Annotated in this window: 116 protein-coding genes, 1 tRNA gene and 2 pseudogenes (2 of these 119 cut by a window edge); 74 read left to right on the forward strand and 45 right to left on the reverse strand. The window is 68.4% G+C overall.

All coding sequences use genetic code 11. The features are described from left to right. A protein-coding gene (locus tag A3CU_RS0105335) for an ester cyclase (RefSeq protein WP_211246352.1) crosses the window boundary here: on the reverse strand, window positions 1-477 show its 5' portion. Its footprint begins 51 nt before the window's first position; 477 of the gene's 528 nt are visible here — the first part of the coding sequence; the start codon lies at window positions 475-477; its stop codon lies beyond the left edge, outside the window. Between the two features lie 217 nt (window positions 478-694). On the opposite strand from A3CU_RS0105335, the gene A3CU_RS43560 reads away from it, so the two are divergent. From A3CU_RS43560 to A3CU_RS43565, 6 genes are all read left to right on the forward strand, one after another. Continuing rightward, complete coding sequence (locus A3CU_RS43560; RefSeq protein WP_052371473.1) at window positions 695-1,072, forward strand: hypothetical protein; 378 nt, start codon at window positions 695-697, stop codon at window positions 1,070-1,072. Between the two features lie 36 nt (window positions 1,073-1,108). Next, window positions 1,109-2,254 (forward strand): tRNA dihydrouridine synthase DusB, encoded by a 1,146-nt coding sequence (gene dusB / locus A3CU_RS0105345; protein ID WP_084143092.1) that lies wholly within the window; start codon window positions 1,109-1,111, stop codon window positions 2,252-2,254. A gap of 68 nt (window positions 2,255-2,322) precedes the next feature. After that, window positions 2,323-2,583 (forward strand): hypothetical protein, encoded by a 261-nt coding sequence (locus A3CU_RS0105350; RefSeq protein ID WP_027941393.1) that lies wholly within the window; start codon window positions 2,323-2,325, stop codon window positions 2,581-2,583. Window positions 2,584-2,623: 40 nt separating this feature from the next. Then, entirely contained in the window at window positions 2,624-4,450 is a 1,827-nt protein-coding gene (gene glmS, locus A3CU_RS0105355; protein ID WP_027941394.1) for a glutamine--fructose-6-phosphate transaminase (isomerizing), read from the forward strand. A gap of 137 nt (window positions 4,451-4,587) precedes the next feature. Continuing rightward, window positions 4,588-4,827: a hypothetical protein gene (locus tag A3CU_RS0105360; protein ID WP_027941395.1), complete on the forward strand. Its 240-nt coding sequence runs from the start codon at window positions 4,588-4,590 to the stop codon at window positions 4,825-4,827. Window positions 4,828-5,176: 349 nt separating this feature from the next. Further along, a complete protein-coding gene (locus A3CU_RS43565; protein WP_052371474.1) occupies window positions 5,177-6,313 on the forward strand; it encodes an amidohydrolase family protein in 1,137 nt (378 codons plus the stop codon). Window positions 6,314-6,321: 8 nt separating this feature from the next. On the opposite strand, the gene A3CU_RS0105370 is transcribed toward A3CU_RS43565, so the two are convergent. The 3 genes from A3CU_RS0105370 to A3CU_RS0105380 all read right to left on the reverse strand — a co-directional run bounded on the left by A3CU_RS0105370 (window position 6,322) and on the right by A3CU_RS0105380 (window position 8,231). After that, window positions 6,322-7,122, reverse strand: coding sequence for a nucleotidyltransferase domain-containing protein (locus tag A3CU_RS0105370; RefSeq protein WP_027941396.1), 801 nt, complete (start codon window positions 7,120-7,122; stop codon window positions 6,322-6,324). Window positions 7,123-7,174: 52 nt separating this feature from the next. After that, window positions 7,175-7,807: a LysE family transporter gene (locus A3CU_RS0105375; RefSeq protein ID WP_027941397.1), complete on the reverse strand. Its 633-nt coding sequence runs from the start codon at window positions 7,805-7,807 to the stop codon at window positions 7,175-7,177. 178 nt (window positions 7,808-7,985) lie between these two features. Next, a complete protein-coding gene (locus tag A3CU_RS0105380; RefSeq protein ID WP_027941398.1) occupies window positions 7,986-8,231 on the reverse strand; it encodes a PLD nuclease N-terminal domain-containing protein in 246 nt (81 codons plus the stop codon). A 64-nt stretch (window positions 8,232-8,295) separates the two neighbouring features. Here A3CU_RS0105380 and A3CU_RS43570 point away from each other — a divergent pair, with 64 nt between their 5' ends. The 4 genes from A3CU_RS43570 (at window position 8,296) to A3CU_RS0105400 (ending at window position 10,533) form a co-directional block, all read left to right on the forward strand. Further along, entirely contained in the window at window positions 8,296-8,661 is a 366-nt protein-coding gene (locus A3CU_RS43570; protein ID WP_084143095.1) for a GNAT family N-acetyltransferase, read from the forward strand. Then, entirely contained in the window at window positions 8,658-9,191 is a 534-nt protein-coding gene (locus tag A3CU_RS0105390; protein ID WP_027941399.1) for a GNAT family N-acetyltransferase, read from the forward strand. Before A3CU_RS43570 ends, A3CU_RS0105390 begins: the two co-directional genes overlap by 4 nt. 83 nt (window positions 9,192-9,274) lie before the next feature. Beyond that, the gene (locus A3CU_RS0105395; protein WP_027941400.1) at window positions 9,275-9,730 is read left to right on the forward strand and encodes a hypothetical protein; all 456 of its coding nucleotides are present in this window, start codon (window positions 9,275-9,277) and stop codon (window positions 9,728-9,730) included. Window positions 9,731-9,831: 101 nt separating this feature from the next. Further along, window positions 9,832-10,533, forward strand: a complete 702-nt coding sequence (locus A3CU_RS0105400) for a 2-phosphosulfolactate phosphatase (RefSeq protein WP_084143096.1) — start codon at window positions 9,832-9,834, stop codon at window positions 10,531-10,533. A gap of 91 nt (window positions 10,534-10,624) precedes the next feature. Here A3CU_RS0105400 and A3CU_RS49645 read toward each other — a convergent pair whose 3' ends face one another. Further along, a complete protein-coding gene (locus A3CU_RS49645) occupies window positions 10,625-12,757 on the reverse strand; it encodes a WD40 repeat domain-containing serine/threonine protein kinase (RefSeq protein ID WP_084143113.1) in 2,133 nt (710 codons plus the stop codon). Window positions 12,758-12,974: 217 nt separating this feature from the next. Between A3CU_RS49645 and A3CU_RS0105410 the strand changes: the two genes are divergently transcribed. Together A3CU_RS0105410 and A3CU_RS0105415 are read left to right on the forward strand one after the other, a co-directional pair. Continuing rightward, window positions 12,975-13,394 (forward strand): hypothetical protein, encoded by a 420-nt coding sequence (locus A3CU_RS0105410; protein WP_027941402.1) that lies wholly within the window; start codon window positions 12,975-12,977, stop codon window positions 13,392-13,394. A 562-nt stretch (window positions 13,395-13,956) separates the two neighbouring features. Then, window positions 13,957-14,415, forward strand: a complete 459-nt coding sequence (locus A3CU_RS0105415; RefSeq protein WP_027941403.1) for an SRPBCC family protein — start codon at window positions 13,957-13,959, stop codon at window positions 14,413-14,415. Between the two features lie 99 nt (window positions 14,416-14,514). On the opposite strand, the gene A3CU_RS0105420 is transcribed toward A3CU_RS0105415, so the two are convergent. Beyond that, window positions 14,515-14,862 carry a DUF1330 domain-containing protein gene (locus A3CU_RS0105420; RefSeq protein ID WP_027941404.1) on the reverse strand — a complete coding sequence of 116 codons (348 nt, stop codon included), beginning with the start codon at window positions 14,860-14,862 and terminating at the stop codon, window positions 14,515-14,517. A 236-nt stretch (window positions 14,863-15,098) separates the two neighbouring features. Here A3CU_RS0105420 and A3CU_RS43580 point away from each other — a divergent pair, with 236 nt between their 5' ends. Continuing rightward, on the forward strand, window positions 15,099-15,608 hold the full coding sequence (locus A3CU_RS43580; RefSeq protein ID WP_043840691.1) for a DUF2087 domain-containing protein: 510 nt from the start codon (window positions 15,099-15,101) through the stop codon (window positions 15,606-15,608). A 758-nt stretch (window positions 15,609-16,366) separates the two neighbouring features. Beyond that, window positions 16,367-16,513, forward strand: coding sequence for a hypothetical protein (locus A3CU_RS52205; protein ID WP_156960245.1), 147 nt, complete (start codon window positions 16,367-16,369; stop codon window positions 16,511-16,513). A 229-nt stretch (window positions 16,514-16,742) separates the two neighbouring features. Here A3CU_RS52205 and A3CU_RS0105435 read toward each other — a convergent pair whose 3' ends face one another. Beyond that, window positions 16,743-17,228, reverse strand: a complete 486-nt coding sequence (locus A3CU_RS0105435; protein ID WP_027941405.1) for a GNAT family N-acetyltransferase — start codon at window positions 17,226-17,228, stop codon at window positions 16,743-16,745. Window positions 17,229-18,058: 830 nt separating this feature from the next. Between A3CU_RS0105435 and A3CU_RS52210 the strand changes: the two genes are divergently transcribed. After that, a complete protein-coding gene (locus tag A3CU_RS52210) occupies window positions 18,059-18,568 on the forward strand; it encodes a hypothetical protein (protein ID WP_156960246.1) in 510 nt (169 codons plus the stop codon). Window positions 18,569-18,836: 268 nt separating this feature from the next. Here the strand turns inward: A3CU_RS52210 and A3CU_RS52215 are convergent, their stop codons facing one another. Beyond that, window positions 18,837-19,493 carry a hypothetical protein gene (locus A3CU_RS52215; protein WP_156960247.1) on the reverse strand — a complete coding sequence of 219 codons (657 nt, stop codon included), beginning with the start codon at window positions 19,491-19,493 and terminating at the stop codon, window positions 18,837-18,839. Between A3CU_RS52215 and A3CU_RS0105450 the strand changes: the two genes are divergently transcribed. Beyond that, window positions 19,456-20,718, forward strand: a complete 1,263-nt coding sequence (locus A3CU_RS0105450) for a site-specific integrase (RefSeq protein ID WP_211246360.1) — start codon at window positions 19,456-19,458, stop codon at window positions 20,716-20,718. The genes A3CU_RS52215 and A3CU_RS0105450 overlap by 38 nt on opposite strands. Before the next feature lie 94 nt (window positions 20,719-20,812). On the opposite strand, the gene A3CU_RS0105455 is transcribed toward A3CU_RS0105450, so the two are convergent. Further along, window positions 20,813-20,883, reverse strand: a tRNA-Gly gene (locus A3CU_RS0105455). 88 nt (window positions 20,884-20,971) lie between these two features. Between A3CU_RS0105455 and A3CU_RS0105460 the strand changes: the two genes are divergently transcribed. Then, window positions 20,972-22,186 (forward strand): oxygenase MpaB family protein, encoded by a 1,215-nt coding sequence (locus tag A3CU_RS0105460; RefSeq protein ID WP_027941409.1) that lies wholly within the window; start codon window positions 20,972-20,974, stop codon window positions 22,184-22,186. Between the two features lie 35 nt (window positions 22,187-22,221). Beyond that, window positions 22,222-22,803 (forward strand): dCTP deaminase, encoded by a 582-nt coding sequence (dcd, locus tag A3CU_RS0105465; protein ID WP_027941410.1) that lies wholly within the window; start codon window positions 22,222-22,224, stop codon window positions 22,801-22,803. On the opposite strand, the gene A3CU_RS0105470 is transcribed toward dcd, so the two are convergent. Continuing rightward, window positions 22,800-23,960: an FAD-dependent monooxygenase gene (locus A3CU_RS0105470; protein WP_027941411.1), complete on the reverse strand. Its 1,161-nt coding sequence runs from the start codon at window positions 23,958-23,960 to the stop codon at window positions 22,800-22,802. The genes dcd and A3CU_RS0105470 overlap by 4 nt on opposite strands. A 73-nt stretch (window positions 23,961-24,033) precedes the next feature. Between A3CU_RS0105470 and A3CU_RS0105475 the strand changes: the two genes are divergently transcribed. Beyond that, the gene (locus A3CU_RS0105475; RefSeq protein WP_027941412.1) at window positions 24,034-24,489 is read left to right on the forward strand and encodes a MarR family winged helix-turn-helix transcriptional regulator; all 456 of its coding nucleotides are present in this window, start codon (window positions 24,034-24,036) and stop codon (window positions 24,487-24,489) included. Between the two features lie 53 nt (window positions 24,490-24,542). Here the strand turns inward: A3CU_RS0105475 and A3CU_RS0105480 are convergent, their stop codons facing one another. Beyond that, window positions 24,543-25,247 carry a TetR/AcrR family transcriptional regulator gene (locus tag A3CU_RS0105480; protein WP_342668895.1) on the reverse strand — a complete coding sequence of 235 codons (705 nt, stop codon included), beginning with the start codon at window positions 25,245-25,247 and terminating at the stop codon, window positions 24,543-24,545. Between the two features lie 247 nt (window positions 25,248-25,494). Here A3CU_RS0105480 and A3CU_RS43585 point away from each other — a divergent pair, with 247 nt between their 5' ends. After that, window positions 25,495-26,718, forward strand: a complete 1,224-nt coding sequence (locus A3CU_RS43585; RefSeq protein ID WP_052371476.1) for a cytochrome P450 — start codon at window positions 25,495-25,497, stop codon at window positions 26,716-26,718. Between the two features lie 36 nt (window positions 26,719-26,754). On the opposite strand, the gene A3CU_RS0105490 is transcribed toward A3CU_RS43585, so the two are convergent. The 4 genes from A3CU_RS0105490 to A3CU_RS43590 all read right to left on the reverse strand — a co-directional run bounded on the left by A3CU_RS0105490 (window position 26,755) and on the right by A3CU_RS43590 (window position 31,946). Continuing rightward, window positions 26,755-28,359 (reverse strand): acyl-CoA dehydrogenase family protein, encoded by a 1,605-nt coding sequence (locus A3CU_RS0105490; protein WP_027941414.1) that lies wholly within the window; start codon window positions 28,357-28,359, stop codon window positions 26,755-26,757. Further along, complete coding sequence (locus tag A3CU_RS0105495; protein WP_027941415.1) at window positions 28,352-28,945, reverse strand: TetR/AcrR family transcriptional regulator; 594 nt, start codon at window positions 28,943-28,945, stop codon at window positions 28,352-28,354. Before A3CU_RS0105495 ends, A3CU_RS0105490 begins: the two co-directional genes overlap by 8 nt. Window positions 28,946-29,071: 126 nt before the next feature. After that, window positions 29,072-29,623, reverse strand: coding sequence for a DUF742 domain-containing protein (locus A3CU_RS0105500; RefSeq protein ID WP_027941416.1), 552 nt, complete (start codon window positions 29,621-29,623; stop codon window positions 29,072-29,074). Between the two features lie 88 nt (window positions 29,624-29,711). Continuing rightward, complete coding sequence (locus A3CU_RS43590; protein ID WP_043840693.1) at window positions 29,712-31,946, reverse strand: (Fe-S)-binding protein; 2,235 nt, start codon at window positions 31,944-31,946, stop codon at window positions 29,712-29,714. A gap of 130 nt (window positions 31,947-32,076) precedes the next feature. Here A3CU_RS43590 and A3CU_RS0105510 point away from each other — a divergent pair, with 130 nt between their 5' ends. The 5 genes from A3CU_RS0105510 (at window position 32,077) to A3CU_RS0105535 (ending at window position 34,511) form a co-directional block, all read left to right on the forward strand. Continuing rightward, a complete protein-coding gene (locus A3CU_RS0105510; protein WP_027941417.1) occupies window positions 32,077-32,400 on the forward strand; it encodes a DMT family transporter in 324 nt (107 codons plus the stop codon). 2 nt (window positions 32,401-32,402) lie between these two features. Continuing rightward, complete coding sequence (locus A3CU_RS0105515; RefSeq protein WP_043840694.1) at window positions 32,403-32,960, forward strand: TetR/AcrR family transcriptional regulator; 558 nt, start codon at window positions 32,403-32,405, stop codon at window positions 32,958-32,960. A gap of 138 nt (window positions 32,961-33,098) precedes the next feature. Further along, window positions 33,099-33,683 carry a TIGR03086 family metal-binding protein gene (locus A3CU_RS0105520; protein ID WP_027941419.1) on the forward strand — a complete coding sequence of 195 codons (585 nt, stop codon included), beginning with the start codon at window positions 33,099-33,101 and terminating at the stop codon, window positions 33,681-33,683. A 121-nt stretch (window positions 33,684-33,804) separates the two neighbouring features. Beyond that, window positions 33,805-34,056, forward strand: a complete 252-nt coding sequence (locus A3CU_RS43595) for a hypothetical protein (protein ID WP_043840650.1) — start codon at window positions 33,805-33,807, stop codon at window positions 34,054-34,056. Then, the gene (locus A3CU_RS0105535; RefSeq protein ID WP_027941420.1) at window positions 34,053-34,511 is read left to right on the forward strand and encodes a TA system VapC family ribonuclease toxin; all 459 of its coding nucleotides are present in this window, start codon (window positions 34,053-34,055) and stop codon (window positions 34,509-34,511) included. The genes A3CU_RS43595 and A3CU_RS0105535 overlap by 4 nt, the downstream gene beginning before the upstream one ends. 98 nt (window positions 34,512-34,609) lie before the next feature. On the opposite strand, the gene A3CU_RS0105540 is transcribed toward A3CU_RS0105535, so the two are convergent. Continuing rightward, window positions 34,610-35,149 carry a YbhB/YbcL family Raf kinase inhibitor-like protein gene (locus A3CU_RS0105540; RefSeq protein WP_027941421.1) on the reverse strand — a complete coding sequence of 180 codons (540 nt, stop codon included), beginning with the start codon at window positions 35,147-35,149 and terminating at the stop codon, window positions 34,610-34,612. Window positions 35,150-35,307: 158 nt separating this feature from the next. Between A3CU_RS0105540 and A3CU_RS0105545 the strand changes: the two genes are divergently transcribed. The 5 genes from A3CU_RS0105545 (at window position 35,308) to A3CU_RS0105565 (ending at window position 40,431) form a co-directional block, all read left to right on the forward strand. Beyond that, window positions 35,308-35,922, forward strand: a complete 615-nt coding sequence (locus A3CU_RS0105545) for a DUF4097 family beta strand repeat-containing protein (protein WP_027941422.1) — start codon at window positions 35,308-35,310, stop codon at window positions 35,920-35,922. A gap of 154 nt (window positions 35,923-36,076) precedes the next feature. Then, complete coding sequence (gene dnaK / locus A3CU_RS0105550) at window positions 36,077-37,948, forward strand: molecular chaperone DnaK (RefSeq protein WP_027941423.1); 1,872 nt, start codon at window positions 36,077-36,079, stop codon at window positions 37,946-37,948. Continuing rightward, window positions 37,945-38,670 (forward strand): nucleotide exchange factor GrpE, encoded by a 726-nt coding sequence (gene grpE / locus A3CU_RS0105555; protein ID WP_027941424.1) that lies wholly within the window; start codon window positions 37,945-37,947, stop codon window positions 38,668-38,670. Before dnaK ends, grpE begins: the two co-directional genes overlap by 4 nt. Window positions 38,671-38,738: 68 nt before the next feature. After that, entirely contained in the window at window positions 38,739-39,917 is a 1,179-nt protein-coding gene (gene dnaJ, locus A3CU_RS0105560; RefSeq protein WP_027941425.1) for a molecular chaperone DnaJ, read from the forward strand. 85 nt (window positions 39,918-40,002) lie between these two features. Further along, window positions 40,003-40,431 carry a heat shock protein transcriptional repressor HspR gene (locus A3CU_RS0105565; RefSeq protein WP_043840651.1) on the forward strand — a complete coding sequence of 143 codons (429 nt, stop codon included), beginning with the start codon at window positions 40,003-40,005 and terminating at the stop codon, window positions 40,429-40,431. Window positions 40,432-40,441: 10 nt separating this feature from the next. Here A3CU_RS0105565 and A3CU_RS0105570 read toward each other — a convergent pair whose 3' ends face one another. The 3 genes from A3CU_RS0105570 to A3CU_RS0105580 all read right to left on the reverse strand — a co-directional run bounded on the left by A3CU_RS0105570 (window position 40,442) and on the right by A3CU_RS0105580 (window position 43,527). Continuing rightward, window positions 40,442-40,948 (reverse strand): hypothetical protein, encoded by a 507-nt coding sequence (locus A3CU_RS0105570; RefSeq protein WP_211246353.1) that lies wholly within the window; start codon window positions 40,946-40,948, stop codon window positions 40,442-40,444. Between the two features lie 67 nt (window positions 40,949-41,015). After that, window positions 41,016-42,104 (reverse strand): DNA polymerase III subunit beta family protein, encoded by a 1,089-nt coding sequence (locus tag A3CU_RS0105575; protein WP_027941428.1) that lies wholly within the window; start codon window positions 42,102-42,104, stop codon window positions 41,016-41,018. A gap of 253 nt (window positions 42,105-42,357) precedes the next feature. Further along, a complete protein-coding gene (locus A3CU_RS0105580; RefSeq protein WP_027941429.1) occupies window positions 42,358-43,527 on the reverse strand; it encodes a globin domain-containing protein in 1,170 nt (389 codons plus the stop codon). A 304-nt stretch (window positions 43,528-43,831) separates the two neighbouring features. Between A3CU_RS0105580 and A3CU_RS0105585 the strand changes: the two genes are divergently transcribed. The 13 genes from A3CU_RS0105585 (at window position 43,832) to A3CU_RS0105645 (ending at window position 57,785) form a co-directional block, all read left to right on the forward strand. Then, entirely contained in the window at window positions 43,832-44,326 is a 495-nt protein-coding gene (locus A3CU_RS0105585) for a MarR family winged helix-turn-helix transcriptional regulator (protein ID WP_027941430.1), read from the forward strand. A 329-nt stretch (window positions 44,327-44,655) separates the two neighbouring features. After that, window positions 44,656-46,665: an iron uptake transporter permease EfeU gene (efeU, locus tag A3CU_RS0105590; protein ID WP_043840652.1), complete on the forward strand. Its 2,010-nt coding sequence runs from the start codon at window positions 44,656-44,658 to the stop codon at window positions 46,663-46,665. An 85-nt stretch (window positions 46,666-46,750) separates the two neighbouring features. Continuing rightward, window positions 46,751-47,971, forward strand: a complete 1,221-nt coding sequence (gene efeB, locus A3CU_RS0105595; RefSeq protein WP_027941432.1) for an iron uptake transporter deferrochelatase/peroxidase subunit — start codon at window positions 46,751-46,753, stop codon at window positions 47,969-47,971. Window positions 47,972-48,201: 230 nt separating this feature from the next. Next, complete coding sequence (locus A3CU_RS55085) at window positions 48,202-48,330, forward strand: hypothetical protein (protein ID WP_281174091.1); 129 nt, start codon at window positions 48,202-48,204, stop codon at window positions 48,328-48,330. A gap of 71 nt (window positions 48,331-48,401) precedes the next feature. Beyond that, window positions 48,402-48,818, forward strand: a complete 417-nt coding sequence (locus tag A3CU_RS43600; RefSeq protein WP_027941433.1) for a DUF4143 domain-containing protein — start codon at window positions 48,402-48,404, stop codon at window positions 48,816-48,818. A gap of 102 nt (window positions 48,819-48,920) precedes the next feature. After that, a complete protein-coding gene (gene clpB / locus A3CU_RS0105610; RefSeq protein WP_027941434.1) occupies window positions 48,921-51,512 on the forward strand; it encodes an ATP-dependent chaperone ClpB in 2,592 nt (863 codons plus the stop codon). Between the two features lie 91 nt (window positions 51,513-51,603). Further along, window positions 51,604-52,296: a type III secretion system chaperone family protein gene (locus tag A3CU_RS0105615; RefSeq protein ID WP_027941435.1), complete on the forward strand. Its 693-nt coding sequence runs from the start codon at window positions 51,604-51,606 to the stop codon at window positions 52,294-52,296. Continuing rightward, a complete protein-coding gene (locus A3CU_RS0105620) occupies window positions 52,293-53,045 on the forward strand; it encodes an SDR family NAD(P)-dependent oxidoreductase (RefSeq protein ID WP_027941436.1) in 753 nt (250 codons plus the stop codon). The genes A3CU_RS0105615 and A3CU_RS0105620 overlap by 4 nt, the downstream gene beginning before the upstream one ends. Window positions 53,046-53,188: 143 nt before the next feature. Then, the gene (gene pyrE, locus A3CU_RS0105625) at window positions 53,189-53,755 is read left to right on the forward strand and encodes an orotate phosphoribosyltransferase (RefSeq protein ID WP_027941437.1); all 567 of its coding nucleotides are present in this window, start codon (window positions 53,189-53,191) and stop codon (window positions 53,753-53,755) included. A gap of 195 nt (window positions 53,756-53,950) precedes the next feature. After that, window positions 53,951-54,319 (forward strand): DUF2784 domain-containing protein, encoded by a 369-nt coding sequence (locus A3CU_RS0105630; protein WP_043840696.1) that lies wholly within the window; start codon window positions 53,951-53,953, stop codon window positions 54,317-54,319. Between the two features lie 183 nt (window positions 54,320-54,502). Next, entirely contained in the window at window positions 54,503-55,177 is a 675-nt protein-coding gene (locus A3CU_RS0105635) for a TrmH family RNA methyltransferase (RefSeq protein WP_027941439.1), read from the forward strand. 267 nt (window positions 55,178-55,444) lie between these two features. Next, on the forward strand, window positions 55,445-56,566 hold the full coding sequence (locus A3CU_RS0105640) for an alpha/beta hydrolase family protein (RefSeq protein ID WP_027941440.1): 1,122 nt from the start codon (window positions 55,445-55,447) through the stop codon (window positions 56,564-56,566). Between the two features lie 217 nt (window positions 56,567-56,783). Then, window positions 56,784-57,785: a glycoside hydrolase family 76 protein gene (locus A3CU_RS0105645; RefSeq protein WP_027941441.1), complete on the forward strand. Its 1,002-nt coding sequence runs from the start codon at window positions 56,784-56,786 to the stop codon at window positions 57,783-57,785. Between the two features lie 58 nt (window positions 57,786-57,843). Here the strand turns inward: A3CU_RS0105645 and A3CU_RS0105650 are convergent, their stop codons facing one another. Genes A3CU_RS0105650 through A3CU_RS0105660 form a run of 3 tightly spaced genes read right to left on the reverse strand, consistent with a single transcriptional unit; the run spans window position 57,844 to window position 60,521 of the window. Further along, window positions 57,844-58,743: a transketolase family protein gene (locus A3CU_RS0105650; RefSeq protein WP_043840698.1), complete on the reverse strand. Its 900-nt coding sequence runs from the start codon at window positions 58,741-58,743 to the stop codon at window positions 57,844-57,846. A gap of 26 nt (window positions 58,744-58,769) precedes the next feature. Beyond that, window positions 58,770-59,468, reverse strand: coding sequence for a thiamine pyrophosphate-dependent enzyme (locus A3CU_RS0105655; RefSeq protein ID WP_027941443.1), 699 nt, complete (start codon window positions 59,466-59,468; stop codon window positions 58,770-58,772). Window positions 59,469-59,501: 33 nt separating this feature from the next. Further along, window positions 59,502-60,521 carry a LacI family DNA-binding transcriptional regulator gene (locus A3CU_RS0105660; protein WP_027941444.1) on the reverse strand — a complete coding sequence of 340 codons (1,020 nt, stop codon included), beginning with the start codon at window positions 60,519-60,521 and terminating at the stop codon, window positions 59,502-59,504. A gap of 194 nt (window positions 60,522-60,715) precedes the next feature. On the opposite strand from A3CU_RS0105660, the gene A3CU_RS0105665 reads away from it, so the two are divergent. The 6 genes from A3CU_RS0105665 (at window position 60,716) to A3CU_RS0105690 (ending at window position 65,883) form a co-directional block, all read left to right on the forward strand. Next, on the forward strand, window positions 60,716-61,726 hold the full coding sequence (locus A3CU_RS0105665; protein WP_027941445.1) for a substrate-binding domain-containing protein: 1,011 nt from the start codon (window positions 60,716-60,718) through the stop codon (window positions 61,724-61,726). After that, the gene (locus A3CU_RS0105670; RefSeq protein WP_027941446.1) at window positions 61,723-62,715 is read left to right on the forward strand and encodes an ABC transporter permease; all 993 of its coding nucleotides are present in this window, start codon (window positions 61,723-61,725) and stop codon (window positions 62,713-62,715) included. The genes A3CU_RS0105665 and A3CU_RS0105670 overlap by 4 nt, the downstream gene beginning before the upstream one ends. Further along, window positions 62,712-63,524, forward strand: a complete 813-nt coding sequence (locus A3CU_RS0105675; protein ID WP_027941447.1) for an ATP-binding cassette domain-containing protein — start codon at window positions 62,712-62,714, stop codon at window positions 63,522-63,524. Before A3CU_RS0105670 ends, A3CU_RS0105675 begins: the two co-directional genes overlap by 4 nt. 67 nt (window positions 63,525-63,591) lie before the next feature. Further along, window positions 63,592-64,464, forward strand: a complete 873-nt coding sequence (locus A3CU_RS0105680) for a PfkB family carbohydrate kinase (RefSeq protein WP_027941448.1) — start codon at window positions 63,592-63,594, stop codon at window positions 64,462-64,464. A gap of 49 nt (window positions 64,465-64,513) precedes the next feature. Next, window positions 64,514-65,146: a nucleoside/nucleotide kinase family protein gene (locus A3CU_RS0105685; protein ID WP_027941449.1), complete on the forward strand. Its 633-nt coding sequence runs from the start codon at window positions 64,514-64,516 to the stop codon at window positions 65,144-65,146. Beyond that, window positions 65,143-65,883: an SDR family oxidoreductase gene (locus A3CU_RS0105690; protein WP_027941450.1), complete on the forward strand. Its 741-nt coding sequence runs from the start codon at window positions 65,143-65,145 to the stop codon at window positions 65,881-65,883. Before A3CU_RS0105685 ends, A3CU_RS0105690 begins: the two co-directional genes overlap by 4 nt. 148 nt (window positions 65,884-66,031) lie before the next feature. On the opposite strand, the gene A3CU_RS0105695 is transcribed toward A3CU_RS0105690, so the two are convergent. Further along, window positions 66,032-67,234: a low temperature requirement protein A gene (locus tag A3CU_RS0105695; protein WP_245616885.1), complete on the reverse strand. Its 1,203-nt coding sequence runs from the start codon at window positions 67,232-67,234 to the stop codon at window positions 66,032-66,034. Window positions 67,235-67,403: 169 nt separating this feature from the next. On the opposite strand from A3CU_RS0105695, the gene A3CU_RS0105700 reads away from it, so the two are divergent. Continuing rightward, window positions 67,404-67,817, forward strand: coding sequence for a VOC family protein (locus tag A3CU_RS0105700; RefSeq protein ID WP_027941452.1), 414 nt, complete (start codon window positions 67,404-67,406; stop codon window positions 67,815-67,817). A gap of 3 nt (window positions 67,818-67,820) precedes the next feature. Here A3CU_RS0105700 and A3CU_RS0105705 read toward each other — a convergent pair whose 3' ends face one another. From A3CU_RS0105705 to A3CU_RS0105725, 5 genes are all read right to left on the reverse strand, one after another. Beyond that, window positions 67,821-68,501 carry a DedA family protein gene (locus A3CU_RS0105705; RefSeq protein WP_027941453.1) on the reverse strand — a complete coding sequence of 227 codons (681 nt, stop codon included), beginning with the start codon at window positions 68,499-68,501 and terminating at the stop codon, window positions 67,821-67,823. Window positions 68,502-68,670: 169 nt separating this feature from the next. Then, a complete protein-coding gene (locus A3CU_RS0105710; protein WP_027941454.1) occupies window positions 68,671-69,234 on the reverse strand; it encodes a hypothetical protein in 564 nt (187 codons plus the stop codon). 170 nt (window positions 69,235-69,404) lie between these two features. Further along, on the reverse strand, window positions 69,405-70,226 hold the full coding sequence (locus A3CU_RS0105715; protein WP_027941455.1) for a YceI family protein: 822 nt from the start codon (window positions 70,224-70,226) through the stop codon (window positions 69,405-69,407). Next, window positions 70,223-72,817, reverse strand: a complete 2,595-nt coding sequence (locus A3CU_RS0105720) for an MFS transporter (RefSeq protein WP_027941456.1) — start codon at window positions 72,815-72,817, stop codon at window positions 70,223-70,225. Before A3CU_RS0105720 ends, A3CU_RS0105715 begins: the two co-directional genes overlap by 4 nt. A 3-nt stretch (window positions 72,818-72,820) precedes the next feature. Continuing rightward, window positions 72,821-73,327, reverse strand: coding sequence for a MarR family winged helix-turn-helix transcriptional regulator (locus tag A3CU_RS0105725; RefSeq protein WP_027941457.1), 507 nt, complete (start codon window positions 73,325-73,327; stop codon window positions 72,821-72,823). A gap of 218 nt (window positions 73,328-73,545) precedes the next feature. Here A3CU_RS0105725 and A3CU_RS0105730 point away from each other — a divergent pair, with 218 nt between their 5' ends. Continuing rightward, window positions 73,546-73,968, forward strand: coding sequence for a PPOX class F420-dependent oxidoreductase (locus A3CU_RS0105730; protein ID WP_027941458.1), 423 nt, complete (start codon window positions 73,546-73,548; stop codon window positions 73,966-73,968). 64 nt (window positions 73,969-74,032) lie between these two features. Further along, window positions 74,033-75,424, forward strand: coding sequence for an FAD-binding oxidoreductase (locus A3CU_RS0105735; protein ID WP_027941459.1), 1,392 nt, complete (start codon window positions 74,033-74,035; stop codon window positions 75,422-75,424). Between the two features lie 185 nt (window positions 75,425-75,609). Here A3CU_RS0105735 and A3CU_RS0105740 read toward each other — a convergent pair whose 3' ends face one another. The 4 genes from A3CU_RS0105740 to A3CU_RS0105755 form a co-directional block, all read right to left on the reverse strand. Next, window positions 75,610-76,314, reverse strand: a complete 705-nt coding sequence (locus tag A3CU_RS0105740; protein ID WP_043840700.1) for a DedA family protein — start codon at window positions 76,312-76,314, stop codon at window positions 75,610-75,612. Between the two features lie 73 nt (window positions 76,315-76,387). Next, a complete protein-coding gene (locus tag A3CU_RS0105745; RefSeq protein WP_027941461.1) occupies window positions 76,388-76,732 on the reverse strand; it encodes a hypothetical protein in 345 nt (114 codons plus the stop codon). A gap of 55 nt (window positions 76,733-76,787) precedes the next feature. After that, window positions 76,788-77,936, reverse strand: coding sequence for an N-acetylglucosamine-6-phosphate deacetylase (nagA, locus tag A3CU_RS0105750; protein ID WP_156960249.1), 1,149 nt, complete (start codon window positions 77,934-77,936; stop codon window positions 76,788-76,790). A gap of 181 nt (window positions 77,937-78,117) precedes the next feature. Then, the gene (locus A3CU_RS0105755) at window positions 78,118-78,681 is read right to left on the reverse strand and encodes a SigE family RNA polymerase sigma factor (RefSeq protein WP_027941463.1); all 564 of its coding nucleotides are present in this window, start codon (window positions 78,679-78,681) and stop codon (window positions 78,118-78,120) included. Window positions 78,682-78,824: 143 nt separating this feature from the next. Here A3CU_RS0105755 and A3CU_RS0105760 point away from each other — a divergent pair, with 143 nt between their 5' ends. Beyond that, on the forward strand, window positions 78,825-79,100 hold the full coding sequence (locus A3CU_RS0105760) for a YciI family protein (RefSeq protein WP_027941464.1): 276 nt from the start codon (window positions 78,825-78,827) through the stop codon (window positions 79,098-79,100). Here A3CU_RS0105760 and A3CU_RS0105765 read toward each other — a convergent pair. Both A3CU_RS0105765 and A3CU_RS0105770 read right to left on the reverse strand, forming a co-directional pair. Next, a complete protein-coding gene (locus tag A3CU_RS0105765; RefSeq protein ID WP_027941465.1) occupies window positions 79,069-79,962 on the reverse strand; it encodes a short-chain dehydrogenase/reductase in 894 nt (297 codons plus the stop codon). The genes A3CU_RS0105760 and A3CU_RS0105765 overlap by 32 nt on opposite strands. 62 nt (window positions 79,963-80,024) lie before the next feature. Further along, on the reverse strand, window positions 80,025-80,957 hold the full coding sequence (locus tag A3CU_RS0105770; protein ID WP_027941466.1) for an aldo/keto reductase: 933 nt from the start codon (window positions 80,955-80,957) through the stop codon (window positions 80,025-80,027). 225 nt (window positions 80,958-81,182) lie between these two features. On the opposite strand from A3CU_RS0105770, the gene A3CU_RS0105775 reads away from it, so the two are divergent. Both A3CU_RS0105775 and fbaA read left to right on the forward strand, forming a co-directional pair. Next, window positions 81,183-82,004, forward strand: coding sequence for an LLM class F420-dependent oxidoreductase (locus A3CU_RS0105775; RefSeq protein ID WP_027941467.1), 822 nt, complete (start codon window positions 81,183-81,185; stop codon window positions 82,002-82,004). 125 nt (window positions 82,005-82,129) lie between these two features. Continuing rightward, entirely contained in the window at window positions 82,130-83,161 is a 1,032-nt protein-coding gene (gene fbaA / locus A3CU_RS0105780; RefSeq protein WP_027941468.1) for a class II fructose-bisphosphate aldolase, read from the forward strand. Between the two features lie 121 nt (window positions 83,162-83,282). Here the strand turns inward: fbaA and A3CU_RS0105785 are convergent, their stop codons facing one another. Then, complete coding sequence (locus A3CU_RS0105785) at window positions 83,283-83,570, reverse strand: hypothetical protein (RefSeq protein WP_245616886.1); 288 nt, start codon at window positions 83,568-83,570, stop codon at window positions 83,283-83,285. Between the two features lie 155 nt (window positions 83,571-83,725). On the opposite strand from A3CU_RS0105785, the gene A3CU_RS0105790 reads away from it, so the two are divergent. After that, window positions 83,726-84,133, forward strand: a complete 408-nt coding sequence (locus A3CU_RS0105790; RefSeq protein WP_027941470.1) for a DUF3151 domain-containing protein — start codon at window positions 83,726-83,728, stop codon at window positions 84,131-84,133. A 49-nt stretch (window positions 84,134-84,182) separates the two neighbouring features. Here A3CU_RS0105790 and A3CU_RS0105795 read toward each other — a convergent pair whose 3' ends face one another. Beyond that, window positions 84,183-84,821, reverse strand: coding sequence for an HNH endonuclease family protein (locus tag A3CU_RS0105795; RefSeq protein ID WP_052371477.1), 639 nt, complete (start codon window positions 84,819-84,821; stop codon window positions 84,183-84,185). Window positions 84,822-84,933: 112 nt separating this feature from the next. Then, window positions 84,934-85,608: a hypothetical protein gene (locus A3CU_RS0105800; protein ID WP_043840653.1), complete on the reverse strand. Its 675-nt coding sequence runs from the start codon at window positions 85,606-85,608 to the stop codon at window positions 84,934-84,936. 45 nt (window positions 85,609-85,653) lie between these two features. Between A3CU_RS0105800 and A3CU_RS0105805 the strand changes: the two genes are divergently transcribed. Then, complete coding sequence (locus tag A3CU_RS0105805) at window positions 85,654-86,940, forward strand: adenylosuccinate synthase (protein ID WP_027941473.1); 1,287 nt, start codon at window positions 85,654-85,656, stop codon at window positions 86,938-86,940. A gap of 48 nt (window positions 86,941-86,988) precedes the next feature. On the opposite strand, the gene A3CU_RS0105810 is transcribed toward A3CU_RS0105805, so the two are convergent. From A3CU_RS0105810 to A3CU_RS43605, 3 genes are all read right to left on the reverse strand, one after another. Then, window positions 86,989-88,431 (reverse strand): amino acid permease, encoded by a 1,443-nt coding sequence (locus A3CU_RS0105810; protein WP_245616904.1) that lies wholly within the window; start codon window positions 88,429-88,431, stop codon window positions 86,989-86,991. Between the two features lie 170 nt (window positions 88,432-88,601). Then, entirely contained in the window at window positions 88,602-90,128 is a 1,527-nt protein-coding gene (locus A3CU_RS0105815) for a DHA2 family efflux MFS transporter permease subunit (protein WP_027941475.1), read from the reverse strand. A gap of 171 nt (window positions 90,129-90,299) precedes the next feature. Next, window positions 90,300-91,331, reverse strand: a complete 1,032-nt coding sequence (locus A3CU_RS43605; protein ID WP_043840701.1) for a glycerophosphodiester phosphodiesterase family protein — start codon at window positions 91,329-91,331, stop codon at window positions 90,300-90,302. 295 nt (window positions 91,332-91,626) lie between these two features. Between A3CU_RS43605 and purD the strand changes: the two genes are divergently transcribed. The 10 genes and pseudogenes from purD to A3CU_RS0105870 all read left to right on the forward strand — a co-directional run bounded on the left by purD (window position 91,627) and on the right by A3CU_RS0105870 (window position 101,056). Continuing rightward, on the forward strand, window positions 91,627-92,883 hold the full coding sequence (gene purD / locus A3CU_RS0105825) for a phosphoribosylamine--glycine ligase (RefSeq protein WP_027941476.1): 1,257 nt from the start codon (window positions 91,627-91,629) through the stop codon (window positions 92,881-92,883). 119 nt (window positions 92,884-93,002) lie between these two features. Continuing rightward, window positions 93,003-93,365, forward strand: a complete 363-nt coding sequence (locus A3CU_RS0105830) for a hypothetical protein (protein WP_245616888.1) — start codon at window positions 93,003-93,005, stop codon at window positions 93,363-93,365. Further along, the gene (locus A3CU_RS0105835) at window positions 93,349-93,978 is read left to right on the forward strand and encodes a DUF3558 domain-containing protein (protein WP_245616889.1); all 630 of its coding nucleotides are present in this window, start codon (window positions 93,349-93,351) and stop codon (window positions 93,976-93,978) included. Before A3CU_RS0105830 ends, A3CU_RS0105835 begins: the two co-directional genes overlap by 17 nt. A gap of 200 nt (window positions 93,979-94,178) precedes the next feature. Continuing rightward, the gene (locus A3CU_RS55090) at window positions 94,179-95,774 is read left to right on the forward strand and encodes a PPE domain-containing protein (RefSeq protein ID WP_052371479.1); all 1,596 of its coding nucleotides are present in this window, start codon (window positions 94,179-94,181) and stop codon (window positions 95,772-95,774) included. A gap of 70 nt (window positions 95,775-95,844) precedes the next feature. Continuing rightward, entirely contained in the window at window positions 95,845-96,603 is a 759-nt protein-coding gene (locus tag A3CU_RS0105850) for an ESX secretion-associated protein EspG (RefSeq protein ID WP_027941480.1), read from the forward strand. Between the two features lie 158 nt (window positions 96,604-96,761). Further along, window positions 96,762-97,106: a hypothetical protein gene (locus A3CU_RS0105855; RefSeq protein ID WP_027941481.1), complete on the forward strand. Its 345-nt coding sequence runs from the start codon at window positions 96,762-96,764 to the stop codon at window positions 97,104-97,106. Between the two features lie 93 nt (window positions 97,107-97,199). Beyond that, a pseudogene (locus A3CU_RS54330) lies at window positions 97,200-97,478 on the forward strand (WXG100 family type VII secretion target); the annotation flags it as partial. Between the two features lie 1,701 nt (window positions 97,479-99,179). Continuing rightward, a pseudogene (locus tag A3CU_RS54335) lies at window positions 99,180-99,395 on the forward strand (transglycosylase SLT domain-containing protein); the annotation flags it as partial. A gap of 57 nt (window positions 99,396-99,452) precedes the next feature. Next, window positions 99,453-100,604, forward strand: coding sequence for a pyridoxal phosphate-dependent aminotransferase (locus A3CU_RS0105865; protein ID WP_027941482.1), 1,152 nt, complete (start codon window positions 99,453-99,455; stop codon window positions 100,602-100,604). Window positions 100,605-100,876: 272 nt separating this feature from the next. Continuing rightward, on the forward strand, window positions 100,877-101,056 hold the full coding sequence (locus A3CU_RS0105870) for a hypothetical protein (protein ID WP_027941483.1): 180 nt from the start codon (window positions 100,877-100,879) through the stop codon (window positions 101,054-101,056). Between the two features lie 4 nt (window positions 101,057-101,060). On the opposite strand, the gene A3CU_RS0105875 is transcribed toward A3CU_RS0105870, so the two are convergent. Together A3CU_RS0105875 and A3CU_RS0105880 are read right to left on the reverse strand one after the other, a co-directional pair. Beyond that, complete coding sequence (locus tag A3CU_RS0105875; protein WP_027941484.1) at window positions 101,061-101,639, reverse strand: HAD family hydrolase; 579 nt, start codon at window positions 101,637-101,639, stop codon at window positions 101,061-101,063. Beyond that, a complete protein-coding gene (locus tag A3CU_RS0105880) occupies window positions 101,636-102,670 on the reverse strand; it encodes a threonine aldolase family protein (protein WP_027941485.1) in 1,035 nt (344 codons plus the stop codon). The genes A3CU_RS0105875 and A3CU_RS0105880 overlap by 4 nt, the downstream gene beginning before the upstream one ends. Before the next feature lie 97 nt (window positions 102,671-102,767). On the opposite strand from A3CU_RS0105880, the gene A3CU_RS0105885 reads away from it, so the two are divergent. The 5 genes from A3CU_RS0105885 (at window position 102,768) to A3CU_RS0105905 (ending at window position 106,887) form a co-directional block, all read left to right on the forward strand. Then, window positions 102,768-103,277 (forward strand): SigE family RNA polymerase sigma factor, encoded by a 510-nt coding sequence (locus A3CU_RS0105885; protein WP_027941486.1) that lies wholly within the window; start codon window positions 102,768-102,770, stop codon window positions 103,275-103,277. Further along, entirely contained in the window at window positions 103,270-103,911 is a 642-nt protein-coding gene (locus tag A3CU_RS43615) for a hypothetical protein (protein ID WP_043840654.1), read from the forward strand. Before A3CU_RS0105885 ends, A3CU_RS43615 begins: the two co-directional genes overlap by 8 nt. Before the next feature lie 55 nt (window positions 103,912-103,966). Further along, entirely contained in the window at window positions 103,967-104,542 is a 576-nt protein-coding gene (locus tag A3CU_RS0105895) for a TetR/AcrR family transcriptional regulator (protein WP_027941487.1), read from the forward strand. 108 nt (window positions 104,543-104,650) lie between these two features. Next, window positions 104,651-106,075, forward strand: a complete 1,425-nt coding sequence (purB, locus tag A3CU_RS0105900) for an adenylosuccinate lyase (protein ID WP_027941488.1) — start codon at window positions 104,651-104,653, stop codon at window positions 106,073-106,075. Window positions 106,076-106,083: 8 nt separating this feature from the next. Next, window positions 106,084-106,887: an ABC transporter substrate-binding protein gene (locus A3CU_RS0105905; RefSeq protein ID WP_425388223.1), complete on the forward strand. Its 804-nt coding sequence runs from the start codon at window positions 106,084-106,086 to the stop codon at window positions 106,885-106,887. An 18-nt stretch (window positions 106,888-106,905) separates the two neighbouring features. Here the strand turns inward: A3CU_RS0105905 and A3CU_RS0105910 are convergent, their stop codons facing one another. After that, window positions 106,906-107,544, reverse strand: a complete 639-nt coding sequence (locus A3CU_RS0105910) for an MBL fold metallo-hydrolase (protein ID WP_027941490.1) — start codon at window positions 107,542-107,544, stop codon at window positions 106,906-106,908. Between the two features lie 144 nt (window positions 107,545-107,688). Here A3CU_RS0105910 and purS point away from each other — a divergent pair, with 144 nt between their 5' ends. Both purS and purQ read left to right on the forward strand, forming a co-directional pair. Further along, window positions 107,689-107,925: a phosphoribosylformylglycinamidine synthase subunit PurS gene (gene purS / locus A3CU_RS0105915; protein WP_027941491.1), complete on the forward strand. Its 237-nt coding sequence runs from the start codon at window positions 107,689-107,691 to the stop codon at window positions 107,923-107,925. Continuing rightward, window positions 107,922-108,596: a phosphoribosylformylglycinamidine synthase subunit PurQ gene (gene purQ, locus A3CU_RS0105920; RefSeq protein ID WP_027941492.1), complete on the forward strand. Its 675-nt coding sequence runs from the start codon at window positions 107,922-107,924 to the stop codon at window positions 108,594-108,596. The genes purS and purQ overlap by 4 nt, the downstream gene beginning before the upstream one ends. 211 nt (window positions 108,597-108,807) lie before the next feature. On the opposite strand, the gene A3CU_RS0105930 is transcribed toward purQ, so the two are convergent. Both A3CU_RS0105930 and A3CU_RS0105935 read right to left on the reverse strand, forming a co-directional pair. After that, window positions 108,808-110,541 (reverse strand): ABC transporter ATP-binding protein, encoded by a 1,734-nt coding sequence (locus tag A3CU_RS0105930; protein WP_027941494.1) that lies wholly within the window; start codon window positions 110,539-110,541, stop codon window positions 108,808-108,810. Beyond that, window positions 110,535-111,707 carry the 3' portion of an ABC transporter transmembrane domain-containing protein gene (locus A3CU_RS0105935; RefSeq protein WP_027941495.1) on the reverse strand. The gene runs 405 nt beyond the window's last position, so the window shows 1,173 of its 1,578 coding nt (coding positions 406-1,578); its start codon lies beyond the right edge, outside the window; it ends in the stop codon at window positions 110,535-110,537. Before A3CU_RS0105935 ends, A3CU_RS0105930 begins: the two co-directional genes overlap by 7 nt.

Genomic DNA, 111,707 nt, shown 5'->3' on the forward strand with positions numbered 1-111,707 from the left:
GTCGGCGACCAGTCCGTCGCGAAAGCTGAAGAACGCGGCGCCCGCCCAAGCCACCCGTCGCCCGGTCGCCGGCATCCCGAGCAGGCTCGCCCGGTGCACGCCAGAGAACATCATCTTGGCCACCACCTGGTCGCCCTCGGCCACCAGACGCTCGATGTCGCAACGGTAGTCAGCGAGCGCGCCGGTCACCTCGTGGACATAGGCGGAAAACTCGGCGTGGCCGGTGCGCACCGAACCAAGCGAGCCGCGAAAGGTCACCGCCGCATCCAGGACCTCCGGGATCGCGGCGGTGTCCACCTGGTTCCAGATCTCGGCGTAAAACCGGCGCACTTGCCGCTTGTGCCATTCCAACTCATCCATCCGTTCAGCCAACCATGAGCGGCGCCCGATTCCAGGTTTTCGGGGGCGCGGCCCAACGGTGAACAACGTGAGTTGGCCGTCCTCTGGACCATAGAGCACCAACGAGTCGCCGATCACATCAGTGCAACTCCAACTGCTCGAAGTCAACACGCGGACAGCTTCACTCATTCGAAGCAACTGTCTAGCCCGCCATTGACGGTTGCGTCTAGCCACCACTAGACATATGTGAAGAGACGTGAGGTTATCAAGAAGATCGCAGTCGCAGCCAGGAAGCAAGGGGTGAAGTGGACATAGGCCCGAGAGAGGCCGTTCTGGGGAATGGATGGTGGAAGAAATGAAGACCTACCACGCTGACGTCACCCGTGACGGAAAGTTCTGGCTCATCCGAGTCCGAGAGATCGACCGATCCACCCAAGCCCTCCGCTACAAGGACGTCGCAGCAATGGCGAGCGACCTCATCGAGATCATGGAAGACCTGCACAACGACGAGTACGATCTTCACCTCAACGTGCATCTGCCACCTTCGGTGAAGGATCACCAGGCTCGCGCCGAAGTCCTCCGCGCGGAAGCCCAACGTAAGCAGGCAGAAGCGGCGGCCGAAAATCGCGCGGCGGTACAAGAGTTGCTTGCACTGGGGCTCTCCCAGCGCGAAGCGGGCGACGTACTCGGCGTGTCGTTCCAACGCGTCAGCCAGTTGGCGAAGTCGTCCTGAACACCCTGTCGGCGGTGACGGACATCACCGGCGACAATGGAGGGCGTGACCGCGACCCTGAGCAAGCCCGCACTGAAGATCGGCCCCTACGAGGTCGACCCTCCCGTGGTGCTGGCACCGATGGCGGGCATCACGAACGTCGCGTTTCGCCGGCTCTGCCGGGAGTACGGCGCGGGACTCTACGTGTGCGAGATGATCACCGCACGGGCCGTCGTCGAACGACACCCGGGCACGATGCACATGATGTCCTTCGACAAGGGCGAATACCCGCGCTCGATGCAGCTCTACGGCGTCGACCCGAAGACCATGGCGGAAGCCGTCAAGATCATTGTCGGGGAGGGCCTCGCCGACCACATCGACTCCAACTTCGGCTGCCCGGTGGCGAAGGTGACCCGCAAGGGCGGTGGGGCCGCGCTACCGTTCAAACGGAAGCTCTTCGGCGACATCGTCAAGGCGTCCGTGCGGGCCGCGGAATCCGCCGGGATTCCGTTCACGGTCAAGTTCCGCATCGGCATCGACGACGACCACCACACCTACCTCGACGCCGGCCGCATCGCCGAAGCCGAGGGAGCGGCGGCGGTGTCCCTGCATGCGCGCACCGCGGCCCAGCGCTACTCCGGCCAGGCGGACTGGAGCGCGATCGCGCGGCTCAAGGAGGCCGTGCGGACCATCCCGGTGCTGGGCAACGGCGACATCTTCACCGCCGACGACGCGCTGCGGATGGTGGCTGAGACCGGTTGTGACGGCGTGGTCGTCGGGCGTGGCTGCCTCGGCAGGCCGTGGCTGTTCGGCGAACTGGAGGCCGCGTTCGCCGGCCGCGAGATCCCGGCCGGCCCGTCACTGGGCGAGGTCGCCCGCGTCCTGCGGCGTCACGCCGAACTGCTGGTCGAGCACGACGGCCCGGACAAGGCCATGCGCGACCTGCGCAAGCACATGGCCTGGTACTTCATGGGTTTCCCGGTCGGCTCGGAACTCCGCCGCCGGTTCGCCATGATCTCTTCGCTGGACGAACTCGACGAACTCATCACCCAGCTCGACCACGATGCCCCGTTCCCCACGGCCGGCACGGGCCCGCGTGGACGCCAGGGCTCGCCCGGCAAGGTCACCCTGCCGCACGGCTGGCTCGACGACCCCGACGACGACCTCGTCCCCGAAGCCGAAGACATGCACTCCGGCGGTTAGCCCGGCGTTCCTGCCCGGAATCGGGCAGAAATCTTGCAGTGAGCCGACCGGCAGGTACCGTCGAACACATGCCGCCCGCCGATCTGGTCCGCCGCGTCGCCGAGTCCACCGGGCTCCCCGTGCCGGTCGCGGAGCGAGTGATCGCCGACGTGGTGGCCTACTTCCGTGAAACGACCGAGCAGTTCGTCCGGCGGCGTCACGGTGAGCTGCAGCGGCGCGGCCGCAAGAACGCCGAGATCTGGGAAATCCTCGCGGACGAGCTGTCCAAGCGACCGGTGTACGCGGGTGAGCTGTCCGAACGCCAGTTACGGCGAATCGTCTACGGCTGAGTAGTTGGATGGCCGCGACCGCCGGAGAACAGGAGTGCACATGTGCGGAATCGTCGGATACATCGGCAGGCGGCGCGCCACCCCGATCCTGCTGGAAGGCCTGCGACGGCTCGAATACCGCGGCTATGACTCCGCCGGTGTGGCGGTCGCGCACCGCGGCCGGCTCAAGGTCACGAAGGCTGCGGTACGCATCGACGAGTTGCGCGAACTGCTGGAGGAGGACCAGCCGGGCCAGGTCGGCATCGCACACACCCGGTGGGCGACGCACGGAGAGCCGACCGACGCCAACGCGCATCCGCACCTGGACGAGGCCAAGCGGATCGCCGTGGTGCACAACGGCATCATCGAAAACGCAGAACGCCTGCGTGACAGGCTCGCCGAGGACGGCGTGAAGCTGGCGTCGGACACCGACACCGAAGCCCTCGCCCACCTCATCGCCGCCGAACTCACCAATGGCGCCGAGTCCCTCGAAGACGCCGTCCGCACCACGCTTCGCGGCGTGAACGGCGCATACGGGCTGGTCGTGCTCGACGTCCAGGATCCGGGCCAGCTCGTGGTCGCACGGAACGGCAGCCCGATCGTGCTCGGCATCGGCGACGGCGAGATGTTCGTCGCCTCGGACGTGGCCGCGCTGGTCCGGCACACCCAACGCGTGGTGTATCTCGATGACGGCGAGCTGGCCACGCTGTCGGCCGACGACTTCAGCACCAGCACCCTGCAAGCCCACCGAACAGCGAAGACGCCGACCACGGTCGATGTCGACGACGCCGATTACGAGCTGTCCGGCTACGCGAGCTTCATGCACAAGGAAATCTCCGAGCAGCCGGAGGCACTCCGCCGGGCCCTGCTCGGCCGGCTGGACGAGCGGTTCGCCACGGCCCGGCTCGGCGGTATCAATCTCGACGCCCGCGCGCTGCGCTCGATCCGCCGGGTGAAGTTCCTCGGCTGCGGGTCGGCCTACTACGCGGGCCAGCTCGGCGCGAACCTGGTCGAGGAGTGGGCCAGGCTGCCCGCCGACGCCGAGCCCGCCTCGGAGTTCCGCTACCGCAACCCGGTCGTCGAAGAAGACACGCTCTACGTCGCGGTCAGCCAGTCCGGGGAAACCGCGGACACCCTGGCCGCCGTCCAGGAGTTGCGGCGCAAGGGCGGCCGGGTGATCGGCGCGGTGAACGTGGTCGGCAGCGCGATCGGCCGGGAGTGCGGCAGCGGCGTGTTCCTGCACGCGGGGCCGGAGGTTTCGGTCGCCTCGACCAAGGCGTACACGAACATGGGTGCCTGCTTCGCGATGCTGGCGCTGCTGCTGGGCCGGGTTCGCGACCTTTCGGTGTCGGACGGCGCGCGGATCGTCGCCGCGCTTTCCGAACTACCCGACAAGATCGCCGAGGTGCTCGAGGCGGAGGACGCGATCGCCGAAGTCGCGGAAAAGCACAGCACTGCCGAGCGAATGTTCTACATCGGGCGGGTACGCACCTGGCCGACGGCTCGGGAAGGCGCGCAGAAGCTCAAGGAAATCTCGTACGTCCATGCTGAGGCGTATCAGGCGGCCGAACTGAAGCACGGTCCCCTCGCGTTGATCGACGCCACCATGCCTTCCGTCGTGCTCATCCCGGACGACGAGTTGCTGACCAAGAACCTCGCGACCATCGAGCAGATCAAGGCGCGCGGCGGTCCGGTGATCGCGGTGACCAATGCCGAACTGCCGAACGGGCTGGCGGACTCGGTGATCCGGGTGCCGCGCAGTGAACCGGAGCTCGACCCGATCCTGTTCACCGTCCCGCTGCAGATCTTCGCCTACCACCTTGCCCGCCAACTCGGGCGGGATATTGACAAACCGCGCAATCTTGCCAAGAGTGTCACGGTCGAGTAGCGGCGATTAATCGAAAACAAAACACTTTCGGCCGAATTTTTGTGCTATCGGTCGCGAGTCCGGCACATTCCGGCGGACAGTCGCTAAGCTTGCGCTCCCGGTCGACCGACCGAGTAACGCATGGAGGATGGGGGGTCATGGCCTTCAACGCGATGTGGAAGCCCGGACCAGAAGCCGTCGCCGGCATGCACCTACACGACACGACAAGCCAGCCGGCATTGGTGATCTATCTCGACCCGGACAGCCTTGCCATCATGCCGCCACGCGATCAGGACGACTGGCCTGATTTCATTCGGCTCATGCACGAACTGCGCGACGGCGCGATCGATGTGGCGGACCACCTGAGCCGGGCAATCGGCGGCAGCCACGATCATTAGTACCCGGATTAACCGGGTACGGATCGTCAATTTCCGTACGTAAGTCCCGCTTGCGCGAGTCCCACGTTCCCGTCACGCGAGTCCCACGTTCCGGTAGCGTGAGTTCCACGTTCCGGGCTCCTGGAAGGTAGGACACGCGCGACGGGAGCGTGGGACACACACGACGGGAATGTGGGACACGCGCGACAGGACTGTGGGACACGCGCGACAGGACTGTGGGACACGCGCGACAGGACTGTGGGACACGCGCGACAGGACTGTGGGACACGCGCGACGGGAGTGTGGGACTCGCGGCAGCGGCGGCCTTTCCGCCACAGCACCGTCCGATGCGGACAGACGGGGAGCGGGAGTGACGGCGATCGTCCTGACGGGAGCATCGGTCCTGGATCCCGACACGGGTTCGACCGAGCGCGCCGACGTCCTTCTCCGTGATGGCCGGATAGCCGCGGTCGGGAGCGGCATCGACGGCGATGAACGTGTGGAGTGCGGTGGCGGCGTGCTCGTGCCCGGTCTCATCGACTGCCATGTGCACGTCGCGTTCCCTCGTCCCGAACCGCTTCCCCGAAGCGCGCGGATTCTCGAAGCGGTGCCGGTACTGCAGCGCTTGCTGTCCCACGGGATCACCACCGTTCGTGATGCCTGGGGCGCCGATGCCGGGTTCACGCATGCCTTGCGGCAGCAGTGGATCACCGGCCCGGACCTGTTGATCAGCCTCCGCCAGCTGTCCCCCACGGGCGGGCTGGGCGACGCGTGGGAACCGGACACCGGGGCCACGGACCGGCTTGGTGATCCGGCACTGCCGGATCCGGTGTTCGACAGTCCGGACGCGGCCAGAGCGGCGGTGCGGCGGATGGTGCGGGCCGGCGTGGACTGGATCAAGATCGGCGCGGGCGGTGCGTTGCGTTCGGTGCGCGAGGGACGCGAAATCTGCGCCACCGACGAGGAACTCCGTGCAGTCGTCGACGAAGCCGGGCGGTGCGATCGCGACGTCTTGGCCCACGCTCACAGCCCACTTGCCGCCATCACGGCCAGCAGAGCCGGAGTGCGCAGCATCGAGCACGGGGTCTTCCTGAACGAAGACGCAGTGGCCGCGATGAAGGAACACGGTTGCTGGTACGTGCCGACCCTGGCCCCGATTGCCGGCCTCGGTGACGAATCGGCAATCGCCGCGCACCATCGCTCCCTGGCGCTGGCGATCGACGCGGGCATTCCGGTCGCCGCCGGATCCGACCTGGCCGTTCGGCCCCACGTCGATCTGCTCTCGGAGATTCGCTTGCTGGCAACGGCTGGGCTTGGTGACGCCGGAGCGTGGAAAGCGGCGACCAGTGAAGCCGCACGTCTGTTGCGCCTCGACCACGATCGCGGTCGAATCGAACCCGGGCTACGGGCAGACCTGGCGTTGCTCGATGGCCCCGGGCTGAGCGTTGAAGACCTCCCCAGCCGGATCAGAGCGGTCTGGCACGACGGGCGACAGGTCAGGGGATGACCGTCGGGTCAGGGACGGGGCGCCTTTTCACCGTGCACGGCCAGATATTCAGCGGCGAGCCAGGGACCAAGGTCGTCCACCAGCATGTCGATCACGGCCGGATCGGTTGAAGGTGCCCGGCCGACGGCCGCGGCGATCCGCATCTGCGCCGCGCGCTCGGGGTAATAGCGGCCGAAGAGTTCGGCCGACTCGCCGAGATCGCTGGTCCAGCCACCCCAGCGGGGCATGATCAACGTGAATCCCGTACGGACGACACGACGGGCGACGGAGCGACTCAACGCCTTGCGCTCGCCGTCCGTCACGGCCTCCCCGGCCCGCTTTCGCCAGCTCGGGAGCAGGAGGCCCAGATCGCCGTTCGTCTCGCGGGCCAGCAGTGAAGTCGGACGATAACGGGGCAGCCGCTCGGCAAGGTCATCGCCGAGCAACGGGGTGCACAGGCAGGCGACGAAGAACCCGCCGTCGTAAAGGTCGGCGAGCAGACTGCGTGCGCTGGAAAGCGCAATGCCCACGCCATCGATCTGGGAGAACCCCCGATCGAGCGCGGCCTCGATCACCTTCGCGTCGGCACGATCGGCTTCGGTCGGCTCGTCACGGAGGGCGAGCAGCAGGTCGAGATCCGACACCCCTGGAACGGCCGTGCCGCGCGGAATACTGCCGTAAAGGTAGGCACTGTGCAGCCGCGTGGCCCCGAAAGTCTCGGATATGTGAGCCCGAGCCGCGTCAACGACGGGCACGAACGCTTGCGGAACTCGATCCAGACCGCCTTCCCGTGCGATCATTCCGTCCTGGTCCACCCCTCGCCCGTCCACGGACTCACTATGCCCGGCGGCTTCGCTTTCCGCCGAACACATTTCGGCTTGGTCAGGACGGTGAGATCAGCAACTGGACGGCGAGTGCAGCCATCACGGCGCTGGAGACCAGGGACGTGCCCAACCGGCCGCGGCGTCCGGCCAGCATTCGACCGATGGCTGCCCCGCCGCCGGCGAGCAGGAGCTGCCAACTGGCGGAAGCCGCGAAGGCGGCGAGGACGAACACGGCCTTGTCCACGTAGTCCGGAGCCGCGCTGCTCTTGTTGGCGAGCACCAGCGCAGCGAAGTAGATCAGGGTGGTCGGGTTCATCATGGTGATGCCCAGGAGCCCGAAATAGGCCCGGACCGCATTCAGCGGTGCGCGATCAGGCCGGCTTGTCGTCTGTCGTTTGCGGTACTGGCCGATCGCAACGACAGCACCACGGACCGCCAGCGCGACGAGTACCAAGACCGAAGCCCAGCGCAGGGGAAGCATGATCGGCTCGATCGTGGCGGCGAGCGTGGACCCGCCGACCATCGCGATCATCGCGTATAAGCCGTCGGCGGTCGCGACTCCCAGCGCGGCGCAAGCGCCGATCCGCAACGCGGTCCGCGCGGAGAGGGCCATGAGATAAGTCCCGACCGCTCCCACCGGCACAGCAATGCCATAACCAGCGAGAAGCCCCGAGACCAGGGCGGCGCTCACGCCTGCGACCGAGTCGACCTCCGCGATCGGCCCTGCTGCTGTCGGCCCCGCTCCGCACCTGCGGAGGAGAGCGTGGACAGCAGTAGAACCGGGGTCGTGGTCACGACTCGATCATCTGGGTTACCGGCCACGCATGCAACGCATTTTCGACCTCACCGGATGGCGTACGTCCGGCTCGTCAGGCCGACTCGGACCCTGGCTTCTGCCGACCGAACACGAAGTAGGCCACGGGCACCGCGCCGAAGGAGTTGACGAGGGTCACGACCGCGGCCCAGATCCACTTCGGTCCCCGAATCTGCCTGGCAGGGCGACGGGCGATGTCGACGAGCGCGGCGGTTTTGAGGCCACCTTCGGCAATCACCGCCGCGACGATGCGCCTGCGTTTGCGGGGATCGAGGTCGCGCCACCGCCGTTGACCAGTCACCGCATCCTCCTTATTGGCTCGACACACTGAGTCAATATTAGAACTCTGAGCATCGTGGACCTTCGTGAAGAGCGACACCATCACCCCGGACAACGGACTGTCGCTGGTCGCCGTGCACGACCAGCAGATAGTCGGACATGTCATGTTCACCCGTAGCCTGCTTGACGCCCCACGGCGCTTGGTCGAGGTCCGGGTGCTCGCCCCGCTGGCGGTGGCGCCCGCTCACCAGCGGCGTGGGGTGGGCTCGGCCTTGGTCCGGCGGGGCGTGAAGATCCTTGCCAAGCGTGCGGTTCCGCTCGTCTTCCTCGAAGGGGACCCGGCGTACTACGCGACCCCAATGCGTAAATTGCTCCTCGGCTTCAACTCAGGTAAACAGCCACGGGAAAATCGTTTGCGGGCTGGTTGGGGCCAGACAAGAGTTGAAGCATGACGGGAGAGTCCGATTCGATCGTTGTCAGGTCCGCACGTGCCGATGACGCGGACTCGATTGGACGCATCCACGTCGTGTCGTGGCAGTCTGCTTACCTTGATGCACTGCCCGAGGATTTCCTGCAGGGCTTGTCGATCGCTGACCGGCAGCAAGCATGGCGACAACGCTTGACCGCGGTCTCGGGGCCGGTACGCACATTGGTCGTGACCGACGGTGGGGCGGTTGCCGGGTTCGCGTGCGTGAGTGCGTCCCGCGATGAGGACGCGCCGGAGGGCACCGGTGAGTTGCTGAGCATCTATCTCGACCCCGCCAGCTGGAGTCAAGGACTGGGCCGGCGTCTGCACGCCGAGGCTGTGGAGACGCTACGGCGGGACGGCTACCAGCGCGCCACCCTATGGGTGGTAGACAGCAACGCGCGCGCCCGGCGGTTCTATGAGCGCGCCGGATGGACGGCGGATGGTGCAAGCAAGGCCCACCCGCTGGCTGGCGGCCCGCCGCTAACGGTGGTCCGCTACGTGCTGCCACTGTAGTCGATTATGCAGACTCCTAGTCCGAAGTGGACACTTTGCGAGTCCCTTCTTGAGAATGCCTCTTTGTCCGTAGAGTGTTGGTCATGGTGGTAGCGAACGGGAGTCTTCCGCGTGTCGACGAGCACTCCGTCATGATCGGAGCGGCTCCGCAGGTCGTTTGGGATGCGTTGCTGTGTGTCGTGGAGCGGTCTTTTTCTTCTCTCCGACCGATGTCCCGCGTCCTGGGTTGCCGCGATGCCGAGACTGTCGGGCCACGGCCGCTTGCGGTCGGCTCGGCGTTTCCGGGCTTTCACGTTGCGGCCGCCGATGCACCGCACAAGCTGGAGCTTGCCGGACGTCATCGGTTCTCCAGGTATGCGCTGACCTTTAGACTTGACGATGTCGGTAACGGAAGGGTTCGGCTGCGCGCGGAGAGCCTCGCCGAGTTTCCCGGCGTGCTGGGGAGAGTCTACCAGGCCATGGTGATCGGAACCGGCGGTCATGTGCTGGGTGTCAAGCGTCTCCTCGCCACCGTAAAACGGCGGGCCGAACGGCTGTGAGGCATACGGTGCGCACCGGTCCATACCGGCAGGATGGCTTTCGTCTCCGTTTCGAATGGGGACTTCCCGGTGCTGAGGAGATCGCCGAGCAGTCATGGGTGATGGCTGTGGTCGACGTCTTGTCGTTCACGACGACCCTGACCGTGGCGGTAGAGCGCGGTATTGAAGTCTTCCCCTACCGATGGAAAGACGAGTCGGCGGCCAGATTCGCCCAGCAGCACGACGCGGTCTTGGCGGTGGGCCGCTCGCAGGCTCGGCCGGGCGAGGTGAGCTTGTCTCCGGCGACAGTCCGCGAGGCGCGCGATGTCCGCCGACTGGTCCTGCCCTCCCCCAACGGTTCAACGATCGCGCAGTCGATGGCAGGCGTCGCCGGCGAGGTGATCGGGGTATCCCTTCGCAACGCTACCGCCGCCGCGGCGTGGACGGCTGCGCGTCTTCGCAGTGATGAGGCGTGCGGCGTCGCGGTGGTCGCAGCAGGCGAGCAGTGGTCGAACGGGGCGCTGCGCCCAGCCGTCGAGGATCTGTGGGGTGCTGGGGCTTACCTTTCCGCGCTCCGCCGTCATGGGTTCGACGCGCTTTCGCCCGAGGCGCAGTCGGCTGTCGCGGCGTTCGCGCACGTGTCCGGTGACATCGCACGGCAACTCCACGCCGCAGCCAGCGGCCGAGAGCTCGCCGCCGACGGTTACCGCCAGGACGTTGACGTAGCTGCCGAGATCGACCGCAGTGCGGTAGTTCCGGTACTGGTCGGGGGTAGCTTCCGGGCGGCCGCTTTGGTTGCCTCAGACCGGAACTCGCGTTCCTGAACTGGGGACACGCGCGCCTGGAGCGGGAACACAGGCGCCTGAGCCGGGGACACGCGGCGACTTGCCGACTGTTATTGGATGCGGGACCAGGTCAGCTGCTGGGGATGCTCCACAGCCTGACGGTGTCGTCGCCGGCGGTGCTGAGGGTACGGCCGTCCGGACTGAACGCCACCGTATCCGCCCCATAGGTGCTCGCGGAGTCGATCAGTCGACTGTTGTCCACATCCCACACCTCAATCGTTCCCCCGCTGATGAGCGCGGCGAGCCGGCGGCCGTCCGGGCTGAGCACGGTGTGGCCGTTGTAACGGCCGGAGATGGTGATCGGCGGCCGGATCTGGTTGTAGGTGGCGGTGTCCCACAAACGCACCCTGTCCTCGTCTGTAGTCATGAGCACGCGTCCGTCCGAGCTGAACCCGAAGGAGTCGATGTCCCTTTTGTACTGCGCCGTGATCGGCTCGCCGACACGCTGCCGGCTGGTGAGGTCCCACAGGCTCAGGGAGGTGGTGCCGGAGTCGTCGACGACGGTGGTGACGAAGATGCGGCCGTCCGGACTGAACGCCATGTCGCGAATGAGACCCGTGTCGAGACGGCCGATCTGCCGGCGCCCGGCCACATCCCACAGCCGCACACTGCCGGGGTCCTCGTCCTCGTTCATAACGGCCACGGTGCCGCCATCCCTGCTGAGCGCGGGCGTCTTGACGGAGAATTCATGGCCGGTGTTGATGACGAGAGGTTGGGCGGTCTGGCGGCCGCTGGCCACCTCCCACTGCTGAACGACGCTGTCTCCGCCGTCGACTTTCGCGGTGATCAGCGTGCGGCCGTCCGGGCTGAACGCCACGTTGCTGCTATCGGACTCACCACCCATATTGATGATCTGGCCCACTTGCCGCCGGCTGGCCACGTCCCACAGCATCACGGCGTTGTCGGAGGAGACCATTGCCAGGGTGCGGCCGTCCGGGCTGAACTCGACGTACTCCGCTGGTAAGGCACCGGTCATCGCGCTGATCTCGGCGATCTGCGGTGCTGAGGTGGTTTGCGTCGACGATGAAGTTTGTGGTGGCGGGGATGTTTCCTGGAGCGGAGTTTGCGGTGACGGCCACAGGATCCACACCAGTACGCCAGCCAGTGCCACAACCACAACAGGAACACCAAGGCGTACCCAGCGTTGTGCGGTACGCGAGCCTGCGGATCGGTCGAGAGCAGCCGTAGGCCGGCCATTCGGGGATTCCGCAGTGCCGGATTCGCGGCCTGGCTCGACCGGTGCGGTGGTGTCCACCCGGGTCGCCGTCACGGTCGGCGGACCGTCGTCGGTGATCGTGGTGGATTCCGGTGCCAGGTCGAGGATCCGGGCGACGTCGGCGTGTCGCCGGGTGATCAGCTGATGTACCGCGGTGGGCCATGGCCGGGCGGATGGGGCGATCAAGCCGATCGAGTCCAACAACTCGGCCGGTGCCGGGCGTTGGGTTGGATCTTTGGCCAGGCACGGCGCGACGACGTCCCGGATCGTGGTGGGGAGCCCGGACAGGTCGGGGTCGGCCTGTACGACGTTGTTCAGGGTGCGCAATGTCGCGGTGTCGTTAAACGGGCTGTTGCCCACGGCGGCCGCGACGATGACGGAGCCGAGCGAGAACACGTCGCTGGCCGGAGTTACCGGCTCGCCGTTGGCTTGTTCGGGGGACATGAACGCGGGCGAGCCGATCAGCCAGCCGGTCCGGGTCAGGTCACCCGCCCCGTTGCCCCGGACAGCCCGCACGATACCGAAGTCGATCACCCGCGGGCCGTCGTCGGTGAGCAACACGTTGGACGGCTTGAGGTCCCGGTGCACCAGATCGGCGCGGTGAATCTGGATCAGCGCGGTCGCCAGCCCGGCGGCCAGGCGCAGCACCGACTGCTCCGGCATCGCCCCGGTCGTCTGGATCACTTCGTGCAGTGAGGGGCCCGGCACGAAAACCGATGCCAACCACGGCGTGGGCGCGTCCGGGTCGGCGTCGACCACCGCGGCGGTGTACGCGCCGGACACCGCACGTGACGCGTCCACCTCACGGCGAAACCGGGCCCGAAACCCGTCATCCGCCGCGAACTGCGCATGCACCAACTTCAGTGCGACCAGCCGGCCATCCGGGCCACTGCCCAGCAGCACCTGCCCCATGCCACCCCGGCCCAACTCCGCAATGACCCGGTACTGCCCGACCTCACGCGGACTCGGCGTCGCCAATGGCTTCACGGCAACCTCAGCCCGGCCCGCGCTGAGGTGGGAGCCAGGACGTTGCCAGGCATGGTGTGAACTGCCATGATCCCCTCTCCAGGACCGCACCGCGGTCAGACGCGGAAGATCATTTCAGGAAACGGCCCTTCTGTGAAGCACGCGGCCCGCGTGGGACGAGCGCGAGAGCGGTGCCGGTCCAGGACAGCGCTCTGGCCACCGAGTGTGAAGATGTGCCGTGAGTGAACCGCAGTTGATCGGCGTGTGGAGCGACGCCTACCTGAGCGTCGGCTCCATGGAGGCCACAGATCTGATCTTCACGGTGGCTGGGGTCGGCTGGTCGGTGTTGAGCACGGCCGCCGGATGCGAGCAGATCTTGTTTCACTGGTCCGTGCCGGAACACGGCAGGCTTGTTCTCAGGGAAGAGCGGTACGCCCGATTCGAGGGGCATCTCGAGAGCCAGGTTCTCGTCGACGAACATGGCTGGGACGAGACCATTGAAACTGCGTTCATCATCCGGCCTGGCCGTGACGTTGGTGGTAATCCTGCAACGCTGCTGGAACTGGATGAGCGCATAAGCTTCGGCGATCAGTTCCAGCTGATTCGGCGGGAACCAGAGGCCAGAGACGATCCGGCGGGATGGACGCAGCCGCGATAACAGTCGAGTGCGCGGCAAGCTGTGACGAGCGGCTGGTCCGGCCATGCCTCGCTAACCGTGATCTACGACCGGGAGCGGCCACCGTGGTCCTGCCGACGGACTCCTTGAAGCGGCCGCCTCGCCGCGCAGGAACCGTCGGCGGGTGAGCTACGCCAGAGGCGGACACACCGCGACAGTTCCGTCACGGTGCGCTGCTTGGAGCCGGGAAAGGCCGGCAATGTTGGCGCCGCTGTAACAATCTCTCAGGGGCTACGTGTCTGACGAACAGGGTCTCAGCAGGTTCTGACGGCTCACCACGATCACTGTCGGATTGTGGATGGCCACGACGGACGGCGTTTCCGTTCCGGGCCAGGAGCATGGGTCAGCCTTGCCCCGTGCGCAGCAGTCTCGCTGCACACCTCGATTCGTGCTTTCCGGCTCGCCCAGACGAGCCCGATAGCCCGATAACGTCGCCACCCTGCCGCTCCCGTGTCAGGTGAGTTGATCCGGATTCATTGCCGCGACCACAAGTGATCCGGCGCACAGTTGAGCACTGTCTCGGTGTTGTGGTGGACTTCTTTGTGTGGCTGGAAAACTGGAGATATCTCGGGACATCGCGGCGGCACCCGAAGCGGTGTACGCCGCGATATCGGACGTGACTCGCATGGGCGAATGGTCGGAGGAGTGCTACGCCTGCGACTGGCACGACGGCTTCGACGGCCCGGCCGTCGGCGCCACCTTCGACGGGCACAATCGCCATGGCACGCACGAGTGGACCACTCAGGGCAAGGTCATCACCGCGGACCCGGGCCGGGCGTTCGCGTTCGAGTGCTCGATGCGCGGCATCCACTATTCGACCTGGGGCTACCAGATCCAGCCCACGGAAACCGGCTGCCGGGTCACCGAGTGGAGCCAGGACCTCCGGCCCGACTATGCCCTGGAATTCAGCAAGAAGATCTCAGGTGTGGAGGACCGGACGGTCCGCAACCGCCAGACGATCAGCGGCACGCTCGAACGCCTCGCCGCTGCCCTGGAGAGCTGACCTGGTCCCGATGGAAGCCCCGGCTGCGGTCGTGCGCGACCGACTGGCCGTTGAACCGCCGTCGAGGCGCATCGCCGAACGTCCCGCCGAAGTCGAGGGTTACTGGGCCGACATGGCCTCTCGCATCGCCTTGGCGGTCTTCGTCGCGTCGTAACCCTCGGGGACGCCTTCGACCAGGATGATGTCGCCCTCGATGTGCCGCGAGCGCAACGGCGCGATTTCCTGGTACGCGGGCGAATCCCACCAGGCCCGCGCCTCGGCGATCCCGGGAAAGCCGATCATGACTATGGCGCCGGGCCAATGGCCCTCCCTCACCTCGTGCTGCGTCATGTGCACCAGGAAGCGGCCGCCGTATGGCTCGAACGTGGCAGGAATGCGCTCGATGTACTCGGCGACATCCGGATGTGGGGCGGCGTCCTGGAGATGGGCTATAACGTACGCGGCCACGGTGTCCTCCGGTCGTTCTAACTCTGTACACCTCTATGGTGACACCCGATCCGTCCAGGATCGATTACCCAAGAGGTAAGCAACTCGGCCCACAGCGCGGATGGAGACGCTGGGACGCAGCCGAGTTGGTCCATAGACAGGTCCGAAGTAGACGACCTGGGCCTTCGTGGCGAGACTGGATGCATCGCTTGCCTCACCGATTCGCGGACAGGCAGACCATCGGTACCGTCGCGAATATGGCCTCACCGCAAGCCCTTGTCTCAGCTCTGGCAGATCCCGAACGACTGCTGCTCTTCGCCCGGATCTGCACCACGCCTGCCGGACTTCCCGCAGCTGACGACCCACACCTGGCAAAGCTCGCGAAGCGCCTGATAGCGGCTGGGCTCGTCACCTTCTCAGACGACCGTTACCACGTCGTCCCCGAAGCTTTTCGTGAGGCGTTGGCCAAGACCCCGGTCGACCCACTCGAAGCGCTGTTCAGGCACGGGCGGCTCGTCGCGATCCCGCGCCCGGGCAAGCTCCGGCAGGCCCTGCTCATCCACCTCGCCGGGAAGTTCGAGCCAGGGCGTCTCTACACCGAGCGCGAAGTCCGCGAGAAACTGGCGCCGGTCCATGACGACCATGCCGCGCTCCGCCGCTACCTCGTGGACGAAGGCCTGCTACAACGCAGCAAGGATGGCAGTACTTACGGGCGCCCCACGGAAGCACGGTCCGACGACTCCAGCGCACCGAGCCCAGTGAGCTAATGGCCCACCTCAAGAGTTGATCTAGCGTCGCTGGTACTGCAGGCGTTCATGCTCCTGCCGGAATATCGTTTCTCTGTCCGGCCGATGTAGTCCGCGATCACGCTGAACTGGGGAAGTAAGCGTGTTGGAGAGCGTGCGCGAAGCGCCCGTGACCGGTGCCGCCCAGTCTGGCGGCCCTCGGGAGCGCCGCGAGGAGATCACCGGACGTGCCCTCCCCCTGATCTCTGAAGCGGTGCCGGGGTTCGGGGCAGAGCCCCGAGGGTTGGTCCTTCCTGGGTTGTGGTGCCGTGGAGTGCCGATGTGGCACCATTCGGGCATGCTTTCAACGCGAAAGGGCAATGCCGCGTAGGCGCCCGGGTGTTGTGCGCGCGGATCAGGCGCGTGCACGTGACCTTGAACGTGAACGCGAATCGGTGTACGTGGTCCCCGGTGTCAGTCGGGGGACCCAGGTGGCCATCGACGCTCTTGGCGTTACGGGTGCGTTTCACCAGTACCGAGAATTCCTTCGTCAGCCTGGGCGGTGGTTGTATCTGCCGCCGGGGTACCTGCCGGTGTGGCATGTAGTCGAAGCTCGTGACCAGTTGGAGTGGGCGCTCAGGACATTGCCTCCCAGACCGCGCCGCGAGCTGCGCAGGGTCGTTGCGCGCTTGGACCGCGAGTTCGAACGGCGGACATTGCCGGACCCCAACGCGCGGGTCGTCTATTCGTGCGGCCGCGAGGCTTGGTGGTGGCGGCGGTTGACCGAGTAGCGCTGCTCGATGGTGCGCACGCCGGGGCCGCCGGCCGGAGCGGAGCGGCAGGCCGAGCGGCCACGACTGCCCGATCTCGTCGACAAGCACCGGAACGACCGAACCAACGACGACAATGACGACGGGCCGGCGGGAACGTTGGTGCCCGTGCGGTGATGTTGTTGGGATGTTGCTACGAGTCAGACTGATCTATGCATGAAGAAACCCCTACGTCCACAGTAGACGCCGTGTGACGGGGGTTCCTAGTGAGAGCGGATGACGGGAATCGAACCCCGCGTTCTCAGCTTGGAAATCAAGTGGATCATGCTGGAAAGTGGCCCTGACCTGCGGCGGAGTATTGCCCGGGAGGGCCGTTGTTGACCGTGGTTGACCCCTCTCATGGGTCCTACAGCTCGATGTACATCACGTGCAAGCCCACCCGGCCGAACTTCGGGTGGTCGAACGCGCCCGGCACCGTGCCGACGATCTGAAAGCCGAGACGCTGGTAGAGGTTCACCGCCGCATGGTTGGTCTCCACCACCGCGTTGAACTGCATTCCCGCGTAACCGCGGCTGCGCGCCCAGTCCAGCGCGTATCGGCACAGCGCCTCGCCGACGCGGCGTCCCCGGGCGTCCGAGGCGACCATGAAGCTCGCCGTGGAGACGTGCGAGCCCCGGCCGGCCCGGTTGGTCTGCATGTGCGCGGTGCCGATGGTCCGGTGTCCCTCGACTGCAACCGCGGTGACTCCCGGTGGGCGGACCACCCAGGTATCGCGGGCTTGCTCCGCTGTCATCGCCGGGTCGTAGGTGAACGTTTCCTCAGCCTGGATGACCTCGCGGACGATCGGCCAGACATGGGGCCAGTCTGCCTCGACGAACTCCCGAACCTGCATGGCGATCACGCTACCGGTCGGTTACGTGTGCGGACTCTTGGTTTGATGTGCTGCTAACGGAGGCGCGCTGCCCGGACCTTCGGCGGCCGTGCCGCGCGGCGCGCCGGGCTGGAGCGGAGCGGCAAGCCCGGATGTGCCGCGCGCGGCTACTGGGGCCCGGCCGCCAAGGTGACGGGCCAGTCGCGCGCCGCCGCTGGCGGCGCGCCTTGACCAGCGGGCGACTAGTGACGCTGACGAGCGGATCGCGGACCGGCTGTCCAAGCTCACCGATGATCAGCGGAAGGGATCAACAGGCGAGGACGATGATCCAGACGACGGCGGCTCCGGCGTGCCGGTCCCGGTCGGCTAATGGCACGTTAATGGCACGAAAGATGAGTTGATCTAGAAACAGTGAAGGCCCAGTTCCAAAGTAGACACCTTTTGGCCCTGGCCTTTGCACGAAGAGCGGATGACGGGAATCGAACCCGCGTTCTCAGCTTGGGAATCAAGTGGATCATGCTGGAAAGTGGCCCTGACCTGCGGAAGCAGTGTTGCTCGGGAGTGCCACTGTTGACCGTGGTTGACCCCCTCTAATGGCCCGTGATTGGCCCGGCGGGGCGGGCTCCCACCTGCACGGTTCGGGCTGAGGTGATCTCCTCGCGGCGCGGGTTCATCCCTGCCGGGCCGGGTGGTGCCGGTCAAGGGTCTGCCGCAGGCCGCGAAGCGCCCTTGACCGGTGCCGCCCGGTCTGGCAGCCCTCGGGCGCGCCGCGAGGAGGTCGCCGACCGGCCCTCCCCTGATCTCCGAAGCGGTGCTGGGGTCCGGGGCGGAGCCCCGAGATAATGCCCTGCATGCTGACGAACTGGGTCGCGATCGGACTTTCCTCAGCCGCGCTACTAGTATCGCTCGCTCAGGCGGTCTGGCGCTGGCAGGAGCTGCGGCAGAAGGCGCAGCCGTTGGTGGTACACCCCGTGGTGATAGGAGATCCTGCCGAACGAGAGCTCGGTGTCAGGCTGTGGAGAATCGAAGTCCGCGCCTACAATCCATCGAGTTCAACAGCGACAGTGGTGAACATCGGAATCGAATGGCTGGATCACCAGCAGAGTTATGAAGGCTGCCACTCGCATCTTGAGTCGATTCAACCTGGGGAATGTATGGTGGCAACCGAGCTGACGCGCGAAGTGCTATGTAGGTCTCTGAGTCTCGAGGACTTCACAGGCACGTTAGCGCTCCGGGCGTACGCGACAGCTTTCAGCCGGGATGGCAAACAGCGCCGGGTGTACTCATCATCCTTCGATGTTCCTGCGGCCATGTTCAGCGAGGATGGCCTACCAGTCTCGCAGGTCAGGCGAAGCGAGTAGAGTGCGGCCGGCCGCCGAAGCGGAGCGGCAGGCGTGTCGGCTGCGGCGGCGCGCCCGCGCGCCGCCCTTAATCCCATAGAGCCAAATTCGGCAGCGAACGGCAGGGCGCGATCGGCTTCGGGTACCTTGAGTCCACTACACAAGTTGAGCGGCCGCAGCGCCGGGTCGATGGGCTGATCGCAGAGTTTGCAGATCAAGCGGTCCCGGTTGAGCACGGCGAGCCTGACACGGCGCCATAGGCGACCACTACCGCTCTGTCATGACGTGCTCACTCGTCCTCGCTCGGCGCGGTCGCGTGATTCCCTGTCCCCGTTTTCTCAGTGTTCGTTCCGAGTTCGTCGCGCATAACCTCGGTGAGTTGCCGATGATAGGCGACAATTTTTCGGTGACGTTCCCACGTTATCTTCTTGATAAGCTTGGTTTCCTCCTCGTGAAGCTCCTCCCAGGCGTCATTCTTCTCAATGCTTCTACCTAAATCCCGCTGAAACTCGTCGGCCCACACGGGAGGTTCAAGCTTCACAATATTGTGACTCACCAACTGACGAAGCCGTTTCGATGCTACAAGGCGAACTTGCTCTTCAGCTGCGCTCACTTCTTTGAAAAGATGTTCCCATTCTCTTAAGAACCCAACCTTGACCGGGCCCCGGCCAAGCTTTACCGTGTGGCGCATCAGTGTGTGAACACAATCGAGTAATTCGCTATAGAGGGCGAATTTGCGATCGGCCCAATGCAGTAGTATCTCGTGCGCTCGCTTAGCTGCATCAGCCTCTCGTTGACGTCGAGAGCGGACTTCCTCGCGTTCCTGATCACGTTTCCAGCGGCGATCTTCACGCCAAGCGTTGATGAGCTGTCCGGCAATCACGCTAATGAGACCGATGACCCCGACGATGATCGGCACCCAGACCGATACTTGGCCCTGCTGCATACGGTGCAAGGTATCGGTGTCACCGCGACGGCGAAGCGCGAGCTGGGCCCAGGGCTGCGCTAGTAGTTCACCTACGTGCTGTGGGTGGTTCCTCGCCCACCCGGCGCCATTTGCCGGTCCGGACGGACGAATGCGCAGCGCTCCGCAGATGTTCGACAGCAAGCGAGCCGCCGAACGGTGGCTGTCGCTGACAGAAACCCAGATAATGACGGGAGAATGGACCGATCCGGAACGGGCCAAGATTCCGCTCGGCCACTACGCGGCGCAGTGGATTACTCAACGGCCCGGCCTGCGTCCGCGCACGGTCGAGCTGTATCGGTGGCTGCTCCGCAAACACATTGAGCCGTACCTCGGCGGTGTCGAGTTGGGCAAGCTGTCCACCTCGATCGTTCGGCAGTGGCGCTCGGAACGGTTGATGGCCGGGGTGTCCGAGTCGGTGACAGCCAAGGCTTACCGGCTGCTGCGGGCTGTCCTGACTACAGCCGTGGATGAGGACAAGATCCTTCCCCGGAATCCCTGCCGCGTGCGTGGTGCCGACCGTGAGCATGCGGCAGAACGGCCGGTGGTGACGGTTGCCCAGGTCTTCGAGCTGGCGAACCGCATGCCGGGCAGGTTCCGAGCGCTGGTCCTGCTGGCCGCGTTCAACTCCCTGCGATGGGGTGAAGTCACGGCCCTACGGCGGTGTGACATCGCTGAGGATGCAAGCTGGCTTCGCGTGTCTCAGGCGCTTGTCGAGGTTCCCGGGCGTGGCCTGATCGTCGGACCACCGAAATCCCGCGCCGGGGTTCGGGAACTGATCATCCCGGCCGCGATCAGGTCCGAAGTGGTCAAGCACCTGGCCACATACGTCAAGTCGGAGCCGACGGCGCTGTTGTTTTCGGGTGAGCGGAACGGGAACGCGCTGCGTCGGCCGAACTTCAACCAACGGGTGAAGTGGACCAAGGTGGTCGCCGACATGGGCCTGAAGGGTCTGCACTTCCACGACCTGCGGCACGCGGGGAACATCTGGGCTTCGAAGGCGGGGACCTCGACCAAGGATCTGATGGCCCGGATGGGACACGACGACATGCGGGCTGCACTGATCTATCAGCGGGCGACGAGTGACGCCGATGAACGGATCGCGGACCGGCTGTCCAAGCTCGTTGATGATCACCGGAAGGGATCGACGGACGAGGACGATGATCCGGACGGCGGCAGCTCGGGCACGTTGGTCCCGGTGAGCTAATGGCCCGTTAATGGCCCAACTCAAGAGTTGATCTAGAAACAGTGAAGGCCCAGGTCCTAAGTAGACATCCACTGACCTGGGCCTTCACACTGAGAGCGGATGACGGGAATCGAACCCGCGTTCTCAGCTTGGGAAGCTGATGTTCTACCATTGAACTACATCCGCAGCGCCTCAGAGCATACACGGCGCGTCGCTTCCCCGAACCGAACCCCCGTCCTTGACACTGCCTCAGCAAGTGACAACGATCGTTGTCATGGATGAGCGCCTGCCCGACCCCGAGATCCTCAGTCAAGGCGGGCTTCGGCTGGCCTCGCGGATGTTCGTCCGCGGGGACATCCGCGCCACCGGGGAGCAGGTCCGCAGGTTCCGTGAGTTCGCCCAGGCGACCGATCCGCTCGCGGACGCGGTGGTCGCGATGTTCCGGCGGTTGCCGGAGGGCCGGCGGTTGTTCGAAGTCGCGATAAGAGACGGGATCGGGGCGGTCGAGAACCCGCCGAGAGAGCTTGCGGACTTCTTCCGCGAGGTCGAGTCGACGCCGTTCTGGGTGGACTACGAACGTGTCGAGCGCGGCGCGAGGGCGATCACGCGGACCGGGGTGCTCGGGCTGTTCCCGCTCGGTGACATGTCGCTGATGGGTGGTTACCTGGCCTCGCGGGCGACGAAATCCCTGGTCGCGACCGGGCAGATCGAGAAGATGGCCAGTCGGCGCCTGGTCGAGACCGCGGCGTGGTGGATCGACGTCACCACCCCCGGCAACCTCCGGCGCGGCGAGATCGGCTATGCGTCCGCGCTGCGCGTGCGGCTGGTGCATGCGTACGTGCGGGCGGCGATGAACCGGCGGCCGGACTGGGACTACGCCGCGTGGGACCAGCCGGTCAACCAGGCCCAGACCGTCGGCACCCTCCTGCTCTTCTCGCTGGTTTTCGTCTTCGGCAGCCAACTGCTCGGCATCCGCTACACCGAGCGCGAACGCGCGGACATCCTGCACCTGTGGCGCTACGTCGGCTGGCTCATCGGGGTCGACGAGGAGCTCCTGCCCGCCGACGAGGACGACGCGTGGCGCCTGTTCTGGCTGCTCGCGGAGACCGAGTTCATCCCGGACGAGGACTCGAAACGGCTCGCGAAGGCCCTCGTGCGGTCGAACGCGCGGGTCGGCAGCGGGCTGCTCGGCAAGGTCGTGTCGGAGCTGTCGGTGCGGGTCCACTCGTCGATCAGCCGGCTGGTGCTCGGCAAGAAGAACGCCGATTTCCTGGAGATCCCGAACGACCCGATCACCCAGGCCGCCGTGCTGGCCGGGGCCGCGATGAACTTCGCGGCCGAGACCGCGCGCCGCCACATCCCGGGCGCGACCGCGGTGCGCGAGTTCATCGGGGGCATCGAACGGCGCCAGTATCTCGCCCGGCTGGCCAAGGTGTTCAGCCTCGACACGACCTACGCGCGGCACATGCGCGAGGGCGAGGCCGCCTGAACAGCGGGGACAACACCGAACGCTAGGGTGGGTTCGTGCTGCTCAGTGACCGCGACCTGCGCAAGGAAGTCGAAGCCGGACGCCTCGGGATCGATCCGTTCGACCCCGGGATGCTGCAACCGTCCAGTATCGACGTGCGGCTGGACCGCTTCTTCCGGGTCTTCGACAACAGCAAGTACACCCACATCGACCCGTCACTCCAGCAGGACGAGCTGACGTCCATGGTGGAGAAGGAGGGCGAGGACCCGTTCGTGCTGCACCCCGGCGAGTTCGTGCTCGGGTCGACCTTCGAGCTGGTCAGCGTGCCCGACGACCTGGCGGGCCGGCTGGAGGGCAAGTCGTCGCTGGGCCGGCTCGGGCTGTTGACGCACTCCACGGCCGGGTTCATCGACCCGGGTTTCACCGGCCACATCACGCTCGAGCTGTCGAACGTCGCGAACCTGCCGATCACGCTCTGGCCGGGCATGAAGATCGGTCAGCTCTGCCTGTTCCGGCTGACCAGCGCGGCCGAGCACCCGTACGGTTCGGCGCAGGCGGGGTCCCGTTACCAGGGACAGCGTGGCCCCACGCCGAGCCGCGCCTACCAGAACTTCCACCGCGTGGACACCTGGCGCTAGTCCCGCGAGGCGACCGCGGCGTCCCATTGGATGTGGTGGTCGAACATCCAGTTCATCGCGCCCGGGTCGTCGTTACGCAACCCGCGGCTGACGAAGAAGTCACGCACGGTCCGCATGAACGGGCCCGCGATCTTGCCGTCGCCGGCGTGTTTCCCGGCCGCGACCACCTTCTCGACCCGTTCACGGCGGGCCCTCTCATACCGTCGGAACGCCTCCTCGACCTCGACGTCCCGCAGGCATTTCGCCAGCGTGACAGCGTCCTCGAGGGCCATCGACGCGCCCTGCCCGGACGACGGCGCGGCGGCGTGGGCCGCATCGCCGATGATGACCATGCGGTCGCGGTGCCAGGTCGGCACGCTCGGGAAGTCATACGTCGCCCAGGGCCGGAAGAGCACTGGCGTGGCCTCGATGATCGAGGCGGCCAGGCCACGGTCGGCCCGGGCGCGGCCGATCAGTTCGGCACGCCACCGCTCGTCGCTGATCGCGGCCAGCTCGTCCGGCGTGGGCTCGGTCTTGCGGGGCGGATTGGCGAACCACAGGACCTTTTCGTCGTGCCGCCGGAGGTAGGCGAAGAACTGGCGGTTACCGAAGATCATGTGCCAGACGCCGACCGGCTCGTCGACCCGCACTCCCTCGGCGAAGCCGCCGGTGTTCAACAGCGGAATGTACCGGGCTTTGGGTGCCCGAGGGTCGATGATCTCCCGGACCCGGGAGCGCAGACCGTCCGCACCGATCAGCAGGTCTCCCGTGGCAGACGTCCCGTCCGCGAACCGCGCGCGCACGCCGTCGCCGACGTCCACCAGTCGCTTGCCGTATTCGATCCGGATGCCCCTTCGCACAGCCTCGTCTCGCAGCGCGACGTAGAGGTCTGAACGCACCACGGTCCGGGCGGGCATCCGCACCTCGCCCAACTCGCGGCCGGCGCCGTTGAAGAACCGCATTCCGGGAGTCGCGAAGCCGGCTTCCTCCACCACCCCGCGCAGGCCGATGGCGTCCAACGCGTCGAGCCCGTTCTTGGCCAGGGTGAGGAACGCCCCCACGCCGTCGGCCGTGCGGTCATAAGCCTCGAACACGACCGGCTCCAGCCCGGCCTTGCCCAGCGCGATGGCCGCCACCGTGCCCGCGATGCCTCCGCCGATGATCAGCGCCCTTGTCATACCCTTCGACTCCTCGAATCTCTTAGAAACTAATTCGTTTGGTCGAACTAAATAGTGGGCTACGCTGGTCGGCGTGTCAAGTGAGCGGGAAGAGTTGTTCGGCGAGCTCCTGATGGCCTGCCGCATGCTCTCCACGGAGATGGTCATGTTCCACACGGCGATCGGGGAGAAGCGTGGGCTCTCAGCCATCGAGGCCAAGGCGATGGACTACCTGTCGCGCTTCGGCCCGCTCACCCCGAAGGACCTGGTCCGGCACTCCGGCCTCGCGCCTGCCTCGGTGACCGCGCTGATCGACCGGCTGGAACGCAAGGGCATGGTCCGGCGTTCGCCGCATCCCGAAGACCGCCGCAAGGTCCTGATCGAACTCACCCGGCCCGGCGACCCTGGCCCGTGGGCGTACCTGCTGGAACAGATGCGGAAGCTCTGCGAGCGTTACGACGATGAGCAACTGCGCCTGATCGCCGAGTTCACCGGCGAAAGCGCGCGGATCACGCATCGGGCAACGGAGCGGCTGACCGGTGTGGAGTGAAACAGGCGACGGCTACCGAAGATCGGCCGGCCGGGGGCGATCACATCGTGACCCTAAGAATCGGGGAGTAGCCCGGTGAGGATCCCGGTGATGGTGCGCCGGAGGTTCTCCTCACCCGAGCCCTGGTGCTCGAGTCGCAGGGCGGCGATGTGCGGGTGGCGCCCATCGTTCGCAGCCTCGGTCAGCTGGGCGATGGTTCGCGCGGCCATGCGGTGGGCCGAGGTCTCGCTCCGCACAAAGGCGATGACTACAGCGTTCACGGCGCCATAAGCCACCAGCTTGCTGTCGTCGTCCGCCGGGTGGTCGGCGAGGGCGGCGAGGACGTGTTCGAACACGTCCAGCCCACGAAGCCCGGTGCTGGGCCTGGCCTCGACGAGCGCGACCGCCCACGGGTGGCGCAGCAGGATTTCCCGGGTCTGCATCGCCACCGCGACCACGTCCGCGAGCCAGTCACCGGTCAGCGCGCCCAACTGGTACTCGTCGGCCACCGCGTCCTGCATGAGATCGAGCAGGTCATCGCGGGTGGCGACATAGGTGTACAGCGACGCCGCGCCGACACCGAGCTCGGCCGCCACGCGCCGCATCGTCACCACCTCGATGCCCTCACGATCGGCCAGGCGGCAAGCAGCCGCCGTGATCTCCGCCGTCGTGTGACGCGGCGGACGCCCCCGAGGACGAGTAGCACCAGGCACCAGAACCTCTCCCAAAATCTTTCCCGAACAGCGTACCGGAAGTGGTACGGTGCAATTACCGACCACCGTTCGAGAAATGGAGCCCTGTCATGAGACCCCTTGAATCAACCCGCGGCAATCATGGTGACCACCGAGCGCGCGTCTCTGTCCCGTGTCTTGTGGGGGCTCCGCCCCCACGCCCCCGACTGGGGGCAAGCCCCCAGACCCCCTTATCGGGGCGGCGGGGCGCCCGCGTCGGGTACGTGACTCGCATGTCTGTGGAGCGCCCCGTCGACACGATCGCGGTCGCGCGCAAACTCGCGGAGGGACAGCCATGACAGCAGCCGCGAACGCCATCCCGCCGCTGACCGACGAGTCCGCTGTGCTCGCCTGGACGGCCCGGATGCGCCGGCAGCATCCCGTCTGGCAGGGGCCCTTCGGGGGCTGGCACGTGTTCCGCCACGCCGACGTCCGAACGGTGTTGCGCGACACCGACTCCTTCTCTTCGGACCTGTCGCGGGTGGTTCCCGGGATGCCCCCACGGGCGCCGGGCATGGTCACCCAGTTCGACCCTCCCGAGCACCGTGAGCTGCGCGGAGTGCTCAGCGCCGCCTTCACGCCCCGGTCGATCGCGGCGCTCGAACCGCGGATTCGAGAGGTGACCGGCCAACTGCTCGACGCGGCCGGCGACCGGTTCGAACTGGTCGAAGCGCTGACGCAGCCGCTGCCCATCACGGTGATCGCCGAACTGCTGGGGCTTCCTCCGCAGGACCACGGACTGTTCGCACGCTGGACCGCGGCGCTGTTCGAGATGCAGAACGGCGAATCACCGAGCGACCCGAGCATCGGCGACCACATTGGCGCCGTACTCGCCCCGCTGAGCCGCTATCTGGCCGAACGCTGCCGAGAACGCCGGACCGCGCCCGGCGACGACCTGATCAGCAGGCTGCTGACCGCAAGTTCTCCAGGACGCGCCCTCGACGACGAGGAAGCGACCAACTTCGCGGTGACGCTGCTCCTGGCCGGGCACATCACCACGACCGCCTTGCTGGGCAACATCGTGCGGACCCTCGACGAGCACCCGCAGGTGTGGGCCGACCTGCACGTCGACCCCACTCGGATCCCGCCCGTGATCGAGGAGGTCATGCGCTACCGGCCCTCCTTCCCCGCCCTCCAGCGCGCCACGGTCGCTCCGGTCGAGCTCAGCGGAGTCGCGGTGCCGGCCGGCGCCCTGGTGACGGCGTGGATCCTCGCCGCCAACCGCGATCCCGACGCGCACGCCGACCCGGACCGATTCGACCCCGGCCGCGGCATCGGCGGCGCCGCCCAGTTGACCCTGGGCCACGGAGTGCATTTCTGCCTCGGCGCACCGCTGGCCCGCCTCGAAGCCCGTGTGGTGCTGGAGGAGCTCCTGAAACGCACCGAGCGTCTCGCCATCGACCACGACCGGGCCGACGAAATGGTCTCGTTCGAGCAGGTCATCCTCGGGCCGCGACGCCTTCCGGTGATCACGCATCCGAGCCGGCCAGGTGACAAGGTCACGACTCCGAACAGCTAGCGCGTCCGCCCGTTCGAAGGACTGCGATACGGCGAACTACCGCTGCGCGCGGCCGATGATCGCCTTGGTGTCGACGCGCGGAGGCAGAGTGCCGAAGGCCGCACCCCAGTCGCCCCCGAGCCGGGACGCGCAGAAGGCGTCCGCGACGGCATGCGGAGCGTGACGCACCAACAGGGAACCCTGCAATACCAATGCCATCGACTCGACCAACCGACGCGCCCGGAACTGAGCGTCCTCCACAGTGGACAATTCCTTGCGCAACGTGGCCACCGCGTCGTCGAGCCGGGCATCGGCACCGGCGGCCAGCTCGACCTCGGCGAAGAACGCCTCGACCGATTGGGGCTGCTTTCCCATGGCGCGCAAGGCATCCAGCGCCGCGACGTTGCCGGAACCCTCCCAAATGGACAGCAGCGGCACCTCCCGATAGAGCCGCGGCATGCCCGAGTCCTCGACATAACCGTTGCCGCCAAGGCATTCCAGCGCCTCGCCCACGTGCACCGGTCCACGCTTGCACACCCAGTACTTCGTCACCGCGAGCGCCAGGCGCCGGAAGTCCTGTTGCGCGGGGTCGGCGGTGGCGCCCGCGAGCCGCATCGCCACCGTCGTGGCGGCCTCGGACTCGACCACCAGGTCCGCCAGCACGTTGGCCATTGCGGGCTGGTCGAGGAGGTACTCGCCGAACGCGCGGCGGTGCACGGCGTGGTGCACGGCCTGCACAATCGCTTGCCGCATCAGGGAAGTCGTGCCGAGCACGCAGTCGAGGCGGGTGTTGTTGACCATCTCGATGATGGTCGGCACGCCCCGGCCCTCCTCGCCGACCAGCCAGCCGACCGCGCCGTCGTACTCGATCTCGGACGACGCGTTGGACCGGTTGCCCAGCTTGTCCTTCAAGCGCTGCAAGAAGATCCGGTTCCGCGAGCCGTCGGGCAGCACGCGCGGCAGCAGGAAGCACGACAGGCCGCCGGGGGCCTGCGCCAACGTCAGGAACAGGTCCGACATCGGGGCAGAGGTGAACCACTTGTGCCCAGTCAGCACATAGGCGTCGCCGGACGGGGTCGCCGTGGTCGTGTTGATGCGCACGTCCGAGCCGCCCTGCTTCTCGGTCATCGACATGCCCGCGATCAACCCGCGTTTGGTGGTGGGCACGCGCAGCCCGAAGTCGTACTCCGGCGCGGCGAGCAGCGGCTCGTAGACCGCGGCCAGCTCCGGGTTGAAGCGCAGGGCGGAAATGGCCGAGTACGTCATGGAAATCGGGCAGATATGGCCGGCCTCGGCCTGGTTCCACACGATCACCTTGGCCGCGCGTGCGACATGCGCGCCTGCCCGGTCGTCCCGCCACGGCGTCGCGTGCAGGCCGTGGCCGACCGCGACCCGCATCAGGTCGTGCCAGTGCGGGTGGTACTCGACCTCGTCGATCCGGTGCCCGTAACGGTCGTGCGTACGCAGCTTCGGCGGGTTCTCGTTGGCGAGTCGTCCCCACTCCTGGCCCTGCTCGCTCCCGGCGAGACGGCCGAGTTCGTGCAGTTCCTCCTCGGCCCAGCCGGCGCCTTCCCGGTGCAAGGCGGCCAGCAACGCGGGATCGTCGGCGACGTCGTGGACCAGCGGCGGCACCTGGTTGGTCACTTCGTGCGTGTCAGGCATTCCGGCTCCCAAGGGCTCGCAGGATGAACGGCCGGAGTTCGGCGGCCGTGTCGTCGTTGGTGGTCAGCGGTCCGACGAGCATCTCGGTCACGGCGCCGACCAGCGCCGCCGCGGTGAACACGGCGTCCTGGGGCGGCAGCAGGCCGGTCCGGACGCCCTCGCCGATGTGCTCGGCGGCAACATCGCGAAACACTCGGCGGAAGACGACGCGCTCGGCTTCGATCGGCGGATCGACAGGCTCGGCAAGCAGCGCGTAGGCCCGGCGCGGCGCTTTCAGCGCACGCTTGGCGAAAGTCTCGAAAACGGCGGCGACCCGGTCGACCGGATCGCCGGGCAGTGCCGCGGCTTCCCGCACGGCCGCCACCTCACGGCCGACCACTCCGCGGAACAGCTCGACGACCAGTTCGGCCTTGCCGGGAAAGTGCCGGTAGACGCTGCCGGTGGCGATGCCCGCCCGCTCCGCGACGGCCGCGACCGAGCAGCCCGCGTATCCCCGCTCCGCCAGCAGTTCGGCGGCGGCACGAAGGACCGCGGCGCGCTGAGCGTCCAGGCGCGCCTGAACCTGGGGAGTCCGCCGGTACGGCACGCAACAAGTGAACCACCGATTCACTTCTTCGTGCAATAGGCAACAACGGGCAAACCGGGACGTGGACACGCGGGACGGGAACGTGGGACACGCGCGACGGGAGTGTGGGACACGCGCTATGAGTGCTCAGAGCCGCTGCAGGCCGTCGAGGACGCGCCGCATCAGAGCCATCGGCGGCCGTCCCTCGGCGGTGCGCTCGGTGCCGTGGATGTGTATCAGCGCCATGTCGGCCATGTCGGAGAGCAGCACCCGCGCGACCCCGAGCGGCACGGACAGGAGCGCGGCGACCTCGGCGACCGACCGCGGCGCGACACACAGTGCCCGCACCGGCTGGTACTCGGCGCCCAGCGCCGACCCCTCCCACACCGCGTCCGCGCGCAACGACACCAGGGTTTCCAGCCGCAACTCGTACGAGGAATGCGTACGGCCACGGGTCAGCACATACGGGCGGACCCGCGGGCCGGAAATCTCCTCGTTCTCGACGTGCCGGCTCCAGTCCGTCCCGGCCGGCTGCCCATATGGCGGGGGGCGCTCCGCTGCGGCCGGGTCCAGTGGCCAGTGTGGTGCGGGCGACGCCTCGGGTTGCTGGGGCTCGGCCGGCTCGGATGCAGGGAACCGAGCCCCGGCCCTCGCGGGCACCGGCTCGTCAGCCGGTCCGGTGCCAGCACGTATACCCATGATCTCGCCTCAGGTGTGCAGGTCGCAGTGCCCCCGACGGCGTCGGCTGCGGGGACAGAATAACGTGCATGCCCGCCCTGTCGAGTCGTCAGCGGGTTTCGAGCGGGTCGGCCTCCGGTGTTGGCAATACGTCAAATTTGCCGGCGGCGCCGGGCGAGGTCTGCGGACCGCGTTTCACCGCCGAGAGCAGCAGTTGTGAAACATCCACGACCTCCACTCGTTCGCTCGCCTGCCCGTCGCTCTGGCGGGCCGTGACACCGTCGGTCAGCATCACGCGGCAGAACGGGCAACCGGTCGCGATCTTCGATGCCGCCGTGCCCAGCGCCTCGTCGACGCGGTCGACGTTGATCCGCTTCCCGATCTTCTCTTCCATCCACATGCGCGCGCCGCCCGCACCGCAGCACATCGACCGGTCCCCGTGGCGTGGCATCTCCCGGAACTGCACGCCCGACGCGCCGATCAGCTCACGCGGCGCCTCGTAGACCTTGTTGTGCCGGCCCAGGTAGCACGGGTCGTGGTAGGTGACGTCCTCGGCGATCGGCGCGACCGGGACGAGCCGCTTCTCGCGCACGAGCCGGTTCAGCAGCTGGGTGTGGTGCACGACCTCGTACTGGCCGCCGATCTGCGGATATTCGTTGGCGAGCGTGTTGAAGCAGTGCGCGCAGGTCACCACGATCTTGCGCTGGTCGCGTCCCTCGAACACCGAGTTGAGCACCTCGACGTTCTGCTGCGCGAGCATCTGGAACAGGAACTCGTTACCCGCGCGACGGGCCGGGTCACCGGTGCAGGTCTCCTCGGGGCCGAGCACGGTGTACTTCACGCCCGCGATGTGCAGGAGTTCGGCCACGGCACGGGTGGTCTTCTTGGCGCGGTCCTCGAAGGCGCCGGCGCAGCCGACCCAGAACAGGTATTCGGCGTCACCGAGGTCTCCGTCGAACACCGGCACTTCGAAGTCGAGATCCTCGGCCCAGGCGAGGCGGTCCTTGGCGTTCTGCCCCCACGGGTTGCCCTTGTTCTCCAGGTTCTTGAACATCCCGTTCAGCTCGCTCGGGAAGTTCGACTCGATCATCACCTGGTAGCGGCGCATGTCGACGATGTGGTCGACGTGCTCGATGTCGACCGGGCACTGCTCGACACAGGCGCCGCAGGTGGTGCACGACCACAGCACATCCGGGTCGATTACGCCGAGCTCTTCCGGACCGCCGACGAGCGGGCGCTCGGCCTCGGCCAGCGCCAGCACGTCCAGGCCCGCGTGGCCGTCGGTCAGGCCGACCTCCTCGCCGGCCATGTCCTTCCGGCCGCCCGCGAGCAGGTACGGCGCCTTCGCGTAGGCGTGGTCACGCAGCTGCGTGATGACCAGTTTCGGCGAGAGCGGCTTGCCGGTGTTCCACGCGGGGCACTGCGACTGGCAGCGGCCGCATTCGGTGCAGGTGGTGAAGTCCAGCCAGCCCTTCCAGCTGAAGTCCTCGACCCGGCCGGCGCCGAACACGTCCTTCTCCGGGTCGGCCTCCTCGAAGTCGAGCGGCTTTCCCGCGCTCATCATCGGCTTGAGCGCGCCGAGTGCCACGTCGCCGTCGGCCTCCCGCTTGAAGTAGATGTTGAAGAACGCGCTGAACCGGTGCCAGGCCACTCCCATGGTCAGCGTGCGGCTCACCACGGCCAGCCAGACGGTGCCGGAAAGCAGCTTGATCAGCGCGGTGATGCTCACCGCGGCGGCGCTGGCCGGAAGGAGCGCGGCGAGCGGTTTGGTGACGAAGCTGCTCCACAGCGCGGGGTCCTCGATCCCGCTGGAGATCTTGAACGCCTTGACGCCGAGGATGCCGAGGCCCTCGAGGATCACCACGGTTTCCACGAAGTAGGCCTGCCGGAAGTTGGACCCGGCGAAGCGGGAGAGCCGGTCCGCTCGGCGCGGATGGTTGCGCTGCCGGATGACGACCAGGGCCACGCCACCGAGCACCGTGCCCAGTCCGAGCAACTCGGTGAGCAGCAGCCACGGCTCCCACGCGCCGAAGACCGGCCAGTGGAAGTGCGGCTGGAAGGTCTCGCCGTAGGCCTCGAACCAGGCGAGGAAGCCGATCAGGAAGCCCCACATCACGAGCCAGTGCCACGGGGCGACGTGCCGGAACTTGTTCATCCGGGTGTGCGCCGCGAACTCCTTGACCAGGGTGCACAGCCGCGGCCAGAAGGGACCGTTGCGGGTGGCGTCGGGTTGTCCGAGCCGGATGATCCGCACCATGCGCCAGACACCGGCGCCGAACATGATCCAGGCGGCGATGCTGGTGGCGACCCCGATCACCCCGAGCACGACCTGCAGAACGCCCATGTTCCAGTGGACCTTTCATCCTTGCGTAGCACGAACTACTGATGAGTAATCCATGAGACGCCGTGACGTCCCCCGGTTGTGGCGTACAACTCCCTCGATTCTAGGACGATCGTTCAGGTAGTTTGGTGGCGTGCCTTACCTGCTGCTCGCCCTCGCGATAGCCGCCGAGGTGTCCGCCACCGTCTCACTGAAGCTCTCCGACGGGTTTTCGAAGCTCGTTCCGTCGATCGTGGTCGTCGCCGGCTACGGGGTCGCCTTCGTCGCGCTGGCGGCGGTGCTCAAGGCGGGCCTGCCGGTCGGCGTGGCGTATGCGTTGTGGGCGGCCATCGGGGTCGCTGCGGTCGCCTTGATCGGCGTGTTGTTCCTGAAGGAGCCGATCAACCTGACGATGATCGGCGGGCTGGTGCTGGTGATCGCGGGTGTCACGCTGATCGAACTGGGGGCCGCGAAATGAAGATGCAGCAGCGGGACGGGCGCAAGGCACGCGGCGAGCGGCGACGCCAGGAGATCATCGACGCGGCCCTTCGCGTGATCGAGCGGGACGGGGTGGCCGGCGTCACCCACCGCACGGTCGCGGCCGAGGCCGGGGTGCCCACGACCTCGACGACCTACCACTTCGCGACCCTCAACGACCTGCTGATCGCGACGCTGATCTCGTGTGCGCAGGACATGGCGACCGAGGTGTACTGGATGATCGACCGGGCGAGGTCACGGGGTAGCCGGGGCGCGGACGAGGTCGCCACGCTGCTCGCCTCGGCGCTGGGCCCCCGCCGCGGCCGGACCATGGCGGAGTACGAGCTCTACCTGCTGGCCGCGCGCCGCCCGGAGCTTCGCCCCGCCGCCCGGCGCTGGCTGGACGTGCTGACCTCGATGGTGCGACCCGACGACCTGGTGGCGCTGCGGGCCTTCCTGGCCGGCATCGACGGGCTGTTGATCCAGGGCCTGATCGACGACGAGCCACCGAGCGCCGAGGAACTCCGCCCCGTCGTCGACTACCTCCTGAAACCGCACTGAGACCTCGCCCGTTCTGCTCCCGTTGTGCTCGGCGCCAACCGGCAACCACGATTCCCTGGTAGGCGTTGGGGGGACCGATGAATTCGGAGTGACGTGACGGTCTACCCCAGTAGGACAGACCACACGAAGGAGCCGTCGATGACCGATCTGACCGACCTTGGCCCCGCCGCCGGCCAACTCGCGGACCTGCTGGCGAACATCGCCGATGAACAGCTCACCGCACCGACCCCGTGCACCGCGTACACCCTGGGCGACTTGATCGACCACGTCGGTGGCCTGTCTCTGGCGTTCACCGCCGCAGCCGCGAAGGACTTCTCGTTGACCAGCGCGGGACCGTCCGGCGACGCGGCCCGGCTACCCGACGACTGGCGCACCACCTTCCCCGCGCGGCTGACCGCGCTGGCCGAGGCCTGGCGGGACCCGGCGGCCTGGGAAGGCATGACGCAGGCCGGTGGCGTCCAACTGCCCGGCCCGGTGGCCGGCAACGTCGCGATGAACGAGCTTGTGGTGCACGGCTGGGACATCGCCAAGGCCACCGGGCAGCCGTTCCGGAGCGACCCCGCCTCGCTGGCGGCCTGCCTGGAGTTCGTGTCCATGGCAGCGACCAAGGAACCCGACGCCGGCAGCCCGTTCGGCCCGATCGTCGAGGTGCCTGCCGACGCGACGCCGCTGGACAAGCTCATCGGCCTCACCGGCCGCAACCCGGCCTGGCCAGCGGAATAAACGGTCCTGATCGACGACGAGCCACTAGGCGCCGACGAGTTCCGCCTTGTCCTCGCACCCGCTGAAACCGTTCTGAACTGCGAAAAGCATCAAGTCATCAAAATCGTGATAGACTAGGCTGGTGCGTACCACCCTCACCATCGACGACGACCTCGCCGTCCTTCTCGAACGCAAGCGCCGGGATACCGGGGCAAGCTTCAAGCAGGTCGTGAATGACACCCTTCGCGCAGGGCTGGTGAACGAGGTCGAGGTGTGCAAGCCACGCCGCGAGACTTTCCGAACTAGGCCGCTGATGCTGGGCAAACCGTTGGTGAAGGACCTGAGCCGCACCGGTGAGCTGCTCAGCGACCTTGACGTCGACGACTACTCATGACGTATCTGCTCGACGTCAATGTCCTGATCGACGCGGTCAACCCGCACTCGGACCGGCACGATCAGGTCCGGGATTGGCTGGACGACAAGCTGGCGGGTCCCCCTCGTACCGTGGGCATGCCGTGGCTGTCCGTCTTCGGTTTTGTCCGCATAACAACGAACGGAAGGATCTTCTCGTTGCCCGCCTCGGTACGGGAGTCGTGGAGCCGTGTCACCGATTGGCTGGACCAGCCGGCCGCATGGATTCCGGCGCCCACTCCTGAGCACCGGGATCTGTTCGGGAAGTTCCTTGAAGTCCATGAACTCACCAGCGCACTCGTCACCGACGTACATCTCACGGCACTCGCCACCGAGCATGGGCTTACCTTGGTCTCCGCCGATCGTCGGCTCGACCGATTCGCACAAGCCGGCCTGGTTCGGCTACTCGACCCTTCGGCACAAACCGGGCACGCATAACGATCAAAACAACGATCGGAGCCCTCGCGCCGACCGTCCCCCCGCACGGGATGAGGCCCGCGCGGGGGACTGGTCAGGCGCTGGCTCGGGCTGGTGTCTCAGCCCTTGTTCTGGTAGATACCCGTGAGCAGCGCGCGGGCAATGGCGTGGCTGAACAGGTTGAACCCGAGGAACGCGGGGGTGGCGTTCTCCGGCACGTCCAGCTTGGGCACGTCCACCGCGTGCACGGCGAAGATGTAGCGGTGCGGGCGGTGTCCGGGCGGCGGGGCGGCGCCGAGGAACTGCTTGAGCGCGCCGTCGTTGGCCAGCGTGATCGCGCCCTCGGGAAGCCCGGAGCCCTCCGCGTCACCGGCACCGGAGGCCAGTTCGGTAACCGACGCGGGAATGTTGAACACCGCCCAGTGCCAGAAGCCACTCGCCGTAGGGGCGTCCGGGTCGTAGCAGGTGACGGCGAAGCTCTGGGTCTCGGCCGGGAAACCCTCCCACGCCAGGTGCGGCGAGCGGTCCTCGCCGCCGGCCCCGAAAATGCCGCTCAGCATCGGGGTCGGCAATGTGTCGCCCTCGGCGAGGTCGTTGCTGCGTAGGGTGAAACCGGGCAAAGAAGGCAGGAAGTCGTATGGGTTGGGTGGCTGTGACATCGCTCCTCCTCGTCGCGGAAATCTTCTCGCCCAGAGCCTAGGGGCGCGCACGGAAGGTAAGGGCAACCCCAGGGAAGAATCGGGGGTGCTCCCTGATGTCCGCCGCCCGGCCGCACGTTTAGCGTCTGGATATCGAAAACCTGACAGGGGAGGCAGCAATGGGCAGGCCCGCGCTGGCGATCGGAGGCATCGCCCTGATCGGGGCCGGTATTGCGGTCGGCTTCGGCTGGTGGAACTGGAACCGGACCACGGCGGAGGTCAACCGGGAGGTTTCGCAGCAGATCCGCACGGTCCGGTTCGACGTCGACTCCGGCGACGTGATGATCCAGACCGGCCCGGTGGCGGCCACGACCATCCACCAGCGCTTCCACTACAACCGGGATGCCGTGCCAGGCGACGCCTTCACCGTCGACGGTGACGAACTCGTGCTGTCCGACTGTGGCCACAACTGCTCGGTCGACTTCGAGGTGACCGTGCCCGCCGGCACCGCGGTCACCGGTGAGCTGACGTCCGGCGACGTCAGGCTCCGCAACACCGGCCCGGTGGACGTCTCGGCCACCTCCGGCGACGTCGACGTCTCCCTCCGGACCGCGCAGGACATCCGCGTCCGGGTCACCAGCGGTGACGTCAGGGTGATCGTGCCCCCGGGCCGCTATCACGTTTCGGGGAGCAGCACCAGCGGCGATCGCCAGATCGATGTCCCGACGGACGTCTCGGGGCCCGTCCTCGACATCAGCACCACCAGCGGCGACGCGACCGTCCACACCGCGTGACGGGAACAAGATGCCGGGCCAGGTCGTTACCCTGTCAGAAAGGTTGAGCGAAACAGGCTCAAGTCTGGATTGACTCGGTCGGAAAGCTCAGGATAGAACTTGAGCGAGCCCCGCTCAAGGCGGGCGAATACAGCAAGTTCAGGAGGAACACACCATGGCGCGAGCGGTCGGCATCGACCTCGGCACGACCAACTCGGTCGTCGCTGTCCTTGAGGGCGGCGAGCCGACGGTCATCGCCAACTCGGAAGGCTCCCGTACCACCCCGTCCGTGGTCGCCTTCGCCAAGAACGGCGAGGTACTGACCGGTCAGCCGGCGAAGAACCAGGCCGTGACCAACGTCGGCCGGACCATCCGCTCCGTGAAGCGGCACATGGGCACGGACTGGAAGCAGGAGATCGACGGCAAGACCTACACCGCGCAGGAGATCAGCGCCCGCGTGCTGATGAAGCTCAAGCGGGACGCGGAGTCCTACCTCGGTGAGGAGATCACCGACGCCGTCATCACCGTGCCGGCCTACTTCGAGGACGCGCAACGGCAGGCGACCAAGGAAGCCGGCCAGATCGCCGGGCTGAACGTGCTCCGCATCGTCAACGAGCCGACGGCGGCGGCGCTGGCCTACGGGCTGGACAAGGGCGAGAAGGAACAGACCATCCTCGTCTTCGACCTCGGTGGCGGCACCTTCGACGTGTCGCTGCTGGAAATCGGCGACGGGGTCGTCGAAGTCCGGGCGACCAGCGGTGACAACCACCTCGGTGGTGACGACTGGGACCAGCGGATCGTCGACTGGCTGGTGGACAAGTTCAAGGCCTCCCACGGCATCGACCTGACCCGGGACCCGATGGCACTGCAGCGCATCAAGGAGGCCGCGGAGAAGGCCAAGATCGAGCTGTCCAGCTCCTCCAGCGCGAACATCAACCTGCCCTACATCACGGTCGACTCGGACAAGAACCCGCTGTTCCTCGACGAGACCCTGTCCCGCGCCGAGTTCCAGCGGATCACCAACGACCTGCTGGAGCGCACGCGCCAGCCGTTCAACAACGTGATCCGGGACGCGAACATCTCGGTCGGGGCGATCGACCATGTGGTGCTCGTCGGCGGTTCCACCCGTATGCCGGCGGTGTCGGAGCTGGTCAAGGAGCTGACCGGTGGCCGTGAGCCGAACAAGGGCGTGAACCCGGACGAGGTCGTCGCGGTCGGCGCGGCCTTGCAGGCCGGCGTGCTCAAGGGCGAGGTCAAGGACGTCCTGCTGCTCGACGTGACCCCGCTGTCGCTGGGCATCGAGACCAAGGGCGGCGTGTTCACCAAGCTCATCGAGCGCAACACGACCATCCCGACCAAGCGCAGCGAGATCTTCTCCACCGCGGACGACAACCAGCCGTCGGTGCAGATCCAGGTGTTCCAGGGCGAGCGCGAGATCGCGGCGCACAACAAGAAGCTCGGCATGTTCGAGCTGACCGGCATCCCGCCGGCCCCGCGCGGCATCCCGCAGATCGAGGTCACCTTCGACATCGACGCGAACGGCATCGTGCACGTGACCGCGAAGGACCTGGGTACCAACAAGGAACAGTCGATGACCATCACCGGTGGCTCCGCGCTGCCGAAGGAGGACATCGACCGGATGGTCAAGGACGCCGAGGCCCACGCCGAGGAGGACCGCAACCGGCGCGAGGAGGCGGAGACCCGCAACCAGGCCGAGACGCTGGTCTACCAGACCGAGAAGTTCGTCAAGGACAACGACGACAAGCTGCCCGCGGACCTCAAGGACAAGGTCAAGACCGCGACCGACGAGGCCAAGGAGGCGCTCAAGGGCACCGACACGGCCAAGATCAAGGAAGCGATCGAGAAGCTGAACACGGCCTCGCAGGAGCTGGGCACCGCGCTGTACGCGAACGCGCAGCAGGCGTCCGGCGGCGACGGCGCGTCCGCGAGCGGCCAGTCCTCCGGTGGAACGGGCACCGCCGGCTCTCAGGCCAAGGCCGATGACGTGGTGGACGCCGAAATCGTCGACGAGGACGAGAAGAAGTGACTGGAAAGCATCGTCAAGAGCCGGCCGAAGAGCCCGAGGTGACCGAGCCGGTGATCGTGCGGGACCGCCGCAAGATCGACCCGGACACCGGCGAGGTTCGCCCGCCGGCCACCGACGAACTCGACGAGACCGGTGCGGCCGCCGAAACCACCGAGGCCGCACCGCCGCTCGACGAGTCGTTGGTGGACGAGGCCGTGACCGTGACCTCGCAGGCGGAGAAGGAGCTCGCCGAGCGCACCGCGGACCTGCAGCGGCTGCAGGCGGAGTACGCCAACTACCGCAAGCGGGTCGACCGGGACCGGGAGGCCGTGGTGGCCACCGCCAAGTCCTCCGTGGTGGGCGAGCTGCTGCCGTTGCTGGACGACCTGGAACGGGCGGAGCAGCACGGCGACCTCACCGGCCCGTTCAAGGCGGTCGCCGACAAGCTGGTCACGATCCTGCAGCGGGTGGGGCTCGAGCCGTTCGGCGCCGAGGGCGACCCGTTCGACCCGAGCGTGCACGAGGCCGTGCAGCACAGCACCTCGCCCGAGGTCTCCGGGCCGACCGTGACCACCGTGCTGCGTCGCGGTTACCGGTTCGGCGACCGGGTGCTGCGTGCGGCGCTGGTCTTCGTGACCGACCACGAGCCGGCCGCGGCACCGGCGGACCAGGCGGCCGCCGAGCCGGCCGAGGCGCCGGTCGAGGGCGAACTTCCCTTAAACGGCAATGAAAACGCGGGTTAGCACGAGGACAGGGTGGCACGCGGGATGACCTCGCGTGCCACCGGAAACCGGGGAGGGAGGAGACGTCCGTGAGCGCACGGGAGTGGATCGGCAAGGACTTCTATCGCGAGCTGGGCGTCTCCTCCGACGCCTCGGCCGACGAGATCAAGAGGGCCTATCGCAAGCTGGCCAGGGCGAACCATCCGGACGCCAATCCGGGCAACACCACGGCCGAGCAGAAGTTCAAGGCCGTGTCCGAGGCGTACGGCGTGCTCTCCGACCCGGTCAAGCGCAAGGAGTACGACGAAGCGCGGCGGCTGTTCGGCTCCGGCGGCGCGGGCGGCTTCGGCTTCCCCGGCGCCGGCGGGTCGGGCGGGTTCGACATGAGCGACCTGTTCGGCCAGAGCGGCTCCGGTGGTGGTGGTTTCGGCGGGCTCGGCGACATCCTCGGCGGCCTGTTCGGGCGGCGCGGCGGCGCGGGGACGAGCGCGAACCGCCCGCAGCGTGGCGCGGACGTGGAGACCGACGTCCGGATCGAGTTCAGCGAGGCGGTGCGGGGCGCGACGCTGCCGCTGCGGCTGTCGAGCCCCGCGACCTGCGAGACCTGCCACGGCAACGGCGCCCGGCCGGGCACCCAACCCAGAGTCTGCTCGAACTGCGGCGGTTCGGGGCTGGTCAACCGCAGCCAGGGCGCGTTCGCGTTCTCCGAGCCGTGCCGTGAGTGCCGGGGCCGCGGGAAGATCATCGACGACCCGTGCCCGGAATGCGGCGGCGAGGGCATCAGCACCCGGACCAGGACGCTGACCGTCCGCGTGCCGCCGGGCGTGGACGACAACCAGCGGATCCGGCTGGCCGGCCAGGGCGAGCCCGGCCGCGGCGGCGCGGCCTCGGGCGACCTGTACGTGCGGGTGCATGTGACGCCGCACCCGGTGTTCGGCAGGACCGGCAACGACCTGACGATCGCGGTGCCGGTGAGCTTCACCGAGCTGGCGCTCGGCACCACGATCACCGTCCCGACGCTCGACGGCAAGGTGTCGGTCAAGGTGCCGGCGGGCACCGCGAGCGGCCGGGTGCTGCGGGCGCGCGGCAAGGGCATCCGCAAGCGCGACGGTTCGCTGGGCGACCTGCTGGTCACGCTGCAGGTTGCCGTTCCGTCGCAACTGGACGCGGCGCAGAAGAAGGCGTTGGAAGCCTTGGCCGAGGCATCCGGCGGGCACGACCCGAGGCCCGAAATCACCAGGATGCTTCGGGAATCGGGCGCGGGGTGATCGTGTTCGCGAGCGGTGACTGGCGCGCGCCTGGCCGGCGGCCGGGCGTGCGCGGGCGCGCGTCGGCGAACAGGGAGGAGAGGTGATGGTGTTCGGTGGCATGCCCCATGGGGCCGACGAGGACATGCCGGTGTTCGTGATCTCGGTGGCTGCCCAGCTGTCCGGACTGCACGCCCAGACGCTGCGGTCGTACGACCGGTTGGGTCTGGTCTCCCCTGGTCGCACCTCCGGCGGTGGCCGGCGCTACTCGATGCGGGATATCGCGCTGCTGCGTGAAGTCCAGAAGCTGTCGCAGGAACACGGCGTGAACCTCGCCGGCATCAAACGGATCATCGAGCTGGAGAACCAGGTCGAAGCCTTGCGTAGCCGGGTCACGGAGCTGACCGAGGAACTCGCCGCCGCGTATGCGGCCGCGGAACAAGCCGCGGCGGCCGTGCATGCCTCGTACCGCAAGGATCTGGTTCCGATCCGCCAGGAAACCTCTCTCGTGGTGTGGAAACCCGGAAGGCGCTAGCGGGTTCGAGTCACGCGGCCGGGCCTGGGGCCGACGCGCGCGGCGTGCTGTCGTGCTTGGCGATCGCCTCGTCGACTTCGTCGATGGCGGTTCGGATGAGGTCGCCGTACGGGTCTTGGGCCAGGGCGGAAGAGCACTCCCGCGCCGCGGTGATCTGTGTGCGTGCTGCCGCGAACGAGCCCAGCCGGCGGTAGTTGTCGGCCAGGTTGAGATGCAGTGACGGGTAGAACCCGGCGATGCGCAGGCCCGCGTGGTGCTCCTGGACGCGTTGATCGGTGAGGGCGTCGGCGGCGTCGAGTGCACGCACGTCCCAGGCCAGGGCTTGGGCGGGGTCGTCGTACAGATCGGCGAGGTAGTGCGCGAGCGTGCAGCGGTGCAGGGGGTCGCCGTTGACGCCGATGGACGCCCAAAGACTGAGGAGTTGGGCCCTGGCTGCGGTGGTGTCACCGGCTCGGCCCGCGGTCACGGCTTCGCCGATCGCGTCCATGATCGGGTCAGAACTGGTGGGTGCGGTCATCATCGTCCTCCGGGTCGTGCGGGGTCTGGGGGTTTGCCCCCAGTCGGGGGGTGTGGGGCGGAGCCCCCTAAAGGCGCTGCTGGGGGCTTGCCTCAGACAACTCAGGCTGGATGGGCATGGCGAGCGTGGTGAGATCGCCGTGATCGGCGGAGCGGACCGTGGCCGGTTGGTCCGGCCCTCGAAAATCGAGCAGCAGGTCGGCTCCGATCGCAGTGCTGATGGCGGGATAGAGCGTGGTCACCTCGAACCAGATGTCGGCGTCGAGTCCGGTCACGCTCGCCGGCACCGGCACATCCCGCGTGTCGACAATCCCCGTCACGATGATTCGACCGCTTCTGACGACCATGGAGATCCGCGGCGAGGAAATCGCCTCGATGGCACGTAGCAGCAGGGTCTTCTCGACGGTGACTCGGGTGGACACTGTGGACAGTCCGTCGAGCACCAGGCGGTAGTCCGGGAACGGCTCGGACAGCAGGCGACAGTGGCAGTCTTCCCGGTTCTGCAGGCGCATCTGGACCGCGTGCCGGGCAGCCGTGATCGTGACTTCGGGGCTCCGTCGAAGGTCCGGCAGGCAGGCACGCAGGTCGTCCGCATCCACCGTCGCCGCACAGGCCACGGGCGCTGGGTCGCTGGAAACCAGAGTGCGCGTCGAGAGCCGATATCGGTCGGTGGCAGTCAGGACGACGGCCTCCGGGCCGGACTCGAAACGCACTCCATTGAGGACGGTCATCCCAGGCTCGTACGTGGTCGCCGTCAGGATCTGTTCGATCGCCGCGGCGAGGACCGGCCCACTCAGGGTGGCGACCGTCAGCCTCGGTTCGTCGGCCAACGATGCCTTGATGGCAGCGGCGTGCTGCTGCGCGGTGGCGGCGTCACTGGCCACCTTCTTCACGTGTTCTTCGACCAGGCGAACCGCTTCGCCGGGCTCGGCGTCGAGCACGGCCTGCACGGTCGCGAGCGGCATGCCGATCTCGCGTAGTCGCCGGAGCAGGACGGCCCGTTCGACCTGGCCCACGGCGTAGAACCGATAGCCGGAGAACGCGTCGACCTCGGCCGGTGCCAGAAGCCCTGAATCGGCGTAGAACCGCAACGCACTCGCCGTCAGGCCACTCCGCTGCGCGAACGCACCGATCGGCATCAACCCGCTACTGGACACCTCGTCATCATCGGCCTTCGACCAACTCGAAGGTCAACCGCCAGCACCCGAGTAGCTTGTGTTTCAAAGCGGCGCCAGCCGCTTGCGGTGAGGCCGCCAGCTTGCACTCTGCAGTCAAATTCTGAGGTGGTTTCTCGCGAGGACAGCGCCGACGTGGTGAATTGGACATTCATGAGGAGGCGATCCCGGAGCGAGAAACCACCTCAGGTTCCGCTACCCGCACCGCTGCGCAAGCCGCCACAGCACTCCCCAGCTAGTCAATGGTGAACGGGTCGTACTTGATGTGTTCCAGCGCCGTGCCGGCGACCAGCATGCGCGAAACGGTGGCACGGATCATCGCCGGGGAGCCGGAGACCAGCACGTCGTGCTTCGGCCAGGCGCCGTACCGGGTGACCACGTCGGCCAGCGTGCCCTGCTCGAAGCCGGCCGGCGAGTCCTGCTCGACCACCGGCCGCACGGTCAGCCACGGGTTGGCCGACGCCGTCGCGCGCAGTCCGTCCAGCGCGTAGAGGTCCTCCCGGGTGCGGCCGCCGTAGAACAGGTGCACCTTCGGGTTTTCGCCGAACTGCCCGAGTTCGTCGAGCAGCGACTGCAGCGGCGCGAGCCCGGTGCCGCCCGCGATCATGAGCACGTCCCGGCCGCGCTCGCGGTCGATGGTCAACCGGCCCACCGGCGGGCCGAACCGCCAGACGTCGCCGACCTGCGTGTGGCTCACGATCGCCCGGGAGACCCAGCCTCCGTTCACCGCACGTACGTGGAACTCCAGCGACCCGTCCGGGCGCGGCGCGTTGGCCGGGGAGAGGTAGCGCCACAGCCTCGGCCGCTGCGGCACCTCGACGCTGAGGAACTGCCCGGCCCGGAACGGGATGGGCAGTTCCGGTTCGATCCGGACCATGGCCAGGTCCCAGCTCAGCCGCCGGTGTTCGGCGACCTTCCCGAGCCAGTTCGGCGGGTTGTCGTCGGCCGCGGCGGCTTCCTGCATCTGCCGCGCGATGATCGTGAACGCCTCCGCCCAGGCCTGCTCGATCTGCGGGGTCCAGTCCGGACCCAGCTGCCGTTTCATGGCGGCGAGCAGCGCGGTGCCGATCGCCTCGTAGTGCTTGGGCACGACCCCGAACTTGCGGTGGTCGCGGCCGAGCTGACGAAGGAAGGGCACCAGGTCGTCGGGCTGGTCGACCATCTGCACGACGTGCACCAGCGCCCGCACCATGCGGTTGCGCTGGACCTCCATGTTGATCGGGAAGAAGTCGCGGGTCGCCGGGGCCAGGGTGAACAGCATTCCGTAGAAGAAGAGCGTGACCTCGGTGAGGTGTGGCTCCGCCTTGGCCCAGGAGTCGCGGATCAGCCGGACCATCGCCTTGACGGCGGGGGGCGCCTCCCGGTGGACGGACCGGGGAAGGGGGCTGACGCGATCGGCGGTCATGTTTTGCGACTGCTCCGGCTGTGAGTGGTGAGTGCTGTTCACGATTATTCACGAAGGGGCAAGAGCCGCGGACAGTCGTGCAAATCCGCGCCAGAGCGTTGTTTCCGCCCGTCAAGAGGCTGTCGATAATCCACCCGATCCGGCAATGAATCGCCAAGTTTCCGCCGCAGAGTAGTCGATCAAGCGAGCTGCGTCCGCGGACTGCTCCGTCCGGGTGGCGAGCCCCTCGCCCGTTTGCCGCACCGGATCCCGAAAGTCCGTTTCGGCGGGATATGGTTGATTGGCAACAACTTTGGAGGTGCGCATGAGCGCCAGCGACGAGGCTGCCCTCGAACTGTTGCGTCAGCTACGCCTCGCCGGCCAACTGCAACACGCCTGGATGAGCCAGGCCGCCCGGCTGTTCCAGCTGCACCCGGCAAGCGCCCTGCTGCTCTCCGACCTCGCGTTGCATGGCGAATGCCGGCTGTCGGACCTGGCCAAGCGGAAGATGGTGGACATCTCGGTGGTGAGCCGGCAGGTCGGCCAGCTGACCGCGGCCGGGCTGGTCGACCGCCGCCCCGCACCGGAGGACGGCCGGGCCACGCTGGTGCGAGTGTCCGAGCACGGCCACGCCGAGCTCAAGCGGATGCGCGAGTCCTATCTGGACCTCTTCCGCGCTGCGCTGAGCGACTGGGCCGAGGCGGACGTCACCGCGCTCGCCAGGACGATCAGCTCGATGAACGACGCGCTCCGCGACCAGCTGGACGCCGGTGGGCAGGCCATTACGACGCCGCCCTGCGCAGCCCGGTCGGGCGCATGAGTGGCCCGTTCGTGCCGAATTTCGACAGTAACGGGTCACTCATGACCGGCTGCGCTTGCGAGGCGTGAGGAGCCCGGCGCGGGGCGGTTGCGACATCCGTGTGATCTACGCCGTCTCCGCGTGCGCACACCCGGTTCGAGCCGACGCCAGCGAGGCGATATTTTCGCAGCTCAATGGCCCGGCCGCGCGAATCCTCGGGCTCTCTGACGGCCTCTCGAGCCCAGCCACGCCCGATTGAGTTAGGAATGCCTACCCTATCTTTCAGCCCGCCGCTGCGCTTAAAGTAAGCCTAACCAACCTAAGCTGCCGAGGGCTGAAGGAGTCTCCGCGTGTGGGCCGACGGCGTTCCCAACCTGCTCATCGGCCTACGTGAAGGGCTTGAAGGTGGCCTTGTAGTCAGCATCCTTCTCGCGGCACTGCGGCGCACCGACGCCAAGGCCTCGCCCGTGCCGATCTGGCTCGGCGTGCTGGCGGCGACCCTGCTGGCGATCAGCTTCGGGGCGGTGCTCACCTTCTCGCGCTCCGAGTTGTCAACCGCCGCGCAGGAAGCCTTCGGCGGGACGCTCAGCCTGATCGCGGTCTGCCTGGTCACCGCGATGGTGTTCTGGATGCGCAGGACCGCGCGCGGGCTTTCCGGGGAACTGTCCGCGAAGGTCAGCGGCGCCGCCCGGGTGGGGGCCGGCGCGCTCGCACTGACGGCGTTCCTCGCGGTCGGCCGTGAAGGTCTGGAGACCGCGCTGTTCCTGTGGACCACCGTGCAGGCCGCGGGCGAGTCCACCGCGCCGCTGGCCGGCGCCACGGTCGGGATCGTGATCGCGGCCCTGTTGTGCTGGCTGCTCTACCGCAGCGCGATCAAGATCAACCTGGGCAAGTTCTTCTCGCGCACGGCGGTGCTGCTGATCGTCATCGCGGCCGGCGTGCTCGCCTACGGCCTCGGCGAGCTGCAGGGCGCGGGACTGCTGCCGGGGCGCACCTGGCTGGCCTTCGACCTCACGGCCACGATCTCGCCGGACGAGTGGTGGGTGACCGTGGTGCGCGGCGTCACGAACCTCGCGCCCAGCATGACCTGGCTCCAGATCGCCGCCTACGTGACCTACCTGGCCGCCGTGATGATCCTGTTCTTCCGCAAGCCGGCGGCCGAACCGGCGCCGGCCGCCGCGGCCAAGCCGCAGGCCGTGCCCGGGAAGTGGCTGCGCCGGCGCTGGGTCGCGGTGACCGCCGCGGTCGCGGTGCCGCTGCTGGCCGCCGGGGTGTTCGCCCTGGTGGTTCCCGCATCGCAGGCCGGCGCCGGAGCGAAGCAGGTCACCATCACCGCGTCGGACTGCGCCCCCGACTTCGACGCGCTCCAAGCCGGTCAGCAGCAGTTCACCGTCGTCAACAAGTCGGGCCGGGTAGGTGAGATCTACCTGATCCGCCCGAGCGACGGCGGTGTCATCGGCGAGATCGAGGGCATCGGGCCGGGTACGCAGCGCACCATGGGGGTGAACCTCCCGGCGGGCGACTACGCCTGGCGGTGCGAGATGTCCGGCACGCCCGAGCAGCTGTCCGCCACGGTCGCGGCCACCGGCACCGGCGGTGTCGCGCCCGCCGCCGTCCTCCCGGTCTCCGCGCAGGACCTCGACGCACCAGTGCACCAGTACCGGGACTACGTGGCCACAGAACTGTCCACATTGGCCGCCCAGGTCGACACGCTGCGCGCCGCGCTCGCCGGAAACGACCTGAACGCGGCCAAGGCCGCCTGGCTGCCGGCCCAGCTCACCTGGGAACGGGTGGGCGCGGCCTACGGCAGTTTCGGTGAATTCGAAGCCGCCATCGGCGGCCGCCCCAACGGGCTCCCCGGCGGCGTCGACGACCCGGACTTCACCGGGCTGAGGCGGATCGAGTACGGCCTGTGGCACGACCAGAGCGCCGCCATGCTGACCCCCGTCGTGGACCAACTGGCGCAGAACGTGAACCAGCTGCGGGAAAAGCTGCCGACGATAACCGCCGATCCGGCCGACCTGCCGGTCCGGGCGCACGAGATCCTCGAAGACTCCTTGCGCGACAAGCTGGCCGGCAATGATCAGGGCGCCGGCACCGGATACCAGGAGACGCTCGCCGACGTCGAGGGCACCCGCGTCGTGCTCGCCCAGCTCGCGCCGTTGGTCGAAGCCCGCCGGCCGCAGCTGGTGGCCACCGCGCAGGCGCAGCTGGACACCCTCGAACAGGCATTGCGGGCGACCACGGCGAGCCCGGGGACGGCGCCGCTGGCGGAGCGCCAGCGGGTGAACGCAGCCATCGGGCAGGCACTGGAGACGCTTTCGATCATCCCGAACCTGCTGGAAATCAGGCAGGGCTGAGGCGCGGTGGCGCACAGAGTCGAGAAGGAGCCGGCATGACACCCCTTCTGCCAGGTCGCGGCACCCGAAATGACGAGGACACAGCATGACACTGAGCAGGCGGAGGTTCCTGCAGGGCACCGGTGCGGGCGTCGCGGGCAGCGCGCTCGCGGGCGGGCTGATCGCCGCGGGCGCTCGAGCCGACGAACAGTCGACCGGCACGACCGCACCGGGCGCCGCCGACGCGTTCCCGTTCCACGGCGCCAACCAGGCCGGGATCTTCACCCCGCAACAGCGCGCCGCGGCGTTCGCCGCCTTCGACGTGACCGCGACCGGCCGGTCCGGGCTGACCGAGGTGTTCCGCACGCTCACCGACCGGGCGCGGTTCCTCACCACGGGCGGAAGCCCGGTGGATCTCGGCGTCGGCGCGCCCCCATCGGACAGCGCGGTGCTCGGCCCGGTCGTGCCCGCGGACGGGTTGACGGTGACCCTGTCCGTCGGCTCGTCGCTGTTCGACGACCGGTACGGGCTCGCCACGCGCAAACCGGCGAAGCTCGGCCCGATGAAGACGTTCCCGGACGACTCACTCGAAGAGAGGTGGTGCCACGGCGACGTCATGCTGCAGCTGTGCGCGAACAACCCCGACACCGTGCAGCATGCCTTGCGGGACATCACCAAGCACACCCGCGGCGCCATGCAGTTGCGCTACCGCATGAACGGCTTCCAGTCGCCACCGCGACCATCGGGCACGCCCCGGAACCTGATGGGGTTCAAGGACGGCATCGCCAACCCGACCCAGTCCGACCAGCTGATCTGGGTGCGGGCGGGCGCCGGGGAACCGGACTGGGCCGCCAACGGGTCGTACCAAGTGGTGCGGTTCATCCGCATGCTGGTGGAGTTCTGGGATCGCATCTCGATCGCCGAGCAGGAGAAGATATTCGGCCGCAAGCGCGACAGCGGCGCTCCCCTGGACGGCTCGGGCGAGTCCGACACCCCGAACTACCCGGCGGACCCCGAGGGCAAGACCATTCCGCTCGACTCGCACATCCGGCTGGCGAACCCGCGCACCGGCGAGACCGCCGGCAACCGGTTGCTGCGCCGGGGCTACAACTACGACCTCGGCGTCGATCTCAACGGCAACCTCGACGTCGGGCTGATCTTCTGCTGCTACCAGCAGGATGTCGAACGCCAGTTCGAGGCCGTGCAGCACCGGCTCGCGGGTGAGCCGCTGACCGACTACATCCAGCCCTACGGCGGCGGGTACTTCTTCGCCCTTCCCGGCGTCCGCGACCAGCGGGACCACTTCGGCAGCGGCCTGCTCGCCTGACACGCTCAAGCGGCCGACCACCCACGCGGCGAGCGGCCAAGTGCCCACGGAAGCACCGTCTAAGTGTCCACATAGATAGCGTCCAAGTGACCACGAACGTACCGTCTAAGTGGCCACAGGACTGGCGTCTAAGTGACCATTGATCTAACGTCTGAGTGACCACTGGAATAGCGTCTGAGTGACCAGTGATCACGAACGGCGGTCCAATTGGCCGCGTCACGAGCCGCGTCATGGAGATCATCGAGCTCTGGCCCTTTTCGCAAGGAGAGCTCACCGGCGGTGCCGACGGTTTCATCGATGCGGCCTTCGCCCACAGCCCAGACCTGAACCACGTCTCCGAACTCCGCAACCGTGATTAACATGGAACGCATCGTCCGAGGCGGGTTCAAAGCCGTCCGGCGTACCGCCCGACGCCGTGCGGCGTTCTTCGATGACGCTCGCCTTCGTAGACACCGGAGTGGCCTGTCACCTGCTGGGCCAGGACGTGAACCGGCTCAGCGAGCCCGATGGCGCGGCCGGCGCAATGATGGAGAACTTCGTCCTCATGGAGCTGGCTCGCCAGCTGACCTGGTCGCAGGAACGGGGGCGGCTCTACCACTATCGAACCAAGGACAAGGTGAAAGTCGACGCCGTCATCGAGACGCCGGACGGCCGGCTGATCGGGATAGCGGTGAAGGCGGGGGCGACGGTACGGACCGATGACCTGGCGGGGTTGCGCAACCTGGCCCGGCACGCCGGAGACCGATTCGTCGCGGGTTACGTCGTCTACACCGGCGGCCAGACCCTGCCTTTCGGTGACAGGCTTCGCGCGATCCCCCTGGACGCGCTGTGGACGCTGGCACCATAGACCGATCCAGACTTGAGCGGAACACACTCAACTTTTCTGACGTTGTAGTTGACGACGGCCGATGAGGGAGGCTGTCAGCAGGACTCGACACAGGAGTGTGGGATGGACGCTTTCAACCCGACGACGAAGACCCAGCAGGCCATCTCGTCGGCGGCGCAGGCGGCGACCGTTGCGGGCAACCCCAGCATCGCGCCCGAGCACCTGCTCGGTGCGCTGCTGGCGCAGAGCGATGGCATCGCGGGGCCCTTGCTGACCGCGGTCGGCGCCGACCCCCAGCAGGTGCACAAGGAGCTGGAGCCGCTGATCAGCGCGCTGCCCTCCGCGACCGGGGCCACGGTGTCCAGCCCTCAGTTCGACACCCATGCCGTCAAGTCGCTGACCCATGCGCAGAAGCTGGCGACCGAGGTGGGCGACGAGTACGTCTCCACCGAGCACCTCATGGTCGGCCTCGCCGCGGAGGGCGGGCGGGTCGCGGACCTGCTCCGGCGGCACGGCGCCACCGCGGAAGCGCTGCGCGAGGCGTTCGTCAAGGTGCGCGGCTCGGCACGCATCACCAGCCCGGACCCGGAGGGCACCTTCAAGGCGCTGGAGAAGTACGGCGTCGACCTGACCGACCGCGCCCGCAAGGGAGAGCTGGACCCGGTGATCGGCCGCGATGCCGAGATCCGCCGGGTCGTGCAGGTGCTTTCGCGGCGCACGAAGAACAATCCGGTACTGATCGGTGAGCCCGGCGTCGGCAAGACCGCGATCGTCGAAGGCCTCGCGCAGCGGATCGTCGCCGGTGACGTGCCCGAATCCCTGCGCGGAAAGCGCGTCGTGGGTCTCGACCTCGGTTCGATGGTCGCGGGCGCGAAGTACCGCGGTGAATTCGAGGAGCGGCTCAAGGCCGTGCTCAAGGAGATCACCGAGTCGGCGGGCCAGGTCATCACCTTCATCGACGAACTGCACACCATCGTCGGCGCGGGCGCGACCGGTGAAGGTGCGATGGACGCCGGCAACATGATCAAGCCCATGCTCGCCCGCGGTGAGCTGCGGATGGTCGGCGCGACCACGCTCGACGAGTACCGCCAGCACATCGAGAAGGACGCCGCGCTGGAGCGCCGCTTCCAGCAGGTGCTCGTCGGCGAGCCCTCGGTGGAGGACAGCATCGGCATCCTGCGCGGGCTCAAGGAACGCTACGAGGTCCACCACGGCGTCCGGATCACCGACGCCGCACTGGTGGCCGCGGCCACCCTGTCCGACCGCTACATCACCGCCCGGTTCCTGCCGGACAAGGCCATCGACCTGGTCGACGAGGCCGCGTCCCGGCTGCGCATGGAAATCGACTCCCGGCCGGTGGAGATCGACGAGGTGGAGCGCGCGGTCCGGCGGCTGGAGATCGAGGAGATGGCGCTGGCCAAGGAGTCCGACGATGCCTCCCTGGAGCGGCTGGCCGCGCTGCGCGCCGAACTCGCCGAGCGGCGCGAGGAGCTGGCCGCACTGACCACGCGCTGGCAGAACGAGAAGGGCTCGATCGAGAAGGTCCGCGACCTCAAGGAGCGGCTGGAGCAGTTGCGCGGCGAGGCCGACCGGGCCGAGCGGGACGCCGATCTCGGCCGGGCGGCCGAGCTGCGCTACGGCAAGATCCCCGCGCTGGAGAAGGAACTCGAAGCCGCGCAGCGGAGCACCGCGACGCGCGCCGAGGTGATGCTCAAGGAAGAGGTCGGTGCGGACGACGTCGCCGACGTGGTGAGCGCGTGGACCGGCATTCCCGCCGGCCGCCTGCTGGAGGGCGAGACCGGCAAGCTGCTCCGGATGGAGGAGGAGCTCGGCAGGCGCGTGGTCGGCCAGGATGACGCGGTGACAGTGGTATCCGACGCGGTGCGCCGCAGCCGCGCCGGGGTGGCCGAGGAGGACCGGCCGACCGGCTCGTTCCTGTTCCTCGGCCCGACCGGCGTCGGCAAGACCGAGCTGGCCAAGGCGCTGGCGGAGTTCCTGTTCGACGACGAGCGCGCGATGACCCGCATCGACATGTCCGAGTACTCCGAGAAGCACTCGGTCGCCCGGCTCGTCGGCGCACCGCCCGGATACGTCGGCTACGACCAGGGTGGCCAGCTGACCGAGGCGGTGCGGCGCCGCCCGTACTCGGTGGTGCTGCTCGACGAGGTCGAGAAGGCGCACCCGGACGTGTTCGACGTGCTGCTGCAGGTGCTCGACGACGGCCGGCTCACCGACGGTCAGGGCCGCACGGTCGACTTCCGCAACACCATCCTGGTGCTGACGTCGAACCTGGGCTCGCAGGCCATCGCGGACGCCGCGCTCGACGAGCGGCAGCGGCGGGACGCCGTGCTTTCCGTGGTGCAGCAGAGCTTCAAGCCCGAGTTCCTGAACCGGCTGGACGACATCGTGGTGTTCAACTCGCTCGGCACCGAGCAGCTGGCCTCCATTGTGGACATCCAGGTGGCCAGGCTGGCGAAGCGGCTGGCCCAGCGCCGGCTGACGCTGGAGGTCACCGACGGAGCCCGGGAATGGCTGGCCCTCAACGGGTTCGACCCGATCTACGGTGCGCGGCCGCTGCGGCGGCTGGTGCAGTCGGCGATCGGCGACCAGCTCGCGCGCAAGCTGCTGGCCGGCGAGGTCCGGGACGGGGACACCGTCCGGGTCGACGTGCCGGACTTCGACGCGGGCGAGAACCTGACGGTCACCGGCGTCTGAGAAGGCGGCGACACGCCGTGTCACCCGAGCGGGTACGGGCGACACGGCCCGCTGATCTTGGACAATGGCGCCAAGACGATACCCTGATCGCGTGGGTATTCCGGCGTGGATCTGGTTCGTCATCGCAGCCGTGGCGCTGCTGGCCGGGTTGGTGCTGCTCGCCGCCGACCGCACCCGGGAGGGCGCGCGCAATCGTGAACGCCAGCGCTGGGCGGACCTGCGCGGCTGGCAGTTCATGGAGGAGGACGGCCGGCTGGTGAGACAGTGGTCCGCCGGCGCGGTCGGGTACTTCGGCGCCCAGACGGCGCTCAACGTCGTCGCGGGGTCCACCTTCACCTCCGACGGCCGCCGTCCGGTGTACGTCTTCGACATCTCCTCCGACGGGCAGGTCCCGACGGTGATCGTCGCGGTGCGCTGCAACCGGGTGCATCCGGTGCTGGTCGAGCTGTGGCTGGCCAGCGTGCCGTTCCAGCGTCCCGACATGCCGGAGCTGCTCGGCCCGGTGGGTCAGCGCTACGCCTTCGCCGACGACTCGGAGGGCGCACGCAAGGTGATCACCCAGGAACTGGTGGACGCGGCGGACGCGCTCGGCGGCGACGTCGGCGTGGCCTGGCTGGAGCAGGAGTGGGTGCTGGCCAGCATCGATCCGCAGGCCGGCCCGTCCCGGCTGGAGCGGCTGCTGCGTGACCTGGGCGAGATCGCCGACATCGTGGACCCGTTCGACCTCGACGAGCAGGACTCGACCTGGCAGGACCAGGAGCCGTCCGAAAAGCCGGCCCCGTGAGCACCGCACTGATCACCGGCGCGAGCTCCGGGCTCGGCGCGGCCTTCGCGCGCCGGCTGGCCAGGGAGCGCTACGACCTGGTCCTCGTGGCCCGGGACCAGGCCCGGTTGGACAAGCTGGCGGCCGAGCTGAGGGACCGGCACGGCATCAGTGCCGATGTCCTGCCCGCCGATCTCGCCACCGCCGAGGGGCGGTCGGCCGTGGCCGCCCGGCTCGCCGAGGCGCCGGTGGACCTCCTGGTGAACAACGCCGGAATCGGCCTGCCCGGCCAGTTCTGGACCACGCCGCCGGAGGATGTTCAGCGCCAGCTCGACATCAACGTCACCGCGGTGCTTCAGCTGACTCGGGCCGCGCTGCCGGGCATGATCGAACGCGGACGCGGCGACGTGATCAACGTGTCCAGCGTGGCCGGGTTCTTCGCCGGCAGCGGCTCGGCGTACTCGGCGACCAAGGCCTGGGTCACCTCGTTCACCGAAAGCATCGACAGCGCCCTGCCGCGCGGCGTGCGGATGCTGGCGCTGTGTCCCGGTTTCATCCACACCGAGTTCCACCAGCGCGCGGGCCTGTCGAAATCCGGTCCCGAAGCGTTCTGGCTCGACGCGGACCGGGTGGCCGCCGACGCGCTGACGGACCTGCGGCGCGGCAAGACCATTTCGGTGCCCGGACGGCAGTATCAGGCGATGGTGGCGATCGGCCGGCTGTTCCCGCGCAGCCTGCTCCGCCGGCTGTCCCGCATCGTCTCCCGGTAGAGACTGTCTCGACGTGGCTTGCGTGGCGATGCCGGTGGCGTGCCTCACCGCAAGTGGCTCCGCCGCTTCGAAACACCACCCCAGGAGGCCGCCGCACCCGGCGGCCTCGGCCGGTCGCCGGGGTCGTGTGTAAGACTCAGGCCGTGGCGAAAGCGGTGTTGGATCAAGCGGCGAAACTCGAACTGGCCAGGCTCATCTCCGAGCTATCGGTGGTGCACGGCAAGGTGACCCTGTCCTCCGGCAAGGAGGCCGACTACTACATCGACCTGCGCCGGGCCACCCTGCATCACGCGGCCGCGCCGCTGATCGGCAAGCTGCTGCGCCAGTTGACCGCGGACTGGACCTACGTCGCCGTGGGCGGTCTGACGCTCGGCGCCGACCCGGTCGCCGCCGCGATGCTGCATTCCGCGGCGGCCGACGGGGTGGTGCTCGACGCGTTCGTGGTCCGCAAGAGCGCCAAGCAGCATGGCTTGCAGCGCCGGATCGAGGGCATGGAGGTTGCCGGGCAGCGCGTGCTGGCGGTCGAGGACACCTCGACCACCGGCGGGAGCGTGCTCACCGCCGTCGAAGCGCTGCGGGAGGCCGGTGCGACGGTCGTGGGCGTCGCCACCGTGGTGGATCGCGACACCGGGGCCCGCGAGGCGATCGAGCGGGAAGGCCTGACCTATCGGTACCTGCTGAATCTGGACGATCTCGGGCTGGCCCAGTAGAGCTCGGGCTGATCAGGTAACCGGTTTGGGCCAAACCCGGAAACGGTCCGGTCACATTTCAGCAAATTAGTGATCAACAACACCGACTAATCAGAACTATATGTCTTTTTGTCGATGTTTCTCAGGAAAGGAGGCGTAACGTGATTGTGACGGGGCACTGAAAGGGGGCGGTGCGGTGTGACAACCGCAAGAGTACTGGTGGATGTAACTGTTGGTATACACATCCTCGCACTGCTCTATATCGGCCTTGGCGGTTTCCTCGCCTGGCGCTGGCCCAAGTCGATCTTCGTGCATGTTTTCTTCGCGCTCTGGGGGATCGCCGTCAACGTGTTCCCGATCCCCTGCCCGCTGACCGCCCTCGAGGACTACTTCCGCAGCCTGCAGGGCCTCGGCCCGCTACCGGGTGGGTTCAACGAGTACTACCTCTACGGGACGCTGTTCCCGCGCTCGATGTTGCCCCTCGTCGCGGTCACCGCACTGGCCATTGTGGTCTTTTCCTATGCCGGCGCCTATCTCCGCTGGCGTAACCGGCACGTACCCGCGCACACTTTCCGGCAGGCCTGACTCCGCTGTCGGCCTACGCGCCCAGCCGATCTCGTGGCCAGGGCTCTCCTGTGCGCCGACCTCTTGTTCTTGCCGATGGGAGCCCTGCCCCCGACATCGGCTGCCTTCGGACGGCGCGTGTGCGACTCACCTTGACAAGCAGCCTGACGCATTCACCTAAAGGCTCTGAGCGACAATTCTGGTGTGCTACCCAACGATGTCCATCCCGAACCGCCGGAGGCGGGCCCGACCGAGTGGACGGCGGCTCGCGAAGTCGGCGTCGGGCCGTGGCCCGGTGAGTGGCCGGAAGACAAGCGCTACGACCCGGAACTACTAGCGAGCGGCGACCGCCGCAACGTCGTCGATGCCTACCGGTACTGGCGACGTGAAGCCATCGTGGCCGATGTCGATCAACGTCGGCATCCCTTCCATGTCGCGATCGAGAACTTCCAGCACGACCACAACATCGGCACGGTGGTCCGGACGGCGAACGCCTTCGCGGCGGCCGCGGTGCACATCGTCGGGCGCAGGCGGTGGAACCGCCGCGGCGCGATGGTCACCGATCGATACCAGCATCTCGAGCACCATCCCGACGTGGCCGGCCTGGCAGCCTTCGCCGCGGCACGTGGACTCACCATCGTGGCTGTCGACAACACGCCCGGGGCTCGTCCGGTGGAAACCGTGGCGCTGCCGCGGGAGTGCGTGCTGCTGTTCGGTCAGGAGGGCCCGGGGCTGTCGGCGGACGCCCAAGCCGCGGCGTCGCTCGTCGTGTCGATCGCGCAGTTCGGCACCACGCGGTCGATCAACGCCGGGGTGGCCGCCGGCATCGTCATGCATGCCTGGGTCCGCCAGCACGCCGACCTGACCCAAGCATGGTGAGCACAAGCGGTCATCTGCGGTAGGACCCCGACCGTGACCGGCGCGCACAACGGCCCCACTGGACCGCGTACGGCCCCATAGTGCGGACGGGCAGCTTTCGTCGGTGCGCTGAAACACGACGTTGAAGCGCTGCGGCTGCGGCGCGAAGCACGGATGTGCGCGACTACCGACCACGTCGACAGCCAACTCCTTGCCATCTCTCAAGCTATGATCCTATAGTGCTAGCTAGATAGATAAATAGTGAAACCAACTGAACAGGGGGATCCCATGCGTGGCCTCATGGTCGGCACCGTCGTCACCGCACTGACCCTCGCGCTGTCCGCAGCACCCGCCGCGGCGGACGCGACGCCGGTGCCGTACCTACCCGAACCGACCGGAAACCAACCAGTCGGCAGCACGTCCCTCTATCTGAAGGACACCTCGCGTCCCGACCCGTGGGTGCCATCGGTGCCCTACCGGGAGCTGATGATTTCGCTCTTCTACCCGGCCACCTCGGCCAACGGACCAAAGGCGCAGTACATGACCCCGGCGGAGTCCGCGGCGATGCTGGCGGATTCCGGCCTGGACGCGCCGCCCGATCTGCTGAGCACGACGCGGACCTACTCCATCCGCGACGCGGTGGCAGACGGCCGCCCGCACAGCCTCCCGCTGGTCGTGCTGTCGCCCGGCTACACCAAGCCCCGCGCCACGCTGACCGCGCTGGCCGAGGACCTGGCGAGCCACGGTTACGTCGTGGCGGTGGTCGGCCACACCTACGAGAACATGGCCACGAGCTTCCCCGACGGACGCGTCGTCGGGTGTGCCTCGTGCGAGGTACCGCACGACGAGGCGTTCTGGCAGAAGCTGGAGCTGGGCCGGGCGGCCGACGTATCGTTCGTACTGGACGCGCTCACCGGTCCGCACCCCAAGTGGCGCTGGTCCGGCCTGATCGAGAAGTCCCGGATCGGTATGGCCGGGCACTCCGCCGGTGGGGCGAGCGCCATTCCGGCCATGGTCGCCGACCCCCGGATCAAGGCCGGGATGGACATCGACGGCACGACGAACGTTCCGCTCACCACTCCGGGGTTGTCCCGGCCGTTCATGTTCATGAGCCACCAACTCGCCCCCACCTTGTGCGCGCCGGGTAACGAGCCGTGGGAACGGGACTGGGCTCAGCTGACCGGATGGAAGCGCTGGATCGAGGTGGCGGGCACGGTCCACGCGTCGTTCACCGACCTCGGGCTGTTCGCCGACCAGTTCGGCGTCGACCTCGGCGCGACCACCACGGCGGAGCGCACCCAGGCGATCACCCGGGCCTACGTCAACGCGTTCTTCGACGAACACCTGCGCGGCCGGCCACAGCCGATACTGGACCAGCCCGGCGACCCCGAGGTCCAGTTCTGCCACTGAAGGCACGAAAGCTGAAGGCACGAAAGCAGCCCGCTGACGAGCGCGAGTCCCACACTCCCGTAGCGCGAGTCCCACACTCCCGTAGCGCGAGTCCCACACTCCCGTAGCGCGAGTCCCACACTCCGGTAGCGCATGTCCCGCCTTCCGGTAGACCGGAACGTGGGACACACACGACGGGAACGTGGGACACGCACGACGGGAAGGTGGGACTCGCGCCATGTATCGCGACTGGGCACAAGCGGCGGAACGCGCGATCGTCACCCGGCACCTGCGCCGCGTCTGGGGCCTGCCCGGCACCGTTCTGGGGCGCAGCGGCTGGCCGCCGACGCCCGACCAGCGGCTGCACTGGCACTGGAACTACTGGTGGCAGGCGCACCTGCTGGACTGCCTGATCGACGCCCAGCTCCGCGCGCCGGAACCGGCACGGGCCGCGACGATCCAGCGGTTCGTGCGGTCGATCCTGGTGCGCAACTTCGGTCAGTGGTCGAACGAGTACTACGACGACATGGCCTGGCTCGGCCTTGCCCTGCAACGGATCGGGGTGAGCGCACCGCTCGCGGCCATCCTCAGCGAACTGCGCTCGGCGTGGACGCCGGACGGGGGCGGTGGGATCTGGTGGCGCAAGGGCGACAAGTTCAAGAACGCCCCGTCCAACGGGCCGGCGGCCATCCTCCATGCCCGGGTGGGCGAGGTCGAGCGCGCGCGTGACCTGCTCGCCTGGATGGAGCGCACCCTCGTCGATCCGGACACCGGGTTGGTGTGGGACGGCCTTCGCCTCAACGACCAGGGGTCCGGGGGCGAGCTCGTCAAGGCGATCTACACCTACTGCCAAGGGGTCTTCCTCGGCGCCTGCCTGGAACTGTCCGAAGTGGACGCCGCCGCGCGCACGATCCGTGCGGTGGCCGCGCACTGTGCGCCCGGCGGGGTGCTGCGCGGGCAGGGCGGTGGCGACGGCGGCCTGTTCGCCGGGATCCTCGCGCGCTACCTCGCGCTGGCCGCGAAACGCTTACCCGGCGTCGAAGCCGAGACGGCACGCGAGCTCGTGCTGACCTCCGCCGAGTCCTGCTTCACGGGGGCGGCCGACGTCCACGGCTCGCCCCTGTTCAGTCCGGAGTGGACACAGCCGGCGGTGACCGATCCGGTGCGTGGACCGACCCGAGACCTCTCCGTCCAGGTCGGCGCCTGGCTCCTCCTCGAAGCCGCCGCCACCCTGGAGTGATCGCGTCAGGCGAGCAGGCGGTGTCCTATGGGGCTCAGCCCCCACACCCCGACTGGGGTCAAGCCCCCAGGCCCTCCACCTCGGCCTCGATGCTTGCTACGTCAAGGCCGTGCAATGCGTCGTGGTCAGCAGGTTCGCCATACGCTCGCAGTTCGACATCCCGGCGTACACCGAGCGAGCGGACCTGGTGCGGAATGTCCGACAGCGCCTCGTTCACGAGGTGTGCGGAGGTGCCTGCCAGGTAGGGCTCCACCAGAACCACGGCCGCACGGTCGGCCGCGAGCACCGCCGACCGCAGCGTGGCCTGGTCGAAGGGCCTGACGGTGGCCGCGTACAACACCGTCACATCGGCCTGCCGCGTCGCGTGCAGCACGTTGTCGAGCATCGGACCAACCGCCAGCACCACGCCGAGGCGGCCACGCTTGAGCACCTGGAACCCGGACAGGTCCGGCTGCGGCCGGGCATTGGCCCGGCTGGACAACCGCACATAGACCCGGCCGTCGCCCGCCAACGCGGACCGCATCAACGGCTCGACTTCCTCGGCGTGCCCCGGCACGTGCACGGTCCACCCCGGCAGGGTGTCCAACAGTGCCACGTCACCCGGCGCCTGGTGCGTCCGTCCCCACACCGGGTCGTCGTAGGACCCGCCGATGCTGACCAGCACCGCCCCCACGTCCTGATGCCCGAGATCGAGTTTGATCTGTTCGAACGGGCGCTCCACCAGGAACGGCGCGTAGCTGTGCACCACCGGCCGGAGTCCGGTCAGCGCCAGCCCGCCGGCCACGCCGATCATGCACTGCTCCCGGATGCCGACGTTGATCACGCGATCGGGATGATGCCGTTGTGCCGCGGTGAAAGCCGCCGCGGTGATGTCGGCCAGCACCACCGCCAGTCTCGGATCGGTGTCCAGCGCACTGCTGACCGTATCCACGAACGCTTGCCGCATCCGGCTGTCCATCCGCGCCACGGCCTGATCCAGGGGGTTCACGCCGTCTCCTCCTTCCTGATCGTGGCCACGACGGCCAGCGGCCGGTCGGGATGGGCAGCCGTCAAAGCGCGGTAGAGCGCCTCGTCATCCCGTCCCCCGACGACGCGCGTCTCCCAGCCCTCAACCGCGAAACGCTCGGCGATCCCGCCCGGCCAGCCGTGCGTGGCCGAGCCGTTGTCGATCACCACCACGGTGAGCCGGCCCAGCCCCAGCCGGCCCGCCAGCGCGATCGCCTCGTGATTGCTGCCCTCGTCCAACTCCCCGTCTCCGACCAGCACCACAACGCGCGGCCGGGTACGTCGCTGAGCACGCAGGCCCAGGACGGTGCCGACGCCGAGAGCCAGCCCGTGCCCGAGCGAGCCGCTCCCGATCTCCGCGCCGGGCACCAGCACCCGGTCCGGATGCTGGCCCAGCGGTGACCCGAACGTGGTCCAGGAATCCAGTTCGGCGGCATCCAGGAAGCCCTTCGCGGCGAGTACCGCGTAGAAGGCCGCCGGGCCATGGCCCTTGGACAGCAGGAAACGATCCCGGCCCGGATCGTCCAGCCGTTCCGGCGAGACGTTGAGAACGCGGTCGTAAAGCACCCACAACACGTGGAGGGTGGAGGCCGCAGCCCAGTCATGCTTCTCGTCCCCGGTCATTCGCTGGAACAGCTGGGCGAGATCCGGGAAGCCCACGTCACGGGTCTGAACCATGCAACCAGGCTGCAACCTCGACCCCGGTAGAGGTCAAGGGTTTTGGCAGCCGCAGGACGCGCGGTGCATCAGACGCGGCGGCAGGCGCAGGGTCTCCTTGGCCCGGTCGGGGTCGGCGATCCGGGCCAGCAGGAGCCGGACGGCACGCCGGCCGATCTCCTCGACGGGCTGGGCCATCGTGGTCAGCGGCGGGTCGACGAGGTCGGACCACTCGACGTCGTCGTAGCCGACGACGGCCAGGTCGGCACCGATCCGGATACCGAGGCCGCGGACTTCGTGCAGCACGCCGACCATCATCGCGTCGTTGGCCACCACCAGGGCGGTCGGCGGGTCGGGCAGGGCCAGCAGCGCACGCGTGGCCGCGGCGCCACCGGTGCGGGTGGAATGCCCGCAGGCGATTAGTTGCGGATTCCACGGCAGGCCGCCGCGACCCAGACCGAGCCGGTAGCCGAGCGTGCGTTCCTCGCTCGTGCTCAACCCGGCCGCGCCGCTGACCAGGCCAATGTTGCGGTGGCCGAGCGAGGCCAGGTGCTCGGTGAGCGCGGAGGTCGACTGGATGTTCTCCACACCGACCTGATCCACGTCGGTGCGCGTGGTCAGCCGGTCCAGGAGCACGGTCGGCACCCCGAGCGAGACGAGTTCGCTGATCAGCGCCCCGTCACCCGGCGACGGCGTGAGCAGCAAGCCGTCCACCCGGCGTGACCGGAGCGCCCGCACGGTTTCCTGCTCGGTGGCGACCGTGTCGTGCGTGTCGGCGAGTAGCACGGTGTACCCGGCCGACGCCGCTTCGCGCTCGATGGCCTGCATCAGCGCGGCGAAATACGGGTTGGCCAGCAGGGAGATCGCGACCCCGATCGAACGTGTCCCGCCGGTCACCAGCGAGCGCGCGATGGCGTCCCCGGTGTACCCGGTTTCCTCGATCGCCCGCAGCACGGCGGCCCGGGTTTCCGGCGCGACCGAACGTGTTCCGTTGACGACGTGGGAAACCGTGGTGATGGAGACACCGGCCAGCTCCGCTATGTCCCGCTGCGTCGGCCGCGCGGACTTCGCCATCGAACCCCCTCATTGTTTTGTCGGCCTACGCGCCCAGCACGTTCGGACGGCGCGTGTGCAGCTCGCCTTCGCCAGCAATCTCACCCATCCACCAACGGGCTCTTGGCAAGCGTTTGCGCAAACGCTTGCCCCTCGAGCATAGGCCGATTTAACGTCCGCACCAGCAAGCGTTATGCCTCGATGGGGAGGTTTCCGTGCGACAACGCAGTTTGGTTTGCCTACTCCTAGCCTTAGCGGTCACCGCGAGTGGTTGTACCGTCCAGCGCTACTGGGGTGGCAGCTCGAACACTGCTGGCAGCGGCCGCGCCAGCGTCGGTCTGGTCACCAAGACCGAGACCAACCCGTACTTCGTCGAACTGCGCAATGCGGCCGGTGCCGCCGCCAAGGCTCAAGGGGCCGACTTCGTCGCGCTCGCTGGCCAGTTCGACGGCGACAACGACGGCCAGGTCAAGGCGATCGAGAACATGGTCCAGCAGGGCGTGAACACGATCCTGATCACGCCCAACTCGTCGACCGGCGTGCTCGCCGCGATTGACCGGGCCCGCAAGGCCGGCGTCCTGGTGATCGCGCTCGACACCGCGACGGACCCGGAAAGCGCGGTGGACGCCACCTACGCCACGGACAACGTCGCGGCCGGACGCGAGCAGGGCGCCTACGTCAAGGCCGCGCTCGGCGGGATTCCGCCGAAGCTCATCATGATCGACGGGACCGCGGGCAGCACCGTGGACACCTACCGCCACAACGGTTTCCTGCAAGGCATCGGGCTTGCCGACGGCGCGCCCGAGATCGCCGGCCGGGACAACGCCAACGGCGACCAGAGCATCGCGCAGCAGAAGATGGAGAACCTCCTCCAGCGCTCGACCGACATCAACGCCGTCTACACGATGAACGAACCCACCGGGCGCGGTGCATACGCGGCATTGCAGGCGCGCGGGCTGGCCGGCCAGGTCGTCATGGGTTCGATCGACGGCGGCTGCCAGGGTGTGGCGAACGTGCGGGACGGGTTGTACCAGGCCACCGTCATGCAGTTCCCGCGCAAGATGGCCGAGCAGGGCGTGACCGCGGCCGTCGAATACGCCCGGACTCAGAAGAAGCCCAGCGGCTTCATCGACACCGGGTCCGTCGTGATCACCGACAAGCCGATGCCCGGCGTGCCGAGCCAGAACACCGACTGGGGCCTGCAGAACTGCTGGGGGAACAAGTGACCACGCTGACCGCCACAAAGAAAACCGAGGGCCGGGAAGGCATCGGCGATTTCTTCCTGCGTGCTCCCGCGGCCGGGCCGGCGCTCGCGCTGGTCGTCGCGATCATCGTGTTCTCGGTGTCCACCAGCACCTTTCTGCAACTGGACAACCTGTCCCTGGTGGTCGAGCAGTCACTGGTGGTGGGCACCCTCGCCCTCGGGCAGACGCTGATCATCCTCACCGCCGGCATCGATCTGTCCAACGCGGCGGCGATGGTGCTGTCCACGCTGCTGATGGCGAAGCTGCTGACCTCCGGCACGCCCGCGGTACTGGCACTGGTCCTCGGCGTGGCAGCGACCGGGGCCCTCGGGCTGGTCACCGGATCGCTGGTGACCCGGATCAAGCTGCCGCCGTTCATCGTCACGCTCGGCATGCTGACCATGCTCACCGCGGCCGGAAAGCTGGTCGCCGGCGGCCAGGCGGTGCCGGTGCCCGACGGGCTGCTCACCTGGCTCGGCACCCGCCGCTACCTGTTCGGCGGCATCCCCATCACCTACGGCATGACGCTCGCGCTGGTGATGTACCTGGTCATGTGGTACGCGCTCACGCAGACCGGGTGGGGAAAGCACGTCTACGCCGTCGGCAACGCGCCGGAGTCGGCCCGCCTGTCCGGGATCAAGGTCAACCGGACCGTCGTCTCGGCCTACCTGGTGGCCGGGCTGATCTTCGGCATCGCCGCGTGGCTGGCGCTGGGCCGGGTGCCCAACGCCGACCCGAACGCCTATCAACTCGGCAACCTGGACTCGATCACCGCCGTGGTGCTGGGCGGGACGAGCCTGTTCGGCGGTCGCGGCTCGGTGCTCGGCACGATGATGGGCGCGCTGATCGTGACCGTGCTGCGGTCCGGACTCACCCAGCTGGGTGTGGACTCGCTCTACCAGGACGTGGCGACCGGTGCGCTGGTGATCGCCGCGGTGGCTGTGGACCGGTTGGCCAGGAGGACACGATGACGACGACACCGACCCTCTCCGCACGCGGCCTGGTGAAGCGCTACGGCCGGGTGACCGCCCTCGACGGCGCCGATTTCGACCTCTACCCCGGCGAAGTGCTCGCCGTGGTCGGCGACAACGGGGCCGGCAAGTCCAGCATGATCAAGGCGCTGTCCGGCGCCCTGGTCCCGGAGGCCGGCGAGATCCGGGTGGACGGCGAGCCGGTGCGCTTCCGTTCGCCGCTGGACGCGCGGCGCTGCGGGATCGAGACCGTGTACCAGGATCTGGCGCTCGCTCCCGCGCAGGACATCGCCGCCAACATGTTCCTCGGCCGGGAAATCCGGCGCCGCGGCCCGCTCGGCCTGATCCGCAAGCTGGACTCGGCGAAGATGCGCGCCGAAGCCCAGCGGGTGCTGGACGAACTGGACATCAAGGTCAAGTCGATCGGCCAGCCGGTGGAGACGCTCTCCGGCGGGCAGCGCCAGGGCGTCGCGGTCGCGCGGGCGGCGGCCTTCGGCACCAAGGCGGTGATCATGGACGAGCCGACCGCGGCGCTCGGCGTCGCCGAGTCCGGCAAGGTGCTGGAACTCATCGACCGCATCCGGCAGCGCGGGCTGCCCGTCGTGCTGATCAGCCACAACATGCCACACGTCTTCGAGATCGCCGACCGCATCCACGTGCACCGGCTGGGGCGGCGAGTGGCCGTGGTGTCGCCGGAAACCACGAGCATGAACCAGGTGGTCGGGTTGATCACCGGCGCGCTGCGGATGGGTGAGGATGGCACGGTGGAGGAGGTCGAGTCGGCGATCCACACGGGACTTTCGGCATGAGGCGTATCGCGTCGAACCGCGGCAAGCAAGGCGACCAACTCGCGGAGGAACGAGCGTGAGCCGGCGGGTGGTGCTCGCGGGGTTGTGCACGGTCGACGTCGTGCAGCGGGTCGCCGAGCTGCCCGGGCCCAGCGAGAAGGTGCAGTCGCTGTCCGTCGACGTGGCGGCGGGCGGCCCGGCGACGAACGCGGCGGTCACGGTCGCGGCGCTGGGCGGCTCACCGCTCCTGCTGACCGCCCTGGGCGCGCATCCGCTCGCCGAACTGGCCCGTGCCGATCTCGCGGCCTGCGGCGTGGAAGTCGTCGACGTGGCCCCGGAATCCCAGGTCGCGCCGGCCATTTCCGCCGTCGCCGTGCGAGATCGCGACGGCGAACGAACGGTGGTTTCGCGTAATGCCGGCAACGTCTCCATACCCCGGCCGAGGCCCGAGGATTACCTTGGCACCGGGACTTGCGTGAGCGCGGTGCTGGTGGACGGGCATCACCCGGAACTCGCGCTGGCGGTCGCGGGTTGGGCGCGGGATCGCCGGATTCCCGTGGTGCTCGATGCCGGAAGCTGGAAACCGGTGCTGGACGACCTGCTGCCGCTGGTGGACACGGCGGCGTGCTCGGCACACTTCCGGCCGCCGGGCCCCGGCCTGCGCGACCGGGGCGTGCCGACCGTGATCGTCACGGCTGGTCCCGATCCGGTGCGCTGGTGGACCGCCGAGGCCTCCGGTGCGGTGCCGGTGCCCCGGACCGGCGCCCGGGACACCCTGGGCGCGGGCGACGTCTGGCATGGCGCGCTCGCGTACGGCACGGGGAACCTCGAACTGCCGGAGCTGATCCGGTTCGCCAACGAGGTCGCCGCGGAACGGGTGCGGCATGTGGGGCCACGGTCCTGGCTCGACTCGATCAGGGAACTGGCGACTTCCGCCCGCGCGGCGGGTGAGGATGGGTGACGTGCGGGGGTCTGGGTGCAACCCCGCAGAAAACACCGAAGGGAACGCGATGACATTCGAGGAGTTGCTGGCCAGGGCGGAAGCGCTGGCGGCGCGCGGCGAGCGGACCGTGCTCGGCGTCGTCGGTTCGCCGGCGGCGGGCAAGACCACGCTCGCGCGCGGGCTGGCCGGCAAGCTCGGTGACCGGGCCGTGGTGGTCGGCATGGACGGGTTCCACCTCGCGCAGGCGGAACTGCGGCGGCTCGGCCGGATGGAACGCAAGGGCGCGCCGGACACCTTCGACGCCTACGGCTACGTACACCTTTTGCGTCGCCTCAAGGACGGGAAGGAAACCGTCTACGCGCCGGAGTTCCGGCGCGAGATCGAGGAGCCGATCGCGGGCGCGGTGCCGGTACCGCCGGAGGTCCCGCTGGTGATCACCGAGGGAAACTACCTGCTGCTGGACTCCGATCCGTGGCGCGACGTGCGCGGGCTGCTCGACGAGGCGTGGTTTCTCGCCCCCGACGAGCAGAACCGGATCGAGCGACTGGTCACCCGGCACCGGCGGTACGGGCGATCGCTGGTGGACGCCCGGCGGCGCGCGCTCGGCAGCGACCAGCGCAACGCCGACCTGATCGCGTCCACCGCGCAGCGCGCCGACCTCGTCCTCGACCGGCTTCCGCTGGCAAACTTCCAGATATGACGCTCGTGGTCACCGGCGGCAGCCGGGGCATCGGCGCGGCGATCTGCACGCTGGCCGCGGCGCACGGGCACGACGTCGTGGTCAATTACGCGCACGACGCCGAGGCCGCCGAGCAGATCGCCGAGCAGGTCCGGCGGCGGGGCCGCCAGGCGCGGACCGTCCGTGGTGACGTGTCCAATGAGAGCGACGTCAAGCACCTCTTCGACGCGGCCGAGGACCTCGGACCGCTGACGGCGTTGGTCAACAACGCGGGCATCAGCGGCAATCGGCCGGCCCGGCTGGACGAGCAGGACGTGGAGACCGTCCGGCGGGTGCTGGACGTCAACGTGACCGGCGTGTTCCTGTGCTGCCGGGAGGCGGTGCTGCGGATGTCCACCCGCTACGGCGGCACAGGCGGCGCGATCGTGAACGTCTCGTCGAGCGCCGCCGGCCGTGGTTCACCGGGGGAATGGGTGCATTACGCGGCCAGCAAGGCGGCCGTGGACACGCTGACCTACGGGCTGGCGCAGGAGGTCGCGCGGGAAGGCATCCGGGTGAACGGAGTATCACCCGGGCTCGTGGACAGCGACTTCCATGCCACCGCGGGCGTGCCCGACCGAGCGCAGCAGCTCGGCCCCGGCGTTCCGCTCGGCCGGGCGGGCCGGCCCCAGGAAATCGCCGAGGCGGTGGTGTGGATGCTTTCACCCGCGGCGTCCTTCACGGTCGGCGCGATCTTGCAGGTCAACGGCGGTCGATGAGTTGTCCACAAACTGTGGATGGATTCGCGAGTTGTCCACAGGTTGTGGACTCACGGGTGTCGTCGAACTCAACGAGTGCCGTAAGGGCTCAATGAGGGTCGTGGGGACTCACTAAGTGTTGTGCGGCCTCACCGAGTGTCCGGGGATCTCACTGTGCGTCCGGGGAACGGCCGCGGTGCCGGGTGACGGCCAGGTTGGCAGCGAGCGTGGCGGCAACCGCCAGACCCATCGTGAGCACGGCGAGCCCCAGTCCGAGGCCCGGCGCGCCGACCGCGATGCCGAGCACGATCACCACTCCCGCCACCACGAGCAGGGGATGACCCACGGCACCGGTGCCCGCCACGCGGTGCAGCCCGGCGAACACGACCAGCGAGACCACCAAGGGGACGGCCACCGCCAGCGCGGCCACGCGAACACCCAGGTGGCTGTGGTGACCGAGGGTGTCGATGGCGGCGCCCAGGCCCGCTCCGAGCGCGGCGACGGCGGCGAACACGACGTAATGGCCGTAGCCCCAGAGCAGGGCGGTGCGCAGGCCGACCAGGCGCGCCTCGGCGCCGGTGAGGTAGATCCACCACACGGCGAACACCAGTAACAGCCCGCCCGCGGCGGTGATCAACACCGAAGGAGTTTCACCGGGTTCGCTGAGCGCGTCCTGCACGCCGGTGAAGGTCGCCAGCACGACCTCGCCGAGCACGATGATGGTGAACGCCCCGTACCGATCGGTGATGTGGCCGGGATGCCAGCTCGTCGGGTGGCCCCGGTACTCCGCCCAGAGCGGCACGGCCAACTCGGCTGCCACCAGCACCAGGAAGGTCACGTACGCCCACACGCCGGGCGCCCACAAGCGGGCGATCCACCCGAACTGCACGACGGTGATCCCGGCGGCGTAGCGCAGGGCCGTCGGGCGCCCCTCGACGTGTTCGATGGCGGCGCGCAACCACTGGGACACCAGCGCCAGCCGCATGATCACGTAGCCCACGACGACGATGGTGAAGTCGCCGTGCGAGAACGCGGCCGGAACCCCGGCGGCGAGCACCAGTACCCCGCCCATCTGCACCAGGGTGAGCAGCCGGTAAGGAACGTCGTCGGTGTCGTAGGCGGAGGCGAACCAGGTGAAGTTCATCCACGCCCACCAGATCGCGAAGAACACCGACGCGTACCCGACCAGCCCGGCGAGCACGCGCCCGTCGGCGAGCGCGTGGTGCCACTGTCCGGCGGCCTGAGCCACCGCGACCACGAAGCACAGGTCGAACAGCAACTCCAGCGGAGTGGACACCCGGTGCGCCTCACTTGGGTCCCGGCCGCGCATGATCCGCCGCAGCACACCACCACCCGCCACGCCGTCGCTCACCGCTTCTCCCGTGCGTGTCCACGCTCGGCCGGTCTCCTGCCGCCCGGCCTTCGCACGACTGATCTTGCCACCGGAATTGCCCCCAGGGCTGGAAGTTCCTGCCGGCACTTGGCGCGACGACGGATCGGTAGCCTGGCCGCAGGGGCTACTGGAAGGGTCGGACCAGCCGATGTCGAAGCTGACGAATCTGTATCACCTGGCACTGACCGTGACCGATGTGGACCGCAGTGTCCCGTGGTACGAGCGAGTGCTGGACCTCGCGGAAACCACCCGCCGTGAGGACCCCGAGACCGGGATCCGCAAGGTCTACCTCAGGGCACCCGGCGACGAATTCTACGTGGTCCTGGTGCAGCACCCGGACACCGAGCGCGGTGCCTTCGACGGGCGGCGAACCGGCCTGGATCACATCGCGTTCAAGGTCGACTCGTACGCCGCGCTCAAGGAATGGGAACGGCGGCTGGCGGACTACAGCGTGACCTACACCCCCGCGACCGCCTCACGCACCGTGCCCGGCGCTTCGGTGGTGGTGTTCTGCGACCCGGACGGGATCCAGCTCGAGGTCTGGTCGGGCCTGCCGGCCTGAGCTTCAGACGGCGTTGAGTTCGGGGTCGGACTCTTCGTCGTCGATCGGGCGGCGGATCTCCCGGACGTACCGGACGATTCCGAAGACGGTACCGGCCACGAAGAACGCGACGGACAGCCAGACGGTCAACGTCTTCACCCACGGGAAGGCATCCAGCAGGCCGGCACCGTAGTAGCCGAGCAGCACCAGTGAAGGCACCCAGAGCACGCCGCCGAGCGTGGTGGCGAGCAGGAAGCGCCGCGGGTCCATCCGGGCGGCACCCGCGATGAGCGGCGCCAGCGTGCGCACCCACGGAATCCAGCGGGCGGCGACAATGGCGAAGAAGCCCCTGCGGTCCAGGAAGTTCCGGGCCCGTTCCAGGTGCTCCCGGGTGAGCACCTTCCCACCACGCCGGGCCACGATATGCGTGCCGGTCTGCCGGCCGATGTAGTAGCCGACCTGGTTCCCGATCACGGCGACCAGCAGCGCGGCCAGCGAAAGCAACCACGCGTTGAAGTGCGCGCCGTGCGAGGCGAGCACCACCCCGGCGGCGAACAGCAACGAGTCGCCGGGCAGGAAAAGGCCGACGATCAGCGCGCATTCGATGAACACGAAGCTGAGTACGATCACCCAAACCAACAGCGGGCCGGCCGCGTTCAGCCAGCCCGTTCCCAGGGCTTCGGGCGCGGCGGAAACGACACTCACAGGCCGGAAGCCTACGTGCAGCGGGCCGGCCGCACTCATCCGATTGGTGGATTTGCCGCATCCGTTATCGACGGCCGCGAAGATTCGTGAAATTGAGCGGTCTCTGACCACCTGTTATCCGCACTGGAGTAACCGCCAGGCAACGCAGCGACAGCCTCGTGGGGCACCTTTATCGCAAGAAGCCCACAACGGTATCGATGAGCGCGAACGGTGGTTCCTTGGCGACCGGGATGTTGTCGATGGCGGCAACCGGCACATCGTTGAAGATCATCGGTTGTGAGGCGTGCAGCGCGACCGGCCGACGGTGGGTGTCGAGGCTGACGTAGAGCGCGGTCTGGTCCACCAGCCGCGCGATCGTGGTGCCGGTCCGGCCCGGGACGATACCGGCGAACCGCGCACCGCTGCCGAGGTAGAGCCCTTGCCGGGCGACGTCGACGCTGCGCCACCGCTGGTCCCCGCCCGGCACGCGACGCGGGTCGCCGGCGGAAGAGTGCAGCGTCTCCAGCACCTGCCGGATCGCTTCGGGGACCGGAACCTCGAGGTTGAGCGGCTGGGCGGTCTCGTAGAGGGCGAACCGGGTCTTCCCCGGCGCCGGCGGCAGCAGGAACAGGTGCAGCAGGCCCGGTTCCGGATCGCTGCGCGCCGCCCGCACCAACTGGCCGACCACCAGACCCCGGAAGCGGGCGGCCTTGTGCTCCTCGAAGCCGGTCAGCAGCGCCGTCAAGGTCCTCATCCGCCGCCTTCCGTCTCAGGTCGCTGTGGCACCTGGGCACAGGTTAGAAGGTCACCCGCCCCAGCTGTCTGCTTTGACGTGCGAGTTATCCGGACGTTGCGCAAAGCCCCGCTTGGATCAGGCAAGGGCCGCCTTGCCGGGTGAAACCGGCAAGGCGGCCCCGGTTGGCCCTAAAGTTCGGGCAGCGACTCGCCCTGAACGGCTTCGATGTCCAGTTCGATCTTGACCGTGGTACCGACCGCGGCGATCCCGGCCCGCACCATCGCGTTGTAGTTGATCGCGAACTCCTTGCGGTGCAACTGGGTTTCGGCGTGGAAGGCCACGCGCACGCCGCCCCACGGATCCGGCCCGTAACCGCTGTAGGTCAGGTCGAGATCCACCGGACGGCGCTGGCCGTGCAGGGTCAGTTCCCCGGACAGCGTCCAGGTGTCCGCGCCCCGCTGACGCAGCCCCGTGCTCTCGAACGCGATCGTCGGGTACAACTCGACATCCAGGAAGTCCGGCGAGCGCAGGTGGTCGTCCCGCATCTTGACCCCGGTGTCGATCCCGGCCGCCTGGATCGTCGCCTGTACCGAGGACCTCTCCACCGGCCGCTCGATCATGATCCGGCCGCTGACCTCACTGAACCTCGCCTTGACGCTGGCGATGCCGAGATGGCGGGCGGTGGCCACCACGGTCGAGTGCGCCGGGTCGATCACCCACGGGCCGGGCGGGGGCAACTCGAGCGCGCCCGCCGCCGGGGCCAGCGGAATCTCGCCGAGAGAACCGACGCCGTCCGACCCGATCTGGGCCGTCCTGGCCACCGGCGAGTAGCCGGCGGCGGTGAGCACCGCGGTGTAGACGCCCGGAGCCAGCGGCTCCGTGGTCACCGCGCCGGTGGCGTCGGCGACGGCACGAGCGACCTGCTGGCCGCTCATGTCCGTCACCGTCAGGACGGCGTTTTCGACTGCCCAGCCCTCGGCATTTCTGATCTTCGCGTTGAGACCACTCATAGGTTTTCCGAAAGCTCCTCGAGCACCTGCTCGTACCCTAGGCGGACATCGTGTGCGGCTTCGCCACCGCCGACGGAGACCTGGCTCGTGGCCGGCGGGTATCCGCTCGCCACGATCGTGTAGTCCCCTTCGGGCAGGTCGCTCACCAGGTACCGGCCGTCGGCGTCGGTCCGGGTCACCGCGGCCACGTTGCCCTCGGCGTCGAGCACGGTGATGCGCGCGTCCGGCACCACCCGGTCGCCATCGGTCCGTGCGGTCCCGGAGAGCACGACCGCCTGGGTCAGCTCCAGATCCTGGTTGATCAGGCCGCTGTCGGGCAGGGTCAGCATGATCGCCACCGGGCGCATCCGCTCGGCGCTGGCCACCAGGGTGTACTCGCCGGCGCCAACGCTGGCGAACGAGTAGCTACCGTCGCTGCCGGTGCTGGAAGCGCCGGTGACCTCACCGCGCGAATCCGTCAACGTCACCGTCGCGCCGGGCAGCGGCGTGCCCTGCCCCGCGACCCGGACCACACCGGCGAGTCCGCCCGAGCCGACCAGCGTGACGTCGAGCCGCGCCGGAGCGCTTCCGACGACCACACTCGCGGCCTGCGGCTGGTGCCCGCCCGCCGACACGATCAGCACGTAGGTGCCCGCGCCGGGCGCTGGAACGGTGTAGCCACCGTCGGGACCGCCGGTCGCCCGCGCCGCCTGCCGGCCGCGCTGGTCGATCAGGGTCAGTGCCGCGCCACCGACCGAGCTGCCGTCCTGGCGCCGGATGTAGCCGCTGATCGGCAGGCCCGGAGTCTGCACCGGGCTGCCGAGTTCGGCGGAGGAGGCGGTGAAAGGTGCGGTCTGCACCGCGGCCTGAAGCTCACCGTGCCCGTTCTCGAAGCTCTTCGCGTGCCGTCCGGCACCGGCCCCCACAAGCGCCGGCTCGGGCTCGGAAACCTCCTCGGTGACGGCGTCCAGCGCCTTCGCGGCGGCATCGTCGGTGGTCAGCGGCAACTCGCCGCCCTCGGCCGGAGCCGCGGGCGCCGGGCCGCCCTTCAACGGGATCTCCTTCATGAACATCAGCACCAGGCAGGCCAACAGCGCCACCCCGGCCGCGACATAGAACACGCCGTGCATGGAGTTGGTGAACCCGGTGAGGATCGGCACCTTGACCTGGTCCGGCAGGCTGCCGATACCGGTGGTGTTCGCCTGCAGGTCGGTCAGCTTGTCACCACTGAACCCGGGGGGCAGGTGCCCGCCGAACGCGTCGGTGATCTTGTTCGGCAGCAGGTTGAACAGGATGGTCAGGAACACCGCCACCCCCAGGGTGCCGCCCATCTGCCGGAAGAACGTGGCCGATGCGGTGGAGACACCCATGTCGCGGCGCGGACCCGCGTTCTGCGCGGCGATGATCAGGGTCTGCATACAGCAACCCAGGCCGAAGCCGATCACCATCGCGAACACCTCCGGCTGCCACATCGGGCTGTCGAAGTGGATCTGCGCGAAGAGCACCGTGCCGATCGCGATCACCAAGGTGCCGATCACCGGCAGGATCTTGTACCGGCCGGTCTTGGCGGTGACCCGGCCGGAGATCTGCGACCCGATCATGATGCCGATCACCAGCGGCAACATCAGCAGGCCGGCCTGGGTCGGCGTGTACTCACGAACGACCTGGAAGTACAGCGGAATCATGGAAAGACCGCCGAACATGGCCAGACCGACGATCGTGCCGCCCAGGATGACCAGGCTGAACGTGGAGTTCTTGAACAGCCGCAGCGGGATCAGCGCCTCGTCCTTCATCACGTATTCGATGAAGAGGAAGAGGATGACGCCCACGGCCGCGACCCCGTAGCAGATCACCGAATGCGTAGAAGCCCAGCCCCAGCTACGGCCCTGCTCGGCGACGAGCAGCAGCGGCACCACAGCGATGGCCAGCGCGGCCGCACCGAACCAGTCGACGCGGTGGTCCTGGCGCTGATGCGGCACGTTGAGCACCTTGCCGACCACGAACAGCGCGATGACGCCGATCGGCACGTTGATCAGGAAGATCCAGCGCCAGCCCTCGATGCCGCCCAGCTTGTCGATGTCCGAGAACAGGCCACCCAGCACCGGGCCCAGCACCGTCGAGACGCCGAAGACCATCATGAAGTAGCCCTGGTAGCGGACTCGCTCCCGCGGCGGCACGATGTCGCCGATGATGGTCATCGCCAGGGACATCAGCCCACCGGCGCCCAGGCCCTGGAAGGCGCGGAACGCGGCCAGCTCATACATGGAGGTCGCGAAGGTACACGCGGCCGAACCGATCACGAACAGGGAGATCGCGGTGAGGAAGAACGGCTTCCGCCCGTAGATGTCCGACAGTTTGCCGTAGAGCGGAGTCGCGATCGTCGCCGTGATCAGGTAAGCGGTGGTCGCCCAGGCCTGCTCGCTGAACCCGTTCAGGCTGTTGGCGATCTTGACGATCGCCACGCTGACGATGTTCTGGTCGAGCGCGGCCAGGAACATGCCCAGCAACAGCCCGCTCAGGATGGTCAGGATTTGGCGGTGACTCAGTCTGACCTCGTGCGCGGCCACTGCACCCCCCTGGGACACCGACGGTTGTCGGGTGGAACTCGTCATATCTCAAAGCCCCTTGTTCTGGTCAGCCATTTGTGGAGTGTTTTCCTGAATGTCCGAATTGAGTCGATCCAGGAGGTGGTTGAGCGTTCGCCGGTCCTCCTCCGGCCAGTCGGCCATCACGGTGGCCAGCCACTTGTTGCGCAGCTTGCGGTTCTCCTCGAAAACGCGTAGCCCCTCCCTGGTCGGTGCGAGCAAGCAGGCGCGGCCGTCCTCCGGGTCGGCCAGGCGCTCCACGAGGCCGTGCTGCACCAGGGAGCCGCTCTGCCGGCTGATCGTGGAGATCTCGGCGTGCAGCGCGTCGGCGAGCTTGCTCGTGCGCTGCGGGCCGTCATGGATGAGGCAGAGCAGGATCGAGTAGGCGGACCGTTCGATGCCGTCCGGACCCTGCTTGGCCGCCATCGACCTGCCCTTGTGGACCATCCGCATCAGCCGCACGAGCTGGACCCCGAGCTCGTCGGCGACGTCGAGCGCGGTGGTCGTGATGCCCTCTTCACGAAGGGAAGGCGCCATGGCGCATCACTCTTTCCCGGTACGGATGTCTTACTTGGTGAGTGCAACTAGTTGCCTGAAGCAAGGATGCACCCAGATGGGGTCGCCGCGCCAGTCAGTTATCACGCTGTGTGTCTCAAAACACTTTAGTTGTCGTATGCAAGCGGTTTTCCCGGAGCCCCGGCCAGGGCTCCAGGCGGCGTCCACACGGTATTTCGGGGGTACGACAATTTCCGGTCATGACCGAAACCGCGCTCCACGAGCTCATCCGCACCCGCCCCTTCGGCGTACTCGCCACCATCAAGCGTGACGGGCGGCCGCAACTGTCCAACGTCAATCACTGCTACGACACCGAAGCCGGCACGATCCTGGTGTCTCTCACCGATGGGCGCGCCAAGACCCGCAACCTCCGCCGCGACCCGCGTGCGAACTTCCACGTGAGCACCGCGGACGGCTGGTCCTATGCGGTGGCCGAAGGCACGGCAGAACTCTCCGCGGTCGCGAAGGATCCGCACGACGAAGCCGTCGAGGAACTCGTCGACCTGTACCGGAAGATCCGCGGCGAACACCCCGACTGGGACGAGTACCGCGCCGCCATGGTCAACGACGAGCGGCTGGTGCTGCGGCTGCGGGTCGAGCGCGTGATCGGCGTGATCCAGTAGCAATAGGGCTACTCGCGGAAAAACTGTTCCGCAGTGCGGATCTTTTCGCATCTACGATGTGCGCATGGGCAACGAAGCACTGCTGACCAAGCTCCGCGAAGCACTCGGCAACGCCGCAGTAATCACCGATTCCGACGTCACCGACAGCTACTCCCGCGACATGATGCCGTTGGCCGAGGCCGGGCGACCGCTGGCGGTGGTGCTGCCCTCGGACGTAGACGGCGTGCAGGCGACGGTGCGCGCATGCGCCGAGGCGAAGGTGCCGATCGTGCCGCGCGGCGCGGGCAGCGGGCTGTCCGGTGCGGCGAACGCGATCGACGGCTGTGTCGTGCTGGTGATGACCAAGTTCGACCGCATCCTGGAGATCGACCCGGCCAACCGGCTCGCGGTCGTCCAGCCGGGCGTGGTCAACCTCGACTTCCGCAACGCCGTGGAAAAGCACGGCCTGTTCTACCCACCGGACCCGGCCAGCTACGACTGGTGCACCATCGGCGGCAATCTGTCGACCAACTCCGGCGGGATGTGCTGCGTGAAGTACGGCGTCACCACCGACGCCGTACTCGGCCTGGAAGTCGTGCTCGCGGATGGTTCGGTGCTGCGGACCGGGCGGCGCACGGTGAAGGGGGTCGCCGGCTACGACCTGGCGAAACTGTTCGTCGGCAGCGAGGGCACGCTGGGCGTGATCACCGAAGCGACCGTCTCGCTGCGCCCGCTGCCACAGGCGCCCGGCACGCTGGTCGCCGGGTTCGACCGCACCGAGGCGGCCGGCGAGGCGGTGTCCCGGGTGGTCCGGGAGGGGCTGGTGCCGTCCCTCATGGAGATCATGGATGCCAGTTCGATCAAGGCCGCCGAGTCCTATCTCAACACCGACCTCGGCGCCGGATCCGACTGCCAGGCCCTGCTGCTGTGCCAGTCCGATGCCGGTGGCGAGCTGGCGCAGCGGGAACTGGCCGCGCTGGAACAGATCTGCCTCGACTGTGGGTCCACCATGACGTACGCGACCGAGGACCTCACGGAAGGCAAGATGCTGCTCCAGGCACGGCGGGTGGTGCTCACCGCCCTCGAGCAGTACGGCGTCTGGCTGACCGACGACGTGTGCGTGCCGCGGACCCGGATCGCGGAGCTGATCGCGGGTTGCGAGCGGATCAGCGAGGAGGTCGGCCTGCGGATCGCGGTGGTCGGGCACGCCGGCGACGGCAACATGCACCCGACGATCGTCTACGCGCCCGACTCGGCGGACGAGTTCGCCCGGGCTCGCCGGGCGTTCGACGCCATCCTCGAGGTCGGGCTGTCCCTCGGCGGCACCGTGACCGGTGAACACGGCGTCGGCAAGATCAAGCGGGACTGGCTCGCGCGCGAGATCGGCCCGGTGGGGTTGCGGGTCCACCGCCAGATCAAGCAGGCCCTCGACCCGGACAACCTGTTCAACCCGGGATCGATGTTCTCCCCAGCCTGATCACCTGCTCCGGAACCGAGAACTCGGACGCCGGAACCGGGAACTCGGACGCCTGAACCGAGAACTCGCGTGCCTGGGGCGGGGACACGCGTGTCTGGAGCGGGGACACGCGGACGTGTTCGGCATGAGTGACTCGTTACTGTCGAAACGGGTCACTCATGTACGCAGGGGCGGACGAGGTGCGGTCAGCGGTCGTCGCGCGGGACGCGGGGGATCTGCTGCGTGACCTCGGCCGAGGACTCGGCCTCGCGAGACCGGTTGCGCCGGTTGCGTGCCCACTCGACCACCAGGGGAATGACCGAGACCAGGACGATCAGGATGAAGATCGCCTCGATGTTGGTCCTGATGAACGGGATGTTGCCGAGCAGGTGCCCGAGCGCGGTGATGCCCGCGGCCCAGGCGATGCCGCCGATCACCGTGTAGGTGAAGTACTTCCTGGGGTCCATCCGGCCGACGCCGGCGATCCAGGTGATGAAGGTCCGCACGAACGGCACGAACCGCGCGAGCACGACCGCCTTCGGGCCGTGCTTTTCCAGGAACGCGTGGGTCTTGTCCACGTACTCCTGTTTGAAGAACCGCGAATCGGGCCGCCGGAACAGCGCGGGCCCCACCTTGTAGCCGAGGAAGTACCCGACCACGTTGCCCAGCAGTGCGGCCAGCGTCACCACGAGGCAGACCAGCCACAAGGGCGTTTGGATCGATCCCTGTGCCACGAACAGGCCGGCGGTGAACAGCAGCGAGTCACCCGGCAGCACCGGGAAGATACTGCTTTCGATGAAGATGACCAGGCACAACCCGATGATCACGTACGCACCGAACTTGGTCAGCAGGTACTCGGGGTTGAACCACTGCGGCATCAGGGCCAGCGTGGTCGTGGTGGCGGCGAGCATCACGCCGTCAAACGGTACAGGCTAACGCTGTGTTGCTTCGGCGGCCCAGTTATGCCACCGGCAGTCAGGTCGGTCAAATCAGCGTGACGATGCCGACGACCGCTCCCGTCAGCAACCCGAGCAGCACGGCGAGCAGCAGGATCCAGTACGCGCGCAGCGGGCCGGAAGCCGGTTTCGACCGCGCGGGCAACGCCGCGCCCGGTGTCTCCAGCGCCGCGCGTTCCCGTTCCAGGGAGCCCGCGTCGGGGCCGGAGAGCAACCCGTATTGCGGCGGCACTGCCGGCGCGGGAACGGCGGAGTTCTCCCCCGGGCGGGTTCTGGGGGCCGTGCCCTCGGGCGGCACTGCCGGCGGTGCGCTCCTCGCCTGGGCGCGCAGGGCGTCGGCCAGCAGCCGCTCGGAGTCCTGGGCCTCGGTCACGAGGAACAGAATAGCCGTGGTGGCGTCCAGTCCCGGATGAGCGATGTCCTGCCGGTCACACGATCCATTCGCCGCCGCGGAGCACCCGGTCGACCCGCAGGTCGCCGTCCAGGACGACCAGGTCGGCGGCGAGGCCGGGGCGCAGCGAGCCGGTGCGGCCGGCGATGCCGAGCAGCTCGGCTGGACGGCCGGAAGTCGCGCGCACCGCGTCCGGAACGCTCATCCCGACGGCGCGGACCAGGTTGCGGAACGCCACGTCCATGGTCAGCGTGCTGCCCGCGAGCGATCCGGTGTCCGCGAGCGTGGCGACGCCGTCGTGCACGTCCACCTGGAGCGTGCCCAGCCGGTACCGGCCGTCCGCGGCGTCGGTGGCCGACATCGCGTCGGTGACCAGCACCGTGCGGCGGCGCCCGGCGTGCCTGGCGGCCAGGCGCAGCACGGTCGGATGGACGTGGACCAGGTCACAGATGAGCTCCACGGTGACGCGCTCGTCGTCGAGCAGCACCCCGATCGGACCGGGCTCGCGGTGGTGCAGCGGGCGCATCCCGTTGAACAGGTGGGTGGCGACCGTGGCCCCCGCGTCGATCGCCGGGCGGATGAGCTCCTCGGTGCCGTCGGTGTGCCCGATCGCCGCGATCACCCCGGCGTCGACCAGCTGGCGGACCGCCCGGACCCCGCCGGCGAGCTCCGGGGCCAGGGTGACCATGCGGATCGCACCACAGCCGGCCCGCAACAGCGCATCCACCGAGACCGCGTCCGGTTCGCGCAGCACCGCCGGGTCGTGGGCGCCGCATCGGGCCGCCGCGATGAACGGGCCTTCCAGGTGGATCCCGGCCAGTTCACCGTCCTCGACCAGCTCCTTCAGCGCCGCCTCCTGGTCGGCCAGCGCCGGGATCGGCTCGGACACCAGGCTGGCCAGCATCGTGGTGGTGCCGTGGCGGCGGTGCGCGGCGATCGCCCGCAGGATCTCCTTGGCGTCCGTGCTGGAGAAGGAGGCGCCGCCCCCACCGTGGCAGTGCGTGTCGATGAAGCCCGGCACGACGAGCGCACCGGCCAGGTCGAACCGGTCACCGGGCGGGGGCGTACCGGTGCCGACGGCGGAGATCAGCCCGTCGGCCACGGTCAGCCAGCCGCCGCTGACAACTCCTTCGGGCAGCGCCAGATCGCCACCGGTGAGCACGAGATCCGTCACGCACTCCAGCATATATTGGTCTATACCAACTAGGCTGTGCCTCAAAGCGCGCGATCGGATTTGGGTAGCCAGGCCGTGGCCACGCATGACCCTTGCCTTCCCAGGCTGGCGGCCTACCTCCCCAAATCCGAGGCCTTCGGCGCCCGCGCGCCCGTGGCCACCTCAAGCAGAAACACAGACTTCGAAACGTACCCTAGCCCGTCATCGCACGTTGGAGGGACTCCAGGGCGCGGCTCGCCGTGGACTTCACGGTGCCCTTGGAAATGCCGGCCGCCTCCGAGATCTCCGCCTCGGACAGCCCGCCGTAGTACCGCAGCACCAGCACCTCGCGCTGCCGTGGCGGCAGTTTGGCCAGCGCGTTGACCACCGCCTGGTGTTCGCTCGAGAGCATGGCGAGGCTTTCCGCGGAACGCGCGTTGACGGCATGGGGCGGCACATAGTCGCGGGCCGTCTTTCGACGGCGCAGCACGCTGCGGGAACCGTTGACCACCGCGGTGCGCAGGTAGGCCACGGCCGCCTGTGCGTCCCGCAGCTTGCTCCAGTTCCGGTGCAAACCGGTGAACGCCTCCTGCACCACGTCCTCCGCGGTAGCCGGCTCGTCGACGAGCAGAATCGCCAGCCGGACCATCCGCATCCGGTGCCTGCGGTAGAGGTCTTCCAACGTCAGCGGCGTGGTCGGCGCCGGCTCGAATCCGTCGATCGTGCGCAGATGCCCGAGCGTGCGCTCGACACTGCGCTCCGCGCTCCCGTCAGGCATGTGCTCCGTCCCGTCCTGGTTCCTTCCGCCGCGCCCAAGCGTATAGGTAACGTGCCACGCATAGTTCGGGACCGAGGCTGGGTAAGCCAAATCGCACCGCCTCGCTCGGGTGGTGGGACGCTCTCAAGGCACGGAGGTAGGAGATGGCCTGGTTCGTCGTGGAGATCCGTTACGTCCCGGACAAGTTCCAGGCCGTGCGGCCCGCGCACCGCGAATTCCTCGCCAGGCTCGCCGAGGCGGGCACGCTCGCCCTGGCCGGACCGGTCGGGCAGGACGAAGGCGGAATCATGATCGTCCAGGCCGAGCACGAAGAAGCGCTGCGCAAGATCGTCGACAACGATCCGTACCACGTCGAAGGCGTGATCGCCGAGCGCACGATCCGCGAGTTCAAGCCTGTTCTCGGCGCCTGGCTGCCATAGCCGCCTGGCCGCCGTGCCCGACCACCGCGGAGTCGCGGGCGCCACGGGCCTCGATGTCCTCCAGCACGGCCCGGTCGGCGCGCGGCACCTGGAATCGGGCGCCGAGCTCGACGACCGGGGGCAGCAGCGCCCGGAACAGCTTGAGCACGCCGACCCACCGCGGCACGTGGATGACCCGGGCGCGGCGCCGGATGCCGGCCTCCAGGCAGTCGAGCGCGACGGACAACGGGTAGGTCCTGCCGAGGGGGCCCGACCCCCCGTCGCGGAGCCGGCCGAACACCGGATGCGCGTCGGCGCTTTCCACCATGTCCGTGCGGATCCAGGTCGGGTGCGCCACCCCGACCTTCACGCCGAGGTGGCGCACTTCGGCGCGAAGGCTGTTGCAGAACGCCTCGACACCGGCCTTCGCCGCCGCGTAGTTGGCCATGCCGGGAGCGTGGGCGATCGCCGCCAGCGAGGAGATCGCCAGCAGGTACCCCTTGGCGGCGATCACGTGGGGCAGCGCGACCCGGAACGTCCGCCAGACGCCGAGCAGGTCGACCTCGATGACCTTCTCGAACGCGTCCCGGTCGATGGACCGGACGAACCCGGCGGTCGCGATCCCGGCGTTGGCGACCACGATGTCGATGCCGCCGAAGTGCTCGACGACGCCGGCCACCGCCGTTTCCAGCGCTGCCCAATCGGTCACGTCGGCCTCCCAGGACCGCCCGCCGATCCGCTCCGCGACCTTGCGCTGTTCCTCGGCCTCGAGCCCCACCAGGGCCACCTTGGCGCCCTGTGCGGCGAGCCGCTCGGCCAGTCCGGCACCGATGCCACGCGCAGCGCCGGTGATCAGCACGACCTTTCCCGCGACGTTGGACATGATCGGCACGCTACTCCTACTCAGGCCGCGAAGCTACTGCCCAGTAGGTCCGCGAACTCCGATCAGGCGGAGGCGGCGTCGAGGGCGGCGATCTCGGCGTCGGTGAGCCGAAGTTCCACCGAAGCGAGCAGGTCGGCGAGTTGCTCGAGGTTCCGCGCGCTGGCGATCGGGGCGGCCACCGTCGGCCGGGCGGCGAGCCAGGCGAGCGCGACGGCCGCGGGCGTGCTCTGGTGCGCGGCGGCGACCTCGTCCAGAGCGGCCAGCACCCGCTTGCCCCGTTCGTCTAGGTAGGCCAGCGCGCCCGCGGCCCGTGGACTACCGTCACCGCCGTCGGCCGAACGGTACTTGCCGGTCAGAAATCCCCTGGCGAGGCCGAAATAGGGCAGCGTGGACAAGCCTTCCTGTTGCACCAGCGGGGCCAGATCGCGCTCGTATTCGCGCTCCATGAGGTTGTAATGCGGCTGCAACGCGACATACCTCGCGAAGCCCTCCCGATCGGACACCGACAATGCCTCCGCGAGCCTTTCCGCGGTGTAGTTGGAAGCGCCGATATAGCGGACCTTTCCGGCACGAACCAGTTCGTCGAAGGCAGCGAGGGTTTCTTCCAGCGGAACATCGTCGTAGTCGCGGTGCGCGTAGTAGAGGTCGATGTGGTCGGTGCGCAGACGGCGCAACGAGTCCTCGGCGGCCTCGAGGATGTTCTTCGCGGACAGCCCGGGATGCCGTGCCCAGCTGCCGACCTTGGTGGCGATCACGACGTCGTCGCGGCGGCCTCGCCGGGCCAGCCAGTCGCCGATGATCGTCTCCGACTCGCCGCCCGAATTGCCCTCGGCCCTGGCCATGTACGCGTCGGCCGTGTCGATGAAGTTGCCGCCCGCCGAACGGTAGGCGTCGAGCACGGCAAACGACTGCTGTTCGTCGGCGGTCCAGCCGAACACGTTGCCGCCGAGATTCAACGGATATACATCCAGGTCACTGGAACCGATTTTCACCATGCTGTTTCCTTCGCGAGTTTGCGCGCCACCGCGATCATGTCGACAGGGCGCTCCTTACAAATCTGGGTCACGCGATCCAGATGGGCGCCCTGCCGCCCCGATAGCGGACGGAGAAGGCGCGCCAAGGGGTCACCTTGATTGCCGCGGCTCGACACAAGGTGGATCATACGGCCACGTTAATCGCCGGCCGGAATTAATGTGTGGCCGCCGGTGGTTGATCCGGGCATGGCGAACGCACTTGGCAAGCTCGGCATCTGGAGCGGCACGGTCAGCCCGGAACTCGCCGTCGAAGTGGAGAAGCTCGGCTACGGCGCGGTCTGGGTGGGCAGCTCCCCCGACGGGAATCTCAACGTGATCGAGAACCTGCTCGACGCGACCGAACGGGTCGTGGTCGCGACCGGCATCGTGAACGTCTGGAAGGACGACGCCGCCACGGTGAGCGCCTCCTACCACCGGATCGTGGCCAGGCATCCGGGCCGCTTCCTGCTCGGCGTGGGCATCGGCCACCCCGAAGCGGCCAAGGAGTACCGGAAGCCGTACGACAAGATCGTCGAATACCTCGACCAGCTCGACGAGGCCGGGGTTCCGGTGGCTGACCGGGCGCTGGCCGCGCTGGGCCCGAAGATGCTCAAGCTCGCCGGTGAACGCACGGCGGGTGCGCACCCATACCTGACCACGCCCGAGCACACCCGCCGGGCCCGCGAACTGCTCGGAGACGGCCCGTTGCTCGCGCCCGAACACAAGGTGGTGCTCGACACCGATCCGGCACGGGCCCGCGCTCTCGGGCGCGAGACGATCAAGTTTCCGTATCTGAAGCTGAGCAACTATGTCAGCAACTGGCGGCGGCTCGGCTTCACCGACGAGGACTTCGCCGACGACGGGAGCGATCGGCTGATCGACTCGATGGTCGCCTGGGGTACCCCCGAATCGATCGCCGCCCGGCTCAACGAACATCTCGAAGCCGGCGCGGACCACGTCTGCGTCCAGGCACTCGGCGACGACCCGCTCGCCGCCTACCGCGCGGTCGCGAGCGTGCTGCTCACCTGATCTTCACCTCCACCCGGCGCTCGCACCTGAGCAGCGGTGTGACCGGCGTTGGCGCCGGCGACAACGCGGCCTCCCACCTCGTACGATTCAGGGAGTAACGAGACTCTAAGTAGGAGGACCGCACGATGCCCATCGCCACCCCCGAGGTCTATGCCGAGATGCTCGACCGGGCCAAGGGAGGCGAGTTCGCTTACCCGGCCATCAACGTGACCTCGTCAGAAACCCTCAACGCCGCACTGCGCGGGTTCGCCGACGCCGAAAGTGACGGCATCATCCAGGTGTCCACCGGTGGCGCCGAGTTCCTGTCCGGCACGCACGTGAAGAACATGGTCACCGGCGCGGCCGCGCTGGCCGAGTTCGCGCACGTGGTGGCCGCGAAGTACCCGGTCAACGTGGCGCTGCACACCGATCACTGCCCGAAGGACAAGCTCGACGGCTTCGTCAACCCGCTGCTGGAGATCTCGCGGGAGCGGGTGAAGCGGGGCGAGAACCCCCTGTTCCAGTCGCACATGTGGGACGGCTCGGCGATCGACCTGGACGAGAACCTCAAGATCGCCGCGGACCTGCTCGGGCGGGCGGCCGAGGCCAAGATCATCCTCGAGGTCGAGATCGGCGTCGTCGGCGGCGAGGAGGACGGCGTCTCGAACGAGATCAACGAGAAGCTCTACACCGCCGAGGGTGACTTCCTGAAGACCGTGGAGGCGCTGGGCTCCGGCGAGAAGGGCCGGTACCTGCTGGCGGCCACCTTCGGCAACGTGCACGGCGCGTACAAGCCCGGCGCGGTGAAGCTGCGCCCGGACGTGCTCAAGCGCGGTCAGCAGGTCGTGGCCGACCGGCTCGGCCTGCCCGCCGGGTCCAAGCCGTTCGAGCTGGTGTTCCACGGTGGTTCGGGCTCGCTGCTGGAAGAGATCCACGAGGCGGTGTCCTACGGCGTGGTGAAGATGAACGTCGATACCGACACGCAGTACGCGTTCTCGCGGCCCATCGCGGACCACTTCTTCAAGAACTACGACGGCGTGCTCAAGATCGACGGCGAGGTCGGCAACAAGAAGACCTACGACCCGCGCAGCTACCTCAAGAAGGCGGAGGCCTCGATGGCCGACCGGATCGTCGAGGCGGCCCGGGCGCTGAAGTCGGCCGGAACGAAGATCAAGTAGGGGCGCCTCTGGCTCGTGCCCGGCAGGAACGACCGGGCACGAGCCCAGACACTCGATGCGCGGCTGCGCCGCGTGAGGACGACGAAGACCAGCTAGAACCGGCCGGTTATGGCGACCGGAACTAGATCTTGATGACGGTGGCTGCGCTTCCGCACAGCTTGACGAGATCGTCGGGATCGGAGGTCAGTATCGTGGCTGGGCCAGCGGCGGCCAGAGCAGTAGCGGACAACATCGCGTCGATCGCGTACTGGTGGCCGTGGAGTCCAGCTTTGGCCAGCAACGAAGCGGCCTGGCGGGCGATCGGCTCGGTGACCGGCTCAACCACGATGCGTGAGACGGTCCACTCGAATGCCGGCCGGTTTATGCGCGGATGAATGACTTCCACCAGGGTGGCGGCGCTGGTGATCACCCGCAGGTCGTCTGCCTGTGCCAGCGCTAGCCAGCACTTCCGCCGGCTACTCAGGATGCCGGCCAGTTCGTCGCGCTTGACGACGTGGGTGTTCCACGAAATGCCGATCGCGCCGCCCAGCTTGAGTGTGCGCGCCCTCGCCGTAGATTCAAGGCATGACGAACCTGCTTGAACCCGAGCCCACCCGGTTGCCCGAGCGCGCGGACGCGCAGGCCGCGCTGGACGCCGGCACCGACCCCACCGAGGTCGCCGCGGAGCATCCGGACTTCAGCGAGGCGTGGGCAGCGCTGGCCGAACGCTCGCTCGAGGCAGGAGAGACCGTCGCGGCCTACGCCTACGCCCGCACCGGTTACCACCGCGGGCTCGACCAGTTGCGCCGCAACGGGTGGAAGGGCTTCGGCCCGGTCCCCTGGAACCACCGGCCGAACCAGGGTTTCCTGCGGTCGCTGGCGGCGCTGGCCAAGGCGGCCGGGCGGATCGGCGAGGCCGACGAGTACGAGCGCTGCCGGACCTTCCTCGGCGATTCGGACCCGGCAGCGCCGGCCGCCACCGGTCTGTCCTAGCGCCATAGCCGTGGCGCCCGCCTGGCGAGGCGGGCGCCACGAGAAACACTCAGCAGCGGTCGAGCATGGAACTCAGGGCCGACTTCTCCGCACTGTTGACGGTGAGGTCCCACTTGTGCTTGACCGCGATCCACATCTCCGCGTACGTGCACCAGTAACTGGTGAGCGGTGGCTTCCACGTGTCGGGTGACTGATCGCCCTTGGCCTGGTTGACGTTGTCGGTCACGGCGATCAACTGGGGATCGCTCAGGTCGTTGGCGAACGACTGGCGCTCGGCGGTGGTCCAGGACGACGCGCCGGTGCGCCAGGCGTCGGCCAGCGGCACGATGTGGTCGATGTCCACATCGGATGGACTGGTCCAGGTGGCGCCGTCGTACGGGCTGTGCCAACTCCCCGAGGTCGGGGAGCAGTCCGAACCGGTCGTGACGTTCGTGCCGTCGCGCTTGAGCACGACCTCGCGGGTGTTGCAGTTGTTGCCCTGGTCGATCCAGTGCGGGAACTTGTCGCGGGAGTAGCCCGTCATCGAGCCGTCGGCCTTGACGGTCAGCGAGGCGAGTTCGGAGCGGGCGGTGGACGTGGACGGAATGCCGGGCGGGGTTGCGGCCGCGGGGGCGACCAAGGTCACCGTGAGCGTGGCCGCGATCCCCAGGACGGTCAATGTCCTGCGGGGAGTACGAAGTCTGAGCATCGTTGCCGCCTTCGTGGAAGTGGTGGGGGACTTTCCAACCTTGATCCACGAATGTGGCGCATGCCAATACTTTTGGGTGAGAAACCGACGACAGTCGGTTAACAGTCAGTGATCAGTGCTGCTGGCCGGACGCTCCGATCAACTGCAGGTCCTCCGTGTGTCGGTACCAGGTCCAGCGCTCGACGGTCCGCGGGTACGGCACACCGTCCCTGGTCGGACGGGCGGGCTCGCAGGCGAGTTGGAACGCGCGTGTGGTCAACGTCTCCCCGCGCTTGAACCGCCCCGTGCGGACCTGCACCGCCAGCCCGAGTTCGCGGTCCGGCCACACCTCGATCGACCGGGCCGGTCCGCGCAGCGCCAGCGTGTCGTCGCAGTACGCCATGCCCTTCAGCGCACCGAACGTGCCCTTGCCCACCAGCACGCCCCCGGCGTCGTCCCGCGCCACCGGGACCGGTTGCGGATCGGCGCTCAACGCGACCTCGAGGGCGCGATCGTGGTCGGTCGGCAGGCCCCACAGCCGGGCCACCTCGGACGCCTCGGCGGGCACCAGACCCACCGGCGTGCTGGCGAGCTTTCCCTTACGCAGCAAGCGAACGACGACCGCGGCGAGGTCGGCGTCGGTGCCCGCGACGACCAGCGGAACGTCCGGATGCGCGGCCAGCAACGGGTCGATTTCCGCCTTCGCCGGGCGCGCGGAAACCCGTTCGAACGGCCCCGGCGACGCCAGGGAAACCGGACCACAAACCAACACCAATCGCCGCACCAGGAGACCCTCCGTTACGCTCATGCATCGGCATTCGAAGACTTAATCGCCGAGTACCTGGAGTTTCACATGCCGGCCATCGTGCTGATCGGGGCCCAGTGGGGTGACGAGGGCAAGGGCAAGGCCACCGACCTGCTCGGCGACCGCGTCCACTGGGTCGTCCGCTACCAAGGTGGGAACAACGCGGGTCACACCGTCGTGCTGCCCACCGGGGAGAACTTCGCCCTGCACCTGATCCCTTCCGGGATTCTCACGCCCGGCGTGACCAACGTCATCGGCAACGGTGTGGTGGTCGACCCGGGGGTGCTGCTGGCCGAACTCGACGGGCTGGAGAAGCGCGGCGTGGCCACCGAGCGGTTGCTGATCTCCGCCGACGCGCACTTGATCATGCCGTACCACGTGGCCATCGACAAGGTCACCGAGCGCTACCTGGGCAGCCGCAAGATCGGCACCACCGGCCGCGGCATCGGCCCGTGCTACCAGGACAAGGTCGCCCGGGTCGGGGTGCGCGTGCAGGACCTGCTGGACGAGAAGATCTTCCGGCAGAAGGTCGAAGCCGCCCTGGAGTTCAAGAACCAGGTGCTGGTGAAGGTCTACAACCGCAAGGCGCTCGACCCGGACCAGGTCGCCGACGAGGTGCTCTCCGCCGGTGAGAAGTTCGCGCACCGCATCGCCGACACCCGGCTCCAGCTGAACAAGGCCCTGGAACGTGGCGAGACCGTCCTGCTCGAAGGGTCGCAGGGCACCCTGCTCGACGTGGACCACGGCACCTACCCGTTCGTCACCTCGTCGAACCCGACCTCGGGTGGGGCCAGCGTGGGATCGGGCATCGGGCCCGGCCGGATCACCACGGTGCTGGGCATCCTGAAGGCCTACACGACGCGGGTCGGCTCCGGCCCGTTCCCCAGCGAACTGCACGACGAGATGGGCGAACGCCTGCGCAAGACCGGCGGCGAGTTCGGCGTCACCACCGGACGGTCGCGGCGCACCGGCTGGTTCGACGCGGTCATCGGCCGTTACGCGACCCGGGTCAACGGCATCACCGACTTCTTCCTGACCAAGCTCGACGTGCTGTCCGGCCTGGAGAAGGTGCCGGTCTGCGTGGCCTACGAGGTGGACGGGTTCCGCACCGACGACATGCCCATGACCCAGACGGACCTGCACCATGCGCTGCCCATCTATGAGGAGATGCCCGGCTGGTGGGAGGACATCTCCGAATGCCGGCGGTTCGAGGAGCTGCCGGCCAACGCGCAGGCCTACGTCGAACGACTCGAGGAGCTGTGCGGCGCCCGGATCTCCGCGATCGGGGTCGGCCCTGGCCGCGACCAGACGATCGTGCGGCACGAGTTCCTCTGACGGCGGGGCGGTGTCGTCTGGGGTTGCCCCAGACGACACCTTGGGCTCTCAGACCGCGCGGAGGTCCGCTTCGACGGCCGCGAGTTCCTCGGCCGAGCCCTGGACCCTGGGCCCGGTGAACCACTTGCGTGCGGAGACGAACCACCACAACGCGGCGCCGCCGAGCACGACCAGAAACGCGACCGGCGTGTAGTTGAAGGTCGTGACCGTGATCGGGGACGCCTGCGGCAGCATGAACAGCACGAAGATCAGCACCACCCAGGCGGTCGCGATGATCCCGATCGGGCGCCCCCACCGGCCCAGGTGCCACGGGCCCTTTTCGAACGCGGCTCCCTTGCGCACGCGCAGGAACACCGGGATCACGTAAGCCACGTAAAGCCCGACGGTCGCGATCGAGGTCACCGCGGCGTATGCGGTGGAACTCCACAGATACGGCACCGCCAGGACGAACGCACCGGCCGCGGCCAGCCACACCGAGTTGGTCGGGGTCCGGGTGCGCTTGTTGATGCGGTGCCACAGCTTCGAGCCGGGAATGGCCCCGTCCCGGGCGAAGGCGTAGATCATCCGTGAGTTCGCGGTCACCGATGCCATGCCGCAGAACAGTTGTGCGCCGATCGCGATCAGCAACAGGAACTTCCCGGTGGTCGCGCCGGCCGCGTCGATGAAGATCTGCGCCGGCGGCACGCCGGTGGCGGAATTGACCGCGCCGTCGTAACTCTGGATGGCGAAGGTCAGCCCGATCAGCAGCACCCAGCCGGCCGCCAGCGAGACCAGGATGGAGTTCACGATTCCGCGCGGCCCGGCCTTCGCCGCGTTCTTCGTCTCCTCGGTCATGTGTGCCGAAGCGTCATAGCCAGTGAGCGTGTACTGGGCGACGAGCAAACCCAGCGCGAACACGTATGGTGCCGAGCCCCAACCGGTGTTGTTCACGAACTTCCCGAACACGAAGGACGCCGGCTGATGATGGCTCGGTACGAACACCAGCACGCCGACGATCACCAGCACGCCGACCAGGTGCCACCACACGCTGATGCCGTTGAGCACGGCCACCAACCGCACGCCGAAGGTGTTGAGCAAGCCGTGCACGGCGAGGATGATCGCCAGCAGCAGGATCGTGTGCGGGGGTGTGGCGGTGAAACCGAACTGCAGGTCGAGGAAGGCGTTGAGGAACAGCGCGGCGCCGAAGTCGATCCCGGCGGTCACCGCGACCTGTCCGATGAGGTTGAACCACCCGGTGAACCACGACCACGCGGCCCCGCCGGAGGGCGCGAGCTTGGCCGCCCAGTAGTAGAGGCCGCCCGCGGTCGGGTAGCTGGAGCAGACCTCGGCCATGCCCAGCCCGACCAGCACGACGAACATGCCGACCAGCGGCCAGCCCCAGATCATCGCGGCCGGGCCGCCGGTGTCGAGCCCGAACCCGTAGAGGGTCAGGCAGCCGGAGAGGATCGAGATGATGGTGAAGGAGACGGCGAAGTTCGAAAACGCCGACATCGTCCGTTTGAGTTCCTGCGCATAGCCGAGTTGGTGCAGGCGTTTGCTGTCGTCGTCCACGAGCCCACCCGTCCCTTGGGCGTGGGCGCGACGTTGCCGCCGCGCCCACGCAAAGGTCTGCTAAAGCTCCATTGGAGGTTCGCAGAAGGTAGCCCGTCGGTCTCGGCAGGTCAAGAAGCGGCGGTCTCCAGTTCCGGCTCCTCCTCGACCGGCTTCGGCGGCCGCTTCGGCAGGAAGAGCGCCGGAACCACACAGCACACGGCGAATACGAGCGCCCACAGGAAGGTCGTGGCGAAGGCGTCACCCGCGGCTTCGGCGGCCATGCCGTGCGTCTGCGGGTTCATCAGCAGCGCGCTCGCCGCCAGCTGCCCCTGGCTGGTCGGCACGCCGAACTTCCCGGCCAGCAGGCTGGCCAGGATGATCGAAATGATCGCCGAGCCGACCGCGCCGGCGGTCTGCTGCAGGATGTTCATCGCCGAGGACGCCCGGGCCACCGACCGCTGGGTGAGCGTCTGCAACGCCGCCGCGCTGATCGGCATCATGGTGAAGCCCATGCCCAGCCCCATCACGAACAGCCCGCCCAGCAGCAACGGGTACGGCGTGTCCGCACCGACCTGGGTGAACACCGCGGTCCCGGCGAGGATGAGGGCGAGGCCGGGCAGCACGATCTTGCCGGCGCCCACCTTGTCGGCGAGGCGCCCGCCGATGGGCATGGTCAGCATCGCGCCGATGCCCTGCGGGGCGAGCAGCAGCCCGGCCCGCAACGCCGATTCCCCGCGCACCAGCACGAAATAGGTCGGCAGTACCAGCATCGCGCCCATGAACGCGATCATGAACAGCGAGGTGGTCACCATCGCGATGGTGAAGGTCCGGTTCTTGAACAGCTTCAGGTCCACCAGCGGGTTGGGGATCCGGGTCGCGCGCACCAGGAAGCCGGCGATCAACACCAGCCCGGCCAGGGCCGGCAGCCACACTTCGAGCGAACTGACGCCGCCGGCGGCGGGGATCTTCGAAACGCCGAAGATCAATAGCGCGAGGCCCGGCGAGAGCATGAGCATGCCGGGGAAGTCGAAACGCTCGGTGGGGCGCGACTCGTCCCGGGGCAGCAGGCGCCAGGCCAGCAGGAGAGCCACCACGCCGATCGGCACGTTGATGTAGAAGATCCAGCGCCAGCTCACCGCGTCGACCAGCCAGCCGCCGAGGATCGGCCCACCGATCGGGCCGAGCAGCATCGGCACGCCGAGCACGGCCATCACCCGGCCGACCCGCTGCGGGCCGGCCGCCTTGGTCATGATCGTCATCCCGGCCGGCATGAGCATGCCACCGCCGAGCCCCTGGATGATCCGGAACGCGATGAGCGATTCGACGTTCCACGCCATTCCGGCGACCATCGAGCCGACCAGGAACAGCACGATCGCCAGCATGTAAAGGCGTTTGGTGCCGAACCGGTCACAGGCCCAGCCGGTGACCGGGATCACCGTCGCGAGCGCCAGCATGTAGCCCGTGACGACCCACTGGATGGTGTCGAACGAGGTCTGGAACTCCAGGGCGAGCGCTTGCAGGGCGACGTTGACGACGGTGGTGTCCAGAATCGCCATCACCGCGCCGAGCACCACGACACCGGCCACCTTCAGCACGGCGCTGTCGAGCTTGTCCACCTTGTCGGCGCCCGGCGGGCCGGTCTCGGTTGTAGTCATGAAAGTCCGTTCGTCAGAGTTGTTCCAGGTTTTTCTGGCAGCGTTCGAGGCCAAGAAAGCGACGACACCGACGAACCCCCTCGACCAGTTACCGAGCCTAGCGAAAAGGATCAACCGGACGCCAACCGGTTTCGCCGCGAGCGGAAGCGGTCATGCGTCTTTCGAACACAGCTACGAGTGCGCGGCGATGAGGGCGGTGTCGGGCTGGTCGGCGAAGAAGCCGTCGATGCCGGTGGCCAGGAAAGCGGCCTCCTCCGCGAGGATGCCGCCGTAGGTCCCCGCCTCGCTCGACGAGCGCAAGTTCGCCGGCAGGAAGAAGTTCTCGTTGCGGAAGGTGTAGGGCACCACCTTCAGGCCGGCGTGGTGGGCGTCGGTCACCAGTGAGGTCGGTGCGGTCAGGTTTCCGGCCGAGTCCAGCGGGATGATCTGCGCCTTGTCCGGACCAAGGTAGGCGGCGTAGGCGGAGATCTCCTTCAACCCGGCCGGCGTGACCAGATCGGCCCAGGTGCGCGGGTCGCCCTTCGCGACGAGGTCGGCGGGCGCGCCGGTGGCCGAGGTCAGCTGCAGGAGCGACACCTCCACCTGCCGGTGCAGTGCCTCGAGGTTCGACACCTCGAACGACTGGATGATCACCGGCGCGTCCGGCCGGTTGAGCCCGTTGCGGTCGAGGATCTCGACAAGCTCCGGCTCGATGGGCAGGCCGATCGAGGCGAAGTACGTGGAGTGCTTGACCTCCGGGTACGTGCCGAGCGTGCGGCGCAACTCGTGGCCGAGGCGCCTGGTCAGGTCCAGCACCTCCTGGTAGGTGACGACCTGGAACCGTCCGTTGTAGATGGTGTTGTTCGCACGGACGTCCGGGATCGGCTCCACGGCGCGCAGGGTCTTCAGCTCGGCCAGGGTGAAGTCCTCGGTGAACCAGCCCGTCAGTCGGTCGCCGTCGATCACCTTGCTGGTCTCGCGGTCCGCGAACTCGGGACGGCCCGCCACGTCGGTGCTGCGGGTGATGTCGTTTTCGTGCCGGGCCACCAGCCGGCCGTCCAGGGTGGGCACGAGGTCCACGTCCACCCAGTCCGCGCCCTGGCGGAAGGCGAGTTCGTAGGAGGCCAGGGTGTGCTCGGGCCGGTAGCCGGGTGCGCCGCGGTGGCCGACGACCACCACCTCACCCTCCCCGGCCGGGTATCGGTCCTCGGCCGAATCGAGCAGGGTCCGCGCAGTGGGCACCAGAACCACCAGTTTCCGTCTCTCGTTGCGGTCGAACGCCGACCGACACCTTCTCGGGGAAGCGCTTCCAGCGCCACCACGGGGGGAGAACGAGTGGGTGAACTCTCACGCACGCGACCGGGCGCGGCCTTGGCAGTGGCCCCCGTAGCGCCTGGTTGCTCCCACCCGCCGGCCCACCGCCACGCTCGACGAACACGCTTCGCGCGACAGTCGCTCCGGGGCGTCCCCCACCGCCACCCTCGACGGACGCGCTCCGCGCGACGGTTAGTCTCGATGGGTGCGTGTCCTAGTCATCGGGTCCGGTGCCCGTGAACATGCCCTGGTCCTTGCCGCCTCCCACGACCCGGCGGTGACCGCGCTCGCCTGCGCCCCCGGCAACGCCGGCACGGCGTCGGTGGCCGAGCAGCTGGGGGTCGACCTGGCGGATCCGGCCGCGGTCGCCGAGCTGGCCAGGAGCTGGCGGGCCGACCTCGTGGTGATCGGGCCGGAAGGGCCGCTGGTCACCGGCGCCGCGGACGCCGTGCGCAAGGCCGGCATCGCCTGCTTCGGCCCGTCGGCCGCCGCCGCCCGCATCGAGGGCTCGAAGGCGTTCGCCAAGGACGTGATGGCCGCGGCGAAGGTGGCCACCGCACACAGCGAGGTCGTCGACAATCCCGCTCGGCTCGACGCCGCGCTGGCCCGGTTCGGCCCGACCTGGGTGGTCAAGGACGACGGGCTCGCCGCGGGCAAGGGCGTCGTGGTGACCGCCGATCTCGAGCACGCCCGCGCACACGCGATGACCCTGCTCGACGGCGGGCACCCGGTGCTGCTGGAGTCCTACCTCGCCGGACCGGAGCTGTCGCTGTTCTGCCTGGTGGACGGCCGGACGGTGGTACCGCTGCTGCCCGCGCAGGACTTCAAGCGGGTCGGCGACGGCGACGCGGGCCCGAACACCGGCGGGATGGGGGCCTACGCGCCGCTGCCGTGGGCGCCCCCGAGTCTCGTCGACGACATCGTCGCCAACATCGTCCAGCCGGTCGTCGACGAACTCGCCGCGCGGGACGTCCCGTTCACCGGCCTGCTCTACGCCGGACTGGCGCTGACCGCGGACGGCCCGCAGGTCATCGAGTTCAACTGCCGCTTCGGAGACCCGGAAACCCAGTCCGTGCTCGCGCTGCTGGCCACCCCGCTGGCCGGTCTGCTGTACGCCACCGCGACCGGCCGGCTGGCGGAGCATCCGCCGCTGGAATGGCATCCGGGCGCCGCGGTCACCGTCGTGCTCGCCGCCGACGGCTACCCCGGCGTACCTCGCGCCGGAGATGTGATCACCGGCTCCGAGGCCAACGCCGTGTTACACGCCGGAACCCGGCGACGCGACGACGGGGCCGTGGTCTCGCACGGCGGCCGGGTGCTGGCGGTGGTCGGTACCGGCCCGGATCTCGCCGCGGCCCGCGAGCAGGCATACGCACAGGTGAACAAGATCCACCTCGCCGGCGCGCATTACCGCAAGGACATCGCCCTGCGTGCGGTCAACGGAGAAATCGCGGTTCCGTAGGAACCCGGACCCCGGCGTTTTCGTCCCAAGTTCACACGCAGATTGGTAGCCTTCATTTCGAGTCGGCTACCGTCCGTACCCGGGGGTGCGCAATGGCAAACAACTCCTCATCAGTAGGCGTGTTGAGCACTGCGGTACCGGAAGTCCCCGGGATCGCGGACATCCAGGTCGAGCCCGGCAACCTGCTTCAGGTCGCGAAGATCATCAATGATCAGGCCGACGACCTCGACGACAAACTCCGGCAGAAGCTGATCGATCTCCGCATCGACGCGCCGGCCGCGGACGTGGTCAGCTCGACGGCGGTGGACGCGTGGAACCGGCTGGTGGCCACTGGTGAGGGTTCATACGCCACCCGGGTGCAGAACTACATCAAGAACCTGCGGAATCTCGCGAGCAAGCTACGCCAGGCCGCTGAGCACTACCAGGTCAGTGAGGGCGACCGGGCCGCGGCGTTCGGGGACCGTGGTGCGGGTCGGAGCTAGCCCGGCCGCCGCGCCGAAATGGCGCGCGCAGGCGACGCTGGTGGGGGTGGCGGTGGTCGCCCTGACCGGCTGCACCACGACCGTCACCGGGGTCGCGGTTCCGCCGTCCGCCCCGTCCGGGCCGTCGGCACCGAGCCTGGCCCCGCGCACCAGGGACGTCTCCGTCCAGGGCGTGAACCCGTGCGAACTGCTCACCTCCCAACAGCTCGACCAGCTCAAGGAGAACGGCGCACCACGGCCGGTCTCGCCGGACGCCCAGCGTGACGGGCCCACCTGCGCGTTCGACGTCGACGCGACGCCACCGACCTACACCTACTACCTGGAGGCCATCGCGACCGCCGACATCGAGGACTGGGTCAGCGGCGCCCACCGGAAGGCGGCGATGGTGCAGCGGCCGGTGGACGTGCCGGGCTTTCCCGCGCTCGTCTCCTACGTTCCGGCGCAGGGCGGTATCCAGGACTGCGAAACGCTGGTCGGGGTCGCCGAGGGACAGACCCTGCGCGCGCAGGTCGCGCCCGACGACGCCTCGTTCAGCCAGGACCAGCTGTGCGAAATGTCGACGAACCTGGCCAAGCTGGCCGCGCAAACCCTGCTCGCGGGAGCCCCGAAATGACCGAAAAGAACCGAAGGCGGAGGGGAGCCAGGCGTGACACACCTTGTGTCAACTCGCGGCAATCACGGTGACCACCGAGCGCGCGCTTCTGTCCCGCTATCGGGGCGGCGGGGCACCGTCGTCGAGGACGTGACTTACCTCCTCATGGAGCGCCCCGTCGACACGATCGCGGTCGCGCGCAAACTCGCGAAGGAGTAAGCATGACCATGTTCGAGAGCGGTGGCTACGACATTCCGACGCTCATCGAGAAGCTCCGAGATCAGCGCTTCGACGGTTATGACGCGGGGCTGCTGGCCAGCGAGGTGGAGAAGTTCCGCCAGGGTGCGGGCACAGCCAGCATGGGCAGCGCGGTGGAGGCGCTCAAGGGGGTGGTCAGCTCGCTCGCCGCCACCGATGCCACGCTGCGAAAGCAACTGTCCGCGCTCGGCGTGACCTGGCAGAGCCAGAGCGGCGGCCAGGCCAGCGCGGTACTCGCCGAGCAGGCCGGTTTCGCCGACCAGGCATTCGACCACATCACCCAGGCGGCTCAGCTGATCTTCGACCAGGGCGAGGCGTTCAACCGGACGAAGAACAAGCTGCCCGACCCGGAAGCCCTCCGCCAGGGCGAGGACGGCTACACCTTCGCGGACTCGGTGTTCAGCCTGTTCGGCTTCGAAACCGACCACGCGAGCGCGGTGAAGGCGAACACCGAGGCGCGGGCGCAGGCCGTCGAGGCGCTCAACGCCTATGCCCACGACAGCGGCAACTACCTGGCCTCGTCCCAGGCGGTTCCCGAACCGCAGGCCCTGGACACGACGCCGCCTCCGCCGCCCGCGCAGAACGTGCCGAGCACCGGCTCCCCGGGCCAGACCGCACCGATTCCCGACCTCGGGCCGACGGTCGCGGCCAGCGCGAAGGACGTTTATCCGGCGCAATCCGGCGGGTCCGCCCCGCGCCCGGCACCGGCGCCCGCACCAGGGCCGTCCGCGGCCCCGGCAGCCGCGGCGGCGTCGGCGGCGACCCCGCCGATCGGGATGGTCGCGCCGCCTGCCCTCGGGTCGACCGCGCCGCAGAGCACGTCGCCGAGCTTCGCCACCCCCCTGCCGGATACGGAGACGCCGTTCATGCCGGGCGGCGGGTACGACGACGACAGAGGGCCGTTGCGGCCCGGTCGCGGCGGCACGACCACCGAAACCGGTCCCGGGGGCGGCCCCGGCACCGCACCGCCCGGGGGTCCCGGTCAGCAGGCCACCGGCGCGCCACACGGACCCGGCGGTGGTCCCGGCGGCGTTCGGGGTGTGCCGGTCCATGGCGGCGGTCCACTGGGCGGCCGCGACGGTGGAGAAGCCGTGCTGGGCAAGGGAAAGATGGTCGGCTCCACCCCGCCCACCCCGTCGGCGAACCCGCAGCTCGGCCCGGGATTCAGCGCCACCCGTGCGGTGACCGGCGTGGGCGGTGTGGCGGATGGCGTCACGGCGCTCGGCGCCGGTGCCGTGGGCGGCGCGGTCAGCGGCGACCAGGAACGCCGCGGGCGCGGCTTCGGCCGGGGCACCGCGGCCGAACGCGGAAAGGCCGTGCGCCCACTGGACATCGGCGACCTGCCCGAGGAGGAAGCCCGCCGGGCGGCGAAGGCCAACCCGCAGACCCCGAGCCGGGAACGCACCCGCGCGATCCTCGAACCCGCCGCGACCCAGGACGGTGAGCAGGACGGCGAGCACGTGCGCCGGTTCGGCGTCGACGACCGGGACCTGTTCACCGACCGGCGAGAGGTGGCCCCGGACCTGATCGGCGACCACCCCGTGCCGGACGACCGATGACATCCCTGGTCTCGACCCGCGGCAGTCACGGTGACCACCGAGTGCGCACAGATTCGCGGAGGAACAGCCGATGAGCGGGGTGGTGCTGTCCGCGCTCGAATTCGACGTGGTGTGGGAGAGCGAGCGGTTGCCGCCGCCGCATCCCGCGCTGCGCGTGCCGAGCCCCGGCCGGACCCGGACCGAGCGGCGCGAACTCGTGGAGCAGGCGTGGGAATCGCTCGCGTCCCGCGGCCTCGCGCGCGGAACACGGGCCACCGGAGACCTGGTGGACCAGCTCAACCTGCTGGCACGCCCGAAGGTCACCATCGACGGCTGGGTGTGGACGGACCGGGAGATCAAGAGTCTCGCGGTGAGCACGGGCCCGCAGGCGCTGCTCGCCGTGGTCGATGCCGGGGAGGTCTGGCTGATTCCCGCGCGGGACACGTCCCTGCCGCAGTCGGCCGTGTCCACGGCCGGGGATCTCCCCGCCGGGCCCGGCCACTCGGTGAGCGTGCCGCACGAGGTCCTGCGGGCCGCGGACGCACAGGCAAAGGGAGACCCGAAGGCACTGGTCATGGCGCTGAGCGATCGCGGTATCGCGCTGTGGCAGGCGCAGGAACTGGCGGGCATGCTCGTCGGCATGACCGCACGCGGCCAGTTCGGCGTGGAACGGTCGCTCCGGGACGGCACGATGCGCCGCGCGAATCGTGTGATCGCGTTCTTCGACACCGACGCGGGACGGTATCTGGTGCAATTGCGCGGCACCGACGGCGAGGACTGGGCCACCATCGCACCCGCCGACAACGACCTGCTCGCCGGCCGGATCTGGGAATTGCTGGAAGAGGTGTAACCGCGCCGTGCAAACGTCGGTGAAAATGGTGGCGGAGCGGCGATCGGGTGCTAAAAATGAGGCGGGAACCGGCCCGCGGTGAGCGGCGTCCGACCAATCGTCGACGGTGAGCCGAGGCCGGCATCCCGGGTGAGTGAAGCGAAGGGGAGAGCTGTGGCATGATCGAGAACGATCCGGATTCGCTGGAACACGTGGCCGGTCAGGTCGAGGTCATTCACGACCATTTCCAGGATTCGAAGAAGAAGATGACCGGGATCGTCGGGGCGAACCCGTTCGGCGACATCAAGCATCCCGACGAACTGCGGCCCGGCGAGCACCCGTCCGAAGGCATGGCGAACGCGTTGGGGTCCTATCGGGACGGAATGCACCGGCAGTTCGACGCGGCCGCGAAGCTGATGCTCTCGACCGGCGGCGTGCTGCGCGAAGCCGCCCGCGCGATGCGGGAAACGGACACCGCCGCGGCGGACAGCCTGACGGTGAAGGACGGAAGCCTACAGATCTAGGCGCCACCCGCACCGCCACGCAAGCCATTTCAAAACACTCTCTAGCAGGTCTGGGGAACGAGGCAAGGGGGCAGCATGGTAGCCGCGCCGGGAATGCCGCCGGAATGGGCGGACGTCGAGGCCAAGGCCCAGCAGGTCGACAAGCTCAATCCCGCGGGAATCCAGAGCGTCGCGGACCAGTTCGCGCAGGCGTCGAAGGACTCGGCCGACCACAGCGTGGCACTGCGCAACGCGACCGCGACACTCGGCGGCGGCACCTGGTCGGGCCCGTCGGCGGACGCCTTCTTCGACTACGTCAAGAAGATCGGAGACGCCGGGCAGAAGGTCAACGACCATCTGGACGAGGTGTCCAAGGAACTGTCGACGCTCCAGGGTTCGCTGTCCGACATCAAAAACCAGATCCACACGATCCAGCAACAGGCGAAAAGCCAGATCGACGACGCCAACAACCAGGCGGTGCAACAGGCCAACGCGGCGGAGGCGCAGGAGAATGCGGTCCACGCGGGCAAGGAGGGCGCGGCCATGCCGAGCCCGACCTCCGCGGAGATCATGGCCGCGAACGCGCAGAAGACCAGCGGCATCGCTTCGGGTGCCCGTGACCACATCCAGACCCTGCTGAACAACGGCAACGACCAGATCAACCGGGTGATGGACCTGGTCAAGAAGGACGTGGAGGGCGGGTACGACTCGGTGCCGCCGCTGGGCACCGCGCCTTCCGGGGCACACAGCAGCGGCGGCCTGCACGGCGGCGGAGGCTCGAACTTCTCCGGCGGCGGTGGCGGCGGGGGCGGTGGCGGTGGCCTCGGCCCGAGCGGCGGGCCACCGAGCGGTCAGCCGCCCGGCAACGTGCGGCAGTGGATCGAGGAGGCCATCAAGGAGATGCAGGCGCAGGGCATCCCGGTGACCGAGGCCGACATCAACAGCATCTGGGCCATCATCGAACACGAGTCCGGCGGCAACCCCCACGCCATCAACCTGTGGGACTGTGTCCCACTGGACACGATGATCCTGACCCAGCGTGGCTGGCTGAAGCACAACGAAGTGCTGGTGGGCGACGAAACAATCGGCTACAACCCGCTGAGCGGGCACAGCGAGTGGACTCCGATCACGGGTGTCGTCCACCACGAAAACGCTCCTTTGGTTCGCTTGGCCAATTCGCGATGGCATGCGACGACTACCCCTAACCATCGCTGGCTCACCCTTCCCCGGGTTCACGTCCAGGACACCGGCCTCCCGACGGTCTGCCCCGAATGCGGCTGGCTGCCTCGGACCAGCGTGCAACCGGCGAACGGTGTAGCCGTACATCGCCGGAAAATGCACGGTGTGGTGCCGCCACGACAGCGCAACGTTCATTCCGATCGGCCACGTTTCGTGACAAGCAAAGAAGTCCGGAGTCGAGACAGAATCTTGCTGTCAGCTTCCGCGCGAACACCCGCACGGCTGGACATCACGGTCCGTGAAGCCGCGATTCTCGCCTGGATCGCCGGCGACGGACATGTGGAGAACCGCAAGCACCGGCCAACAATGTCGATCGCGCAGTCCAAACCGCACCTGGTCGAAAAGCTGAAGAGCCTGCTCGTCGATGTACCACACGCCTGCTACGTTGACGACCAGGGCGGCTGTGGGCCTCGACATCAGTTCCGGCTCGACTACGACTACTCCCGTGACCTGATCGCCCGTGCGGGCAGCCCCAAGTCGGACTCGGTTGCGCAGGTGCTCGCGATGTCGACCGAGCAACGCGAAGCCTGGCTGGAGGCGCTAACCGACGCGGAAGGCGCCCGCACGCTCAAGCCTGGGTACAGCAAAGCTCAAGTCGCCATCTACCAGTCACCGGGCGCCGTACTAGAAGCGGCCACACTGGCCGTTTACCTTTCGGGACGAAGGCCCCGAGTGCTTCACGCGCGTTCCAGGCGCGACACGTGGCAGCCGGAGGCGTCAGTTCGTGGCAACACTCCGGTAGTCCGCGGCGCGTCCCTGGGCAGCACGGCCGCCGGCCGGGGCAACGTGTGGTGCGTGACGACGGGTCTCGGCACATGGACGGCCCGAGAAGAGGACCACGTGTTCCTGACAGGTAACTCCAATGCCAAGGCGGGGCACCCGTCGAAGGGCCTGATGCAGACCATCGACTCGACCTTCAACTCCTACAAGCTGCCCGGCCACGGCGACATCTACAACCCGGTGGACAACATCATCGCGGGCGTGCGCTACACGATGAGCCGTTACGGCAGCATCGCCAACACCCCTGGTCTGAAGGCGATGTCGCACGGCGGCGGCTACGTCGGCTACTGAGTCAGCCGGTTCCCGAGCCGCGTGAGGCTGCCGCAGTGCTGGCCTTAGCCTGGGGGCATGGTCGACTTTGGCACCTTGCCTCCCGCTGCGCGGCGCGCGGAGGTCGCGCCGTTCCACGTGATGGAGGTGTTGTCCGCAGCACAGGAACGCCAGCGCAGCCACGGCGATGTGATCTCGCTCGCCGCGGGCCAGCCGACCGCCGGCGCGCCCGAGCCCGTCAAGCGAGCCGCCGAGCGGGCACTGCGTGAGCAGAACCTGGGCTACACGGTCCAGCTCGGCATTCCCCAGCTGCGTGAAGCCATCGCGGGGCACTATCACCGCCGCTACGCCCTCGACGTCAGCCCGGACGACGTGATCGTGACCACCGGATCCTCCGGCGGGTTCCTGCTTTCCTTCCTCGCCGCCTTCGACGCGGGCGACCGGGTCGCGATGGCCCGGCCCGGCTATCCGGCCTACCGGAACCTGCTGTCCGCGCTCGGCTGCGAGGTCGTGGAGTTCCCGGCGCGGTTCCAGCCGACCGTCGAGCTCCTCGACGAACTGGGCCCGCTCTCCGGCCTGATCGTCGCCAGCCCCGCCAACCCCACCGGAACGGTTCTGCCGCCCGAAGAGTTCGCGGCGATCGCGGACTGGTGTTCGGCCCGGGGAGTGCGCCTGATCGGCGACGAGATCTACCACGGGATCTCCTACGGCACCGAGACCACCTGCGCCTGGCACCGTACGCGGGAGTCGATCGTGCTCGGCTCGTTCTCGAAGTATTTCGCGATGACCGGCTGGCGGCTCGGCTGGATGCTGGCGCCCCGCTCGCTGCACCGAGCGGTGGACGTGCTGACCGGGAACCTCAACATCTGCGCGCCCGTGCTGGCCCAGTACGCGGCGGTCGCGGCGTTCGAGCCGGAGTCCTACGCCGAGCTGGACGGCCACGTCAGCCACTATCGCGCCAACCGCGACCTGCTGCTCGACGGGTTGACGAAGATCGGCCTGGACCGGATCGCGCCGGTGGACGGCGCCTTCTACGCCTACGTCGACGTGTCCGAGCACACCACGGACAGCCTGACCTGGTGCCGCCGCCTGCTGGCCGACACCGGGCTCGCCATCACGCCGGGCATCGACTTCGATCCGGTCGACGGCGGCAAGCACGTCCGGCTGTCCTTCGCCGGTGCGACCGAGGACGTGGCCGAAGCCGTGAAACGCCTGGGCGCCTGGCTGTGATCACTCGATTCGCCCGGCGCGAGTCCCACACTCCCGTCGCGCGTGTCCCACCTTCCCGTCGCGCGAGTCCCACACTCCCGTAGCGTGAGTCCCACACTCCCGTAGACCGGAACGTGGGACACGCACGACACGAAGGTAGGACTCGCGGCCAGCCGGGTCAGGGGAACCCTGACTTACCCCTGAACGTTGATCGGTGTGCGGGCGCACCGGCTGGACGCATGGGAGTCTGAGTCTGAGCGGGCCGGACGGCTCGTCAACGCGGAGGGAATGCCATGTTCTGGAAGATCGTCGGGGCACTGATCGTCGCCTGGGTGGCGTTCATGATTGTCGGGTCGTTGGTCGGCTTCCTGGTCAAGGCGGTGCTGGTGATCGCCATCGTGGCCGGCGTCGGCGTCCTCGGTGCGGCCGCCTACCGGGGCCTCAAGGGCGGCAACCGCAAGCAGATCCGCTAACCCATCACAGCGCCGCGCGGGCCGTCTCGACGCCGAGCCACCGATGCGCGCGCAGGCCGACGGCGCGCGCACCGTCCACGTTGGACTGGCGGTCGTCGAAGAACAGGCAGTCCTGGGCGCGGGCGCCGAGCCGGGTGAGCAGGAGCCGGAAGATCTCCGGGTCCGGCTTGGCGACGCGGACGTCGCCGGAGAACAGCCGAACCCGGAAATGTCCTGCCCACTCCTGTCTTTCCGCGAACCGCGCGAACGACACGGGCGCGTTGGACAACAGCGCGAGCGCGGCGCCCGCCTCGTTCAACGTGGCGAGGAGATCCAGCACGGCGGGTTCGAGCCGGGACCAGCCCCGGACGTCGATCTCGGTCAGCGCGTCCGAAGTAGACGGATCGACGTGCGCGCCGAGCGCGGCGCCGATCGCACTCCAGTACGCCAGATCGGACCCGCCCCGGTCGTAGGCCTCGCGGTGCGCCCAGTAGTGCAGCTCGAAATCGGCGAGGTCGACGCCCATCGTGGCGGCCAGTTCCGGCAACGCCGTCGTCCGGCCGCAGATGACCTCTCCGTAGTCGAACACGATCCAGTTCGTCACGGATGGCCCCCGGCCTTGACCCGGTTCAAGGCCTCGTCGATGTCGTCGATGGACAGGTCCCGGTGCGTGATGAAGCGGACCTTGCCGCCCATCGGCAACGCCAGGACACCGACCGCGGTCAGCGACTCCAGCGTCACCGCGACGTCCGCGACCCGGGCCAGCACGATGTTCGTCTCGGGGGTGTTCACTTCCCAGCCCAGCTCACTCAGCCCGGCGGCGAGCCGCCGGGCCTTCTCGTGGTCCATGGCCAGGTCACCGATGCGGTCCAGCGCCACCAATCCAGCCGCGGCGAGCACCCCGCCCTGCCGCACGCCACCACCGAGCATCTGCCGCATCCGGCGTGCCTGCTCCACGAACGTCACCGTGCCCGCGACCACCGAGCCGACCGGCGCGCCCAGGCCCTTGCTCAAGCACGCCGACACGGTGTCCACGCCGACGGTCAGCGCCGCCGGTGGCAGGCCGAGCGCGATCGCCGCGTGCCACAGCCGGGCGCCGTCGAGGTGCACTCGCAGCCCCGCCTGCCGGGCGGTGGCGAGCAACTGGGCGTGCTCGTGCGGCGGGATGATGGTGCCCCCGGCCGCGTTGTGCGTGTTCTCCAGGCAGAGCAACGTGGTCCGCAACGTGTAGTAGGGGCCGTTGCGCGGGCCGATCGCCTTGGCGAGCGTTTCCACCTTGGGCCGGCCGGGTCCGGCATCGTGCTCCAGCGGGTACGGCATGCCGCCGGCCAGCCAGGCCGCCGAGCCGAGCTCGTTGGTGAGGACGTGCGCGTCCTTCGGCGCGAGGAACCGGTCGCCGCGCTGGAGGTGCACGCTCAGCGCGATCAGGTTGGCCATCGTGCCGGTGGGCGTCCACAGCGCGGCCGGCATGCCGAGCATGCTGGCTGCACGCTCTTCGAGCGCGTGGATGGTGGGGTCGATGTCGATCACGTTGTCCGCGACCTCAGCCGACGCCATCGCTCTGCGCATCGTGTCGTCCGGCCGGGTGACAGTGTCGGAGCGGAAATCGAGCGGTGAAGTCTCGGTTAAGGTCACGGTTAGATCACATCACACCAGTTAGTTGATCTACAAGAAGCTATGCAACCGTAGTGGCTACGAACTACGTCCTTATTGTGAGACGCCCAGGAGGCCGGTGGACCAGCGCGACGAGCAGGAGTTCGCGAAGTACTTCGCTGCCAAGCGGGACTTCGTGCGCCGAAGCGCGTTCCTGCTCTGCGGAGACTGGCACCGCGCGGACGATCTCGCACAGACCGCGTTCGTCGCGCTGCACCGGAAGTGGAGCGGGATCCGCGACCGCGGGGCCGTCGACGCCTACCTGCGGAAAACCCTGGTGCGGGCGGCGATCGACGAGTCACGACGGCCGTGGCGGAGGGAGCGGCAGGTGGACCTGCTGCCCGAACCCGAGCCGGCCGCAGGCCGGCTGGATGATCAGGTCGCGACCCGCACCGACCTGATCAACGGGCTGCGCGACGTCCCGCCGAAACAGCGTGCCGTGCTGGTGATGCGCTATTTCGAGGGGCTCGACGTGGCCGCCGTCGCCAAGGCCCTCGGCTGCAGCGAGGGCAACGTGAAGAGCCAGACCGCACGCGGGCTGGCGAACCTGCGGACAGCGCTGGGAGCGGAGGTGGAGACGCATGGATGAACGAGACCTGAGCACCCTGTTCCAGGCCGCGCCCGGTGACCCCCCGCCGCCCACCTTCGACCTCTCCGATGTCACCGCCGCGTCCGCCCGGGCCCGGGCCCGCCGCCGCTCGGCGCTGGTCACCGCCGCTGCCTGCGTGGTGCTCGCGCTGGCGGGGTTCGGGGTGAGCCGGATTCCCTTCACGGGCTCCAGCACGTCGCAGGTGGCCGGTCAAGCGCCCGCCGCGGCACCGCATGTCCCGTCGCCCCTGCAGGGCAGCGACCGTAACGGGCAGGCCGGCCCTCGGGCCGAAGGCGCCTCCGGGTGCGACCAGGTGGACTCCGAGCTCGCCACCGCCCTCGCCGACGAACTTCGCGGCACCGGACGCGGCGACGCCCAGCCCGGCCGGGTCTGTCCGACCGGGTCCCGCTCCGCCGCCTTCCGGGTCGTCGATGGGGACCGCCACGGCCTGGTTTCGGTGGTCCTGGCGCTTCCGGGCAGCGCGGTCCCGCTCGAATCGGGCGATGCCATGGCGCAGGCACCGGCTGCCGGCAGCGGATCGATCATCGTTTACAGCACCCCGGATCTGGCCAGCGATCCGCCGCTGCTGGCCGATCTGGATCGCATCGCGCGTGCCCTGGCCGCCCGCTTCTGACCCACCGCATGGCCGCCACGGCCACCCCGAACTCTCAACGGCCTAGATTCTGGGCATGACGGCGGCGAGCACACCCAAGGGGGAGCGCAGGCGTTCGGCACTGATCGAAGCGGCCTCCCAGGTGCTGACGGAAGGCGGCTTCGACGCGGTCCGGCACCGCGCGGTGGCCGAACGTGCCGGGCTACCGCTGGCCTCCACCACGTACTACTTCGACTCGCTGGAGGATCTGATCATCGCCGCCGTCGAATACGGCGGCCGCGCCGAGCTGACCCGGGGCCGGGCCCGGCTGGCGCAGCTGAGCACCGAGCACCGCGACGTGGACGCCATGGTCGAGCTCGTCCTCGACCAGATGCTCGGCGAGGACCCCGCCTTCGAGGTGCTTCTGCTGCGCTATGAGCGGTTCGTCACAACCGGGAGGCGACCGTACCTGGGCCCGTTGATGCGCTCAATGCAGGCGGAGTTCCACGAGTTGCTGATCGAGATCTTCAGCCGCTCCGGGTTCGCCATCGATCACAAGCGGCTGAAGCAGTTGATCGCCCTGGTCGACGGCGCCGTGGTGAACGCGCTGATCGAACTCGACCCGGACCCCCGTGCGGTGGCCCGGGCCATGCTTCGCGACGCGCTGGCGTGAGTCAGGAGCGCCCTGGCGACGCGATAGCGGTCGCGCGCAAACTCGCGGAGGAGCTGGCGTGAGTTCCGCCGCCCGAAGGCGCCCCGAGTCACCCTTTAGGCTGGACAGGTGACCGAAAAGCCCGCCGTGCCCAATGTGCTCGCCGCCCGCTACGCCTCTCCCGAACTGGTGACCCTGTGGTCTCCGGAGCGGAAGGTGACGCTGGAGCGCGAGTTGTGGGTCGCGGTGCTGCGCGCTCAGGCCGAACTCGGCGTCGAGGTCCCCGCCGGAGTGATCGAGGACTATGAGCGGGTCCTCGACCGGGTGGACCTCGCCTCGATCGCCGCTCGCGAACGCGTGACCAGGCACGATGTCAAGGCGCGGATCGAGGAGTTCAACGCGCTCGCCGGGCACGAGCAGGTGCACAAGGGCATGACTTCGCGGGATCTCACCGAGAACGTCGAGCAGTTGCAGATCCGGCGCTCGCTGGAACTCCTGCGCGGGCGGGCCGCTTCGGTGCTGGCCCGGCTGACGGCGCTGGCGGTGGAGCACGCGGATCTGGTGATCGCCGGCCGTTCACACAACGTCGCGGCGCAGGCGACCACGCTGGGCAAGCGGTTCGCCACGGCGGCCGACGAGTTGCTGGTGGCCTTCGAGCGGCTGGAAAACCTCATCGAGCGCTACCCGTTGCGCGGCATCAAGGGCCCCGTGGGCACCGCGCAGGACATGCTGGACCTGCTCGGCAGCGAGTCCGCGCTGGAGGAGCTGGAGCGCCGGATCGCCGGCCACCTCTCCTTCGCCCGCACCTTCACCAGCGTGGGCCAGGTCTACCCCCGGTCGCTGGACTTCGACGTGGTGTCCACCCTGGTACAGCTCGCGGCGGCGCCGTCGAGCCTGGCCACGACGATCCGCCTGATGGCCGGGCACGAGCTGGTCACCGAGGGCTTCAAACCCGGGCAGGTCGGCTCGTCGGCGATGCCGCACAAGATGAACACCCGCTCGTGCGAGCGGGTCACCGGGCTGGCCGTGGTGCTGCGCGGCCACCTGTCGATGATCGGCGAACTGGCCGGTGACCAGTGGAACGAGGGCGACGTGTCCGACTCGGTGGTGCGCCGGGTCGCGCTGCCCGACGCGTTTTTCGCGCTGGACGGGCTGCTGGAGACCTTCCTCACGGTGCTCGACGAGTTCGGCGCGTTCCCCGCGGTGATCGCCCGCGAGCTGGACCGCTACCTGCCGTTCCTGGGGACCACGAAGGTGCTGATGGCCGCGGTCCGCGCCGGCGTCGGGCGGGAGACCGCGCACGAGGCGATCAAGGAGAACGCGGTCTCGGTCGCGCTCGCCATGCGCGAGGGTGCGCCCAACGACCTGCTCGACCGGCTCGCCGCCGACGAACGCCTGCCGCTGACCCGCGCGGACCTCGACCGCCTGCTCGCCGACCGGCTGTCGTTCACCGGGGTCGCGCCCGGACAGGTCGCCGCCGTGGCCAAGCGTGTCGAGTCCGTCCTGGCCCGATTCCCGGACGCCTCGGCATACACGCCGGCCCCCATCCTGTGAGAGGCCGCGTGAAGCCCCTCAGACGGGGCCTGAGGATTGCTCCCCGGAACAACGTCAGAAACGTCGTCGCGATCGTCGTCGCCGTATTGGTCACGCTGTGCTCCGCGTGCGGCAGCCAGGCAACGCCGGCCGTCCGGGTCGGCACGCTGTCCGACTCGAGGCCCAACGCCTATCTCGAGAACGGCAGGTTCACCGGGTTCGACAACGAGTTGCTGCGGGCGGCCGCCGCCAAGGAGGGCCTGACCCTCGAGTTCACGGCCACCGATTTCTCCCCGCTTCTCAGGCAGGTCGCCGAGGGCCGGTTCGACGTCGGCAGCGCGGCCATCTCCCAGACCGAGGACCGCAAGAAGACCCTCGACTTCTCCAACGCCTACAACTACCAGGCGCTCGGGGTGGTGGCCCCGGCCGGCACGATCAGCGACGACAAATCCTTGGCCGGCAAGCGAATCGGCGTCGTGGGGTCCACGATTTCGGACACCTGGCTGGTGGCCAACCAGCCGACCGCCCAGGTGATCCGGTTCCCGAACGACGCCGCGGTGCTCGACGCGCTCAGTGGCCGGCGCCTGGACGGCGCGCTCTTCGACCAGGCGAATGCCGAGCACTATGCGGCTGACGATCCGGCACTGGCGGCCACGAAGATCGTCGATGCGGTGATTCCGCAGGGGTACGCGGTGCCGAAGGGCAACGGCGCGGTGTTGACCAAGCTCAACCGCGGGCTGCGACAGGTGATCGCCGACGGCACCTGGGTCAGGCTGCACCAGCAGTTCGAGCCGAACGGCGTGGTGCCGCAGGAATTCCAGGGCCACCCATGACGACGAGCGCTCGCGCCGCTACGACAGCTTGGTGGCCTCGCCCCGCGAAGCGACCAGCACCTCGGTGCCTTCCGGGGCCAGGTTGGTGAACAACCCGTAGTGCATCGCCGGGTTCGCGAGCACCGCCTCGTGGATCGGCACCGCGACCCGGGGCGCGACGGTACGCATGAAGTCCACCGCCTCGGCGGCCTTGAGCCAGGGCGCGCCGGTGGGCAGGCCCAGCACGTCGATCTTCTGTTCGGGCACGAAGAACGAGTCGCCCGGGTGGTAGAAGGCGCCGCCGCCGAACACGTAGCCGACGTTGCGCACGACCGGGACCTCGGGGTGGATCACCGCGTGCTGCCCGCCGACCACCTCGACGTTCGTGTCGCCGAGTTGGAACGCGTCTCCCGGCCGCGCGACCTCGTGCTCCAGGCCGAGCTTGCGCACGATCTCCGCCGACCCCGGATCGACGAACAGCTTCGCACCGGGGTTCGCTTCGAGCAGCCCGGGAAGTCGTTTCTCGTCGATGTGGTCGAAATGCTGGTGCGTGATCAGCACCGCGTCCAGTTCACGCTCGGTGTCGAAGCCTTCGGAGAACACGCCAGGGTCGAGCAGGATCCGTGCGCCGCCGGTCTCCAGCATCACACACGCGTGTCCATAGTGGACGATTTGCATCGCTACGCTCCTCCCGTCGGACGGCGTTCAGCCTACTCGCGGCGACGCCGCTTCAGCCTCCAATGCGCCCGGCGGGGGCTGAAGCTCCCAGACCACCTAAACTCATGACGTACATTCACCTGCAGATACCTGGAGCGACCCGTCGTGGCCCGAGTCGTGGTTGACATCATGCCCAAGCCGGAGATCCTGGACCCGCAAGGCCAGGCCGTCGCCGGAGCCCTGCCGCGCCTTGGCTTCCACGGCGTGACCGGCGTGCGCCAGGGCAAGCATTTCGAGCTGGAGGTCGACGACTCGGTCGACGACGAGACGCTCGCCAAGATCGCCGAAGGCTTCCTCGCCAACCCGGTGATCGAGGAGTGGACGGTACGGAGGGTCTCGTGAAGATCGGCGTCATCACCTTCCCCGGCACTCTCGACGACGTCGACGCGGCACGCGCGGTCCGGTACGCCGACCTCGAAGCGGTCTCGCTCTGGCATGCGGATGCGGACCTGCGCGGGGTGGACGCGGTGATCGTGCCCGGCGGGTTCTCCTACGGTGACTACCTGCGCTGCGGCGCGATCGCGCGGTTCGCACCGGTGATGAGCTCGGTCGTCGAGGCGGCCGGCAAGGGCATGCCGGTGCTCGGGATCTGCAACGGCTTCCAGATCCTCTGTGAGGCCGGGTTGCTGCCGGGTGCGCTCGTGCGCAACCAGAAACTGCACTTCGTCTGCCGCGATCAGTGGCTCCGCGTGGAGAACAACACAACCGCGTGGACCACCCGGTACGAGACCGGCGCGGAGATCCTGGTCCCGCTCAAGTCGGGCGAGGGCGGCTACGTCGCCGAGCAGTCCACATTGGATGAGCTGGAGGGCGAGGGACGAGTCGTCTTCCGTTACACCGGCTCGAACCCGAACGGCTCCCGCAACGACATCGCGGGCGTCTGCAGCGCCAACGGTCGTGTCGTCGGCCTGATGCCGCACCCAGAGCATGCCATCGACGCCCTCACCGGCCCCTCCGATGACGGACTAGGCATGTTCTACTCGGCCGTCGACGCGCTGGCGGCCCTGTCCTGACACTGATCAGGTGACCGCGTGGCCCGAGCCGGGAACTCACCGTCCTGAACCGGGAACTCACCGTCCCGAGCCGGGAACTCACCGTCCCGAGCCGGGAACTCACCGTCCCGAGCCGGGAACTCGGCGTCCTGAGGCGGGGACACGGCGTCCTGAGGCGGGGACACACCGTCCTGGGGCGGGGACTCGGCGTGTTGGGGCGGGGGACACGGCGCTAGCTGGTCGTTGAGGAGGCGGCGACCAGGCGGGCGTAGGGACCGGCGGCGGCGATAAGTTCCTGGTGGGAACCGATTTCGCTGATGCGGCCGTCCTCGACGACCGCGACCCGGTCGGCGGTCGCGGCGGTGTGCAGCCGGTGCGCGATGGCGATCACCGTGCGTCCGGCCAGCACCTGGTCCAGCGAACGCTCCAGCTGCCGGGCCGAGGAGGTGTCCAGCAAGGAGGTCGCCTCGTCCAGCGCCACGGTGTGCGGGTCGGCGAGCACGACCCTGGCCAGCGCGAGTTGCTGCGCGACCGCCGCCGGCACCCGCAGCTCGCCCGCGCCGAGCCGGGTGTCCAGGCCGTCCGCCAGTGCCGCGAACCAGCCGGACAGGCCGACCGCCGCCAGCGCCCGGACCAGTTCCTCGTCGCTCCACTGCCCCGCGGGCAGCACCAGGTTCTCTCGCAGCGTGCCGGCGAACACGTGCTGCTCCTGGGTGAGCAACAGCACCTCGCCACGCAGGACGTCATCGGGCAGGCCGGAAACCTCGGCTCCACCGATGGTGACCGAGCCGGAATGCGGCGCCGCCACTCCGGCGAGCAGCCGGCCGATCGTCGACTTCCCCGCCCCGGAGGGCCCGACGACGGCCAGCCGCTGCCCCGGCGGCACCCGCAGGTCGATGCCGTGCAGGACCTCCCGGTCCGCCGAATACCCGTACCGCACCTCCCGCAGGACGATCTCCCGGCCACGCGGCCGCGACGCGGAAACCGGCCCTTCGGCGTCGCCACGGACGCCGAGCACGCGGCGCAGCGCCGTCGTGGAGATCTGCACGTCCTCGATCCACCAGATGATCTCCTCGAGCGGGCCGGCGATGCTTTGCATGTACACCAACATCGTGGCGATGGTGCCCAACCCGACCAGACCGCGGGCGTGACCCCAAAAGCCGATCAGCAGGATCGCCGCGAGCGGCAGCACCTGAGCGAGCCGGGCCCACGGAATCCACCGCACGATCAGCCCACGAAACGCGCGTTCGCCGCCGACCGCCATTTCGAGCGCATGCCGGCCGTGCGCGATCCGGTGCTCGATCAGCCCGAGTGCCTCGGCGGTGCGGGCGCCGTCGACCGTCTCGTGGGTGGTGGTCTGCACGTCCGCCCACGCGTCCATCATGGGCTCCACAATGGATGGTGCGCGTCGCCAGTACCAGCGCATCGTGAAGCCGATCATCACGACGGCGACGAGCAGGGCGAGCGACAGCAGCGGCGAGGTCAGCACCATCGCCAGCACGGTGAACGACACGGTGATCAGCGCGACGGTGACTTCGGGCAGGCCATTGCGGACAGCGAAGTCGATCCGGTTGGTGTCCGTGGTCGCCCGGCTGAGCAGGTCGCCGGTCCCGGCCGCCTCGACGGTGCCGAGCGGAAGCCGCAGGGCCTGCTCGACGAAGCCCTCCCTGGTCTTCGCGAGTACCCGTTCACCCAGCATCCCGGACCGCATCCGGGCGAACCGCCGCAGCGCGGCCTGCACGATCAGCACCACCACGAACAACAGCGCCAGCAGGTCGACCCTGGAGCCGTCCGCGCCGGACACCGAGTCCACCAGCCTGCCCAGGATCTGCGGGCCGACCAGCCCGGCCAGTGCCGCCAGGCAGAACAGGCCGAGCACGGTCAGGAACTCACGCCGGTGCTCGGAGAACGTCTGGCGTAGCCACGCCCACGCCTGTCCACCCGTGGCCAACGGCAGCCTCAACAAGTGATCACCTCGTCCGCGACGGATGTCCACAGTGGACTTTCGCTGAACACGACGGTGGTCTTGCCGCGGCGCAGCGCCGCGATGCGCTCGGTGATGCGCGCCTCGGTGTGCGTGTCCACCGCCGATGTCGGTTCGTCGAGCAGCAGCGTGTCGGCGTCCAAGGCGAGCGCTCTGGCCAGGCTCAGCCGCTGCCGCTGGCCGCCGGAGACCTCCCGTCCGCGTTCACCGATCAGCTCGTCCAGCCCGTCCGGGAGGCCGTCGATGATGTCCGCGGCATCGGCGGCCCACAGCGCCGCCTCGGCTCGCTCCGGAGGCACGAACTGGTCGCGCAGCGTCCCGGAGAACCACAGGTCCTGGTTGTGCGCGTAGACCACTCGCGACCGCAGCTCCGCCAGTGCCACCCGATCGGCGGGCACCCCGGACACGAGGACCTGGTGTTCCGAAGCCGAATCGGTACGGGGGAAGTGGGCCAGCCGTTCCGCGAGCGCCTCGGCCCGCGGGCCGGCGTTGATCACGGTCAGCTTGCCGGCGACGACGGTCAGGCCGGTCGCCGGGTCGAACAGCTCCAGCGGTCCTTCGGGCAGCGCGACCGGCGAGTCCGGTTCGTCGAGCAGCGGCCGCAGCTCCAGCACGTGGCAGACCTTCTTCGCCGAAACCAAGGCCGAGACGAACGCGTGCATCGACTCGGTGGCCGTGGCCACCGGCCAGGCGAGAAAGGCCGACGCGGCGTAGAACGAGACGAGCTCACCCACGGTGATCGTGCCGGAAATCGCCAGCCGTGCGCCGAGCCAGGTGATGGCCACGGTCACCAGTCCCGGCATCAGCACCTCGGCCCCGGCCAGCCACGACTCGGCGCGCGCCACCTCGTTGCCGGCCAGCCGCACGCGCTGGCTGGCCTGACGGAACCGGCTCGAATACCGCCGTTCCCCACCGATCCCGCGCAGGATCCGCAGCCCGGACACGATGTCCGCGGCCAGCGCGTTGACCTCGGTGAGCTGCTCGCGCTGCGCGGCCTTGCGTCGCTGGAACGGCTTGACGAGCTTCCCGATGCTCAGCACCGCCAGCGGGATGCCGACCAACGCGATCGCACCCAGCATCGGCGAGATGGTGACCAGCGCGACACCGACCACGAGAAACCCGATCGCGGCGCCGACCACGCGGCCCAC

Source organism: Amycolatopsis taiwanensis DSM 45107, assembly GCF_000519205.1.
Lineage (GTDB): Bacteria > Actinomycetota > Actinomycetes > Mycobacteriales > Pseudonocardiaceae > Amycolatopsis_E > Amycolatopsis_E taiwanensis.

What these genes read in the sequence shown, in the direction of transcription:
- A3CU_RS43560 (WP_052371473.1), top strand. Translation starts at nt 695, where the DNA reads ATGAAGACCTACCACGCTGACGTCACCCGTGACGGAAAGTTCTGGCTC.
- dusB (WP_084143092.1), top strand. Translation starts at nt 1,109, where the DNA reads ATGGAGGGCGTGACCGCGACCCTGAGCAAGCCCGCACTGAAGATCGGC.
- A3CU_RS0105350 (WP_027941393.1), top strand. Translation starts at nt 2,323, where the DNA reads ATGCCGCCCGCCGATCTGGTCCGCCGCGTCGCCGAGTCCACCGGGCTC.
- glmS (WP_027941394.1), top strand. Translation starts at nt 2,624, where the DNA reads ATGTGCGGAATCGTCGGATACATCGGCAGGCGGCGCGCCACCCCGATC.
- A3CU_RS0105360 (WP_027941395.1), top strand. Translation starts at nt 4,588, where the DNA reads ATGGCCTTCAACGCGATGTGGAAGCCCGGACCAGAAGCCGTCGCCGGC.
- A3CU_RS0105390 (WP_027941399.1), top strand. Translation starts at nt 8,658, where the DNA reads ATGACGGGAGAGTCCGATTCGATCGTTGTCAGGTCCGCACGTGCCGAT.
- A3CU_RS0105395 (WP_027941400.1), top strand. Translation starts at nt 9,275, where the DNA reads ATGGTGGTAGCGAACGGGAGTCTTCCGCGTGTCGACGAGCACTCCGTC.
- A3CU_RS0105400 (WP_084143096.1), top strand. Translation starts at nt 9,832, where the DNA reads ATGGCTGTGGTCGACGTCTTGTCGTTCACGACGACCCTGACCGTGGCG.
- A3CU_RS43580 (WP_043840691.1), top strand. Translation starts at nt 15,099, where the DNA reads ATGGCCTCACCGCAAGCCCTTGTCTCAGCTCTGGCAGATCCCGAACGA.
- A3CU_RS52205 (WP_156960245.1), top strand. Translation starts at nt 16,367, where the DNA reads ATGGTGCGCACGCCGGGGCCGCCGGCCGGAGCGGAGCGGCAGGCCGAG.
- A3CU_RS0105435 (WP_027941405.1), bottom strand. Translation starts at nt 17,228, where the DNA reads ATGCAGGTTCGGGAGTTCGTCGAGGCAGACTGGCCCCATGTCTGGCCG.
- A3CU_RS52210 (WP_156960246.1), top strand. Translation starts at nt 18,059, where the DNA reads ATGCTGACGAACTGGGTCGCGATCGGACTTTCCTCAGCCGCGCTACTA.
- A3CU_RS0105450 (WP_211246360.1), top strand. Translation starts at nt 19,456, where the DNA reads ATGATCGGCACCCAGACCGATACTTGGCCCTGCTGCATACGGTGCAAG.
- A3CU_RS52215 (WP_156960247.1), bottom strand. Translation starts at nt 19,493, where the DNA reads ATGCAGCAGGGCCAAGTATCGGTCTGGGTGCCGATCATCGTCGGGGTC.
- A3CU_RS0105460 (WP_027941409.1), top strand. Translation starts at nt 20,972, where the DNA reads ATGGATGAGCGCCTGCCCGACCCCGAGATCCTCAGTCAAGGCGGGCTT.
- A3CU_RS0105470 (WP_027941411.1), bottom strand. Translation starts at nt 23,960, where the DNA reads ATGACAAGGGCGCTGATCATCGGCGGAGGCATCGCGGGCACGGTGGCG.
- A3CU_RS43585 (WP_052371476.1), top strand. Translation starts at nt 25,495, where the DNA reads ATGACAGCAGCCGCGAACGCCATCCCGCCGCTGACCGACGAGTCCGCT.
- A3CU_RS0105490 (WP_027941414.1), bottom strand. Translation starts at nt 28,359, where the DNA reads ATGCCTGACACGCACGAAGTGACCAACCAGGTGCCGCCGCTGGTCCAC.
- A3CU_RS0105500 (WP_027941416.1), bottom strand. Translation starts at nt 29,623, where the DNA reads ATGGGTATACGTGCTGGCACCGGACCGGCTGACGAGCCGGTGCCCGCG.
- A3CU_RS43590 (WP_043840693.1), bottom strand. Translation starts at nt 31,946, where the DNA reads ATGGGCGTTCTGCAGGTCGTGCTCGGGGTGATCGGGGTCGCCACCAGC.
- A3CU_RS0105515 (WP_043840694.1), top strand. Translation starts at nt 32,403, where the DNA reads ATGCAGCAGCGGGACGGGCGCAAGGCACGCGGCGAGCGGCGACGCCAG.
- A3CU_RS0105520 (WP_027941419.1), top strand. Translation starts at nt 33,099, where the DNA reads ATGACCGATCTGACCGACCTTGGCCCCGCCGCCGGCCAACTCGCGGAC.
- A3CU_RS0105535 (WP_027941420.1), top strand. Translation starts at nt 34,053, where the DNA reads ATGACGTATCTGCTCGACGTCAATGTCCTGATCGACGCGGTCAACCCG.
- A3CU_RS0105540 (WP_027941421.1), bottom strand. Translation starts at nt 35,149, where the DNA reads ATGTCACAGCCACCCAACCCATACGACTTCCTGCCTTCTTTGCCCGGT.
- A3CU_RS0105545 (WP_027941422.1), top strand. Translation starts at nt 35,308, where the DNA reads ATGGGCAGGCCCGCGCTGGCGATCGGAGGCATCGCCCTGATCGGGGCC.
- dnaK (WP_027941423.1), top strand. Translation starts at nt 36,077, where the DNA reads ATGGCGCGAGCGGTCGGCATCGACCTCGGCACGACCAACTCGGTCGTC.
- A3CU_RS0105565 (WP_043840651.1), top strand. Translation starts at nt 40,003, where the DNA reads ATGGTGTTCGGTGGCATGCCCCATGGGGCCGACGAGGACATGCCGGTG.
- A3CU_RS0105570 (WP_211246353.1), bottom strand. Translation starts at nt 40,948, where the DNA reads ATGACCGCACCCACCAGTTCTGACCCGATCATGGACGCGATCGGCGAA.
- A3CU_RS0105580 (WP_027941429.1), bottom strand. Translation starts at nt 43,527, where the DNA reads ATGACCGCCGATCGCGTCAGCCCCCTTCCCCGGTCCGTCCACCGGGAG.
- A3CU_RS0105585 (WP_027941430.1), top strand. Translation starts at nt 43,832, where the DNA reads ATGAGCGCCAGCGACGAGGCTGCCCTCGAACTGTTGCGTCAGCTACGC.
- efeB (WP_027941432.1), top strand. Translation starts at nt 46,751, where the DNA reads ATGACACTGAGCAGGCGGAGGTTCCTGCAGGGCACCGGTGCGGGCGTC.
- A3CU_RS55085 (WP_281174091.1), top strand. Translation starts at nt 48,202, where the DNA reads ATGGAGATCATCGAGCTCTGGCCCTTTTCGCAAGGAGAGCTCACCGGC.
- A3CU_RS43600 (WP_027941433.1), top strand. Translation starts at nt 48,402, where the DNA reads ATGACGCTCGCCTTCGTAGACACCGGAGTGGCCTGTCACCTGCTGGGC.
- clpB (WP_027941434.1), top strand. Translation starts at nt 48,921, where the DNA reads ATGGACGCTTTCAACCCGACGACGAAGACCCAGCAGGCCATCTCGTCG.
- A3CU_RS0105640 (WP_027941440.1), top strand. Translation starts at nt 55,445, where the DNA reads ATGCGTGGCCTCATGGTCGGCACCGTCGTCACCGCACTGACCCTCGCG.
- A3CU_RS0105645 (WP_027941441.1), top strand. Translation starts at nt 56,784, where the DNA reads ATGTATCGCGACTGGGCACAAGCGGCGGAACGCGCGATCGTCACCCGG.
- A3CU_RS0105650 (WP_043840698.1), bottom strand. Translation starts at nt 58,743, where the DNA reads ATGGACAGCCGGATGCGGCAAGCGTTCGTGGATACGGTCAGCAGTGCG.
- A3CU_RS0105655 (WP_027941443.1), bottom strand. Translation starts at nt 59,468, where the DNA reads ATGGTTCAGACCCGTGACGTGGGCTTCCCGGATCTCGCCCAGCTGTTC.
- A3CU_RS0105660 (WP_027941444.1), bottom strand. Translation starts at nt 60,521, where the DNA reads ATGGCGAAGTCCGCGCGGCCGACGCAGCGGGACATAGCGGAGCTGGCC.
- A3CU_RS0105675 (WP_027941447.1), top strand. Translation starts at nt 62,712, where the DNA reads ATGACGACGACACCGACCCTCTCCGCACGCGGCCTGGTGAAGCGCTAC.
- A3CU_RS0105685 (WP_027941449.1), top strand. Translation starts at nt 64,514, where the DNA reads ATGACATTCGAGGAGTTGCTGGCCAGGGCGGAAGCGCTGGCGGCGCGC.
- A3CU_RS0105690 (WP_027941450.1), top strand. Translation starts at nt 65,143, where the DNA reads ATGACGCTCGTGGTCACCGGCGGCAGCCGGGGCATCGGCGCGGCGATC.
- A3CU_RS0105700 (WP_027941452.1), top strand. Translation starts at nt 67,404, where the DNA reads ATGTCGAAGCTGACGAATCTGTATCACCTGGCACTGACCGTGACCGAT.
- A3CU_RS0105710 (WP_027941454.1), bottom strand. Translation starts at nt 69,234, where the DNA reads ATGAGGACCTTGACGGCGCTGCTGACCGGCTTCGAGGAGCACAAGGCC.
- A3CU_RS0105715 (WP_027941455.1), bottom strand. Translation starts at nt 70,226, where the DNA reads ATGAGTGGTCTCAACGCGAAGATCAGAAATGCCGAGGGCTGGGCAGTC.
- A3CU_RS0105720 (WP_027941456.1), bottom strand. Translation starts at nt 72,817, where the DNA reads ATGACGAGTTCCACCCGACAACCGTCGGTGTCCCAGGGGGGTGCAGTG.
- A3CU_RS0105725 (WP_027941457.1), bottom strand. Translation starts at nt 73,327, where the DNA reads ATGGCGCCTTCCCTTCGTGAAGAGGGCATCACGACCACCGCGCTCGAC.
- A3CU_RS0105730 (WP_027941458.1), top strand. Translation starts at nt 73,546, where the DNA reads ATGACCGAAACCGCGCTCCACGAGCTCATCCGCACCCGCCCCTTCGGC.
- A3CU_RS0105735 (WP_027941459.1), top strand. Translation starts at nt 74,033, where the DNA reads ATGGGCAACGAAGCACTGCTGACCAAGCTCCGCGAAGCACTCGGCAAC.
- A3CU_RS0105740 (WP_043840700.1), bottom strand. Translation starts at nt 76,314, where the DNA reads ATGCTCGCCGCCACCACGACCACGCTGGCCCTGATGCCGCAGTGGTTC.
- nagA (WP_156960249.1), bottom strand. Translation starts at nt 77,936, where the DNA reads ATGCTGGAGTGCGTGACGGATCTCGTGCTCACCGGTGGCGATCTGGCG.
- A3CU_RS0105755 (WP_027941463.1), bottom strand. Translation starts at nt 78,681, where the DNA reads ATGCCTGACGGGAGCGCGGAGCGCAGTGTCGAGCGCACGCTCGGGCAT.
- A3CU_RS0105760 (WP_027941464.1), top strand. Translation starts at nt 78,825, where the DNA reads ATGGCCTGGTTCGTCGTGGAGATCCGTTACGTCCCGGACAAGTTCCAG.
- A3CU_RS0105765 (WP_027941465.1), bottom strand. Translation starts at nt 79,962, where the DNA reads ATGTCCAACGTCGCGGGAAAGGTCGTGCTGATCACCGGCGCTGCGCGT.
- A3CU_RS0105770 (WP_027941466.1), bottom strand. Translation starts at nt 80,957, where the DNA reads ATGGTGAAAATCGGTTCCAGTGACCTGGATGTATATCCGTTGAATCTC.
- A3CU_RS0105775 (WP_027941467.1), top strand. Translation starts at nt 81,183, where the DNA reads ATGGCGAACGCACTTGGCAAGCTCGGCATCTGGAGCGGCACGGTCAGC.
- fbaA (WP_027941468.1), top strand. Translation starts at nt 82,130, where the DNA reads ATGCCCATCGCCACCCCCGAGGTCTATGCCGAGATGCTCGACCGGGCC.
- A3CU_RS0105790 (WP_027941470.1), top strand. Translation starts at nt 83,726, where the DNA reads ATGACGAACCTGCTTGAACCCGAGCCCACCCGGTTGCCCGAGCGCGCG.
- A3CU_RS0105795 (WP_052371477.1), bottom strand. Translation starts at nt 84,821, where the DNA reads ATGCTCAGACTTCGTACTCCCCGCAGGACATTGACCGTCCTGGGGATC.
- A3CU_RS0105800 (WP_043840653.1), bottom strand. Translation starts at nt 85,608, where the DNA reads ATGAGCGTAACGGAGGGTCTCCTGGTGCGGCGATTGGTGTTGGTTTGT.
- A3CU_RS0105805 (WP_027941473.1), top strand. Translation starts at nt 85,654, where the DNA reads ATGCCGGCCATCGTGCTGATCGGGGCCCAGTGGGGTGACGAGGGCAAG.
- A3CU_RS0105810 (WP_245616904.1), bottom strand. Translation starts at nt 88,431, where the DNA reads ATGTCGGCGTTTTCGAACTTCGCCGTCTCCTTCACCATCATCTCGATC.
- A3CU_RS0105815 (WP_027941475.1), bottom strand. Translation starts at nt 90,128, where the DNA reads ATGACTACAACCGAGACCGGCCCGCCGGGCGCCGACAAGGTGGACAAG.
- A3CU_RS55090 (WP_052371479.1), top strand. Translation starts at nt 94,179, where the DNA reads ATGACCATGTTCGAGAGCGGTGGCTACGACATTCCGACGCTCATCGAG.
- A3CU_RS0105850 (WP_027941480.1), top strand. Translation starts at nt 95,845, where the DNA reads ATGAGCGGGGTGGTGCTGTCCGCGCTCGAATTCGACGTGGTGTGGGAG.
- A3CU_RS0105855 (WP_027941481.1), top strand. Translation starts at nt 96,762, where the DNA reads ATGATCGAGAACGATCCGGATTCGCTGGAACACGTGGCCGGTCAGGTC.
- A3CU_RS0105865 (WP_027941482.1), top strand. Translation starts at nt 99,453, where the DNA reads ATGGTCGACTTTGGCACCTTGCCTCCCGCTGCGCGGCGCGCGGAGGTC.
- A3CU_RS0105870 (WP_027941483.1), top strand. Translation starts at nt 100,877, where the DNA reads ATGTTCTGGAAGATCGTCGGGGCACTGATCGTCGCCTGGGTGGCGTTC.
- A3CU_RS43615 (WP_043840654.1), top strand. Translation starts at nt 103,270, where the DNA reads ATGGATGAACGAGACCTGAGCACCCTGTTCCAGGCCGCGCCCGGTGAC.
- A3CU_RS0105895 (WP_027941487.1), top strand. Translation starts at nt 103,967, where the DNA reads ATGACGGCGGCGAGCACACCCAAGGGGGAGCGCAGGCGTTCGGCACTG.
- A3CU_RS0105910 (WP_027941490.1), bottom strand. Translation starts at nt 107,544, where the DNA reads ATGCAAATCGTCCACTATGGACACGCGTGTGTGATGCTGGAGACCGGC.